Origin of the sequence: Actinomadura sp. 1N219 (assembly GCF_044326405.1) — a bacterium.
In the GTDB taxonomy this organism is placed as follows: Bacteria; Actinomycetota; Actinomycetes; order Streptosporangiales; family Streptosporangiaceae; genus Spirillospora.
Map to the genome: position 1 here is coordinate 286,060 of NZ_JBIRAY010000007.1, position 115,343 is coordinate 401,402.

A 115,343-nucleotide genomic window follows, 5' to 3' on the forward strand; every position below is an offset into this window, starting at 1 on the left:
TCGGCTCGTCGTCGGGTGCGAACGTCTCGGATGTCAGGCGGGCGTAGTGGTCCGCGGCGTCCAGGTGCTCAAGGCCGCCCGCCTGGAGGTGCCGGTGCATCAGGATGGACGCCAGGAACCCCGGGATCATCTGCTGGAGCGGGTGCTCGCGCGGGAGGAGCCGGGCGACCCGCTGGAGCCTCTCGACCGCGTCGCTCAGCGGCTGGAGCCCGTGGCCGGTCATGCTGCGGAGCCGGTCGACGACGACGAGCAGGAAGTTGTTGAGGGCGTCGTTGTCGGTGTCGGCGGCGGGCCGTCCGGCCGCATCCAGGAGGATGGCGCGCACCCTCTCCAGCCGTTCCGGGGAGTGCCGGTGCTCGACGCCCCGGGTCAGGGTCGCGCCCAGCCGGCCCAGGGTCGCGGCACGGTCGGGATGGTCGTCGGGAAGCTCCGTGAGGACGTTCTCCAGCAGCTCCAGCGCCGCCTCGCGCTCCTCGGGCGTCGCGGAGCGGGCGCCGCCGCCGGAGGGCCCGTCGGAACGCAGGTCGAGGAGCTGGCCGAGCACGCCCCGCAGCACCTGCTGGAACGGGTGCCCGTCGCCGAACGCCTCGCCGATGCGGGTGATGGCGTCGGCGAGCGCGCCGACGTCCTCGATCCCGTCCCGCCGCACCGTCCGGACGGTCTCCATGAGCTCGCGCAGGGCGCCCAGCTCGTCGCCTTCGGGGTCGGTTTCGGCTGCTCCCAGGCCGGCGAGGACCTCGGTGAGGCCCTCCTCGGTGATGTCCCCGCCGTCGACCGCCAGCACCGTCACCGCCCGCAGGCCCGAGGCCGTCGCGGCGGCTTCCGGAGCCGTCCCGGTGACGCGGTCCAGGTGGTCGCGCGCCGCCCGCGCGGTCTCCGCGTCGGCGAGGTTCCCGCCGGCGAGCATCCGCGCGAAGGTGCGCAGCGTCGGTCTCCGGTCCCGCAGCCCGGCGGGCACCCTGCCGAAGAGGTGCAGGAAGGCGAGGTAGAGGTGGCAGACGTCGGCGATCGCGTCGTCGCATTCGGGCAGGCCGAGGATCGCCTGCAGGTCGGCCCGCGCCTCGTCGCGGTCCGCGTCGCCGCCCCCGAAGTAGGTGAAGCGGCACGCCCGCGTCACCGCCCGCCAGTACCGGACGACGGGACGGTACGGGTCGTCGGCCGCCATCTCGCGCCACCCGGCGTCGAGGGTCTCCAGCGCGGTGGTGACCTGCTCGGCGAGCGCGCTCCAGTGGCCGGGAGTCTCGTCGCCGAAGAGGTCGAGACCGTCGACGGCGCGCTGCGCGATCGTGGCGAGCACGACGCCGTATCTGGCGTTCGCCCAGCCGAGGTCCGGGTGCGGCGGGGGTCGCAGGTCGATCGAGCGGCGGAACGCGGCGGCGGCCTCGGCGAGGTGCTCGTCCGCGTCGTCGGGCGCGTACTGCGCCCGCAGCAAGTGCGCCACACCGAGGTTCTGGTGCGTCAGGGAGAGGTCGGACGCGCCGATCGCACGGCCGAGATCGCCCAAGGCGTGGCGCGTGTACTCGATCGCGGCGTCGAGGTCCTCGACGCTCCGCGCCTGCTCGCCCCGCTGGACCAGGAACTCGGCCAGCGCCAGCCGGATCCACGCGGGCTTCACGTCCGGGGGGAACGGCGCGTCCAGGGCCGCGCGCAGCCGGGCGATCTGCTCGTCGAGTTCGGCGCGCTCGGTTTCGCCGGCGGTCATCGGTGCTCCAGCCGCTGGCCGGTCATGGCCGCGAAGACCGCGCCGTAGATCAGGCCGAGCTGGTCGGCGTCCGCGAAGTGGTGCACGGCGGCGTGGCGCAGCGGGTCGCGGTCGCGCAGGTACACCGGGCCCTCGGGCGCGGGCACCACCAGGTGGACGGAGTCATACGCGGCCTTGCGGAGCAGGGTGCCCAGCCTGCGCGGGTCGTCCCCGAGCGCGACGTCCGTGATCACCATCAGCGCGCGCGCCCCGTACTTCACCGGACCGCGCGGACGCAGCTCCATCAGCAGCTGGACGGCGGGCGACAGCTGCGTGCCCCCGCCCACGTCCCGGCTCGGCCGGTCGGTCACGCGCCGCAGCTTGCGGACGTCCACCGGGGAGACCAGGATCGCCGCACGGTCGGCGAACGCCACCGAGGTCAGCAGGTCCCCGGCGGCCATCTCGCGGCGCGCGAACCCGGCCAGCGCGTGCAGCGCCGACTTGCGCAGCCGCGCGTAGCGGATCATGGAGCCGGACAGGTCGACCGCGACCTCCAGGCTCACCGGGCCGCGTGCCGTGCGCTCGCCGGCGATGCGGGCGGCGTCCAGGTTCGGCGGCGGCAGCGCCCGGACCGGACGCGCCTCGGTAGCCGGGGGGCTCGGCGCCGCACGGTCCGGTTCCGCCGGACGGTCCGGTTCCGCCGGACGGGTGAGGGCGGCGGCGCGGCGGCGGTGGTGGTGGTCGGCGGCGCCGGGGCCCAGCTCGCGCGTGATCGCCGCGTCGTCGGCGAGGCCGTAGCCGATCTCGCGGAACCGCCATTCGCCGCGCCGCCGGTAGCACTCGCCGAGCAGGTGCACCGGGTCAGGGGTCGCCTCCCCCGCCGCGGCGCCGGACAGGACGGCCAGGTCCGCGCCGTGATCGTCGCGGACGGTGCAGCGCACCCCGCCGACCCGGGCCACCGCGCCGGACGCGGCCTCGACGGCGACGACGATCCGGACGGTCCCGTCCGGCGCCGCGGACGGGTCGATCATGAGCCCGCGATCGTCGGCGACCAGCGCGAGCCCGCCGCCGGACGCGTCCTGGTACACCGCGAGCAGCGAGGCGCCGCCTGCTTCGTCCGTCTCGCCCGGGCCGTGCAGCTGGAAGGTGACGAGGGACGTCCGCGCCAGCGACACGTCCTGCACCTTCCGCAGGGGGCCCGTCCGGGGTCGCGTCATCGTCGCTCCTCACACCGTCGCCAGGGACACCAGGAACGACAGGACGACGAACACGACGTAGACGGCGGTGACGCAGAGCACCACCACGAAGACGGCGAGCCGCCACGGGCGGTACGGGTCCGGCGGCATGATCTCTCCCTTCGGCGGGTCGGCGGGTCAGGTGGAGTGGTGCACTCGCAGCCCCTCGCTGAGCAGGAGCCAGCCGGTGAGGTCGAGGACGCCGTCGTCGATCTCGTCGCCGTCCAGCCAGGACGACGTCCGGAAGAACCTGACCTCGGCGAACGACCGGCGCATCGCGCGGACCATGCCGTCGAGCCCGGCGTCGTCCTCCAGCCAGCGGCCGATGTCGTCGCTCTCCTCGCCGACGCCCGCGAGCGCCGCGCACTCGCGGACGAGGTCGTCCTTGGTGAGCGCGACCGCGAGGCGGGCCCGTCCCATCTGGACGCCGTGGCCCTCGATGTTCTGCACGATCTGGGCGAAGACGAAGTCTGGCGCGACGTCCGAGCGCAGCCCCCGGTTCTTGGCGCGCGCGCCCGCCTCCAGCGACTCCCAGACCGCGTCCACCGACAGCAGGTCGAGCGTGAACACGAACGTCCGCGCGGACTTGATGTACCGCAGCTCCCGCATCGACTCCGACTTGGCGACCAGCTCGCCGGGCGCGTCGAAGACGTGGAAGAGCCGGGCCGGGCCGGTCGGCGGGCGGATGTGCAGCGAGTAGGCGCGCAGCGGCGCGTCCTTGGCCTTGACGGTCTTCCAGGTGTGGACGCCCGCGCGCAGCTTGTTCGCGAGGTCCCGGTAGGCGGACTCCGACTGGTCGTCGGCGAACTCCGCCTCCGCGCCGTGCCCGCCCGTGCCGTCGAGAAGGCCCATGACCAGGGCCGTCATCAGCCTGGTCTTGCCGGTCGCGGTGGCGCCGAGCACCGGGATCACGATCTCCGGCACGGCCCCCGAGCCCTTGGACATCGGCTCCTTGCAGTGCGGGCAGTACGCCTGCATGCGGCCGTCGCCGGTGCCGGTGAGCAGGAGGGTCGGAAGGAGCGTCCCGCAGGCGCACCGGCGCTTGAGCACCCCGTACCGTCCTGGACGCACGTCGCGGTGGCGGCGGCCGCATCCCTGACCGGAGCACTCATAGGTCGGGTAGTGCACGCGCAGATGGCAGGACGGGCAGCCCGTGCGGATGCCCTTGATCCGCCGCATCCCGGTGTCGGTGACGCGCAGCACCTGGGCGGACGCGAGCAGAACCAGCACCAGCGCCGCCACCACCGCGAGCTGCAGCAGCCACAGCAACCCGACCGCGACGAACCCCATGATGACGCCGACGGCCATGCAGACCCGGAGCGCGATCCCGATCGGCATCAGCAGCCATTCGGGGTCCCGGTACTGGAAGGCGGTCCGGATCCTGGCCTCGTACTCCCTCGCCACCCCGATGGGAGCGGGTAGGGCGACCCGGACGGTGTGCCGCAGGTCGATCAGCGCGGGCCCGAACAGGTAGTGGGTGAACGCCGGCTCGGCACGTCCGGCCGGTTTGTCCGGCGGCGCGGGGATGGGCGCCGGGGCGGGCGTCTTGCCCAGGCCCATGACCGAGGCGAGCACCACGAGGTAGCGGTACATGCACAGCACCGCGAAGAACGACACGACCACCGTCACGACCGGGACGATGATGAACCAGCCCAGGCACGTCGCGGCAACGATGATCAGGCATCCGCAGCCCGTCGGGAGACCCGCCCCGGAACCGGACGGGTAGGGCGGCGGCGAGTAACCGCCGGTCGGTCCGCCCCCGTAGGCGGACCCACCGCCGTAGGCCGATCCTCCGCCATAGGTCGACATCGTCTGGGCCCCTCACTGTGACTGTCGTCCGGGCAGCCAGCGGCGGCGCCGGCAGTGCTTCTCCCGCCAGCGCTGGAAGTCCTGGACCGCGGTCATGCGGCCCGTCCGGCGGCGGACCTCGCGTTCCACCCCGCCGAGGTCGCGCTTGCGCCATTCCGGCAGGGCGCGCAGCAGCACCTCGTGGATGGAGCGGGCGACCGGCAGGGCCCCCAGCTCCGTCTCCGCGGTCCAGGCCGTCGCGAACGCCGCGCCGGCGGCGGGGACGGCGGTCGCGCGCTCCCCGCCGAGCGTCCGGCGCAGCCGCTCCAGGTAGGTGTCGACGACCTTGTCGTGCGCGCCGGCGAGGAGGCGGGCGAGCGCGTCGTGCCGCAGGTTCGGCAGCAGCACGCTCAACCGCAGGAGCAGGTAGTCCTCGGCGGGGGCCGCGGCGGGCGCCCCGGCGGGGGTGTTGTACGCCTCCACCAGGGCCTTTCCCGCCTCGTACCGTTCCTTCGCGTTCTTCCTGGAGTCGGTCGCGAGGAGCGGCTTCTCCGCCAGGTGGATCCAGGCCACCGCCTCGACGCGGTCGTGCAGCGCGGGCGGCAGCAGCCCGGCCAGCGGCAGGCCGTCGACCAGCTTGCACAGCGCGCCGTAGTTCTTCTGCCGGACGGGGTCGTCCATCGACCGGGGCGAAGCCAGCAGCGGTTTCACCCACGGGACGAGGACCGGGTCCGCGGCGGCTCCGTCCGGCAGGCCGGGCAGCAGGGCCAGCGCGTCGTCCGGCGTCCATCCGCCTGGCCAGAGCGCGGTGAGCAGGGCCTCGTCCAGGCGTCCGTCCGGGCCGCGGGCGGACAGCACCGCCAGCGCCGTGTCGACGGGCGGTTCCCCGTCCCTGCGCCCGCGGGCGACGAGGGCCGCCTCGTGCAGTGCGGGCAGCGCGGCCAGTTCCGCCTTGGGGACGGCCTTGTCCAGCCCGGCGTCGAACACCGCGTGCACCCGCGCCCGGTCGGCGGACGCGGCCTGGTCGAGGTGGAACAGCGTCCCCGCGCGCAGGTCGGGCCAGCGGCGGACGGCGGCGTGCAGGTCGTCCTGGTCGGAGAGGCGCAGCAGCCGCGGGCCGACCACCTCGGATCCGCAGGTGCGGAGCGTGTGCGGGTCGGGTTGCACGCCGTGCGCGTCCGCGAGGGCGAGCAGGCGCACCAGGGTCGCGGCGTCCGCGCCCGCCAGCCGCTGCGCGTAGCCGCGCCGGGCCTGCTCGCGCGCACGCGCCGACCGCAGCCGCACAGCGTGCGGGGCCGGGGCGCCGCGGTCGGACGCCTGCGCGAGATGACCCGTGACCAGGCGTCCCTCCGCCAGGGCGAGCAGCTCGTCGAGCCCTGCGGCCGCGGCGGCGTCGGCGAGCCCGGTCATGTGGTCCGGGGACGCGGCGTCGTGGCCGAGCGCGGCGGCGCCGACGCGGCCGACCGTGTCCCGGTCGAGCCGCCGCGCGTTGCTCCCCAGCCAGGCGCAGGCCGCGTCGAGGTCGTCCGGGCCGATGCCGGGCCCGCCGTCCAGCAGGGCCGCCGCCGCGATGATCGGGTGCCAGTCCGCGAGCCGCAGCTCGCCGCCCGCGGCCAGGGCGCGGGCGCGGCGCCAGAGCGGCTCGGCGGCGACCGTCCCGGTCCCGGCCAGCAGCTCGGGCAGCGGCCCGGCCGCCACCTCGGACGCCTCGCCCGTGGTGAAGTCGAACAGGAAGAAGCCCGCGAACGCCCGCTCGTCCGCGACGATCTCCGCCCCCGGCACGGTCCCGATCACGTGGTGCCTGCTGTAGGACGGCCGGAACTGGTAGGTGGCGAACGACACCTTCGCGACCATCGGCGGCGGCAGCAGGAAGGAGACCGCCGCGATCCAGCAGGCGACCTCGTCATCGTCGGCGGCGAGGATCACCACCGAGCGCTCCTCGTCCAGCGCGGCGCGCTCCACGGCGGCGAGCAGCGCGGGCAGCAGGCGGCGGCGCGGGGTGCCGTCCAGGAAACGGTCGACGGCGTCGCGGCGCAGGGGGCCGGTGGGCAGCGGGCCGGGAAGGCGCGGCAGGTCGGTGTCCGCGACCGCCTCCCGCGTCCACAGCGGCGCCTTCCACAGCTCGATGGGCAGCGGCCCCCGCCACATCCCCCCGCTCGCCGGGACGAGCGCGTGCGCGAAGTAGTTGCCGAACCGGCCGGAGTAGTCCGTGCCCGTGAACGCGACGTTCGCGACGATCGGCTCCGGGCCAGGCACGAAGCACAGGTTGACCGGGCAGCCCTCGATCTGCTCGGGCGTCGGCGAATGCCCCAGCGTGCCGGGCGGCTCGTAGGAGCTGACCGCCTCCACCTCGTGCATGACCTCCGGGGACACGCCAGGCGTCACCGCGTTGAACTGGTACCCGGCGTAGCCGGACAGGCCCGTCCGGCAGGACGTGTAATACAGCTGGTGGAAGTCCATGTCACCCCTTCGTGGACGGGAGGGCGTCGAACCTGCTGAGCAGCCACAGGAACGGGTCGGCGACCCGGTGCGGGTGGATGCCGCGCGGGTCGACCCGGTTGTCGGACGTGGGGTTGCCGCCCAGCGACGACAGGCCGAAGTAGCGGTAGTCCGCGAAGTTCTTGCGCATGACCTGGTCGATCTGCGTGCCGTCCCACTCGTGCAGCAGCGCCTGCACGTAGTCGTGCACGGCCAGGCTGTCGGCCTGGTCGAACACCGGCTGGTCGGCGGGCGCCTCGCCCAGCAGCGGGCTCCCCTCGGCGAAGCCGTGCCACAGCGTGTCGATCTTGGAGAAGGCGACCGCGACGGGCACGTCGATCCGCCGGTTGGGGCCGCGCCCGTGCGCCTCGTACAGGACGTCGGTCACGCGGGTCAGCACGTTGACGGGGTTGTCGGTCTTGGCGTCGGCCTGCGGCAGCCGGGTGCCGGGCTTGGCGCTCTCCCGCGCCCCGCGCATCTGCAGCGGGTCCAGGAGCAGGATGATGCCGTCCGCGCCGCGCAGGTACCGGACGTTGAGGTCGACGCTCTCCTTGGAGATCAGGTCCTCGCCCGCGGTGTCGAAGAACGAGGTGATCGTGTGCCGGTCGCGGGAGCGGAGCAGGCCGCGCCCGTCCAGGGTGACCTTGAAGACCAGGGGGCGGCGCAGCTCCGCCTGGCCCGGCCGCGTCGTGCCGGGCAGCACCTTCTGCCGGTAGAGCGTCTCCTCGTACCGCTTGGCGAACTCGCTGCGGGTGTGGTCGTCCGAGCCGACGACGGCGGCGTCGAAGCGGCGCCCGACCGAGTGCATCAGCTCGTGCAGCAAAACCGTCATGTAGACCGTCTTGCCGGCGCCCTTCGCCCCGATCAGCGCGATCAGCCGGCTGTCGATCTTGTCGAAGTGGACGGGCAGGAGGCTGTGGCAGTGCGGGCAGATCCGCTGCGTGGACGCGTCCTTGCAGCGCGGGCACCGGGCCGCCGACTGCCAGCCGCTGAGGGACGAGAGCCGTCCCCCGGTGAACACCGGCGGCAGCGCCTCGTTCATGCCGAAGCGGCGCGACAGCGCCCGGTCCCGCTCGGGCGGGCACTTCGCGCCCTCCGGTCCGAGCAGCCCGGTGCAGCGCCACATCATCTTCCGCGGCGTGAACGACTGGTAGCAGTACGGGCAGACCAAGGACTGCAGGGTCGGCAGGATCGACGGCAACGGCGTCACCAACTTCGGGGGTCGCGTCGGAGGGTCACCGCGCCGGTGCCGCCGGGCGTGCCGGTGGAGGGGGCGCCGGGTGCGGGAAAGCAGGCCAGCCGGAACCGGCGCGCGCCACCGGGGATCTCGAACCGGAGCGTCAGCGGGGCCTCGGGGTCCAGGTCGCGGGCGGGGATCTCGTGGATCACGTCGCCCTGCTCGGGGCGCAGGGGCAGGACGTCGCCCGCGCGGTGCACGACGACCAGCGGCGGCAGGCGGGTGCGCCGGTCCGCGGTCAGCTCCAGGACGGCCGCGCCCCGGCGCCGCCGCCGCGCCGCCCGGAACCGGTAGCGCACCTCCGCCTCCCGCGCCGGGACGCTGCCCAGCACCGGACGCGACCGCACCGCGCCGCCCTTGTCCTCGTCGCGCGCCAGCGTCCGGACGGCCACGAGCGCGGCGCCGGGACCGACGTCGAGGCGGCAGCCGTCGTCCTCGTACGCGCGGCGGCGGCATTCGGAGACGGACGCGGCCGTCCAGGCGTCGGGGTCGCCGAGCGCGGATCCGGCCAGGTCGGCGGGCGCCCAGACGACCTCCGCGTACCGGGCGCCGTCCGGCCAGATCCAGCTCAGCACGGCGGTGTCGCCCACCCGGCGGACGTCCAGTTCCCGCACCGGCTCGACCGTGACGAGCACCGCCGAGGGGCCCACCAACGCCTGGCCCGCGCCCAGCGTGACGGCGACGAAATGCGCGCTGGTGACGCCGTCGATGGCGGTGCGGAGCGTCACCCGCCCGCCGGGGCCGGGGACGGCCGCGCCCGGCACCTCGCGGCCGTACCGCTCGACGTCGGGGGCCGCGAGCAGCGTGCCCGGCGGCCAGGGCGGCGGGACGTCCGACGTCCGGATCATCACCCGGCCGCCGGACGGGGCCGTCCAGCTGATCGTGGCGGCCTGCCGCCCACCGGCGGCGGGCAGCTCGACCGACAGGTCGGGGACGGCGGACGGCGGGCTCTCCGGCAGCCCGGTCACGACGACGCCCTTGGACAGCGCGCGGGTCCCGTCGGAACGCTCGTAGGACGCCTGCACCCGGTAGCGGTAGGCGCGGCCCGGCCGGACGTCGGCGTCCACGAACCCGCTCCGGTCGACCCGGGCGAGGCGGCGGTCGGCTCCGCCGTCCACCAGCCGGGTCGCCACCGCGCCGGTCGCCCCCTCGGGGAGCCGCCATGACACGGCCACCTCCCCCGGCCCCGCCACGACGGACGGCTCCTCGATCTCGGGCAGCAGCGTCACCGGACGGCCCGTCGCGGGCGCCGACCAGATGCCTTCGGCGCGGCCCGCGAACACCGAGTAGTGCAGGTCCTGCGCGGCCGGAGGAGCGGGGTCGTGTAACTCGTTGGCGTCGGTCTCGCCGACCGGCGTCCCGGCCGCGGCCCCGCTCGCGGGCGCGCCCGCCGACCGGACGACCCGGTACCGCACCGGCCCGACCCGCGCCGGGCCCGGCGTCCAGGCGATCGTCACCCGGCCCCGCTCGGCCCCGACACGGACGTCACCGGGCGGAGGCGGGGGCAGCGCACGCAGCCGCTCCGCGATCGCGTCGTCGTCGGCCGCGATCCGGGCGGCCCGGTCCAGGAGTTCGGCGGCGGTCTCGGTGCGTCCGGCGGTCCGCTCCCGGGCGGCCTCGGCGAGCCATCCGGCGACCCGCCGCGCCGCGTCCTCCACCTCGGCGCGCAGCTCCGGCGGGGCGTCCGCGGGCAGGCCGGGGAGCAGCCGCTCGGCCTCGCGGAGCCGCCCGTCCCGCAGCGCCTCCTCGATCTGGCCCGCCACCCCGCCCGGACGGCCGCCGCGGGCCGCCATCGCCATCGCCAGCTCCTCGGCCTCCGCGCGCACGAGACCGAGATCGGCGGCCTGCCCCGCCAGGACCTTCGCCGCCAGCCCCGCCTCCGCGCCCGGCCGCAGGACCTCCATGACCTCCCAGAGCAGCAGGTCGTCGAGCCGCCCCGGTTCGCGCGCCGCCTCGGCCAGCGCCGCCAGGACGCCGTCGAGCGCCGCCTTGCCCTCGTCCCTGGCCCGCCCGGCGGACCGCTCGACGGCGGCGGCGACCATCTCCGCGGTCAGCGGCCCGGCGGGGCCCGCCGGGGAGGCGGTGACCAGCCGGAACCCGTCGCGGAGGCGGAACCCGCGGGCGACGGCGTCGGCGCCGACCACGGCCTCGGCCGACAGGCGTAACCGGAGCTGCCGCAGCCCGGCGCTCAGCGTCCGGTACGCGGGCGGCGCCGCGTCGGGCAGCTCCCAGGCGGTCTCCACCACCCGCACGCCGCGATCGGCCAGGATCTTGCGGACCCGGGCGTCGGAGCAGGCGCCGCCCGCGCCGTTCAGCAGGACGTCGAAGGCCGCGCGGTTGATGCCCGTGGTCGTCTCGGCGAGCGTGCCGGCCTGCCGGGTCAGCCATTGCGTGGCCTCGTCCACCCGGCGGCGCGTCTCCTCCGTCAGGCCGCCGCGGGTGAGCAGGCCGGCCCGGTCAAGGTCGGCGTGCTCGATCAGGAGGGCGTCGATGAGCTTGGCGTACGTCTTCTTCTGCTGCCGGAGCGTCCGCCAGTACGCGACGACCTCGGCCAGGCGCGCGGCCACCTGCCGGTCGTCCTGGTCCCGGTCGCGCGCCTTGCCCGGCATGGCGTAGCGGACGAGCAGATCGGCGGGCGGCGCGTTGCCCCGGGCGCGGGCCGCGTCGAGCACGTCCCGGCGGTACGCGTCCCTGTCGAGCACGGGGCCACCTTCTTCGTGATCGCCGGGTCATTCCGAGACCGCATACCGCGCCACCGCCCGCTTCGCGAGGTCGACCTGGGACTCGTCCAGCCCCTGGATGCGGACCTCGATGTGCAGGTCCTTGCCCGTCTGCAGCTCCAGGGCGTGGACGCGGAGCGTGCCGAGCTCGTCCATGGCGAAGCTGATGTCGATCGGCGACCCCTTCCGCAGCCGCGGCAGGTCGGTGATGATCCCCTCGCCGATCTTGGCGTTGTCGGCGGGCTCCGCGGACTCCACCGCGCCCGCCTGCTCCCAGATCTCCACCTCGATCGCCGTCTGGTCCTCGTAGGCGGTGGCGAACCGCTCCGCCTCCGGCGCCGCGGGCAGCACCGTGTTGGCCTTGAGGACGTGGCTCACCGCGAAGACTTCGCTGCCGTCGTCGGCGAACGACACCGTCTTGACGCCGAACGCGCGCGGCACCACCGTGCTCACCCGCCGTCCGGCCAGCATGCGAACCTTCTCCGGCTCCAGGCCGAGCTGGTCTGCGGCGTCCTGGACCGCCCGCTCCGCCTCCGCCGGGGACACCGGCTCCGCGCCGTCGCCCTCGTCCGGAAGCCGCACCTTGACCGCCTCGATCAGCGCGAACCTGGCCGCGCCCTTCGCGACGGCGAGGTCCGGGTCGTGCAGCTTGGGCTCGAACCCGAACCGCTCGCGCAGCCCGGCCGCCACCGCGGGCATCCGGGACGAGCCGCCGACCAGCAGCACGTCGTCGAAGCCGTCGACGCCCCGCTCGGCGGCGGCGTCGATGGTGCGCCTGGTGATCTCGAAGGTGCGGCCCAGCAGGTCCTCGGTCATGCCCTCGAACGCCTCGCGGGTCAGCTCCACCCGGGCGGTGCCGCCGTCGAAGCGCATGTTGTAGCGGCGCGACACCGCCGAGCTGAGGCCCTTCTTCAGGTCCTCGGCGGCGATCGCCAGCTCCTGGAGGAAGTCCTCGCTCTCGGCCGCGGACGAGCCGGGGTTCTCGCCCAGGAACGACTCCAGCAGGTGGTCGGCGATGCGGTCGTCCCAGTCGGCGCCGCCCAGCCGGTGGTCGCCGTCCGTGCAGACGACCCGGACGTCGTCGCCCTCCAGCCGGATGACCGTGGTGTCGAACGTGCCGCCGCCCAGGTCGTACACCAGGATCGTGGCGGACCCCTCGGCCGACAGCGTCTCGTAGTGCAGCGCCGCGGCCACCGGCTCCGGGATCAGGTTCAGGACGTTGAGGCCGGCGATCTCGCCCGCGTTGCGGGTCGCCTCCCGCTCGGCGACCCCGAAGTAGGCCGGGACGGTGATGACGACGTCGCGCACCTCGCCGCCGGTCTCCTCGGCGGCGGCGCGCGCCAGCTCCTTGAGGACCAGCGCGGAGATCGACTCGGGCGTGTGGGACGTGCCGTGGAACTCCAGCTCGAACTGCTGCCCCATCTGCCGCTTGATCAGCTGGACGACCTGGTCGGGGAACAGCTTGGCCGACCCCTTGGCGTCCTGCCCGACCACGACGTTGTCGGGGGTCTCGAAGTAGACCGCCGAGGGCGTGGTCTCCTGGCCGATCGCGTTCTTGGCGATGACCGGCCGTCCCGTGTCGTCGACATGGGCGATGCAGGAGTAGGTGGTACCGAGATCGATACCGTAGGTAGCCATGGACGGTCGTCCCCTCGTCAGGTCGTCGGGTCGGGAGTCGCGGATCGCGCCGCGGTCAGTCGGCTCGGGCGGGAGCCTCGGCGGAGGTCTCGGCGGGGGTCTCGGTCTCGGCGGAGGTCTCGCTCTGGTCGGACGGCTCGGCATCCGCCTCGGCGTCCGGGGCGTTCGGGGCGGGCGGGGCGAAGCGGTGGAAGCGGGCCCGGAGGGGGCGGCGGACGCGGCCCGTCTCCCGTTCCACGAAGCCGGTCGCGACGACCTCGGCCACGGTGTTGTCGAGAGCCTCGTCGTCCACGGCGACGACTGACACCGCCGCGTGCCTGCCCGGGTCGAAGGGGTCGCCGGGGTCGGCGGTGAACTCGTCCAGGCCGCAGCGCTCTAGCGTCAGCAGCGTGTCGTCGGCGAAGCTCTCCAGCAGCCTGCCCTGCGCGGGGTCGGCCGCGTCGGCGGCGAGCCGGGCGGCCTCGCGCAGCATCGAGTCGTAGAGGCGGAGCAGATCGGCGATGACGGGTTCGAGGATCGCGCGGTGGACGCCGTCCCGCAGCCGCTGGTTCTCCTCGTGCAGCCGGTCGATGACCGCCTCACGGTGCGCGGACCTGCGGTTGAACTCCGCGACCGCGGCCTCGATCGCGGCGAGCCGCTCGGACTGCTCATCCGGCTCATTCGGCTCGGACGGCTCGGCGGTCTGTTCAGGCTGTTCGGTCGGCTCGTCCACCTCGCCGGCGGCCGTGGAAACCTCCACCCTGAGTCACTCCCTGCGTCGCGCTCGCCCGATAATCGCGCCACGACGGCCCCCGTCACGGGCCCGCCCCGGATGAATTTCACATTGAACACCAGAGCCGTCATTCCCAAACTGGATTTACACTGATCCATCCCGGATCCGCCCGGATATCGACCACCTTTCGCCCAAAGCCGGAGTCATGCCGCCACCGCCCACTCATGATCAGCTCGTGGCCGATCTCAAGAACCTCCGCGAACGGGGACTGACCCGGCTGCGGGACACTCGGCTCGACGCGCTGGAAACGGCGGTGGCGCTGTACCGTCACGACGGCCCCGCGCCGGACGCGCGCCCGCCGGTCGAGCCGTACCGCCCCGCCGCCGTGGAGGAACTGCTGCGGGAGGCGATCGTCGAGCTGGGCGGGGGCAAGCTGTCCGCCGCCGCCGGATTCACCTTCGGCCTGGCCGCCGGGGCCCGGGACTGGACGGTCGGCGAGCGCCGCAAGGAGGCCGCCTCGATCTACGGGGTCAGCACCGAGCGCTTCCGCAAGCACCACGAGCAGCTCATCGTGGACCAGACGGCGGAGGCGGTGCTGCGGCTGTGCATGCCCGCCGCGACGCCCCGCCCGCCGCGCCAGGCCGACGTCCCGCAGAGCCCCGCGGTCATCCGCCTCGGACGGGTCACGCTCGACTACATGCCGGTCGAGATGATCAAGGGGGTGGACGCCATCGTCTCCTCGGAGAACGTCTATCTGGAGGCGTCCAAGATCTTCCGGAACTCGCTGTCGGCGGCGCTGCGCCGGGCCTGCGCCGAGACGACCGGCACGGGGGAGATCGTGGACGACGTCGTCCAGCGGGGCCTCGCGGACTGGATGCGCGACCACGGCCGTCCGGGGCTTCCGGTCGCGCCCGGCACCGTCGCGGCGACCTCGCCCGGACGGCTCCGCGCGGCGGGCGTCCGCCGGATCTACCACGCGGCGGTCGCCGTCCCGGTCGGCGACGGGAACGAGTACGAGCTGTCGGCCGAGGCGGTGGCCCGCGCGGTGCACAACACCGTCCAGCTGGCGCAGCGCGAACGTCCGCCGCTCCGCTCCATCGCGCTGCCCCTCTTCGGCGCCGGGCGCGGCGGCCTGGACGCGGCGGAGAGCCTGAGCTGGGTGTGGTCGGCGGTGGAACGGGAACTCGACGCCGATCCGTCCTGGGACGTCCATCTCATCGCCCGGTCACCGGCCACCGCCCAGACCATAATCAGACATTTCTCGCCATAGCGGATAGGTGCGCGGCTCGGCCCGCGCGAAAGCATTTATCACCCGTGCAATTCGGCCCTTTATGGACGGCACGAAAAAGCGCGGCGCGCGGCCACGGTGATCTCCGTGTCACATGCGGGGCCCCGGCGGTGCTCTACAGGCATGGACCTCGTAGGGCAAGGTGGGAGCGCACCGGCCGCCGCGCTCCCCGCCGCCCTGTCCGCTGATGGGCAGGTGTCCGCTGAAGGGCATGGCGGCACGGTCGAGCGGGCCGGGCGGAAGGGCGGCGGGGTGGCGGTGTCGGGTCGTCCGAGTCGGGAGGCCGTGCGGGCCGACCTCGAAGAGGTCTTCCGCGCGGCGTATCCGCGGGTGGTCGGCGTCGCCGCGCGCGTGCTCGGCTCCCGGGACGAGGCCGAGGACGTGGCCCAGGAGGTGTTCCTGGCGTTCGCGCGCTCCTCGATCCCGGCGGGCGAGGCGGGGGGCTGGCTGTCGGTCGCCGCGGCGCACACCGCGCTGAACCACCTGCGCTCCGGCCGCCGCCGCGCGTCCAGGGAGGAGGCCGCCGACGATGCCGGAACCGTCAGCCCGGACGTCGCCGACGCGGTCGTGACCCTCGACGAGCGCCGCCGCGTGCGGGCGGCGCTGGCGCGGCTCCCGCGCAGGCAGGCGGTCGCCCTCGTCCTGCGGCACAGCGGCCTCAGCTACGCCGAGGTCGCCGCCGCTCTCGATCTTTCCCCTGGCAGCGTGGGCACCACCGTGCGGCGCGCCGAGTCCGCTCTGCGGGAGGAGTTGAACCGTCATGCGGCATCCGAGTGACGGCACGCTGCGCCGGCTCCTGGACGAGCCGTCCGGCGTCGCCGTCGACGACCGCGATCACGTCGCGGGCTGCGGCGCGTGCCTGTCCGGGCTGGCGGCCGTCCAGGAGGACGCGGACGCCGCCGGGTCCGCGCTGGACGTCGGGTTCGCCCCGGACGTCGAAGCTGGATGGAACCGCCTGGCCGCAGCGGTCGCCGCCGGTGAAGCGGCACCCGAGACGGCCGCGGACCCTCCGGGCCGCTGGCGGACGAAGCTGCGCAACCCGGTGGTCGCCGTCGTCGGCGTCGTCGCCCTCCTGGGCGGTGCGGGCGTCGCGGCGGCGGCGGACTGGTTCCAGATCTTCCGCGCCGAGAAGGTCGCCCCGGTCACCGCCCCGCGAGCCGACCTGGTGCGGCTGCCCGAACTCGACGCCTTCGGCGACCTCGCGGTGACCTCGAAGATCGAAGTGCGCCAGGTCGCCGACGCCGCGGCCGCGCAGAAGGCCACGGGAATCCCCGTCCCGCGAGTGAGCAGGCTCCCCCGAGGTGTGACGGGTGAACCCGTGTACCGGGTCGGCGGTAAGGCGAGCGCGCTTTTCACCTTCTCGATGGCGAAGACCGCGCAGACCGTCGCGTCGGCCGGGGGGAAGGCGCCGCCGCCACCGCCCGGCCTGGACGGCAGCCGGTACCGGCTGGGCGCGGGGCCCGGGGTCGTCGCGGCCTGGTCGCAGGGCCGTCCGGCGCCTGCGCTCATCGTGGTCCGCGTCGTCGCGCCCACCGTGTACTCGTCGAGCGTCCCGTTCGCGACGGCGCGCGACTACCTGCTGTCCCTGCCCACCCTGCCGGAGAACGTCAAGACGCAGCTGAGCGCCTACTCCGGCGCCGGGACGACGCTGCCCCTGTTCGTGTCGGCCGAGAAGATGAAGACGTCCACGGCCGACGTCGGCGGGATCCCGGCCACGGTGCTCACCGCGCGGGACGGCGCGATGGCGGGCGTGGTCTGGGCGGACGACGGGATCATCACCGCGGTGGCGGGCTCGCTGAGCGCCCGCGAGGTGCTGTCGGTGGCGCGGGGGCTGCGATGACACCCCGCACGGAGGCCGCGGAGCAGCTGCTCGCGGAGCTTCCTCCGGCACCGGCGGCGTGGTGCTCGGGCCTGCGCAAGCGATACAGGCGGCAGACTGCGGTGGACGACGTGTCGTTCGCCGTCGCCCGCGGCGAGGTGGTCGGCCTGCTCGGGCCGAACGGCGCCGGGAAGACGACCGTCATCAAGATCCTGCTCGGGCTGGTCCGTCCGGACGCGGGCGAGGTGCTCCTGCTCGGACGCCCGGCACGTGACCCCCGCGCCCGTGCCCGCGTCGGCTACCTGCCGGAGCTGTTCCGGTACCAGCCGTGGCTCACCGCCGCCGAGGTGCTGCGCCTGCACTTCCGGCTCGCGGGCGTCCCGGTGCCGGACGAAGAGCGGCGCGAATGCCTGGCCGCCGTGGGCCTCGCCGACCGCGCGGGCGACCGGGTCGGCGGCTTCTCCAAGGGCATGCAGCAGCGCCTCGGGCTGGCGGTCGCGCTGGTCGCCCGCCCGGACCTCGTCGTCCTGGACGAGCCCACCAGCGCCCTCGACCCGCTCGGCCGGGCCGACGTCCGCGACCTGCTGCTGTCCCTCCGGGACCGAGGAGTCGCGGTGCTGCTGAATTCCCATCTCATCGGGGAGGTGGAGCGGGTCTGCGACCGTGTCGTCATCCTCGACCAGGGCCGGGTCGCCGCGTCCGGCACGCTGGCCGAGCTGCTCGGCGGCCGCGAGCTGCGGCTCCGCCTGGACGGGGTGAGCGCGGCGGCGGAGGCGCGGCTCGCCGCCGCCGGCCGCCTCACCCGCACCGGCGACGAGTTCGCCGTCGAGCTTCCCGCCGACCAGGACCCGGCGACCGTGCCGGACCTGATCGCCGACCTGGTCGCCCTCGGGGTGCGGGTGCACGCCGTCGAACCCGGGCGGATCAGCCTGGAGGAGCGGCTGCTGGACATCCTCCGCACCGGCCCCGGAGGAGAGCGCCGATGACCGCCCGGATCGTGCTCACCATCGCCGCCCTCACCCTCCAGGAGGCGGCGCGTCGGCGCGTGCTGCGCTCCCTGGCCGTGATGACGGTGATCCTGCTCGGCCTCAGCGCCTGGGGCTTCGCCCGGCTCGACGCGGAGTTCGGGACGCTGACCAGCGGCGAGGCCCGGCTGGCGGCGTCCACGATTCTCAACCTGGTGATGTTCGGCCTGAGCCTGATCGCCGCGCTCGGCACCGCGTTCCTCGCCGGTCCCACGTTGGCGGGCGAGATCGAGTCGGGGACGGCGCTGGCGGTTTTGGCGCGTCCGATCCGCCGCTCGGCCGTGCTGCTGGGGAAATGGCTGGGCCTGGTGATCTTCGCCAGCGGGTTCGTGGCCGTGGCGGGGCTCGCCCAGTTCGTCATCGTCTGGGTCACGATGGACTACTGGCCGCCCGAGCCGGTGACCGGTCTGGCGCTGCTCGCCGCCCAGTCGACCGTGCTGCTGACCCTGGGCCTGCTGCTGTCCACCGTGATCTCGCCGATGGCGTCGGGCATCGTCGCGGTCGGCCTGTTCGGCGCCACCTGGATCGCGGGCGTGGTCGGCGGCGTCGGCCAGGCCCTCGGCAACGAGGGCGTCGAGCGGGTCGGGGCCGTCTCCCGGGTGCTGCTCCCGACGGACGGCCTATGGCGCGGTGCCATGCACGCGATTCAGCACCCGGCGTTTGCGAGCGGGCTTCCCGGCGGGTTCGACGGTCACCCGTTCCTGAGCGACGCCCCGCTCACTGTCGCCTACGTCGCCTGGACCTTCCTCTGGGCCGCCGTCGTCCTCGGCCTCGCCGGAGTCGCCTTCCAGCGCCGCGACCTCTGAGCAATCGGCTACGGCGGCCATCGGGACCACGGCTACCGGGCGAGGAGTTCCTTCAGGGCGGCGTCGATGAAGGCGGTGTCGACGGGGTTGGTGCCGTGGCCCGCGAAGTGGCCCCAGACGCCGGGGATCACGCGGAGTTCGGCGCCGGGGATGTGCTGGACGGCCCACGCCTCGTCCTCGGGCGGGAAGTACAGGTCCTTCTCGGCGGGCATGACCAGCGTCTTGGCCTTGATGGACGCGAGCGCAGCCTTGGTGTCGCCGTTGAAGCCCGGGGTCTGCCCGACGTCGGAGTTCTGCCACGTCCACAGCATGGTGAGGAGGTTGTTGGCGTCGCGGTCGTCCAGGAAGAAGCCCTCCCAGAAGCCGACGAGGAAGTCCTCCAGGGAGCTGAACCCGAGCTGCTCGTAGAGGCGGTCCCAGTAGAACGCCTGCGAGAAGCCCCATCCGGCGTAGACGCGGGCGGCGGCGCGGAGGCCGCGGGTGGGCGGGCTGGTGTACCAGCCGTACTCGAACGCGCCGTCCGCGGTGAGCGCGGCCTTCACGCCTTCGAGGAACACCTTGTTGTGGTAGCTGCAGCGGGACGAGCCGCAGAACGGGGCGATGCGCTCCACCATCTCGGGGTGGCTGACGGCCCACTGGTAGGTCTGGCCCGCGCCCATCGACCAGCCCGTCACCAGCGGCAGGCGCTCGATGCCGAAATGCTCGGTGACGAGGCGGTGCTGGGCCTCGACGTTGTCGTACATGGTGACGTTCGGGAAGCGGGCCCGGTCGTAGGGGGGCGGGGTGTTGCTGGGCGAGCTGGACAGGCCGTTGCCGAGCATGTTCGGCACGATGATGAAGTAACGGGACGGGTCCAGCGCCATGCCCTCGCCGATGAGCCACTCGTTGTCCTGGTGGCGGCCGGAATACCACGTGGGGTAGACGATCGCGTTGCTCTTGTCGGCCGCCAGGTCGCCGTAGGTCTCATAGGTCAGCTGCGCCCCGCGCAGGGTCGCGCCGCCTTGCAGGACGAGGTCGCCGAGGTCGAACGTCGTGGCCATAAGCCCCCCTTAGTTCACGACGAAACTATTTCCTGCGGAATCAATGGTCAAGGGGGGTCGGGGCGAAGCTGGTGCAGGACGTCGAACTCCAGGCCGTCCGCGGCGGCGAGGAACACCTTCTGCCGCAGGTGCCGGTCGCGGACCTCGACGGGCCCGCGCGGGCCGTCGTAGCCGAGGCCCTCCGACACGGCCGTCATCCTGCGGACGTCCAGATCGCCGCCGCTGCGGCGGAACAGCTCGGCGAGCAGCCGCACGCCCTCGTAGCAGGACTCGCCCATGCTGTTGAGCGGCGGCGCCTGCGGGCCGAAGCGCCGGTGGTAGCGGGCGCCGAAGTCCAGGCCGTCGCCGGTCGGGAGCGTCTCGAAGAACCCCGCCGCCGCGAACAGCCCCCGGGTGCCCTCCACGCCGGACGCGAGCAGCATGTTCTCGTCCATCAGCGGGCTGAACCGCAGCTGCTCCAGGCCCGCCGCGCCGAACGCGCGGTTGAAGGCCACCGCGTCGTCGCCGACCAGCAGCATCAGGACGGCCTCGCACCCGCTCGCCTCGATCCTGCGCAGCGGCTCGCCGAAGTCCTGCGTGCCGAGCCGGACGTAGATCTCGTCGCACAGCACGGCGTCCTGCTCGGCGAGATAGGACCGCACGGCGCGGGCCGTGCCGCGCGGCCAGACGTAGTCGTCGCCGACGATCGTCCAGCGGCGGACGCCCAGCTCGGACGACAGCCAGCGCAGCGCCGGGCGGAGCTGCCGCTCGGGCGTCTCGCCGGTGAGGAAGACGCCGGGCGAGCGCTCGCCGCCCTCGTAGAGCGCGGTGTAGACGTACGGGACGCGTCCGGCGATCTCCGGGACGAGCCGCTGCCGGACGGTCGAGACGTGCCAGCCCGTCACCGCCTGCACGGCGCCCGACCCGACCAGCTCCCCGACCTGGCCGGCGACCCGCGCGGGCGGCGCGCCGCCGTCCACGACCTTCAGCCGGAGGCGGCGGCCGAGCACGCCCGCCTCCTCGTTGATCTCTTCCTCGGCGAGCCGGGCGCACAGCTCGGCAGAGGGCCCGAAGAGTCCCGCGGGCCCCTGACGCGGCACCACCAGGGCGACGTCCAGGTCGTCCATATCCGGGACGTTAGTGGATCCTCGCCCAAAATAGTTTCGATGAGACGGTAATCTTGTATCTCGCGATGACTACAACACGTATGGCGCAGGACGAGCTGGACCTGCCGCGGATGCTCGCGCGGGTCGAACGCGGCATCGCCGCCCGGCTCGCCGCCGCGCTGAAGACGGCCGGCTCCACCGTCGAGGAATGGCGCGTGATCTCCCTGCTCGCCGACGGCGCCGGGCACACGATGACCGAGATAGCCGAGTTCGCCCTGCTCCCCGCGCCGACGCTCACCAAGGTGATCGACCGGCTGGTGTCGGCGGGGCTGGTGTTCCGGCGCGTCGACGAGACCGACCGGCGGCGGGTGCTGGCGTTCCTGTCCGAACACGGCCGCGAGTCGTCCGACCGGCTGACCGCGGCGATCGAGGCCGAGTGGCGCGGCGTGCAGGACGCGGTGGGACAGGAGGAGCTGGCGCTGCTGCGCGTCCTCCTCACGAGGATGTCCGCACGGCTCGCCTGACTTTACTTTCGTCCGGAATACTTCCTCACGAAAGCATCAACGGGTCAGCGGAGATAGCCCTCGAACCCCGCGGCCAGAGCCTCGGCCATGCGCTGCCGGAACGGGGCGCTGGACAGCTTCGCCGCGTCCCCCGGGTTCTGCATGTTGCCGCACTCGATGAACACGATCGGCACCGTGGACATGTTCAGCCCCCCGAGGTCGCCGCGCCGGTCCAGGCCGTCGCGTCCGCGATAGGTCGAGTAGGGGATGCCGGTCCCGGAGCGGTAGGCGTCCCGGACCGCCGTGCCGAGCTTCCGGGACGGCTCGACGATCGACGCGTTCTTCCCCACGGCCACCGGCTCGATGACATGGAACCCGTGCCCGGACGCCTCGGCGCCGTCGGCGTGGATCGACAAGGACGCGTCGGCGCGCGACCGGTTCCCGATGTCCGCCCGCTCCGTGACGCAAGGCCCGACGCCGGTGTCGTCCTTCCGCGTCAGCGTCACCTTGGCGCCCCGCTCCCGGAGGACGCGCGCCAGCCGGTTGGCCACGTCCCAGGTGAAGGCGTGCTCGCTGTAACCGTCCCGCGTGTTGGTCCCGACCGTGTTGCACGCCTTGTAACCGTTGCCGACGAAGACCTTCTTGTTGATCTCCTCCGGATGGTCGGCGTTCCCGCCGTTGTGACCGGGATCGATGACGATGACCTTCCCGTTCACCGCCGACCCGCCCGTGGCGGTGGCACTGGTCGCCGGCGCCCCGCCCGTGGTCGGGGACGACGGCTCGCGATCAGGAGATCCCCCGCACGCGGCCAGCATCGCGAGGCACAGCCCGGCGCCGACCACCGGCCCGCACCCCTGAATCAGCACCACGCCACCCCCGTGACAGCTCGCTCGCCCCTCTGACAATCTGCACAGCGGGGGGCCGCCTAAACAAGCAGGTCCGGGCAGCGGAATCGTGGACGACGGGGCAACGCGGAGGGAGCGGCGATGGCGCGGTCATGGTGGGGCTGGGGAAACGTCGAGGACGCGGTCCGCGGCGCCGAACTGGACGCGCTGCTCGTCCGCGCGCGTGCGCTGGCGCCCGGCGAGCCGACCGATCATGAGCCGCCGAGCATCGCCTCGCTCGGCCTGCCCGCGTCCCGGATCTCCCCGCCCGCCGCGCTCGCCGGCCTCTGCTCCGCCGATCCCGCCGACCGGGCCGCGCACGCGCACGGCAAGGCGTTCCGGGACGTGGTCCGCAACCTGCACGGCGACCTGCGCCACGTCCCCGACCTCGTCGCCCGGCCGCGCGGCGAACGCGACCTGATCGACCTGCTCGACTGGTGCGGCCGCGACGGGATCGCCGCGATCCCCTACGGCGGCGGCAGCTCCGTGGTCGGCGGGATCGAGCCGCGGTTCGAGGACGGCCGCGCGGCCGTCACGGTCGACCTGACCCGGATGGGCGACGTCCTGGAGATCGACCCGGTGAGCCGGGCGGCACGCGTCCAGGCCGGGGTGTTCGGCCCGCGTCTGGAGGACCGGCTCAGGCCGCACGGGCTGACCCTGCGGCACTTCCCGCAGTCGTTCGAGTTCTCCACGCTGGGCGGCTGGCTGGCCACCCGTGCGGGCGGCCACTACGCGACCCTGAACACGCACATCGACGACCTCGTCGAATCGATGCGCGTCGTCACGCCGAGCGGGGTCGGCGAGTCGCGGCGCCTGCCCGGCTCGGGCGCCGGGCCGTCCCCGGACCGGCTCTTCCTCGGCAGCGAGGGCACGCTGGGCGTCATCACCGAGGCGTGGATGCGGCTGCGGGAGCGTCCGCGCTGGCGGGCCAAGGCGTCCGTAAGCTTCGCCGACTACTCCGCGGCCGTCGCGGCGACCCGGGCCGTCGCGCAGAGCGGGCTGAACCCGGCGAACTGCCGGCTCCTCGACGCCGCCGAGGCGCTGGTCAACGCGGGCGTCTCCGCCGGCGGCGGGGTGCTGGTGCTCGGCTTCGAGTCCGCCGACCATCCGGTGCGCGCGGCCCTGGACCGCGCCGTGGAACTCTGCCGCGACCACGGCGGCGAGGCCGCCGACGAATCCGCGGGCGAGAGCCCCGGCGACACGTGGCGCTCATCGTTCCTCCGAATGCCCTACCAGCGGGACGCGCTGGCCCGCCACGCACTGATCGTGGAGACGTTCGAGACGTCCTGCACCTGGGACGGGTTCGACCGGCTCCACCAGGCGGTCACCGAGGCGGCCCGTGCGGCGATCCGCGAGGTGGCGGGCGACGGCGTGGTGACCTGCCGGTTCACCCACGTCTACCCGGACGGCCCCGCACCGTACTTCGGCGTCTACGCGCCCGGCCGCTGGGACGGCCTGCTCGCCCAGTGGGACGAGATCAAGGCGGCCGTGTCCGAGGCGATCGCGGCGAACGGCGGCACGATCACCCACCACCACGCGGTCGGCCGCGACCACCGCCCCTGGTACGACCGCCAGCGCCCCGCCCCGTTCGCCGCCGCGCTCACCGCCGCGAAGGCCGCCCTCGATCCGGCGGGAATCCTCAACCCCGGAGTACTCCTTCCCGATCGTCATTTGTCAGGACACGCCTGATCTATCGCGGCTATCGTCGTACGCCGTGAACGCGCCCCCGCCCGAAGGCGCTCCGGGCCCTTCCGGCCCCGGACCGGTGCCCCCCGAACCCCAAGGCCCAACGCCGGGCGGCCCGCCCGCCCCGCTGCCCGGCACCCCACCACCGCCGAGCGCACCCCCGCCCCGGATCCCCAGCGCACCGCCCGCCCCAATGCCGTCCGGCCCAATGCCGTCCGGCCCACCGGGCCCAATGCCCGGCTCAGCACACGGCCCAGCGCCCAGTGCCCCGCAGGGCCCGGCCCCCGGCGCGCCGCCCAGCCCAATGCCGACCGACCCACCGGGCCCAGTACCCGGCTCAGCACACAGCCCGGCACCCGGTACTCCGCAGGGCCCGGCCCCCGGCGCACCGCACACTCCCGTGCCCGGAGGGCCGTACGCCCCGGCACCCGGCGCGCCACAAGGGCCGACACCCGGTGGAATGCAGGGGCCGATGCACGTTGGGCAGCCAGGACCGACGCCCGGCGCGCCGCAAGGGCCGACGCCCGTTGGGCCGCCAGGGCCGACGCACGGTGGGCCACAAGGGCCTATGCACGGCGCGCCGCAAGGGCCGATGCACGGTGGACCGGCGGGGGTGGTGCCGGGGTTCGGGCGGGCGCCGTTTTCGCCGCGGCGGAAGAAGGGGCCCAAGGTGCCGCTGATCCTGCTGGCGGCGGCCGTCGTCGTCCTCGGGGGCGGGATCGGGACCGTTGTCTATTTCGCCGAAATCCGGCCGCGCACCTACCTTGAGGATTGGCGCCGCCAGATGGGGTACGCCGACACGCTGGTCATGACGAACAGCTTCCTGGAAAGCAGGAGGGTGCACATCACGCTGGAGCAGGGCTGCTCCCCCGCCATCCCCTGCAATCCGCATCCCGCCAAGGATATTTCGGTATGGCTCAGTCGCGGTGCGGGAGTCATTTCCGAAGAGGAGGCGGCGAAGTGCTTCGGCGAGGGCTGCCAGCGTGTCTTCTACTACGAGGGCCACAAGGTATTCGTAGGTTTCGAGAAGGTCTCCTTGAACTGGAATTTCCGGGTGAACGTCGATATGTACTGGTGAGGTCATGACGGCCGTACGCCGAGGGGTGTAGGCGGCGAGTCGCCCGCTGGGGGATGTCTGGACGGGGAGGGAGCGGGGATCGTGGCGGCGGCATAGAGCAGAGGAGGCTCTTATGAAACGTCGGACACGGGCCGTCGCGTGGCTCTCTCCAGGTGTCGGGATCGTGGTGCTGCTCAGCGGCGCGCCTGCGGTGAACGCCCAGGCTTCGGAGCCGGTGGACAGGTGGATCGCGCGGCATGCCGTCCCGCTCGCGACCGCCGACCCGTCCGCGCCGCTGGACGACCTGGTCCCCCTCCGCCGGTCGGTCGGGGACGCGACGGTCGTCGGCCTTGGCGAGTCGGTGCACGGCACGGCCGAGGAGACCACGCTCAAGCTGCGCGCCCTCCGCTTCCTGGTGGAGCGGATGGGGTTCCGTTCCATCGCCTGGGAAGAGGACTGGACGATGGGACTCAAGATCAACGAGTACGTCCTGGACGGGAAGGGCGACCCGGACGCGCTCGTGCGGGACATGAGCTTCCAATGGCGGACGCGCGAAATGGCGGACGTCCTGCGGTGGCTGCGCGGTTACAACGCCGGTCACGAGGAAAAGGTCCGGTTCGTCGGCGTCGAGTACTACTTCACGCGTCCGCTGGCTTACGACGGCATCGAGGCTCATATCGCGAAGACCGCTCCCGAACGCCTTTCCGAATTGCGAAAGCACAAGGTCGTGCGTCCGTGGACGTCGGACATGCCCGTATACACCACCTGGTTCAGAGAAAAGGTGGATGACAAACGTTCGTACGTCCGGCATGCGCGCCAGGTGTACGAGCTGGTCGAGGACCTCCCGGATCGGGGCCGCGACCACGAGATAGCTCTGCATCATGCGCGGCAGATCGTGTCCTTCTACGAGCATTTCCTCCTGGAATTCAACGCGGCCAACGCCTATCGGGACGCCCGCGCCGCGCAGAACCTGGCGTGGTGGCGCGCGTACAGCGGCGGCGACAAGATCGTCTACTGGGGTGCGAGCGCGCACACCGCCAACGCCCCGGAACTCCACGTCACCGCCCAGGACGGCCAGGACCTGCGCTACCCGACGGCCGGCTCGCACCTGCGGCGCCGGTACGGGCAGCGGTACCGGTCGATCGGCTTCACCCTCGACCACGGCGAGGCGAGCCTCGGCCCGGGGCGGACGGTCGCTCTCGCGCGTCCGGCGCCGAACTGGTTCGAGCGGCGGTTCGGCGCGGTCGGCGCGGCGCAGTTCGTCCTGGACCTGCGCTCCCCCGCCCCGGCGCCGGTCCGCCGGTGGCTGGACGCGCCCGCCGCCACCCGCGGCCTTCCGCATTTCGGCGCGGGCTCGACCACGACCGGGGGTTCGCTGTCCCAGTGGTTCGACGTGATCGTCCACCGCCACGAGGTCTCTCCAGCGCGACCGGCCTGAACTTGCCCAAGGAACGGGCTATGGGTTGGCGAAAAGTGCCGACATTCTTCTGACAGCGGCGTGGTTCGGTCCATTAGCTGGGCTGGGCTGATGCCGCGCCGGCCGGACGGGGTTGCCGGAAAACGGCGGGCTGGTTACGGTTCAGTCGATTAAAAGGAAAGTTTCCTATCAGATTTGAGGTCGAACTCGTGCCCCGCTCGCCCCCCGCCGAATAGGCCGCCATGCCGTCCGACGTACCTCGGGGTTCGGGGGATTCCCGCGTGTCCGCATCTCCTTTCCCGGGAGTGAAATTGACAAGATTCCGCCCTGGCCTCCTGTTCACCGCCCTCTGTGCCCTTGTCCTCGCACTGCTCGTCCCGACGCCGGCGAACGCCGCGTCGACGGCGACGGCGACCTTCACCAAGGCCGCGGACTGGGGTTCGGGGTATGAGGCCCGATACACGATCACCAACGCGACCGAGTCGGCGCTCTCCGGCTGGAAGGTCGAGTTCGACCTCCCGTCCGGCTCGACCATCGGCTCCTACTGGGACGCGCTGCTCACCAAGTCCGGGCAGCACGCCACCTTCACCAACCGCAACTACAACGCCACCGTCGCCGCCGGCGCGTCCGTCACCTTCGGGTTCCTGGTCAGCGGTCCGGGTGCTCCCACGAACTGCACCGTCAACGGCGGATCCTGCAGCGGCGGCACCACCCCCGGAGCGCCCTCCGCTCCCGGCGAGGTCTCGGTGACCGGCAAGACGGACAGCTCCCTGACCCTGTCGTGGGGTCCCGCGTCCGGGTCGGTCACCGGCTACCGCGTCTTCGAGGGCGACGACGTCCGCGCGACGGTGAACGCCACGAGCACCACCATCTCCGGCCTGGAGAAGTGCTCCAACCACACCTACACGGTCAAGGCGTACAACGATGTCGGCGAGTCCGCGGGATCCGCGGTGTCCGGCACCACGAGCGGCTGCACCGTGCCGGAGGTCGGCAAGCACGCCGCCCCCTACCTCTACCTGGGATGGGGCAACCCGCCCGACCCGGTGACGGTGATGAACGCGTCCGGGATCAAGATGTTCACGATGGCGTTCATCCTGGCTCAGAACGGCTGCAACCCGGCCTGGGACAGCCAGCGCCCGCTGAAGGGCGGCGTGGACGAGCAGGCGATCAACAAGATCCGCGCGGCCGGCGGTGACATCATGCCGTCCATCGGCGGCTGGTCGGGCAACAAGCTCGGCCCGAACTGCCAGACGCCCGAGGCCCTGGCCGGCGCCTACCAGAAGGTCATCGACGCCTACGGCCTCAAGTCCATCGACGTCGACATCGAGAACACCGACGAGTTCGAGAGCCCGGCCGTCCAGGACCGGATCCTCGGCGCCCTGAAGATCGTCGAGCAGAAGAACCCCGGCATCCAGACGATCCTGACGCTCCCGGTCCTCAACACCGGCCCGAACTCGTGGGGCAAGCGCCTCATCGACCGCGCGGCCGAGCTGCAGGTCCCGGTGGACGTCTGGTCGATCATGCCGTTCAACTTCAGCGGCCAGTCGGACATGTACGGCTACACCGTCAAGTCGTCCGAGGGCCTCAAGGAGGCCCTGAAGTCGGCCTTCAAGTACACCGACGAGGTCGCCTACACCCACATGGGCATCTCCGGCATGAACGGCCGGTCCGACGTGGGCGAGATCACGACCACCGCGATCTGGACCCAGATCCGCGACTGGGCCAAGCAGAAGAACCTGGCCCGGCTGACGTTCTGGGCGGTCAACCGCGACCGTCCCGGCAGCGGCACCGACCAGACCGACTGGCAGTTCAGCAAGATCACTGCCGGTTTCTGACCACCCTCTAGGCGGCCCGCGTCCCAGCTCCGGGGACGCGGGCCGCACCCTTTCCCGCGATCCACCGATTGGCGCACCGGACGGATGTTCCGCCGGGCTCCTCTCGCGACCCAATTGGCGAGTCTCGCCAATGGAACGGGCCATTCCAGGGCAGGTAGTGCCGATATTCGGCGGGGCTCGGGCTGGTTCGGTGTTCAAGCTGGGGTGGTTGCTCTATGCAGGTGGCGAGGTTCCGGAAAGGGCTTGCCCAGGTCACGGAGGCTCGTTACCTTGCTTTCAAAACTGATAGGAAACCTTCCTATCGATTAGCGATCTAGCAGCAGTGACCTATCTCGGGGTTCGGGGGAATCCGCCAGCTTCCTACCGATGGAGTGAGAGTTGCGCCCCCACGCAGACTTGCGCCCCCGTTCCGTTCCCAGCGCCCGCTCAGTCCGCAGTGTCCGCTCGGCACTCAGCGTCCGCTCGGCTCTAGGTGTCATCGCCGTCCTCCTCGTCGCGCTCCTCGCGCCGCTCGGCGGCTCCCAGGCCAGCGCCGCGACGCTCGCCGCGACGTTCACCAAGCCCAACGACTGGGGCTCCGGCTGGGAGGGGCGCTTCACGCTGACCAACGCGTCCAGCCAGGCGATCAACGGATGGAAGGTCGAGTTCGACCTGCCCGCCGGGACGACCGTCGGCTCCTACTGGGACGCCCTCCTCACCAAGAACGGGCAGCGCCAGACATTCGAGAACCGCAACTACAACGCCGCGGTGCCGGCAGGCGGTTCCGTGACGTTCGGGTTCCTCGGGAACGGTCCCGGATCCCCCGAGAACTGCACGTTCAACGGCAACCCGTGCGGCGGCGGTGACACCGGCAATCCCGGCGAGCTCGGCGCGCCCGGCAACCCGACCGTCACCGCGCGGACCGACACCTCGCTGACGCTCAGCTGGCAGCCAGCCTCCGGCACGCCCACCGGCTACCGCGTCTACGAGGGCGCCGACCTGCGCGCGACCGTCAGCGGCACCACCGCCACGATCAGCGGCCTCGCGAAGTGCTCGACGCACAGCTACACGATCAAGGCGTACGACGCCGACGGCGAGTCGGCCGCCAGCACCGCCGTCTCCAGCACGACCAGCGGATGCGTGAACAGCGCGCTGCCCAAGCACTTCCTGACGGGCTACTGGCACGACTTCGTCAACCAGGCCCGTCCGCTGAAGCTCTCCCAGGTGCCCGACGAGTACGACGTCATCGCGGTCGCGTTCGGCGAGTCGACGAGCCGCTTCGGCGAGGTCAGCTTCAAGGTCGACCCGGGTCTGGCCAGCGCGGTCGGCGGCTACACCGACGAGCAGTTCAAGGCGGACGTGAAGGCGCTCCAGGCCAAGGGCAAGAAGGTCATCCTGTCGGTCGGGGGCGAGAAGGGCGCGATCTGGGTCGGCAACAGCAGCGCCGCGACCCTGTTCACCGACTCCATGAGCGCCATCATCGCCGAGTGGGGCTTCGACGGCGTCGACATCGACCTGGAGAACGGCCTCAACCCGCAGTACATGGGGCAGGCGCTGCGGGCGATCCGCGCCAAGGTCGGCAACGACATGATCATCACGATGGCGCCGCAGACCGTCGACATGCAGTCCACCGGCGGGGCCTACTTCCAGCTCGCGCTGGCCATCAAGGACATCCTGACCGTCGTCCACATGCAGTACTACAACTCAGGCACGATGCTCGGCTGTGACCAAGGGGTGTACTCGCAGGGAACGATCAATTTCATGACCGCGCTGGCGTGCATCCAGCTCGAGAACGGGCTGCGTCCCGACCAGGTGGCGCTGGGTCTCCCGGCGGGCGCCGGTGCGGCGGGCGGCGGAGTCGTCTCGCCGGGTCTGGTCAACAACGCGCTCGACTGCCTCGCCAAGGGCACGAGCTGCGGCAGCTTCAAGCCGTCCAAGACGTATCCGGACATCCGCGGCGCGATGACCTGGTCCATCAACTGGGACGTCACCAACGGCGGCCGGTTCGCCGGCACCGTCGGCCCGCACCTGGACACGCTTCCGTAACCGATCCCGCTCCCGCGGCGGGACACGCTGCGGGAGCGGGACGTTTCGCCAGAGGACGGACATGAAGAAGATCTGGGCCCCGGCGGTTCTCACCGCCGGGCTGCTCGTCGGGCTCCCGAGCCCGGCGCAAGCTGAGAACGTACTGGCCAATGCCGGTTTCGAGACAGGGTCGCTGAGCGGCTGGACGTGCGCGACCGGCGGTTCCGTCGTGACCACTCCGGTGCGGACGGGCTCGTACGCGCTCGCCGGCGGTGTGACCGCCGGCAGCACGGGCCAGTGCACGCAGACCGTCAGCGTCCAGCCGAACACGGCATATTCGCTGTCGGCCTGGGTGCGCGGCAGTTACGTGTACATGGGCGTGACCGGCGGAGCGAAGACGTGGACGCCGTCCGCGTCCAACTACACCAAGCTGACGGTGTCGTTCACGACCGGAGCCGACCAGAAGTCCGCGGAGATCTTCCTCCACGGCTGGTACGGCACCGGCGCCTACCACGCGGACGACGTGGAGCTGGACGGCCCCGGCGGCGAACCCCAGCCCGGAGTTCCGGGCGCGCCCGCCGCCCCCAGGCTCGGCACGGTCACCGACAACTCGATCGCGCTGTCGTGGGAGCCGGCCACCGGGACGGTCACCGGCTACCGCGTCTACGAAGGCTCGGCGCTGAAGGCGACCGTGACCGGGACGAGCGCCACCATCTCGGGTCTCACCGCGTGCAGTTCGCACAGCTACACCGTCGCCGCCTACAACGACGTCGGCGAGTCGGCCAAGTCGGCGCCGGTCAGCGGCCGGACGGGCGGCTGCACCGACACCGGGCTGCCGAAGCACGCGCTCATCGGCTACATGCACGCGAGCTTCGCCAACGGCTCCGGCTACGTGCGGATGGCGGACATCCCGGACGCGTGGGACATCATCGACCTCGCGTTCGGCGAGCCGACGTCGGTCACGTCCGGCGACATCCGGTTCAACCGCTGCCCGGTGAGCGAGTGCCCGAACGTGGAGAGCGACGAGGAGTTCGTCGCCGGGATCCGCGCGAAGCAGGCGCAGGGCAAGAAGGTGCTGATCTCAATCGGCGGCCAGAACGGCCAGGTGCAGCTCACGACGACCGGGGCGCGGGACGCGTTCGTCCGGTCCGTCTCGGCGATCATCGACAAGTACGGCCTGGACGGCCTGGACGTCGACTTCGAGGGCCACTCGCTCTACCTCAACAGCGGCGACACCGACTTCCGCAACCCGAAGACCCCGGTGATCGTCAACCTGATCTCCGCGCTGAAGACGCTGAAGGCCAAGTACGGCGAGAAGTTCGTGCTGACGATGGCACCGGAGACGTTCTTCGTGCAGGTCGGCTACCAGTTCTACGGCGGCGCAGGCGGCGGCGACGGCCGGACCGGCTCCTACCTCCCGGTGATCCACGCGATGCGGGACGACCTGACCGTCCTGCACGTCCAGGACTACAACTCCGGCCCGGTGATGGGGCTCGACGGCCAGTACAAGAACATGGGCGGCGCCGAGTTCCACATCGCGATGACCGACATGGTGAAGGCCGGGTTCCCGGTCGCGAACACCGGTCACACGTTCCCCGGGCTGCGGCCCGACCAGATCGGCATCGGGCTGCCCGCCGCGATCCCCGCGGGCAACGGCCACACGTCGCCCGCCCAGGTGCAGCAGGCGGTGAACTGCCTGGTCAAGGGGACGGGCTGCGGCTCGTACACGCTGCGCGGCGGGACGTCCCCCGCGCTGCGCGGGCTGATGACCTGGTCGATCAACTGGGACAACTACTTCAAGTGGGAGTTCATGAACGCCCACGAGCCATTCCTCAACGGCCTTCCGTAGAGCACCGAAGAGCCCCGAAGACCTTTTTGAGGAAACCACCCCCACCGGAAGGAATGTAAATGAGATCGACCCGATCGAGAAAGGTCGCGGCCGTCGCGGTCACGGTCCCCGCGGCGTCCGCGCTGGTGGTGCTCGGCACCTCCTCCGGCGCGAGCGCGCACGGGACCATGTCCGACCCGCCGAGCCGCGTCTACGTCTGCAAGAACGAGGGCCCTGAGGCCCCGAAGTCGGACGCGTGCAAGGCCGCCGTCGCCGCCGGCGGCACCCAGGCGTTCTACGACTGGAACGAGGTGTCGCTGCTGGACGCCGGCGGCCGGCACCGGCAGATCATCCCGGACGGGCAGCTCTGCAGCGCCGGGCGGGCCAAGTACCGCGGCCTGGACCTGCCGCGCGCCGACTGGCCCGCCAAGCGGATGTCGTCCGGCCAGCAGACGATCACCTACCACGCGACCGCGCCGCACTCGGCCAGCAACTTCGAGTTCTACATCACCCGGGACGGCTGGAACCCGACGATGCCGCTGCGCTGGTCGGACCTGGTGCACATCCAGACGTTCAACCGCCAGAACCCGACCACGTTCACCAAGTGGACGATCAACATCCCGCCGCGCTCGGGCCGGCACGTCCTGTACTCGATCTGGCAGCGCGTGGTCGGCAGCCAGGAGGCCTTCTACACCTGCTCCGACGTCGACTTCGGCGGGACGACGACGCCCCCGACCGACCCGCCGACCGATCCCCCGACCGACCCTCCCACCGACCCGCCGACGGACCCGCCGAGCGGCACCTGGACGGCCGGCACCGCCTACAGCGCGGGCGCCCAGGTGACCTACAACGGCGTGACGTACCGGTGCCTCCAGCCGCACACGGCGCTGGCCGGCTGGGAACCCGCGAACACCGCGGCGCTCTGGCAGAAGGTCTGAGCGCGACGAGGATGATGCGCACGCGATGAGTTGCCCCACATGAAGCGCCACGCGACCGACCACCGCGCCACGGGACGGCCCGCGCCCGGAGACCCCGCCACCACGGGGGACCCGGCGCAGGGCCGGCCCGCGGCCGATCCTCCCGCGGCCGACCGCCCAGTGGCCGACCGCCGCGTCACCGTCCGCCACACGGCCGAGTCCACCCCTCCGGCCGAACCCCCTGTGACGGACGGCCGCGCTGCGGGACGCCCCGCGGTGAAGCGCGGTGTCGTGAAATACGGCGCGCTGGCGCTCCTCGCCGCGTGCGCTCTCCTGGTGTTCGCCCAGTGCGGGGCCGCCGGCGGTTCGCCGTCCGGCGGCTCCGCCCCCGCGTCGCGGGGCGGAGCCGGCTTCAATTCCGACGACGTGATGTTCCTGCAGATGATGCTTCCCCATCAGGAGCAGGGCGTGAAGCTGGTCCGGCTGGCGAAAGGGCATCCGGTCAGCCCCGAAGTGAAGACCCTGGCCGCGGCGATCGAGACCACCCAGGTCGCCGAGGCGAAGGAGATGCAGCGGCGGCTGCGCGGGTGGCAGCGGCCGCTGCGCGCGGACTCGCACGAGCATGCCGCGCACGGCGGCATGCCGGAGACGACCGACGCCGAACTGGCGGCGTTGGAGCGGACCCCGCCAGACCAGTTCGAGCGCCAGTTCCTCAACCTGCTGATCGGCCACCAGGACGACGCGGTCCAGATGGCCCGGCTGGAGACCGGCAGGGGCGAGGACGGCTGGACGCGGCGGCTGGCGGAGCGCGTCGACCGGTCCCGGTCGGCGCAGATCGAACAGATGCTGGCCATCCTCCGACCCCCATCCTCGAAGGCGCCCGCATCCGAGAAGGCACCCAGATCCCCGCAGGCACTCCCGTCCCTGAAAGTTCTCCGATCCCCGGAAGGAACCCGACCCCCGGAAGACTCCCACCGGAAGTAGGTGTTCGGCATGCGCCGAATAATCGGAATCCTGACCGCTTTCATTGTCTTGGCCGCACTCGCCGTCGCTCCCGCCCAGGCGGCGGACCGGCTGACGGCCGCCTTCAGTTTGTCCGGGACGACCGGGAAGTATGTGGTCACCAATCCCGGCACGGCCGCCGTCAGCGACTGGACGCTGACGTTCGAACTCCCCTCGGGCGTGACCGCCCGCAACCCGCAGAACGCCACCTTGTCGCAGAACGGGACGAAGGTGACGCTCCGTCCGCTGTTCTATATCAACACCGTCCGCGCGGGCGGCAGCACCGAGCCGTACAGCCCGACGTTCACGCTGAGTTCCGCCGCGCAGCCGACGAACTGCCTGCTGAACGGCGCGGCTTGCGACGGCTCGGGTGAGGGCCCGCCGGAGAAGGCGGGCGTCACCGCGGAATACTCCATCGACGGGTCGCGCGCCAAGTTCATCGTCGCGAACAATTCCGGGGCGACGATTTCGAACTGGTCGATCGTGTTCACGCTGCCGTCCGGCGTGACCGCGAGCGGCGCCGACAACGGCTCGATCACCCAGTCGGGCAGCACGGTCACCCTTTCGCCCGCCCACTACAACGCCACCATCCAGTCGGGCCGCACGACCGAGCCGTACAGCCCGACGTTCACGGTCAGCAGGGCCGGCGCGGAGCCGGTGACCTGCCGGGTCAACGACGTCAACTGCGACGGGTCCGGCGACGTGCTGCCGTCCGCGCCCGGCAACCTCACGTCCCCGGTGAAGACGACGAAGACCGTCTCGCTGAAGTGGGACGCGGCGACCCCCGGCAGCCTGCCGATCACCGCCTACGAGGTGTACAGCGGCACCACGCTCGCGACCACGGTGCCGGAGACGAACGCCACGGTCACCGGCCTCACGCCGAACACCGAGTACACGTTCACCGTCAAGGCGCGGGACCGCAAGGGCGGCCTGTCGCCCGCCAGCGCGCCCGTCACCGTCAAGACGAACAACCCGGCCGATGACACGCAGGCCCCCACCGTCCCCAGCGGCCTGCGCAGCACCGGCAAGGACTCCGGCAGCGTGTCGCTCTCGTGGAGCGCCTCGTCCGACAGCAGCGGCGTCGCGAACTACGACGTGCTGGTCGACGGCAAGGTCGCGACGACCGTGATCGGGACGACGGCGAAGGTGGCGGGCCTCTCCCCGTCCACCGAGTACACGTTCACCGTCAAGGCCCGCGACAGCTACGACAACGTGTCCGGGGCCAGCGAGGCCGTCAAGGTGAAGACGGACGACATCGTCGGCCAGGGCTACGCCAAGGTCGGCTACTTCGTCCAGTGGGGCATCTACGGCCGCCAGTACTTCGTGAAGAACCTGGACACCACCGGGAACGCGAAACGGCTGACCCACATCAACTACGCGTTCGGCAACATCGACCCCGTCAACCTGACCTGCCTGCACGGCGTCACCAAGGGCACCACGCAGAACCCGCAGGACCCGAACCAGGGCGACGGCGCGGGTGACGCCGAGGCCGACTACGGGCGCCCGTTCAGCGCCGCGCAGTCGGTGGACGGCGTGGCCGACACCGGCTGGGAGAAGCTCCAGGGCAACTACAACCAGCTGCTGAAGCTCAAGAAGAAGCACCCGCACCTGAAGGTGCTGATCTCGCTCGGCGGCTGGACGTACTCGAAGTACTTCTCCGACGTCGCCAAGACCGACGCGTCCCGGCAGAAGTTCGTCAAGTCCTGCCTCGACATCTACATCAAGGGCAACCTGCCCGTGTACAACGGCAAGGGCGGCCCGGGCACCGGCGCCGGGATCTTCGACGGCATCGACCTCGACTGGGAGTGGCCGGGCGCCGAGGGGCACCCGGGCAACCACGTCAGCCCGGACGACAAGCGCAACAACACGCTGCTCATCCACGAGTTCCGCCGCCAGCTCGACGAGCTGACGAAGGAGACCGGCAACCGCTACCAGCTCACCGCGTTCACCCCCGCGGACCCGGCGAAGATCGAGGCCGGCTGGGAGCTGGCCGAGGTCGCGAAGTCCATGGACATCTTCAACATCCAGGGCTACGACTTCCACGGCGCGGGCAGCGACAACTCCTGGGAGCCCAAGCGGACGGGCCACCAGGGCAACCTGTACACCGACACCGACGACCCCTACCCGTTCCACTTCAGCGTCGAGAACGCCGTGCAGCCCTACCTCGACGCGGGCATCAACCCGCGCAAGCTGACCATCGGCCTGGCCTACTACGGCCGGGGCTGGCAGCAGGTCAAGGACGGCGGCAAGAGCGGCGAATGGCAGGACGCGAACGGCGCGGCCCCGGGCCAGTTCGCGGAAGAGGCCGGGACGCGCGGCTACAGCAACCTGCTCGCCAGCGTGCCGAACTGCAAGATCGTCCATGACGAACAGGCGGTGGCGACGTCCTGCTTCACCGGCGACAACGGTCAATGGTGGACGTTCGACGACCCCTGGGCGATCCAGAAGAAGGTCGCCTGGCTGAAGAGCAAGAACCTGCTCGGCGCGATGATCTGGGAGATGTCCGGCGATCCGGGCATCCTCACCCAGACGCTGGATCAGAGTCTGGGGAGTTGACCCCCTGACCCCCTGATCCCGTGAGACCCAGGGCCGGTGCCGCCTTGCGCCAGCACGGCACCGGCCCTGACCCAATCCCCACCGGACGCGCGTCCCCCCGCGGGACGCGCGTCCGCCTTTTCGGCACCGCGTGGCCCATTTCACGAAACTGGTTTGGACCACCCGGTCCACTCTTGGGTATCGTCGGCGTCATGGGACTTGAGGAACAGCTTCCCAGCGGCTTCCTGCTGACCACGGTGGAGAAGGTCGCCGGATGGGCGCGGTCGAGCTCGCTCTGGCCGATGACCTTCGGGCTGGCCTGCTGCTCGATCGAGCTGATGGACGTCGGCATGGCCCGGCACGACTTCTCCCGCTGGGGCATGGAGCGCGCCTCGGCCACCCCCCGGCAGGCCGACCTGATGATCGTCGCGGGCCGGGTGAGCCAGAAGATGGCGCCGGTCCTGCGGCGCCTCTACGACCAGATGACCGAGCCGAAATGGGTCATCGCGATGGGCGTGTGCGCGTCGTCCGGCGGAATGTTCAACAACTACGCGATCGTGCAGGGCGTGGACCACATCGTGCCGGTGGACTTCTACCTGCCCGGCTGCCCGCCCCGGCCCGAAATGCTGCTGGACACGATCCTCAAGCTCCACGACAAGATCCAGAACAGCACGCTCGGCGCGGACCGCAAGGCGGAGATCGCCGAACTCGAAGAGGGCGCCCTCTCGCACCGGCGGCCGTCGAAGATCAGCCTTTAACGCAATCTCAGGGGACGGCCGGAGGGGCGAGTAGCCTGCGGAGCATGGCCAGTTGCAGGCCGGCCAGTCGCCGTCCCTCGGCCACGTCGATGGCGTCGAGGTTCTTGAGGGCCCACGCGTCGATCGTCCACAGCAGGGCCAGCGTGAGCTCGCTCTGCAGGGACGGCGGCAGGTCGTCGCGGACGGCGCCGACCGAGCGGCCCGCCGCCAGGACGCCGCCGAGCCAGCCGTCGATCCCGGCCTTGACCCGGCCGAGCGGCCCGTCGCCCGGGGCGGGCGCGTCGGGGACGTAGAAGAGCCGCCAGAGGTCGATGAGGCGGCGGTCCCGTCCGGCGGCGCGCATCAGGTCGTCGGAGAGCCGCGCCACCGCGTCCCAGAAATCGGGGACGGCGAACTCGTCCGGCTCCGGCACTTTCACGGAGTCGCGCAGGCCGTCCGCGATGGCGGTCACGACCGCGTCGAAGAGCGCCTCTTTCGACGCGTAGTAGTGGTAAAAGGAGCTCTTGCTCATTCCGCACGAACGGATGATCCGGTTCAGCGAAGCGCCGCCGAAACCGTGGCGCACGAATTCCCGCATCGCCGTGTCGAGCAGTTCACGGCGCCGCTCCGGCGGCAGCACGGCCTTTTCGGATCCCACGTGCAGACCCTAGCCGACGGTAACGTGAGGTCACTCCACGTGGAGAGCCGGGCGTCCCCGGCCTCCCCGGGCCAGGTCGTCGCGGTCGCCGCGCGGGCGGCCGTCGCATCGGTGATCTTCGGCTTGCCAGGGGAGGGAAACGCGAGTTGATCAAGATTCTTTCGGCCGACCGGCGCGTGCTGGCGGGCCCGGCCCCCGCGACTCGGCGGCCAAGGCGGGGCGGCGGAAACCGTTCCGGCGCATTCCCTGGCGCCCGGCGCGGGGCCGTCTAGTCTGTCGTAATGATTCCCGCTTCGGGTGTTTCCTCCGCGACGTCCCGGCTTGGGTGGCTGGACGCGTTGCGCGGCGGAGCGGCGCTGGCGGTGGCGCTGCACCACGCCAGCTACGTGTACCTGCCGTCCCTGCGGATCCAGATGTCCGACTGGTTCGACCCCGGCATGGCGGGCGTGCTGGTGTTCTTCCTGGTCAGCGGGTACATCGTGCCGGCCTCCCTGGAGCGTCGCGGGAGCGTGCGGGGATTCTGGATCGGCCGGTTCTTCCGCATCTACCCGCTGCTCGCGGTGGCGTGCTTCCTCGCGATCCTGCCGTTCCTGCTCGGCGTGCTCGGGCTCCGGGCGGGGCTGGAGCAGTACTCCCCCGCGACGGCCGTCCTGGCGCACCTCACGATGCTGCAGGACGTCCTGAACGTCCCCAACGTGATGAACGTCCTGTGGACGCTGTCGTACGAGATGGCCTTCTACCTGCTGATCGTCGCGCTGTTCGTGGTGGGCGGGCACCGCCGTTCCGCACCGGCGGCGGCCGTCCTCGCCGTCGTCGCGGTCGTGGCCGTCGCGCTCACCGCCACGGGCCTGCTGACCGGCGCGTACGCCCCCGCCGCGCTGCTGTCGCGCACCGCCGGGACGGGCCCGGTCGTCGCCGTGACCGCCGCGGGCGTGGTGGTGGCGATCGCGGCGGCGGTGTCGAAACGCCCCACGCCGCGCGTCGCCGGGGGGCTGCTCGGCGGGCTGCTCGCCGTCCTGCTGGTCACGGCGAACGGGCGCATCGACGCCTGGGAGGGCCTGATCATGCTGGCGATCATGTTCACCGGGACGGCCGTCCACCGCGCCGAGCACGGCCAGATCGGCCGGCGCACCGCCGCGGTGGCGTGCGCCGTCGTCCTGGCGGGCGCGCTCGGCACCGGGACGTGGCACGCGGCGCCCTACGGCTGGAAGGCGCAGCTCGCCTGGTGCGCCACGGTGCTGGCCGCCGCGGCGGCGTTCGCGGCGGCGTGGCGCTGGCGGCACCGCCGGTTTCCCCGCTGGGCCACCGGCCTCGGCACCATCAGCTTCTCGGTCTACCTGCTGCACCCGCTGCTGCTGATGGTGGCGGCGCAGTTCCTGGACATCTCCGGCCGGGAGGACGTGGTCGGCCTGGTGTTCTTCGTCCTGGCGCTGCTGGCCGTGAGCTGGGCGTCGCAGCGCTGGATCGAGGCCCCCGCGCAGCGCCTCGGCCGCCGCCTCACCCGCCCGGCCCGCCCGGACGCCCCCGTCCAGCCCCAGGTCCTCGCCTCCTGAACCGCGGCACCTTCACGGGCGCCGCCCCGCGCTACTCCTCGACGTACTCCTCGGGGAGCACCCGGTATCCCGCCACCTCGTTCGGCAGCCGCAGTTCCCGCGCCTGGACGGAGGCGACCATGCTGCTCAGCATCCCGTTCATCGCCTCGGGAAGCGCGCTCGTGGCGTCGCCGAGCGCGGGGTCGGCCATATAGGTCTGGACGGTGGACATCCGGCGCACGATCGCCTCCACGGCATCGCCGAACCCGAAGCAGATGACCCGCGGATGCCGCTTCCACTCCGGGTCGACCAGCGCACGGTGCGGGTCCTGCCACGCGGTGGGCGGACGGTCGGCCGGTGCGCCGTCCGTCAGCAGGAACACGACCGGGCGGACGACGCTGTAGCCCTGGTCTTGCAGGAGCGGGACGTCGATGTCGATCCGGTCGCGGAGCAGCGCGAACAGCGGCCCGAACCTGGTGCCGCCGCCGCAGCGCAGCACCGGCATCTGCCGCATCCTCCCCAGCTCCGTCATCCTCACCACGACGGTGGGCTCGGACGCGAACGTGACGATCGACAGGTGCACGAACTCGGAGACGCGGGGGTTCAGGTACAGCGTATTGACGATCTTCGCGAGGGTCTCGTTCAGCAGCTCCTCGTGCTGCTGCATCGACTTGGAGACGTCCAGCGCGAGATAGGTCGGCATGCCCTTGCCGCGGCCGGGCGCCGATCCGGTGGAGGTGGTCATGTCGGGTCCTCTTTCGTCGGGACGGCGGATCAGGGCAGCAGCGCCGAGACGACGCCGATCAGCAGGATCAGGGCCAGCACGCCCAGGCAGGCGATGATCAACGGGACGACGAACCGCTCGGCGCGGATGCCGGTCGTCGCGTGGAAGTCCGGCGCGAACGGGTCGTTCCCGTCGGACGGCGGTGCGGGGGCCGGACGCGCGGGCGACCTGGGCACGGCGGGCGGCGGGGCCGCGGATGGCGGGGTTGCAGGTGGCGGGGTCGCAGGCACCGTCGGCGGCCGGGCCGCGGGGGTGACGGCGGCGGCGGGCGTGGCGGCGGTCGTCGTGGCGGTCGTGGCGCGGCGGGCCGGGCGGGCGTCCAGTTCGCTGTCCAAGAGTTCCAGCAGCTCCCCGGAGCTGGGCCGCAGGTCCGGCGGGTCGTCCAGGGAACAGCGCAGCGCGTCGCCGAACGGGGCGTTGCGCAGGCGCGTCTCCAGCGCGTCCAGGGCAGGGTGCGGGTCCTCGCCGCGGACGCCGGTCAGCGCGCGCAGCACGGCCACGGCGACCTTGTACCGGTCGGTGCGCACGGTGAGCCGCTCGCCCTGCGGCACCGCCGGGTCGTTCCACGAGTTGCACTCCACCCACGGGCGGGACGAGAGCCCGCAGCTGTCCATGTCGATGAGGAAGACCCGGCCCGCGTCGCGCTCCCAGAACAGGTTCGCGTACGACCAGTCGCCATAGACGACGTCGCGGCGTTCCAAGAGCGCGCCGAGGCGCAGCAGGTTCCGCGCCACGCGGAGGCGTTCCCGCCGGCCGGGGACCGCGAGGCCGCGAGCGGTGTAGAACTCGGGGTCGGTCTGGACGAGCTGGTCCAGGCTGAGCGGCACGGACTCGGGCGGCCCGAACGGGGTCCGCACGTCGGTGAAGAACTCCGCGGGCGCCTTCGCCAGGACGACCCCGACCGTCGCCCCGCCCGACACGACGCGGCTCACGGGCCAGCAGGTCGCGGCGTCCACGACGGCGAGCTCGGCGGGCGTCATCGCCGCGGGCAGGCCGATCAGCCGGTCCAGGACCTCGGGCGGCTCGTCGGGGAAACCCGGCTTGTAGCGCTTGACGAGCCAGCCGGGATGGGCGGCGGTCTCGTACACCGCGGTGGACTGCCCGTTCTCACCGGCGATCGCGGCGCCCTCGGCGGCGACGTCCGCCAGCTGCGTGACCGGCGCGAACGGCCGGTCCGACCAGGCCCTCACCGGTCGCACCAGATCACGACGGCGGTGCGGTCGTCGAGCCGGCCGCTCGCGTCGTAGCCGACGTCGGCGACGAACGAGGCGATGTGCGGCGGCGCCGCCCAGCGGTCGGCGAACCAGGGCGCGGCGCCGTCGGCGAGGACGTCGCCGATCCCGTCGGTGGCGAGCGCCAGGACCGCGCCCTTCTCCAGGGTCAGCTCCGCCGTCCGCGCGCGGTCCGGGTGGAACGGGAGGAACTCGGTCAGGACGTCGCCGTCGAACCCCCGCTTGTCGTCGCCGACGAGCCGCGCCCAGCCGGGTTCGGCGCGGACCCACGCGCCGACGTCGGCGATCCAGGCGGCCCAGACCCGGCGGCTGCCGTCGGCGGCGGGCTCCACCGGGACGACCACGGCGAGCGCCGCGGCCCGCACGTCGTTCTCCGTCACCTTCTGCTGGACGGCCATGCCCGACATCTGCCGCGCGGCGTCGAGGAACAGCGCGGGGCCGTCCAGCGGCGCGCCGCGGCCGAGGTCGGCGCGGAGCCGGCCGATCAGCGCGGTGACCGCCACGTTCGCGCCGAGATGGGAGCGGCTGCTGTCGGACATGCCGTCGGCGACCGCGACGAGCAGATGCCGCTTGCCCGGATCGCGGCCGAGCCGGTAGGCGTCCTGCCGGTGCTGGGCGGGTTCGGCGCAGCGGTGGCCGGGGCCGACCAGCGAGGCGGCCCGGACGGTCAGCGACCCGACGCGGACGGCGTCGGCGGCGATGCCGGAGATCGCGGGCTCGTCCGGCAGCCGCCACGGTTCCCTGGACTGCCGCGCGCCTGCGCCGAACGGGCGCGGGAACTCCATCGCGGACACCCCGTCAGGATCCGGCGGCGCCGGCGGGGCGGGCCGTCGGCGGCGTCTCAGGAGTCCCATGGCATCGGCCTCCAGCCGCCCACGCCGTCCTCGGCGCGCCGCCGCAGTTCCCCGGGCATGACGTCCTCGTCGTCCTCGCCGTCGTCGTCGCCCGCGAGGGCCCCCTGGATCGCCGGGGGCTCCGGGGCGGCGGGGGCCGGGATCTGCTGCGTGCCGAACATGTCGGTCCTGCCGCCCGGCTGGAGCACGCCGGTGATGGGCCCGAGCAGCCGGTGCAGCATGTCCTGGATCTCGGCCGGCTGCATGATGTTCTGCTCGACGGCCTTGTTGAACAGCTCGATGACGCGGTTCTCCTTGATCGCCTCGTGCTTGCGCATGTCGAGGATCAGGTCGCCGACACGGTTGCGGTCCTGCGCCAGGTACAGCAGGAAGAGGTCGGAACTGCTGTTCACGGAGGCGCGCAGCGCGCTGATCTCCTCCTCGCTCAGCTTCCGTTCGACGCGGGCGTCGTCCAGCAGCTCCTGCTTCGCGCGGCTGCGCTGGTCGGGGTCGGCGGTGACGTAGCAGCGGTGGACGGTGATGCCCTCGGGGTGCTCGCGGCACTCGGCGGCGAGCCGGTCGGTGAGCGCGCTCTCCAGCTCGGAGATCTGCTCGATCCGGTACCCGTGGGCGACGGACCGCAGCGCGTTCATGACCCGGGGCCGGACGATCCTGGCGCCGTCGGCGATGCCGCGCTGGACGACCCGGACCGGGTCGGTCACCGACCATTCCACCTCCACCGCCACCAGGAACCGGGCCGTCTCCGTCCGGCTCGGGACCGCGTCCACGAACGTGTCGGAGCGCAGCGTCGTGTCGACCTCGAACCGCCACTCGTAGCGGGCGCCGCCGAGGCCGGGGAACCGGCGGGGCTGCGCGGCGAGGTGGACGGCCCTGCCGTCGCGGTCGGAGAACACGTAGGCGCGGCCGGGCGCCGCCGCCGCGGGCCGCGGGCCGCGGGCCTGCTCCCGGCCGACGATGAGCGGATCGGACGGGCCGGACTCCACGGGCGCGAACCGTTCGGGAAGGGATTCGGGGAACGGCGCGGCCTGGCGCCTGGCGAGCGGGTCGGGGCGGGGTCCGCCGGGTTCGACGGCGCCGGGCGCGGGGTCGGCGCCGGGTTCGAGGTCGTCCGGGTTCTCGGCCACGTGGATCACCTTCCGTTGAGTGCGGTCAGGACGGCGGCGGAGCTCGCCGGCGCGCGGTCGCCCTCGGCCCACATGCGGGCCGCGTAGCGCAGCCGCCCGGTGACCAGGCGGTCGGTCGCGACGGCTTGGGCGAGGCGCGCCAGCGAGCGCCGGACGAGCGGCACCTCGTCCGCGGTGCGGGCCCAGTCGAGCAGGATGTCCTGGGCCTCCTCCTGCACCAGCGGATCGTTGAGGACGCCGCGCCAGAGCGCCGCGACGCCGCGCATCCGGTCGGCGTCCAGCGCGGCGATGTGCAGGAGGCCGGGCCAGTCGAAGTCGTCGCCCGGCAGCCGCCGGACGAGCTGCGCGGCGGTCGTGAGGAACGCCAGCCGCGCGGTGAGGCGGCGGATCTCGTCACCGCGGGACATCCAGCTCAGCAGCCGCTCGGGCGTCCGCCCGCCGGGCCCTTCGGTCTCCCACAGCTCGGTCACGGACTCGCACACCGCGTCCGTGACCATGACGGCGTCGTCGGAGGCGCGCTCCTCCAGCCAGTCCAGCGCCGCGGACGCGTCGCCGTCCTCGTACTCCACCCGCCAGGCGCGGGCGGCGGTGGCGCGCAGCTCGACGGGCCCGCCGCTCCACTCCCGCAGCAGTTCGAGGACGGGCTCGCGCAGCGCGGGCCGCTGCGTCACGGTGGCGTGCAGCGCGGCGGCCGCGACCGTCCGGTGCCGGGGGTCGGGGGCGTGCGCCATGGGTTCGATCACGAACGCGCGGACCAGGTCGAACGCGCGGGCGGCGAGGAAGCCGGTGGCGACGGCCGTCCGCGTCCGGACGCTCTCCAGCGGATGCTCGGCGCACCAGCGCAGCCAGTCCAGCAGCCGGGGCCGCTGCTCGTCGAACTCGCTCCAGAAGTAGCCGAGCACCTTGCCCTGCGCGTACGGGTCGAGGTACCGGATGACCTCGGTCGGCGCGGTCGCCCCGAACCGGAGCCGGACGGAGGACCGGACGGTCCGCGCGCCCAGGCTGCTCAGCCATCTGCGCCTGGTCGGCTTCAGGGGCGCGTCGAGCCCGCGCAGCGAGTCGGCGTGCGGGTCGCCGGTCTCCAGGTCGTTCTTGAGCTTCATCGCGGCGAGCGCCACCGTCTCGTACGGCTCGCCGTTGAGCACGGCGGCGGCGACCGCCATGCACTGCAGGGACATCGTCTCCAGGCTCGCGAACCACTGGGCGCGCTGCTCGTCGTCCCGCAGGCGCAGCGACTGCTCGGCGGTCCCGGCGAGCGGCAGCGACTGCCGGTGGGCGTTGAGCAGCTCGACGGCGACGGTCCGGGCGTGGCGCGGCGGGCCGTCCTCGCCGAGCTGCGCGTCGACGAGGTCGCGGACGTCCGGCTCGGCGAGGATCACGTCCGCCCGGTCCGCGCCGAGCTCCAGCGCGAGCAGGCCGCGCACGATCTCCCGCCGGTCGCGGACGCGGCCGAGCCGCAGCACCAGCCCGGCCGCGCGGTCCTCGGCGAGCGTCGCCGCCGCGTCGACCGTGACCACCAGCGTGGCGTTCGCGTCCGCCAGCAGCCCCGCGGCCTTGTCGAGCCCGAACGCGGTGAGCGCGTCCGGCCGGACCGGGTCCTGGTAGACGTATCCGGCGCCGTCGGTGAGGTCGTCGCTCGTCAGCTCGTCCAGCCGGACCGCCGGGTCCACGCCGAACAGGCGCGGCTCGGACGCCCCGGCGAGGACGCACAGCAGCCGGCGCGCGGCGGCGAAGCGGCCGCTGTCCCGGTCGCCCTGAAGGATCACGATCCTCCGGTCGCGTGCGCGGCGGCACAGCTCGTCGAAGTCCTCCGGGGCGACGAACGCCCGTTCCGCCTCCTGCACCTCCTCCGGCCGCAGCGGCGCCACCCGGCGGCGCTGCCCGCCCGGCGCGCCGTAGTAGTAGTTGTGCTGGTCGCGGCCGATCGCGGTGCCGCCGGGCGCATACCCGGCCAGCGCGTCCCGCTCAGTGCCGATGCGGTCCTGGATCGTGCCGCGCTGCCCGCGGTCGTTGAGGACGTCCGTCCGGGACGGGGCCTTGTCCTCCGCGCCGCCGGTCCCGGCCTCGGCCGCCTTGGCGTCCGCGGCCTTCGGCTCACCGGCCTTCGCGTCACCCGCCTTGCGGTCCTCGGCCTTCGGATCCTCGGCCTTGGGCGGCTCGGGCGCCTCTCTCATGGCCGGCCTCCGTAGTAGTTCTTCTGGTCGCGGCCGATGAACGTGGCGCCCGGCGCGTGGATCGCCGCCCCGCGGAACGCACCGTCTCCGGGCGGCGGGTCCTCGGGTGCCGGGTCCTGGGGCGCCGGGTCCTGGGGCGGCGGATCCTCGTCGGGGGCCTCCCGTCCGGCGGTCAGCCCGTCGGCGAAGCGGAGGGTGTGCGGGTCGGGTCCGCCGGGCAGCCAGAGCCAGGCGTCCGAGTCGTCCCCGAGGCCGCGCAGGTGGACGCGGCGCAGGTCCGCCGGGTCCAGGGACGTCATGCCGGCCTCGATCGACCCGCGGAACACGAACGCGGACACGATGACGCCGAGGTCGGCGCCGGCCGCGTCCAGCGCGTCCCGGAGCGGGCTCCCGTTGCACAGCCGCGTCACGACCACGGGCGCGGACCCGCTGTACCCGTTGGCGGCCTCGGCGACCGGCCCGTGGTGGATCGCGAGCCGCATCCGCGTCCGCGCCGCCGCGCTCGCCACCCGGTTCCGGGCGCGCAGCGCGGCGTTCAGCTCGCGGACGAACCGGTCCGCGAGGACCTCGACGGCGACGCCCTGCGGCAGCACCATCAGCTTCCCGTCCCCGCTGCCCTGGTCCTCCCACCGCGCGGCGTCCAGGCCGGCGTTCGCCGCCGCGTCGCGCAGGCAGCCGACCAGGTTCTCCTGCAGCACGTGCTGCACGTTCTGCGGCGCGGACCCGTATCCCTGGAGGTCCGCGGCCATGACCGTCCGGTAGCTCATGTGCCGTCCTTGGGTTTGCCGGTGACGACGGCGCTGTAGACCGTCTCGCCGAGGCCGGCGAGGTGCTCGTTGAGCCGCGCCCGGTCGACGCCGAAGAAGCGCACGGCGTCGCTGCGCTCGTCGGGGAACATGCGGATGAGGTCCGCCACGGAATGGTCGAGCTTGTCCCGCAGGTACCTCAGCTCCTCGCGGATCTGCCGCATCGGCCTGGACTCGTCGCCGAGCAGGTCGCGGACGCGCCCGGCGAACTCCCGCACCGCGTCCTCCAGGAACATCAGCGTCCCGCGGGCGCCGCGGACCGCCGGGGCGCAGACGTCGGCGAGCGCGGCCTGCCGGTCGCCCGGGGCGTACGAGCGCGGCATGGTGGCCCCGTCGGCGTCGAAATGGAAGCGGCCGCGCCAGAACTCCTGAGCCTTGCCGTGCGCGTCGTCCAGGAACTCCAGTGCCTGGCGGCAGAGCCGGTCGGCCTCCATGAAGCGGGCGCCGCGATCAGCGTCCGTCCATGCCCTGGCCCCCTCCGGCGGCTCGCTCCGCGCATCGGCCGGGACCGAGGCCGCCGCCGGTGCGAGAGCGGGCGGCGTTCTCAGTTCGCGCAGCTCCTGGCGCAGATCGAGGACGAGCTCGTACAGCCCGGCGTTCGCGGCCGACGCGTCGCCGGCCGAGATGTAGGAGTGCAGCGTGGCGGCGAGGTCGTCGCGGAAGGTGTCGCGATCCCAGTACAGGACGTGCGCGAACGCGTCCTCGACCTTGCCGGTGAAGGCGGCGGCCAGCGAACCCGCCATGACCAGGACGACATCGCGCGGGCGCGCCCGGTGACCTCCGGCGACCGCGTACGCACGGCGGCGAAGCACCTCCAACTCCGAGTTCTCCACGACCGGGCCGCTGACCACCAGGGCGCATTCGCCGGCGCCGTGCCGGGACCCGACCCGCAGGTCAGGTTCCCGGTGGGGCGGCGCGTCGCGCGGGGCGCGCCGCACGTGGTAGCCGAGCTCGGTGCACCAGCGGAACAGCTTCTCGCGCACATGGTCCGGCGTGTCGGGCGCGCACAGCGCGCGGCTCGCCTCCTGGATCTGCCGCGGCCCGATCGGACCGCCGCGGGCCAGCTCGTAGGCGTGGTGGCAGACCGTGATGGTGCGCCGCGGATGCCCGTCGGTGATCTTCCACAGCTCCTCCACCGCCTTCTCGGTGAACGGGTCCGTCCCGGTCTCCGCGGCGGTCCCCGCGGTGCCGTCGGGGTGCAGCGCTTTGACGATGTACTCCCGGATCTGCGCCTTCGTGAGCCCGGACGGGACGATCTTGGCGACCGGCACCCGCTCGCGGACGCTCTGCGGCAGCGCCTCCCAGTAGTCGAGCAGCCCGCAGACCGCGAGCAGCGTCCCGGTCTGCCCGGCCCAGCCGATCAGCTCCATGAGCGTCGCGGCGGTCTCGGTGAGGCCGTCGCCGCGCTGCGGCCGCATCATGTGCAGCTCGTCCAGGAGGAGCACCATCCGCCGGCCGGTCCCGCCGCACAGCCGGGCCAGCGCCCGCAGCACCCGGATGGCCCGCTGGTCGTCGCCGACGGGCGGGGACTGCACGCCGCGGTCGGCGAGGAGCCGACGGTCCTCGTCCGTCCAGCGCTCATCGCCGCGGAGCCACCGCCACGCCGCCTCGCCCGCGGCCGCGTGCCAGACCAGGCCGAGGACGGTGGCGAGTTCCTCGTCGCCGTCGGCGATCTCGGTGAGCCGCCGGTGCAGCGCCCACACCTCGTCGACGGGCAGTTCGTCGGACGCGGCCGGCGGCGACGCGTCCCGCCCGGTCTCCCCGCCGCCGCGCAGGGCCGCGCTCAGATCCTCGACCATCGACTCGACGGTGCCGAACAGCAGCACCCCGGCGGCGGTGTCGACCGGCCGGATCCGCCCGGCGGTGCCGGACCCGGGCGGCGCGAGGAGGCGCCGGTGGATGGACAGGACGGTGTCCTTCGGCTGCCCGGACGCGACCAGCACCACGGGCCTCTTCCCGGCGATCTGGACGACCTCGTCCATCAGCGCCCACGCCAGGTGGCTCTTGCCCGCGCCGTACTCGCCGAGGATCGCCGCGACGCGCCCGGAATTGCGCAGGTCGCCTCCGGCGTCCGCGCGGGAGGTGAGGAAGTCCAGCGCGAGGCGCCGGACGGCGCGGACGGCGTCGGTCTCCACCCGCACGGTCGCGCCGCCCCCGCCGAGGCGGACCTCCGGCACGTCCGGGAACGGGTTGCGGGCGGAACCGCGCGGTCCGGGCCGGGGCTGGGGTTCGTTCACGGCGCACCGGTCCTGACCGCCGCGGCGAGGTAGTGGTGGATCGCGACCCTGGCCGCGCCGGCCTCGATGGCGGCGGCGAACGCCCGATGGCACAGCGCGTTGAACCAGGTCAGGTTGTTCGGACTGAGGCTGGTGCGCCGCCGCGCCAGCGCCCGCAGCAGCATGTGCGGGTCGAGGTCGAGCAGCGCGTCGAGCGCGTCGCTCCCGCCGACGCGGGCGCTGAGGAACGCCATCAGCTCCCGGTCGTCGAACGACTCCAGCGCGACGGGCGTGACCAGCGCCCCGTCCGGTCCGCTCGCCACGCTCTCGCGCACCAGCGTCCAGTCGCTCTCGACCCAGTACGGGTACTCGAACAGGTAGACGCTGGAGTTCGCCGCGGTGGCGGCGCGCGCGTACGCCCGCACCTGGTCGGCGATCGCGGCGGGGCGCAGGTTCGGGTCGGGGCGCGGCAGCCGGACCGCGAGGCGCCGCCCGCCCAGTGCCCGGCCGAGCTCGTCGTGGCCTTCGACCGGCTCGGCCGACCGCACCTCGCGCAGCGCCGCGCGCAGCTCGTCCGGCAGCGGATGGGTGCCGCGCATCCGGGCCAGGCAGTCCGCCGGGCCCGCGAGTCCGCCGGACGGGCCTCCCGCCAGGTCGACCAGGAGGTGGCCCGCGGCTTCGTAGCGGTGCAGGCAGCGGTGGGCCAGCACGGACTTGCCGAGGTTCGGGCGGCCGCCGATCAGCACGACGCCGCCGCCGGCGTCCGGCGGTTCCGGGCGGCCCGCGAACGCGACGTACTCGTCCCGTCCCTCGGGTCCCGTGCAGGCCGCGTCGTGGACGCCCAGATCGGGCGGCCGTGACGGGAACGGGTTGTGAACCAGCGCGGCGGGGCCGACGTTCATGGCCTCTCACTCCCCAGCAGTTCGACCGCCGGCCACAGATGGTCGAAGGTGACCGTGGCGCTCCGGCCCTCGATGGCGTTGGCGAAGCTCCTGCGCATGAGCTGGTGCACGCTCTTGAGGTGCAGCGAGGGGTCGCCGAAGCGGTGGCCGAACAGGCTTCTCAGCGACCCGGGGACGCTTTCCTCGAGGGTGATCTCCTGGTGCGGCGAGACGTCCATGATCTCTTCCGCGTAGGCCCACAACTCGTCGGGGGTGAACGGTTCCAGGACGCGCGTGCGGACCTTGTGGTCGTTGTTCTCCTCGATCGCGGCGCGGAGGAGCTCCCAGTCGCGGGGCCAGTCCTTCGCGTTGTACTCGTAGATGAAGACGCTCTTGCTCCGGTTGGCGGCCGCCGCGTACCGGAAGACCTCCCAGGCGAGCTCGGCGGCCGCGACGCCGGACGCGTTCGGCATCATCCCCGGCAGCCGCACCACCATCTCACCGCCCGCCTGGGACATGACGTTGCTCAGCTTCGCGGCCCAGTCGTGCTTGTCGAACTCCGCGCCGGACATGTCGTCGGCGTCCAGGAGACCGGTCTTGCTGCACAGCTTGCGCAGCACGTCCTTCTGCCGGGCCGGGCAGTCATCGAACGGGCCGTCGTCCAGCAACTCGAGCGGCGCCAGACCCTCCGCCTGGTACTCGTGGAGCAGGCGATGACCGTAGACGGACTTGCCGTACGACTTGCAGCCCGCCACCAGCACGACGCTTCCACGGACCTGCTGCAGCGGCAGCGGGGGCGGCGCGTTGGAGAAGCGCCGGAAGTCGGCGATCAGGCGCGGGCAGTTCTCGACGCCCTTGCAGACGTTCATGTCCTCGATCTCGTCCTCGAACGGGTTCACGGCCCGGCCTCCTGGACCACGCGCTCGCCGCGGACCGCCCGTCCCAGCGCGGTCTCCAGCCGCCGGACCGCCGTCTCGGCCGGTTTCGGCTGGAACCCCGGCCCGACGAGGGCGTCGTGCGCGCACCCGAGCAGGCCGTCCAGGCCCCGCCGGTCGGCGTCCGGCAGCCCGGTCCGCAGGACGGCCGACACGAGGTCGACGCGGCGCCCCTCCAGCCCGGCCTTGTCGATCCCCTTCTCGCCGGCGCGGGCGAGGCGGGTGGCGTGCGCGGCCTTGAGGTACTCGGCCGCCGCCGTGTTGAGCTGGTCGGCGAGCACCTGGCGGCGGACGCCCCGCTCGGTCGACCGGCCGGCCGCGAGCGTGAGGAACGCGCCGAGGACGAGCGTGAACGTCGGGTTGACGGCCACGCGCCGCCACAGCGGCGGCTTGGGCGCGGGATCCTGCAACGCCTTGGCGCCCGTCAGCGCCGCCAGCGACCTGCACGCCCGGTCGAAGCCGCCGCCGGTCTCCCGGCTCCACGCGTCGAGCGTGGTGGACGCCGCGGCGCGCCCGCCCGTGCGCGGCAGGAACCCGGCGTCGGTGCTGCCCGGGGCGGCCACGCCGAGCCGGACCGCGGCCTCGACGAGTCCCGGCCGCTGCTTCGCCGACAGGCAGTGCACGCGCCGCGCGTCGGCGCGCAGCGCGTCACCCCGGTCCTTCGCGTCGTCCTGCGCCGCCTGCACGACGACGAGCACGAGCACGGCGACCGCACCACCCCCGGCGACTGTCATCCAGAGCCTTCCGAACATCGGCGTCAGGTCAGCAGCAGGTAGCCGACGATCAGCAACAGCACCGGCGACAGCCACGCGAGCGGGCCGACCACTTCGGCGGGCCACTTCCGCGGCAGCCGCACCAGGGCGAGCAGGAAGGCCGTCCCCGCCGGGCCCCTCGGCGGCGGGACGTGCCGCAGGCAGTGGTCGGCGAGCCAGTCGGCGCGGTCCGGTTCCAGCCGCGCCGCCAGGACGCTCAGCGCGTCGGCGAGCAGAGGAGGAGGCCGGCCGCCGCCGTGCCACCGCGCCAGCCGCTCTTCAAGCCTTTCGTCGTCGGCCCCGGACGCGAAGATCGGGTGGATGAGGTCGGCCATCCGCTCGGCGGCGGCGTTCAGCGTGCTCACCGGCTCGGCGAACCAGCGATGGCCGTCCATGATCTTCAGGACGAGGACGAGCCCGTCTCGGTCCAGCCGGCCGCCCCGGGCGGTGCGCGCGGCGATCCAGGTCAGCAGCCGCCGGAAGTCCCGCTCGTCGTGCGCCGAGCCCAGCCGCTGGTAGAGCCCCACCAGGTGCGGATCGGCGGGCTGCGGGCGCCGCGCCGGCGGTTCCGGGTCCTGGACGTCCGGTGGCGGCGGCGCGGACGGCTGCCGAGCGGGCGCCGCGGGGACGGGACCCACGGCCTGGACGGTGGCGGCCACCGGGCGCAGCGCGGGCGGGCGCCGGACGTTCACGGCGGGCTGCGCGGACAGGACGTGGGCGATCTCCTCGCTGCACGCGATGGCCTCGATCCTGTCGGACAGCGTCCGGTGGCCGCGCACCACCCGTTCGACGAGGCTGACGCACTCGTCGCCGTCGGCCCGGTACGCCTCCGCGAGCCGGTTGGCGGCGGCGTCGATCACCCCCTGCCCGGCGGCGGAGCGGTCGAGGTGGACCACCGCCGGCGCCTCGCCGACCGGCGGCGCGTCCAGGCCGCGGTCGCGGAACGTCAGCCACAGCCCCGCCCGCCCGTCGCTGGAACTCAGCGGCGCCTCGCAGGTGGAGAACGCGGGCCGCCAGCCGAACGGCGCGGGGCCGTCGTCGCGGCCCTGGAAGATCGGCTGGAGCAGCACGCGCGACGCCCACAGCAGCGCGAGCGCCCGGCTCTGGTGCGCCGCCTGGCGGATGTCGTCCGGCGGGAGGACCACCGTCACCGGCCGCTCCGGCCCGGCCAGCACCGCGGCGATCATGGGGGCTAGGCCCTGCGCCTTCCTGGCCATCGGCTCGATGCTCCGCGCGGAGACGACGTCCGCCCGTATCATCGGCCAGGCCAGCCTGGGCAGAACCCCGCGGGGCGCCTGCCCGGGCGGCGGCTCGAACAGGACCTTCGGCTCGGTCACCGTGATCCGCAGGGCGTTCTGCGCGGTCAGCACCGTCCTCGGCGCGATCAGCGCGCGCGCTACCAGGTCCAGGCGACCGGCGCCCGCGCCGTGCGCGTGCCGCGTGTCCGCGTCGTACAGGGGCCTCGCGTGCGGGTCGCGGCAGCGCAGGATGAGCGCCGCCATCCCGTCCGGGTACGTGAGGTACACCGCGCTGGACGGCGCCTCCGCCGCCGCCGAGTTGCCGCGTCCCGAGACGCCCGCGTACTGGCGCAGCAGCTGGTTCCAGCGGCTGAAGTCCGCGGTGCGGTCGAACGACGTGGCGATGCCGGTGAGGTCGTCGCGGGAATCCCAGCGGAACTCGATCTGGTCGATGGGTGCCTCGGTCATCTCAGATCCCTATGTCCTGGGCTTCGGCGGAGGTCAGCAGGCCGGTCATCGCCATGAGCGCGACGAGCGGCCGCAGCACGCGCAGGGGGCGGACGCCGCGCTCGACCGCGTCGGTGCCGGTCGCGGAGACGACGTGCAGGGTGGCCCGGTCGCATTCCTGGTAGGGCCGCGTCCACGCCTCGGCGTCCCGCTGGTACATGTAGGCGAACACGTCGGCGCTCTCCTCCAGCGTCTCGGCGGGGTCCAGGACGGCGGAGTCGCGGCACAGCCACCGCGCGACCGGGTCGTCGAACTTGAACAGGTCGGCCTTGTTGAGGACGACCGCGGCGCTGACCCGCGGCAGCCGTTCCGAGGACCGCAGCAGGCTGAGCACCGTGTTGAACGCCGGGTCGCCGAGGCTGCCCGGACCGAACCTGGTCGGGTCCGCGACGAAGATCAGCCCGTCGGCGATGTCGAGGAACCGCTTGGCGTCGCCGACGTTGCCGAGTTCGCTGCCGGCCACGTCGAACAGCGCCATCGCCCGCGGCTTCCCGCCGCCGCCCGACACGACGAACGCGTCCGCGAACGCGACCTCGCCCTCGCGGGTGGGCGTCAGCCAGGTGGACTCGGTGAACAGCGGCCGGACCATGTCGCGGAGGAACGACTGGTGCCGGTCCAGGTCCACCGGCAGCGCGGTGATCCCGTAGGCGCCGAGCGCGCCGCGTTCGATGGCCGCGACCATCGTGGCCGCCAGGTGCGTCTTCCCGGACGTGGTCCCGCCGATGAACCCGTACACGGCCGGCGCCCCGTACTGCCCGTATCCGGCGGGCAGGTAGTGCGCGGTCGTCGTGGCGCCCGGATTCGGGCAGCGCACGGACGCCGTCCGCATCATCCTCGCCCGCTGTTCCGCGTTGGCGTCCTTCGGGACGGCGAGTTCGGTGTACTGGTTGAGCCCCCGGTCGTAGGTGTAGAGCGGAAGGCCGCCCCAGTCGAGCCGTCCCAGGCAGATGGGGCAGGACACCTGATCGCCCGTGGCGGACGGGGCACTGGACATGGTGACCTTCGCTGCAGTGGGTTCGGCGGGTCTCGGATCGGGCGCGGGGCCGGGCTTCGGGCCGGATCTCGCGGACGCCGCCTCGGCCGGCGCCGTCTCGATCAGCCGGGCTACGCAGGCCGCCATGGAGTCCAGGTCGGCCAGCCCCGCGGTTCCGCGCAGGTCCCGCAGCGCGTCGGCGCCGCCGAGCATGTACATCCGGACGAGCGCGACGGCGGCGGCGCGGGTGGTGGGGTCGGGTGTCGGCCGCACGGCGTCCCGCCGGAAGCGCAGGAACACGCCGGGTGGTTCGGCGGTCTGGCGCCGCCCGCCGGTCTCGAACGCGAGGCGCCAGTACGGCCAGTCCGGCAGCCCCGAGCCGAGCGCGGTGCAGATGTCGTCGAGCGCCCACAGCAGCGCCATGGCGTCGTCGGTGACCGGCGCCTCGATCGGGCCGAGGCCGGCCAGGATGCGCGACAGCAGCGTGACGAGCGCGTCCCGCCGCGCGTCCGCCCGCGCGGGGCCGTCGAGGCCGGACCGGTGCGCGGTCAGCGAGTTCGGGTTGACCATCGGCGCGCGGCCGGGAACGTCGGCGGGCGCCCACGTCCAGTCGCGCAGTTCCAGCGCCAGCCGGGTGGTGAGCACGCCGGCGGGCCCGAACAGCAGGTGCGCGGCGGCGGTGCGGGCGCCCGCGGGCTGGGTGCGCCGGATCAGCACCGCGTCGTCCTCGAACGCGGCGTAGAAGAGGCTCGGCCCGGACTGCCCGGCGAGGCCGGGGGCGCGCAGCCACGGCTCGACCAGGCCCTGCCAGCGGCGCAGCTCATCGGTGGACGACGGGTCCAGCGAGCTGGCCACGGGCCGGAGCCCGGGTTCGGCCGTCTCGCCGAGGCGTCCCGTCCTCCCCCAGCGGTACAGCGTCTGATGAAGCAGCGATGTGGTCACCGGTCACCGTCCGAGAGCGAGGAGGACGGCCACGACGATCAGTGCCGCGACTCCGGCCCACAGCAGCCAGGAGGCATCGCGTCCCGGCCGGTCCACGGGCGGCGGCGCGGTGGCCTCGGGGGCGGGCGGCGGCTCGCGGACGGTGTCCGGCGCCGTGTGCGGATGCTTGCGCCGCCGCTGCGCGAAGAACTCGGCGCGGCCGCGGGTGAACGCGGGGTCGGCGGTGAGCGGGCGCGGCGGCGGGTCGGCCTCGCCGAGGCGGCGCAGCAGCGTCTGCGCGTCCGGGCGGCGCTCCGGCGGCTCGATGACGCCCGCGAGCAGCGCCTCCAGCTCCGGCCTGGCGGCGAGCTTGGCCGTGTCGTCGAGGTCGTCCCCGGTGACGATGTGGAAGATCAGCCGGCCGGCCGCCCAGACGTCGTCGTTCGGGCCGACCTCGCCGCGGTCCCAGCCGGGCGGCGTGTCCGGCCGCTGCTCGGGGGCCTGCCACGGCATCGCCCCGGTGACGGTCCGCGGCGTCCCGATCAGCGCGGCCTGCGAGAAATCGGTGATCTGCACGTCGTCGCCGTCCCACCGGACGGTGCCGGGCCCGATGGCGCGGTGCGCGACGCCGGCGGCGCTCAGCAGCCGGACCGCGCGCAGCAGGCGGATCTGGAAGCGGCGCCGCTGCTCGGTCGGCAGGGTCCCGGCGAGGGACCCGGCCTCGACGCCGCGCAGCGGCTCCAGCAGCGCGAACGGCTCGGCGGCGTCGGCGTCGTATCCGACCAGGCGCGACACCGCCGCCGGGTACGGGGCGCCGTCGCAGAGCCGGGCCAGCCGCAGCCCGGCGAGGATCTCGGCGTCGAGCCGCCGGTACCCGTCCGCCAGCCCGCCGGGGCCGCGGTCGACCGGACGGACGCACCGGACGGCGACCGTCCGGTCGGGCAGTTCCAGTTCCAGGCGCGCGGCCTCCAGCGGCGGCCGCAGCGGCGGCTCGGCCGCGTCCAGCTCGACGGCCTTCGCCTCGATCCTCGCGCCGTGGACGTCGCGGTAGCTCAACCTGATGCTCACACCGCACCTCCGTCGTGCCCGTCATGCCCGTCGCGGGCGTCGCGGGCCTCGCGGGCCTCGTCGGGGTCGTCCTCGGTCCACGGCCACTCCACGACCCGGGCCTGCAGCGGGACGAGCCGCAGCACCCCGCAGTGCGCCGACGACGGCACCAGGACGGTGCCGGGCGGGAACGCGGCCGCGTCGTCCGCGGGCCTGCCGCGGGCGACGGGCCCGAACCGGACGGTGCGCGGCCCGGCCGCGACGTCCAGCAGCCCGAGATCCGCCGGTGCGCACAGCTGCCACATCTCCCCGGCCGGGTCGTAGGAGACGTGCTCGGTGAGGAAGGCCAGGTCGTCCCCGCCGATGCGGGTCGCGGGCCGCGTCCCGGTGACGAAGGGGAGCGCGTCCACCGCGAGGCCCTGCTCCACCGCGCTCTCCAAGTCGTTGATGAGCTGGCCCGTCTCCTTGCGGGCGAGCCGGCCGACCTCGTCGTCCGGTGCGGCCCGCTGCGCGGGACGCACCGCCTCGACCACCAGGTCGGTGAGCCAGGACTGGACGGTGTCGCCGTAGCCGGCCAGGGGCCTCGACGTCCGCGGGGGAACGTCCCTGTCCAGCTCCCTGGAGCGCTCCTCCAGTTCGTCCCGCACCCCGCCGAGCCCCTGGCGCAGCAGGTTCAGCGCGTCGACCTCGTCGAGCGCGCGGTTGAGGCGGGACCAGTCGGTGACGGCCCGGCCGAGGAGGTGCTGCACGTCCTGGAGCGCGCGCTCGGCGAGGTCGAGTCCGGTGTCGTCCACCCATCTCATGGCGCGGGACCGCCACGAGTGGACGATCGCGGCCAGCGCGCCGGCGACGGCCGCGAACACCGCGGCCGCCCACACCCCGGCCGGTGTCGCGGCGGCGTCCCCGCCGAGACCGCCCGCGATCGCGCCGCCGAGCGCGCCGAGCGCGTTGCCCGCCAGCGCGCGGGAGTGGGCGTCCATCCGGCCGCCGGGGCCGCGGATCACGGTCAGCGCGACCAGCGCCGTCCACAGCAGCGCCATCACCAGCCCGCCGGCGACGCCGAGCGGGGACAGCCCCGCCAGCGCGGCGGACGCCGCGCCGGGCAGCGGCAGCCAGGGCTGCGGCGGTGGCAGCGGCCGCGGGTTCCGCAGCCGGTGCAGCGTCGGGTCGGCGCAGACCTGGGCGAGGCGGCGGGCGTGGCCGCCGCGCCGCTCCAGCTCGTCCGTCCATTCGCGCAGGTCCAGGTCCAGGCGGGTCAGCGAGGCCCCGCGCTCGAGGCTGTCGCGCAGCCAGGTGCGCAGCGTCTCGCGGAACCGCTCGGGCTCGAACGCCTCGGCCGCCGGGGGGTCGACGCCGCGCGCGGCGATCGCGGCCCGCCGGTCCTCGGTGATCCGGTCGTCGCCGGGCACCGCCTGGAACAGGTCCGCGGCCCGGTCGCGGAGTTCGGCGAGGCGCTCGCCCGCGGCCACGACGGAGACGGCGGCCGGAAGCTCCCGGACGAGCGCCCGGACACCGGGCAGCTCCGCCGCCGCCTGCTGCGCGTCGTCGAGCGCGAGGTCGGCGGCGTCGACGGCGCGTTGCAGGACGCCGTCCCTGGTGAGCCGCAGCGCCACCCGTCCGGCCGGGGCGTCGTCCGCGCGCGGCGCGGACACCGGTGAGGCCGGGTCGAGCATGCGGCGGATCGCCGACCGCAGCGCGTACAGGAAGTCCTCCTGCCCGGTGCCCGCGGCGCCGGCGATGTGCAGGCCGGGCACGGCGGCGCCGAACGGCACCTCGGCGAGCAGCCGCTGGGTGCGCTCGAACACGCCGGGCAGCCGCAGCAGCTCCGACAGCCGGGCTAGGCCGTCGCCGTCGCGGCCGTCGCGGCGGCGGGCGCGGGCGCCGGGCCGCAGCGGCCAGTCCACCCCGGTCTCGTCGATCACCCACAGCGTCCGCCGCTGGATGTTGCCGGGCAGCCGCAGCCGGCCGTCGTCGGACTGGCGGCCCACGACCAGGCAGAGCAGCTGCGTCACCTGCCGGGAGCCGTCCAGCGCCTCGAACGCGGCGCGGTGCCGCCCGACCGCGACGGCGGTGTCCTCGACCAGCAGCATGCCGAGGTCCTGCGACGTGTGCAGCAGCTCCGCGACCCGGGAGTCGGCCTCGCCCGCGTCGCAGCCCTTCAGGTCGAGCCGGACGACGCGGGTGCTCACCGTCCCTCCCCCGGCGCTTCCATGGCGGGCCGCTCCAGCCCGCGCAGGTTGGCGCGCACCGCGGACACGTCGGTGAACTCGGCGTCCAGCGCGGCCGGATAGGTGCGGGCCCAGAAGTCCCGCAGCTGCCTGGCGCGGGCCCGGCTGGAGGAGTGCAGTTCGGTGAGCATCTCGTCGATACGGCGGATCTGGCCGTCCGCCATGTCGCGCAGCACCAGGTAGAGGTCTCCGGGAGGTTTGGGCAGGCTGCCGACCCCGTCGGGCGCCTCCTGCATGAGCTGCGCGCAGAAGTCGCGGCGGATTCCGGCGTTGTCGGCGAACGTCCACAGCTCGTAGGACTGCAGCAGGCTGCCCCAGGACGACGCGTGCTCCAGCGGCGTCAGCTCCAGCGTCATCGACACGCCGCCGGACAGCTCGACCGACACGCTGATCGGCGAGGCGGGGTCGCCGTCCACGGTGACCTTCTCGTTCCACATCGCGCACAGGATCCGGTGCAGGATCTGCACGCGGTGCTCCTCGTGGGTGGCGAGGTAGCCGAAGTCGTAGCCGAGCCGCTGGCGCCACCGGAGGTAGTCCTGCCGCTGCGGCCGGTCGATCGCGTCGGCCCAGGTGCGCAGGACGTCGCGGACCTCGCGGACGTCGGTGATGCCCATCGACGAGCGGAACAGCACGACCGCGATCGACTCGGCGGTGGTGTGGGTGAAGTCGTAGACCATGTCGGGCCCGGCGGGCAGGTTGACGGCGTCGCGCAGGTACGACTCGATTCCCGGGTCGTCCGCGCCCGCCGGGTAGGACACCAGGACCTTCAACCGGCCGGTGCCCTGCGGGCTGAAGTTCGCCGGCACCAGCCCGGCGAGCTTGCCGCGGAACTCCTCCAGCTCCGCCTCGCCGAACTCCGGCGGCGCCTGCCCGGCGGCCTGCGCGACGAGGTCGTGCAGCGTGGGCAGCAGCGGCGTGCGGCCCTGCTCCGCCATCCGGAAGTACATCTTGACCTCTGCCTTCACCCGTTCGCGCAGCTCGGCGACGGCCGCCTCGGCATTGGCCTCCCACGCCGTCCGGTACGCCTCCCGCCAGGCGTCCGGGCCGAGCAGGACGGCGAGCAGGTCGGCGCCGGTCGCGCTCGGCTGGAGCTGCCCCTTGCCGACCAGGTCGTCGGTCATCCGGCGGACCACCCGGGTGTGGAACTGCTCCAGGTCGCCGCCGGGCGGCAGCAGGTACGACACGCCGACGCGGGACTTGGACAGGTCGGCGGCCCGGTCCCGGAACCGGTCGCGGTCCTGCGCGGCGTGCTCGACGAGCGCCCGCGTCGTCGCGCGCAGCACCGTCTCGACCTGGTCCAGCGGTTTGCGCCAGCGCGGCGCGAGCTGCGACCACGGCTCGGTCCACGCGACGTTGGTCCGCCACCGGAACCACTGGTCCTGGCGCTGCCGGGCGTCGACCGGCTCCGGGTCGGCCCACTTGACCTTGACCATGCCGAGGCTCCGGTCGCGCAGCGTCGGCAGCGGCGGCGGGTTCGGCCCGAGTCCCTCGGGGGCGGGCGGCTCGACGCGGCGGCGCTGCATGAGCCCGACCGCGCCGCCGCGCTCCACCTCGTCGGCGGACTCGGGGTTGCCGAACAGCGCGCGGACCAGCCGGAACGGGTCGACCTTGCCGAGCATCCGCGGGACGGCGTCGCGCGGGTCGAACCCGCTCACCCGCTCGGGGATGTCGCGGTCGAGCCGGGTGCGGAGCCTGGCCAGCGCCGCGCGCATCGCCTCGGCCCGGTCGTTGAGCGCGGTGGTGACGTCCTTGGCGCCGGTGACCGGGTCGGGCTCCGCGTGGTCCTGCGCCGGCCGGGTGAAGATCTCGGAGATGTTCGCGACGGCGAAGAACTCCTGGATCAGCGACCGGTTCGACTCCACGCCGGGAAGCGGCCCGCGCAGGTCGTCGACGCCGGCGCGCAGCAGCCTCCCGGCGACCAGGTCGGCGAGCTCGTCCACCGGGACCGTCAGCGACGCCACCAGCGCCGTGGACACGCCGCGGTTGCCGATGCCGTTCTCGGCCGGGATCTGCCGGTCGACGCTGGCGTTGATGAAGCTGTCGGCGAACGACTGGTGCTGCTCGGCGTCCGACCTGGTCCGCTGGTCGAGCTCGGTGCCCAGCAGCGACAGCATCAGCGACACCACCGAGCGGCGCAGGTCGCCCGGCTCGGCGCCCACCGGGCGGCAGAACAGGAAGCCCGTCTGCGCGGTGCCCGGCCGCAGCGTGATCCGGCCGTCCACCGGGTAGTGCACGGCGACCTCGTCGGGATCGATGTCGGCCCGGGCGCTGTACCCGCGCAGGTCCCGCCGCGCGCCGCCGCCGTTCTGCTGGTCGACGAGCCGGAACAGGTCCAGCAGGGCGCGGCCCGCGTTCAGCTGCGCGGGACGGCCGCCGCCGAGGCCGTCGACGAACGCCGACGGCATCAGCACCAGCGGATAGATCTTGGGCCGCAGGTCCGTGCGCTCGAACAGCTCGCCGATCAGATGCAGGTAGTCGTAGAAGATGCCGGCGCCGGTGCCGCCCGCCACCGAGAACGCGACGAACACGTCCACCGCGTTCTTGTTGCTGGACTTGCCGCCGAGCTTGTACAGGTCGGTGGCGGCCTGCGGGCCGGACAGGCCGCCGATCGCGGCGTGCAGGTCGGCGGTGGCCTGGCCCAGGCCGCCGCGGAACGTCTCGAACAGCGCGGCCCTGCCGATGGTCGGGAGCTGGCCCGCGCCCCGCTGCAGCGGCGTCACCCTAGGCTCGCCGTGCTCGGGCGGCAGCCACGACGCCACCTCCCGCTCGGCGGTCAGCCGAAGGTTCCGCGCCACCTCCGGGTAGGTGTCCACCTGCGGCACCAGCCCGCAGACGTAGTGCGCGGTCCGCTGGACGGCCGGCAGGTGCTGCGGACCCGGCACGACGCTGGTCTGCAACCGGTCGAGATCGGCCTGGTTGACGTCGGCGTACACGAACTGCATGCAGTCGGGCAGCTGGTACGGCAGCGCGTCCTCGCGGAGCCGCTGGAACGCGGTGCCGTCCGGACCGCAGAGCTCCTCCCTGAGCCTGCGCTCCAGCTCCGCCCCGATCAGGCAGCCGGTGCCGCCGAGCCCCACGAACAGGACTGGCTGGTAAAGCTTCATGGAGACTTCTTTCTTGACCGGCCGCTACAGCCAGGGGTCGTCGTAGGTCGGCGATGCGGGGGTGGCGGGCTGCTCCGGCCGGTCCGTGCCGGGACCGGATCCGTTCCGGCCTCCGGCGTCGCCGCCGGCCGGCGCCGTGGAGGTTCGCCCACCCGTGCCCCGGCGGGGCGCGGCCCGTCCTGCGGTGCGGCGGGGGCGCGTGTCGGTGAAGGCCAGCGTCAGGCCGGTCTCCTCGAACGGCTCGCCTTCGCCGCCGACCGCCATCTCGTAGCGGGGCCCGTCCGGGAGCTGCACGACGACCTTGCCCGCCGCGCCCCGGCGGGCGCGGACGGGCCGGTCGCCGGGATGCGGGTAGTCGAGGCCCGGGTCGCCGCCGTCCGCGGCGTCGTGGACGACGAACCGGAACTCGGGCGCCCATTTCCCCGGGGCCTTGAGGACGGCGAGCTCGTCGCCGTCCCGCCGCAGCGAGGCGCGCAGCCCGCGCACGTCGACGCGGGCGCGCCGGGCGCGGCGCCGCAGGTAGACCAGCAGCGCGAGCAGCAGCAGCGCGAGCACCGCGGCGGCGATCTCGTACCGGTGCCGCTCGAACCAGCCGGGCGGGTTCTCGACGGTGACGGTGAGCTGGTTGGCCGCGTACACCTTCGACAGGTCGGCGGCGTCGACGATCTTCACGGTCGGCGAGGTGCCGCCGAGACCGGCGTCCCGCGGGAACTTCACCGTGAACGGATGGGTCGTCCGGCCCTGCGCGATCGTCAGGTCGACCGGGCCCGAGAGCGAGGCGCGGGAGCTTCCGGCGCCGTCCAGCACCAGCCGGCCGCGGACCGGCGCGCCGCCGTTCTCCATCGTGACCTTGCCGCGGACCTCGTCGCCCGGGTGCACGACCGGGCCGGACGTGAACGCCACCCGTCCCTGCAGCGCCGGGCCCTGCGCGCTGACCGCGACGGTCACCGGGACCTTCTCCGCCCGGATCCCGTAGCCGCTGACCACGCCGGTCATGGTGATGTCGCCGGGGCGCGGCGGCGCGTCGAAGGTGCCCGCGTACCGGCCGTCCCCGGCGCGGTCGTCAGGGGCCTTGCCGTCGTCGCGGATGACGACGTTGTGCGCCGCGCCGCCGAGTGACGGCCCGGCGGCCTGGACGGCGAACGTCAGTTCCGCGAGCGACTTCGCGTCGGTGATCGCGCCCTTGCGGGTGACCAGCGAGAGCCGCACGGTGAGCGGCTGGCCGGTGCGGGCGCTCGGCGGCTCGACGACCAGGGAGGTGCTCACCGCGCCCTGCCAGATCGCGGTGGCGCTGACGAGCTGCTTCGACAGGTCGTCCGGCGCGGTGAGCCGGACCTTCCATTCGCCGTTCCGCGGGTTGACGACGTTCAGCGTCTCGACCGTCGCGTTCTCCCCGGCGCGCCGGAACTCGCTGTCGCCGATCTTTCCCTCGGCGGGCACGGTGCGGCCCGTCGGATCGACGTAGTCGACCCGCACCCGCGGGTCGCCCTTGGCGACGGTGATGTTGCCGTCGGTCGCGATGATCGGGATGTCGATCGTCAGCTCGCGCGTCTCGCCGGCGCCCAGTGTCGCCTCGTCGCTGCGGCTGACGCCCGCGCAGCCCGCCGCGGCGAACGCCTCGGCGAGCGAGCGCAGCACGTCCCCGGAGTCGCGCACGACGCGGGCCCGCGGCTTGGAGTCGGCCCGGTTGTCGCACGCGCCCTGGGAGCCGCCCGCGGCGAACCCGTCCAGGGCGCGCTGGTCGATCTGGTCGCCGAAACCCAGCGGCCACACTTGCGTGCCGTTGGCGCGGGCGAGCGCGAGCTGGGTGTCCACCTGCTTCTGCGCCTCGCTGTTTCGGTCGCTTTCGATGCGTCCGTAAATGGGGCTGCGATGGACGTCGAGGCGGCCGTCGGTGAGCAGGAAGACCACCTTCAGGGCACCTTGCGGCCCGCCGTTGCCAAGGCTGCCAAGCCCCTTGGCCAGTGCCGCGGCATGGTCGGTGTCATTTCCTTCGGAGTCGGCGCGGCGGTGCAGTTTTCGGACGCACGCGCCGAGGGAATCCTTCTTCACAGAACTGTCCAGAACTACGGGCGGGCATGCCTCGGTGATCGCGTTCTGCCCGGTTCGGTTCTGGCTGCCGAATCCGTAGATCGCGACCCGGCTGCGGGAATTCAGCCCGCCCAGCGCGATCGTGGTGGCGGCCTTGATCTCCTCGCGGACGTCGGCCTCCGTGAGGCTGCCCGACTCGTCCACCAGGATGGACACGTCCATCAGCGTCGGCTCAGGGGCGGCCGGCGCCTTCGCGTGCGCGATAGCGGAAGCCGCGCCATTCGGCGCGGCGTTCGCGGCGATGGCCGATGGCCACAATTGGACGGCCAGGATCACCGCCGCCAGGGCGGCCCTCCCTCTAGGGCGCGTGAATACACGACCCGTTCTTCGCATCATTCTCCCGAACCCCTGTGCAATGTCCACCCCGTACGGCCCCAACTTTCCCGATGATTACCCAACGACGACACGGGAGTCAGTATCAGTTATCCGACTGTTACGAATTCGCCCACGGCGCCCGCTTTTAGTGATCAAGAAACGGCCGATGCCCGAGTTTTCCGTTCCTGGGCAGGATCGACCTATTCGACGGCGAGGCCCCGGCGCCCGCCGCCAGAATGCGTAAGTAGAATTGATTCTCGGAATTGTCGGAACTAGACGGTCGCATCGTCCTCCGTGTCGTCGAGTACCGGGAGGGCCGCCAGCTCGCGCAGGAAGCCGTCCAGCAGCCGGTCCGCCGTCGCGGGGTCCATCCCGCGTGGTTCCCCCCTGACCAGCCGCAGGCCCTCCACCAGGAAGCTCTGCGCCGTCGCGTATCGCCCGGCGCGCCGCTCCAGCCGGCCGAGCTCCAGATACGCCTCGACCGACGAGGGCCGGTGCTCCAGCAGGAACAGCCAGGTCTGCCGCGCCTCCTGGACGGCCCCGAGCGCCGCCCGGCAGCGGCCGAGCCTCAGCAGCGCCGACGGCCCGGGCGGAACCACCGGATCGACCCGCATGCCGAGCAGTTCCTCCAGGTCCAGCCGCGCACGCTCGTACTCGCCGAGCCGCATCAGCGCCTCGGCGCGGACGTCGAGCAGCGCAGACCACTCCTCGCGGCCGTCCGGCGACACCTCGTCCAGCAGGCGCATCGCCTCCTGCGGGCGTGCCTCCGCCAGAAGCGCCCGCGCCTGCGCCACATGACCGGCCGGCCCGGCCACCGGCCCGGCGGCCGACCTCGCGACCGGGTCCTCGCCGCGGCTCGCGTCCGGTGCGACGTGCGGTGCGGCGTGCGCTGCGGCGTCCGGTGCGCTCGTGGGGCCGGACGGGACGACCGCGGGACCGCCGGCGCGGTCCGAGACGTAGAGCCAGGCGTCCATGGAGAACCCCTTGCCGGGGAGGGAGCTGCGCACCTGCCAGAAATCCTCCGGACTCAGCGACCGGAACCCGTTGCGGATCACGTCCTGGTAGAGGTGGTCGGAGACGATCACCGCGAGCTGCGCCCGCGGGAAGTCGTCCAGCGCGGCCTTGACCGGCGGGCTGTCCAGCAGCCGGAAGCAGTCGATCACCGCGGTGCCGTTGAACCCGGCCGGGCCGGGCGTGACCAGGCCGCTGGTCAGCGCGAGCCGCAGCCGGATCCGCGCGCCGTCCGCCAGCAGCCGGTTCTCCTGCCAGAGCGCGACCTCCAGCTCCGAGACCAGCGCCGGTATCACCGCGCTCTCGTCGATGTCGCTCGGCGGCATGATCAGCACGCCGTCGCCGCTGCTCTGCACGATCTCCTCGGGCAGCCCGGCCTCCCTGCAGGCCGCCAGCGCCACTCCCACCAGCGCCTGCTGAGCGCGGATCTGCTCGGGGACGAGCCGGCTGCTCCACCCCTTGATGTCCAATCCCGCGCACAGCGAACGACGCGACCGGGCCCCCATGCGTCTCCCCTCCGGCCCGCTCCCGGGCCCTCGGGATGCAGTCTCACGGCCCAGGGGACGTCACAACCCGCACCAGTACGGGAAGAGCGATTTCGGCCCAGAAGTCATCGCGCTGCACAACCGCGGCAGCACGGCCCGGCGGCGCGGGCTGCGCGGCGTGCTCAGCGGCACAGCTCCGAGGGCGGCTCCATGTCGGCGAGCCGCGCCAGGCCGGGCACGTCCCGGAGCACCACCCGGCCGCGGCCGCACACGACCAGCTCCCGCAGCGCGGAACCGTTCAGGGCCTTCTGGACGGTCCCCTCCTGCGCGCCGATGAGCATCGCGAGATGCTTCTGCCGGAGTTTGACGACGGGACGGCCGCATTCCCAGCACGGCGCCCGCCCCGCCTGGTACAGCAGCGCCCGCGCGAGCCGCGCCTCGACGTCGTAGCCGGCGGCGTCGGCGCGGTAGGTGTTGGCCTGGGTGAGCCGGTCACCGGTCATGAGGTTGAGCGCGAGCATCGCCTCCGGCCGCTCCTGGAGGCACCGCATGAACTCGCGCGCCGGGATGACGGAGGCGACGCACCGGTCCAGCGCGGTCACGGTGGCGCTGCGCACATCGCCGTTGAGCACCGCCATCTCGCCGACGAGATCGCCGGCGTGCCGGATGCCGACCAGCGACAGCGACCCGTTCTCCACGATCCTCATCACCCCGACCCGGCCGGAGAGCAGCACGTACACCGACGAGCCCGGCTCTCCCTGGCGCATGAGCAGCTCGCCCCGCTGCACCGTCTTGGGCCTGCCGAGCCGCAGCACGGCCCGCTGGGCCGGCGGGGGCAGCCGCCCCAGATAGGAAAGGTCATGCCAACCGGAGCTCGTCACGGGACGTCTCCTCAGCGCACGCGCATCTCGCCGCACCGACCCGCCCGGATCGGACGCCGCCTGGACGGGCACCGAGTATGGCAGGATCCCGACGGGCGAACCGGGTCACATGACACATATCTACGTCCTTTCCGGTTCCCATGCGAGGGCGGCGGCCAGCAACCGGCTCGCGCCCGAACGATCCCCGCGCCTGAGCGCCTCCACGGCCAGCACCCGCAGCGGCCCGCCGCCCGCCGGATGGACGTCGGCCGCCGCGTTCACCATCCGGTCGCCCGCCCGCTGCTCGCCCCGCCGGTACGCCCGGGCGGCCAGCGCCAGCAGCAGGTCGTGCTCCAGCCGCGCCGGCTCCGCGGCGAGACCGGGCCGCGCGCGGACGATGCGCAGGCCGTCCTCCAGGTACGCGCGCGCCACGTCGTCCGGTTCGGCCAGGTCCATCAGCGGATAGGCGGCCGGTGTCAGCGGATGCCGCCGCAGCAGGTACCGCCACGTCTCGACCGCGGCCCGCCGCTCGCCGAGCCGCAGCTCGCACTCGCCGAGCGCGAGCAGCGGCTCGGGACCGGGCCGGAGGCGCAGGAGCCGGCGCAGCGCGTCCGCCGCCGCACCGTGATCGCCCGCGCGCATCTGCGTCCGGGCCCGCCGCAGCAACGCCGTCGCCCGCACCTCCGCATGCGCCGTCGCCCGCACTTCCGCATGCGCCTCGTCCCGCCGCCCCGTGCCCGACGCCGCCGGGATGCCCGCCTCCGGGTCCGGGTTCGCGGGAGTGCTCGGCGACCAGACCCAGCAGCCCGGTCCGAACGCGTCGCCTCCGATCCGCTGGAAAGGCGGCACGGGACACGGGAAGGCGTCCTGCACATGCCAATGCAGCAGTTCGCCCAGCAGGACGGTGAACGGCGCCTCCGTCCGGAGTCCCCGCCCGCGTCTCAGCAGCCGGACGGACTCGGCGACCGCGTCCGCGCCCGACCTCGGCCCCGCCGAGCCGCCCGTGACGCCGATGCACGTACCGCTCCGTTCCGGCATTCCCGTTCCGTGCCGGCGCAGGACGTCCACCAGCGCCACCACCGTGCCCGCGGGCTCGGCCCGGAGCACGAGCACGATGACCTCGCCGGCGGCGAACACCGCCTCGACGTCACCGCGGCCGGACCGCCGGGCGCTCTCGACCGACTCCACCCGTGCCCGGATCCGCTCCGGCGTGGTCAGCCGCCACCAGCCGCCGATGCTGAATCCGACACAGGTGACCCAGGCGTCCTCGTCCAATCCCGACCTCCAGGTGCCGTGCGGTTCCGCTCACCTTCTCCCAGCCCGCATCCGCGCATCCCGTCGCAATGCGGGTTGGCGTGACCGCGGACGTGTTCACAGGCACGGGCCGCCGCGGGCGCCCCCGGGCACCGTTTTCACAGCTCAGCGGGCGGATTGAAAAAATGGGCCTTCGTTCAGTCACGAGGCGTGCTGGTAGAAGATTCGCAGGTCGTCCCCGCTTTCTGCGTAGAAGGCGTTCTATCCGGGGGGCGGGTGCACATTCTGTTATTGGTCATTTCTGCACGGGTGGTAAATAGTCGTGGGCATGGGGCCGGCGCCACGGCACGCCCGCGGCACCGGCCGGGGACCGGCAGGGCCAGGCGGTCACCACGTTTCTTCTTCCACCCCCATGAAAGGACCCCCCGCTCATGAGGAAGCGCAGACTGTTGACCGCGATACCGCTCGCGGTCCTGACGCTGACCGGCACTTCGGTGGCGAACGCGAACGCGGACACGCCGCCGACGCCGCCGCGGACCAACATCGTCGGCGGCGTGCCCGCCACCGAGACCTACACGTTCATGGCCTCGCTGCAGGGCACCAGCGGCTCGCACAGCTGCGGCGGCTCCCTCGTCGCGCCGCAGTGGGTCATCACCGCGACGCACTGCGGCCAGCCCGCCCAGGTGCGGATCGGCACGAAGACCTACAACGCGGGCGGCGAAGTCGTGCGCGTCGCGAGCCGCCAGGTCATCGGTGGCGACCTCGCCATCCTGCGCCTGGCCAGCGCGGCCACGTCCAAGCCCATCCCGATCGCGCAGACCGCGCCGGTCGGGTCGGCCACCCGCCTGATCGGCTGGGGCCAGACCTGCCCGACGCGCGGCTGCGGCGGCGCTCCCATCAACCTGCAGCAGCTCGACACCACCATCGTCGCCGACAGCCGTTGCTCCGGCATCGAAGGCGCGAACGAGATCTGCACCGACGGCGGCAACGGCAAGGGCGCCTGCTACGGCGACTCCGGCGGACCGGCCGTGACCGGCGGACCCGGTGCGTGGGAGCTCGTCGGCGCCACCAGCCGCGGCGGCCAGACCTGCGCGCAGGGCCCGGCCATCTACAGCGACACGGCCGCCTACCGCGACCGGATCCTCCAGATCATCGGCGGCGCCGCGAGCGCGACCCGCTGACCGTTCAGGAATGAACGTGCCCTCCGCCGGAGCGCGGTGCCCGGCGGAGGGCGCCTCATCCGCTCCCACCCTGTGAGGTATCCATGGTCGCAAGCAAGTTCTTGAGGGTCTGCGCCGCGCTGCTGCTCGGTCTGGCCTTCCTGACCGGCACCGGCGTGTCCGCTTCGGCGGCGCCCGCGCCGGAGCAGTCCAACGTCCGCACCGTCCGGTACGACACCAGCCAGGCCGCCGAGTTCAAGGAGGCGTGGGACGAGGGCGCGAAGATCTGGAACGAGCACGTCAAGAACGTCCAGTTCGTTCCGGGCACGCCCGGCGACGTCCGCATCCTCGCCGACAACGGCTGGCCCCGCGCGCAGGTGGCGGGCCTCGGCCGCGGCACCGTCTGGATGGGCCGCCAGGCCACCAACGAGGGTCACTACGTGATCCGGATCGCGTCCCACGAGCTGGGGCACATCCTCGGCCTGCCGGACCGGCGCACCGGCCTGTGCACGGACCTGATGTCCGGCGCCAGCGCCGGCACCGCCTGCAAGAACCCGAACCCCAACGCGGCGGAGATCGCCGAGGTCGAGCGCAACTTCCAGAACGGCCGCATGGGCTTCAAGCCCGGCACCGTCCTGAGCGAGGCGCCGATCCTGGCTCGCCACTGAGCCTTTTCCAGCTCGGTCCGCCCGCACGAACAACCCTGCACGTGCGGACGGACCGGATGAAAGAGGTTCACTGAATCCCCGCCGCCCCTCAACGCGACCTGAGGGCGTCCGTTCCTTCCGGCAGGCGCCCTCAGGTTCGCTTTTCTGGACGAGGCAGGAACGCCACCAGCGCCGTTCCCGCCGCGGTGATGGCGGCGGCGACGACGAAGGCCGTCGAGTACCCGTCCACCAGGTCGGCGCCGGAGCGGGCCGCGGCCGTCCCGAGAACCGTGAGGCCGATGGCGCCGCCGATCGTGCGGGACGTGTTGACGACGCCCGCCACGGCCCCCGCCTCCGACGACGGAGCACCCGTCGTGGACGCCTGCACCAGCGGCGTCATCAGCAGCCCGAACCCGAGCGCCATCGTCGCGCCGGGACCGAGGATCGAGCCGGCGAACGTCCCGTCGGCGTCCAGGACCACGCTCTGCCACGCGAACCCGGCCGCGGCCAGCAGCCCGCCCGCGCCGGCGAGGAGCCGCGCGTCCATGCGGGCCATGAGCGTCGGCGCGAGCCGGGAGCCGATGATGATGCCCGCCGTGTGCGGCAGGAACGACAGGCCCGTGCGCACCGCGCTGTAGTGCAGGACGTTCTGCATGTAGAGCGACAGGAAGTACCAGAGCGCGAAACCCGCCATCGTCCCGACGAGCGTGGCGAGGTTCCCGACCGCGACGCTGCGCAGCCGGAACAGCCCCAGCCGCACCAGCGGCTGCGCGGTCCGCGCCTCGACCGCGACGAACGCCGCCAGCAGCGCGAGCCCCGCCGCCACCGGGAACAGCGCCGTCCAGCCGTGCTTCTCGGTCTCGCCGATGCCGAACGCCAGCAGCCCGACGCCCGCCGTGACGAGCACCGCCCCCGGCAGGTCGAGCCGCTGCCGCCCGCCGTCCCGGCGCTCCGCCCGCAGCCACCGGACGGCGATGAACCCCACGACCAGGCCGACCGGAACATTGATCAGGAACACCCAGCGCCAGCTCAGATAGTCGGTGAGCAGCCCGCCGACCAGGCCGCCCGTCGCGCCGCCCGCGGTGCCGACGGCCGTCCACATGGCGATCGCCCGCGTCCGCGCGGGACCTTCCGGGAACGTGGAGGTGATCAGCGACAGCGTGACGGGCGCGAGGATCGCCGCCCCGAGCCCCTGCACGGCGCGGGCGCCGATGAGCATGCTCGCGTCCTGCGCGAACCCGCCCGCGAGGCTGGCCACGGTGAACAGGCCGAGCCCCGCGATGAAGACGCGCTTGCGTCCGAACAGATCGGCGGCGCGCCCGCCGAGCAGCAGGAACCCGGCGAACGTCAGCGAATAGGCGTTGACGACCCATTGCAGCCCGGTCGCGCCGAGCCCGAGCCCGGCGCGCATGTCCGGCAGCGCGACGTTGACGACGGAGATGTCCAGGACGACGAGGAACTGCCCGATGGACGCGGCGAGCACCGCCGCCCACCCTGGCGTCGATAGACGTGACGCGTCTTTACCGGCGGCTGCGGGCTCATAGGTCGTGGTCATGCCCTAAAGGGTGCACTCGTCCACCCCTCCCCCGCGTCGGCCACCAGACCCAACCCGCAAGGTCCCATAGACCTAGGACCCACCCCGCCCAGCTATCCCGCCGTTCCACGCCCAATGCGCTCCAGCAACTCCCGGACGCCCTGCAGCGCCCGGTCATCGGGACTGTGCAGGCGTTCCAGGTCGGCGGCGAGCTCGTCCAGAACGCGCATGGCGTCCGTGGTGCGGCCGGCGCCGTGCAGGAGGAGACCTTGCTGCCGGCGGAGGTCCAGCACCCGGGCGTCGTCCTTCCCGAACAGCCTGCCCTCGTCGCCGATGAGGTCCTTGAGCTGGGCGAGGGCGCGGTCGACCTCCCCGGCCAGCGCGCGGCTGTTGGCCTCCTGGAACCGGAGCCGCAGGGCCGACTCCGCGTCGGCGCCGTCGCGGCGCGCCACGTCCGCGGCGAGGGCGTGGAAGGCGGACGCGGCGGCGGGGTAGTCCCCGGCCTTGAAGAGGACGTCCGCGAGGTCCGTCCGGAGCGCGATCACCTCGGCGTGCTCGCCGCCCAGGACGCTTTCGGCCCGGGCGGACGTCTGGTTCAGCATGCGCACCGCGTCGTCGAAGCGGGACTCGCGCATGAGGCGGTCGGCGCGGCGGCGGGTACGGGCGACGTCGCCGAGGCTGAAGGAGTCCGTGGCCAGCGCCTGGGCAGCGAGCGACGGCTGGACGGCGGGCAGCGGCTGAGCGGCGGGCGGGGCCGGTGCCGCCGGGGCGGCGTAGGCCGTGAGCGTCCGGCCGGCGACGTCGGCGTACATGCGCAGGGCGCTGCGTCCGGCGCGCACGGCCCCGGGCAGCTCCTGGAGGCCCGCCGTGTACGGGTGGAGGGCGTCGAAGACCTCCTCGGCGGACGCCGGACGGGCCTCGGGCACCTTCGCCATAAGCCGCTTCACCAGGTCTTCCAGCCCGGACGGAACGCCGGGACGCAGCCGGGCGAGCGGGGCCGCCTCCTCGTAGATGTGCGCGTGCATGAACGACACGTGATCGGACGACTGGAAGGGGCTTCGCCCGCTGAGCATCTGGTAGAGCACGCAGCCCAGCGCGTAAAGGTCGCTGGACGGGCCGGACCTCCCGCGGAACTGCTCTGGGGACATGTAGGCGAGGGTGCCGAGCAGCTGGCCGGTGCTGGTGAGCCGGGACCGTTCGTCGGCGTCCAGGGCCACGGCGAGGCCGAAGTCCAGGACCTTCACGGCGCCGTCCTTGTCCACCATCAGGTTGCTGGGTTTCAGGTCGCGATGGACGAGCGCCTCGCCATGCGCGTAACTGAGGACGGCGCAGACCTGCGCGGCGATCGCGGCGGCCCAGCCGATCGGCAGCGGGTCGTGCTCGGCGACCAGGTCGTCGACGTTGACACCGTCGATCAGCTCCATGACGAGATAGAGGCGCCCGCCGAACGGACCGCCCACGACCTTGTCCGCGTCGTACAGGACGGGCACTCCCGGGTGCCGCATCCGGGCGGTGAGCTGCGACTCCCGGACGAACCGCCGGACCAGCTCGGGGTCGTCGCCGAACCTGACGAACTTGACCGCGACGCGGCGCCGCAGCCGGGTGTCCGCGGCGCCCCAGACCTCCCCCATCCCGCCCTTGCCGATGTGGACGGGATCAAGCTCGTAGCGGCCGGCGATGGTCGTCACGCCGCCATTCAACCTTCCGGACGGAGCCCGCCACCACCCAAGCCCTCGATTCCCAGCGCGACCGCGTCGTCGCCGGCCTCGGCGAGGTCGCGCATCGCGGCGGACAGCCCCACCAGACGGCGGTGGGCGGCCGCGTAGGAGCGCTGTTCCTCGATGGGCAGGCGCGGGACGGGCATCCGGCGGATGTCCGCGCGAGACGAGGCGGACGACGAGCCGGACAACCCGGCGGCGTGAAGGAAACAGGCGAGAAAGTGGGGATCGCATCGGCTCTGGTCCAACCGGAACACCTGAACCTGCGGCCCTGCCGCAATGTCCGCGGTGTCGATCACCCGTGGCTGGACGCGGCGCCCGGCCTGTGCGACCGCGATGTCTCCGAGGCGGAGCATCAGGAGGCCCGGCGTGGCCGCGGCCCGGCCGGACGGGGGCCGGCCGAGGGCGATGTCCTTGCTGGTCAGGACGGGAATCTCGGCGCCGTCCAGATCCATCTTGAGGGGCGGGCTGAGCGGCTCGACCGTGCCGTCCCGGATCAGCTCGGCGAGCGTCGTCATGGGCTGCTCGCCGGACTCGGCGAGCGGCGGCAGCTCGGCGGCGAGGGCGTTGACCGCGGCCAGGCGCTCCCGGAACCGCGCGCGGGCGTCGTCGAAGCCGGCCCGGATCTCGGCGCTGCCGCGCAGGTGGCGGGACGGGGTCACGTCCACCGCTTCGTCCAGGAGCGTGAGCAGCGGGACGAGGCGGCCGGGGCCCGCGTCGCCGCCGCCGTGCCTGAAGCGGCGGGCGTGTTCGATCACCGCCTGGGCGGGCACGGCGGAGGCGTCCAGCATCAGCACGCCGGCGGGCGGCGCGGCGCCGTCCGCGGGGCGGCGCAGCAGCCACAGATGCGGCGCGGCGGGTGAGCCGGCCGCCGCGCCGGCGGGCAGTTCCAGCACCGCGCGCAGCGTCCCGGTGCGCAGCAGGCCGGCGCGGATGCGGCGGCCCGAGCGGCGGACGGCCGCGGACGGCGGCATCAGGAGGGCCGCCTCGCCGCCGGGCCGCAGATGCCAGAGGACGTGCTGCACCCAGGCGAGCTCGGGTTCGCCGCGCGGCGGGAGCCCGTGCACCCAGCGGGCGTCGCCGGCGAGCTCGTCGTAGCCCCAGGCCCGGTCCCCGAACGGCGTGTCGCACAGCGCGGCGTCGAAGAGCTCGCCGGGGAAGGCGTCGGCGGTGAGCGAGTCGCCGGGGCTGATGTGCGTGTCGCCGTCCCCGTGCAGGTGGAGGCGGGTGCGGGCGATGTCGGCGCCGTACGGTTCGCGGTCCTGCCCGGCGAGGCCCGCCGCGCCGCGCTCCTGCGCGGCCATGAGCAGGTTCCCGATCCCGCAGGCGGGGTCGTAGACGCGGCCGCCGTCCACGCCCCCGACGAGGCCCGCCATCAGCCAGGCCGTGTCCGGCGGTGTCGGGACGACGCGCCGCGCATGGGCCTCGACGAGCCGCCGGACGAGATACTCGAACGTCTCCGGGCCCCGGCGGCGGCGCACGTCCCGCGCCGCCGACACCAGGTGGGCGGGCACGGCGGCGCCGCGTTCCCGCAGGTAGGCGCCGCGGCCCAGGGCACCGACGACCTCGCCGAGGCGGAGGTCGTCGGTGGCGGTGCGCAGCAGCTGCCACAGCCGCTCCTCCGGCGTCAGGGTCAGCGGCTTGCCCTGGTCCGCCAGCCATTTCTCCACCTCGGGAAGGGCGAACAGCGGGCTGTTGGCGGTGCCGCCGGAGGGCGGCGGGAAGTCGTCGTACCGGCGGCGCCAGTTGCTGACCGCCGCCCGTCCGAACCCCGTCAGCCGGGCGATGTCGGCGGCGCTGACCAGCGCCTCCCCCTCGTTCGCGGCCGGCTCCGGGCCGGACACGGCGGGCTCGGGGCCGGACACGGCGGGCTCGGGGCCGGGCACGGCGGGGCCGCTCACAGGCGCTCCAGGATCCCGGCCGCGCGGAGCGCGTCGAAATGTTCGGCGGCCCGTTCGGGGGCGGTGCCGCCGCGCACCAGCAGCCCGGCCTCGATGTTGCTGTTCACCCCGGACTGGGTGAGGTTGGCGCTGGAGACGAAGAGCTCGCGGCGGTCCGCGACCGCGATCTTGGCGTGCATGCGTCCCTGGTCGTCGGGGCGGCGCGTGACGGGCCAGTGCCACAGCTCCACGCCGAGGCCGCGGAAGGCGTCGGCGGGCTCCGCGCCGGAGATCGCGCTCCCCGCCCCCTGCAGCGTCTCCACGACGACCCTGACCAGGACGTTCCGGGTGAGGGCTGCGGCGAGCGCGTCCCGCAGCGGCTGGTAGGGCCGGGCCGAGTACGTCATCAGCAGCAGCTCGTAGCGGGCGCGCCCGACGAGCTGCGACAGCACCCGCGCGGTCGACCGGACGGGCACCGCGTGGCCGGTCGGCCCGCTCCACACCGACTCCACCCGGACGGCGGACTGCTCCTGCGCGGCCGCGACCCCGCGCAGGTAGGCCGCGACGGCCCGATAGGGGAGGTCCTCCTGGCCGGTGGCGGCGAAGAGCGCGTCGGCCTCCTCCTCGAAGCCGGGCACGCACAGGCGGACGGCGGAGAGGCCCGCCCCCCTGCCGAACAGGCCCGCCAGCTTGCGGAGCCCCTCCGGGCCGATCCGCAGGGCGGCCTCGCGGGCGCCCTGCTCGAACCTGTCGAGCGGCGTCGACGCGGCATCGTCGCCGGAGGCGACATCGGCACCGTCGCCGGAGGCGACATCGGCATCGTCGGCGTCGCTCATGGCAGCTCCGGATACAGGGCGAGGTCACCGTCGCCGACGGGGACGACGAAGCGCCGGTCGAGGAACCTGTTGCCGCGCTCGCAGGTCGTCTCGGACACGAACAGGCAGACATGGCAGGCGGCGCCGTGCAGGAAGTCGGCCGGGTACTGCGGGAGGCGTTCGGCGCACAGCGGGTCGGACGAGCAGTGCCGCGCGTCCGCCAGCGCCCGCCGCGTCAGCCGGACGAGCTGTTCCGGTTCGGCGAGCGAGACGAGCCCGCCGAGGGTGCCCTCCGCGTCCGGGACGGCCGTGTAGATGAGGATGCCGCTGCGGTGCGGGTCGTCGTCGGTCCCGGAGTAGATGCGCTCGGACAGGCTCGCCGAGCTGTACCCGCATTCGAGGGAGATGGTGCGGATCAGCAGGTGGGAGAGGGTGTGCAGGACGATGAACCTGGCGCCGGGCCAGAGCGCCATCTCGTCGAAGTCGGACATGGCGGCGATCCGGTCGGAGTAGCGGTTGCGGCGGTGCCGCCCGTACGCCTCGCGGTGCAGTTCCAGCGCCCTCGACTTCTCGACGCGCGCCTCCCATTTCTGGAGCAGGTCCTCGGGCACCTTCAGGAAGATCCCTTCGCCCCGCACCTCGCTGGCCGGCACCCACGCGGGGCCGGAGCGGGCGAGCCGGACGAGCTCGACGAGCGTCGGGTCCTCGGGGTCGGGGGCGTCCAGCCGGGTGAACCCGATCAGCGCCCGGACCTCGCGGAGCCGTTCGGCCTGGACGACGTCGGCGTAGACGCCCGCCAGCTCGTCCGGGACGCCGTCGAGGTCGCGCCGGAGAGTGAAGTCGGGGTTCGGGTCGGGCAGCCTGTCCGCGGAGAAGACCTCCCATTCCGGGGTGCGAAGGTCCGGGTAGCGGGAGGTGTCGTCCTTCGCGTCGGGCGCGCCTTCGAGTTTGGCGCGGCGCCGGGCGACGGCGTCGGCGATCTCGTCGTCGCTCCACTGGTCGAGTTCCTTGAAGGGCGGCACGTACTCTCGCGCGTACGCGTACATGCTGGGCGCGAGCCCCTCGATCGCGGCCCACTCCTTCTCGACCTTGGTGTCGAGCGCGCTGGCCCCCGACTCGGGGACGTGGAGGGCCGCGAGGGTCTTGGCGAACCACTGGTTGGACGCGCCGACGACCAGCAGCTTGGGGGCGCGGTCGCAACCCTGCGGGTCGAAGACGCCGAGGTGCGGGTGGCGGGCGCGGCACCGCGGCAGGTTCTCCTCACCGCGCTTGCCCTGCGCGTCGCTGATGTTGCGGCGCTCCCGGCAGTTGACGCATTTGATCTCGACGTTGGCGCCGAGGTTGCCGCCGCGGTCGTCCATTTGCAGCCGGGGGTGGCTGACGGCGGGGCACGCCGCGCCGCGGTGCACGAAGTGGACGTAGGGGAACTCGTCCAGATGCCCGCCCGTGCAGGACAGGACGAAGCGGGCGGCCACGGCCAGCGGCTTCTTCTTCCTGCACTTGTCGTGGAAGAACCTGGCCTCGTGCGGCTTGCGGGCCTTGGAGTTCTCGAAGCCGAAGATCCCGGAGTCGAGGGCGCCGAGTTCGTTGCAGGCGGTGCAGCGGAACCAGCTGGGGAACGGCGTGACGGGCACGCCGACCTTGGACGCCGGGCCGTTCGGGTCCTTGTCGAGCCCTTCCATCCAGGGCGCGGGCATGAGCTTCTGGACGCTCTTGCCGATGCTCTGCTGGACGGCGGCGAGCAGGCGCGGCTCGGCGATCGGCAGCGCCTCGGGCAGCCCCCGATGGCTCCAGTCGTCCAGGCCCTTGATGAGGACGGAGAAGTTGGGGAGGTCGACCAGGGAGGCGACGCCGCTGGTGAACATCAGGTGGCTGGGACGGACGCTGCCGACCCTGCGGCGGAACAGCGCGTTCTCGGTCATGGCCGGTCCTCCTTGGCGTTCGCGCGGTCGATCGCCGACAGGCCGAGCTCGTCGCCTTCGGACGCCTCGTCGTCGGGGTCCGCGGGCGTGCCGAACGACCACTCGGGTTCGTGGTAGGCGGGCGCGTAGACGGTGTCGCCGCCGGGGAACAGCAGGTTGATCTCGTTCTCGGTCTCGCGCATGGACATGCCGGCGGTCATCGTTTCCCACCGGCCGTTCCCGGCGGGCCTGAGCAGGCCCTTGATGGTCTGCCTGCGCCAGGTTCCGTCCTGGTAGCCGAGCCTGGCGCTGCCGCCGGATCGCTGGGTCTCCCAGGCGTCCAGCACGACCTTGATCCGCTCTTCGAGGTAGCCGCGGCCGCGCGCGTCGGCGACGGCCTCGGCCCGGTCCAGCATCCGGTCGACGATGTCCTGGACGCGCGGGTCGGACAGGTCGACGTCGAAGGCGTCGGGGTTGCGGGAGAAGTCCTCGGCGGCGTGCCGGACCGCCGCGACGAGCGCGGCGGCCGTGCCCCGGTCGAGCGACCGCCGGGTGTACGGGGTGACGGACAGGGCCTCGACCTGCCGGTAGAAGGTGGCGTGGTAGTGCTCGAAATCCTCGTAGTGGGCGAGGTCGCGGGGACGGGTCCAGTTGTAGAGGGTGACGACGAGGCCGGGGCGAGCGGGGTCGCGTCCGACGCGGGACGAGGCCTGGATGTACTCGGCCGTGTTCTTGGGCTGCCCGACCATCATCATCAGCCCGAACCGGGAGACGTCCACGCCGACCTGGAGCATCGACGTCGCCAGCACCACGTCGACCGGCTGCTGCTCGGCGCGGTTCCGGTCGCTGAACCGCTGGGCGAGCGGGTGCGGCGTGGCCCTGCCGTCCGTCCTGGCGCCCGGCTTGGACTCGCGGCGCTCCTTGATGAACCGGGCCATCTCGGCGGGCGCGTCGTAGCGGCGGCGGGAGGTGTCGAGGTCGGGCTCGAAACCGTGCTCCAGCCGTTTGAGCACGTCGCTGATGTCGCCGGAGGAGATGCGGGACGTGAGCTCCTGGATGGTGAGCATGCCGCCGCGCGTGGCGATGCGGTCGGACAGGCCCTTGGCCTTCCCGTGCCGCCGGACGCGGGTCGTCACGTCGTCGTCCAGGTAGCGGCGCATGCCGGCGAGCTCCCGGGTGGCGTTGAAGTAGCCGACCATCGTCATGTACGGGTCGGCGGGGTCGCCGTACTTGTCGAAAAGCGTCTGCCCGGCCAGCAGCAGGATCTCCGCGAGCCGGATCTCGGCGGACTTGATGCGGACGCCGTGCGCGCAGATCCCCAGGTACCTGCGTCCCGGGTTGGCCGGAGTGACGGGCTCCTGCTGGGAGAAGAACGTGTCGGAAACGTCGGTGACCTGCGGCGGGAACACCGCCAGCTCGCGGCCGAACACCCCGCGGACCTGTTCGCGGGCCCGTTTGGTGGTGGCGGTCGACGCGACGATCTTCGGGCCGGTGCGCCGCCCCCGGTACGGCCAGGACGACAGTTCGGCGACGGCCGCCTCGAACAGCCCGACGGTGGTGCCGAGCGCCCCCGAGATGAGGTGCAGCTCGTCCTGGATGATCAGGTCGGGCGGGCGGAGGCGGGCGACCGGTCTCGCGGTGACGCCCGGCAGCGCACCCTTCCGGTTGTGCTTGCTCGCGCACCCGGTCTTCTCGTCCAGGTCGTCGTGGCGGAAGCCGTGCCGGTCGCAGTGGCCGCGCGTCCGCCCGAACAGGATGCCCGCGTAGCCCTTCCAGGGAAGCTGGGCGAGCTTGTCGACGGTGGCGATGACGAGGCTCGGCGCGTACCGGTAGATCTCCTCGTCCACCGTCAGGATCGGCAGGCCCTCGCCCTGGCTGACCCTCCGGGAGAACGGGCAGGCGTCGCCCTCCCCGCGCGGGCAGTACAGCAGGACGCGGCGCCGGTCGTCGTCGACGTGCAGGTCGCGCTCGGCGCGCAACTCCTCGCCGCACCACGGGCAGGAGAGCGTCTGCAGGACGTTGGCGCGGTGCCCGTGGCCCTGGTCGCGTGCCTCGATGACCTGGTCCTTGGCGTCCTCGAACCAGTTCGGCGACACGCCCGCGCCGACCCACAGGCCGATCCGGAACCGCTCGTCGCCCCACGTGGCGGGGTCGTCGCGGCGAAGGATCTCGGCGGCGCACACCAGCGCGGCGGCCCGCTGGAACTGCTGCGCGGTGAGGAGGCGCAGCGTGTACCGCATGAGGACGGCGACGCCCGCCATGCCGTCCCGGGCGTCCTCCGCTGCGCCGACCGTGCGCTGCAGCCTGCGGATCGCGAACGTGTAGGCGGTGAGGCCGAGGTACGCCTCCGTCTTGCCCCCGCCGGTCGGGAAGAACAGCAGGTCGACGAGGGCGGTGTGGTCGGCGGCGCGCTCCGGGTGCGCCGGGTCGGTCAGCGACGGCAGGTTGAGCAGCACGAACGCGAGCTGGAAGGGACGCCAGCTCGCCGCCTTCGCCCCCTGCTCCTCGACGGACTTCAGGGCGTCCTCGTAGGAGAGGCCCTCCTCCCTCTTCGGAGTGATCGCGGTGTGCCGGCGTTGGAGCGCCATCGCCTCGTTCGCGAAGCGGAAGGCACGCAGGGCCTCCGCGTGCCCGGGGCTGCGTTCGTCGGACAGCAGCCGCACGCCGGCGGCGATGCGGTTGGCCGCCTTCCGCGCGTCGTGGACGGCCTTGGCCGCGGCTCCCTTCAGCGGGTCTGGAAGCCCGGGGATCTCGGTTTCCCGTTCGTCCAGCCAGGCGTTGTAGCCGTCGACCAGCGGTTGGAGCCCTTCCCTGAGTTGTGCGGGGGCGGCCGTGGCGAGGGCGTCCATCGAGAGCTTGACGTGTTCCAGCGGCGTACCGGGCCCGGTCGGCGCGATCGTGGCGGGCACATCGTGGACGGGCAGCCATGTGGTGGTGAGCCGGTGCGCCACTCTCAGCCCCGGCGCCACCTCCGCGTGGACGGCGACGTTCCGTCCGGCCGCATAGCGTCTCTCGTTCCGGTAGAGCAGCCTCAGATGCAGTTCCTCGGCGTCGTCCCCGGCGGCCGCGAGATCGTCGACCGGATCGTCCACCGGGAGGAAGACGGCCTTGGCCCCGTCGAGCGCCGTGACGGTCAGTTCCGGCTGGAACAACCAGGCCGTGTCCTTGTTGCCGTTCGGTTCCGGCTGCTGGTTGACGAGGGCGATCTCCACGACGTGCCTGCCGTTCCGCGGCCGGACGTTCACGTGCAGAAGCACACCGGAGGCCTCGTCGTGCTCTTTGCTCAGCGAGACCTTGTAGGACTCCTCCGCATCGAGCCGCACTTCCTCCTCCTGCGCGACCGGCTCTCTGGCCCAGACCCGGAGTTTCTTGCCTTCCTCGTCCTCGTGCTCGCGCAGGTCGTAGCGTCCCCAGGTCGCCTTGACGACGACGGCGTCCACCTCGCCGGGGACGCAGAACGACAGCCCCATCGACGACGCCCAGATCTTGCCGAGCGTCTGCGGGCTGACGACCTCGGGCAGCCCGCCTTCGGTGGCGTCCCCGCCCACTCCGGCCTCGGTGTCCGGCAGCTCGCCCGCGCTCTCGATCGCGGAAGCGGGCGAGTGCCTCGGCCCCAGCATTCCGACGAGGTACCGCTCGCGCGGCCCTCTCGCCTTAGGTCTGAACTCCTCCTCGGGCCCGTCCCAAGGCCCGAGCAGGTCGCGCCGGACGAGTTCCTCCAGCTCATTCCGCGCCTCGAACGACCCGCCCTCGGCGAACGTCTGCGGCACGTCCAGCGGACGCTTCGCAGCCGCGTCCTCCCCCTTCACCAGTGAGAGCTGCACATCCCCTGGCTGCGGGAACAGCCCGCCGTCACCCTCGCCCACCGCCGCACCTCCACCGTCCGATCTCGTGTACTGGCTACACAACCACGCCCCACCGACATCCCGCTGCGCCGCGCATCGGAACCACCGCCGGTGACCGGTCCCGGCCACCCTCACACCACATGCGCCATAAGCGCTGAACACGCGTTTCTCTGGAAATTTCCACCGGGGCCGCCTTCCTTACGCCGAGCAATTAAGGACAAGGTCCGATAAGCGCAGAGCGGTGGTGGTTTTCCGTTTCAGGAGGCGAGCACACCTCCGAATCTCGCTGGCTCCGCATTATGGCTCCCCGAAACGCATGGTCAGCCCAGGACTTTAGTGTCCAGAATGTCGTCTGAGATGCCTGACAGTGACGTGCGGATACGCGATTCCCTGGAAGATCAAGGTTTTCTGACCCATAATGAGGCCTTAATCAGGGACGTCAATCAGGGACGTCGGGCGATGCGACCGGCAGGAAAGGTGTGCGTCATGGATCCCGCGCTGGCCGGGCTCGCGGGCGCGGCCGGGACCGCTCTGGTAGAGGCCATGGCCACCGACTTCTGGAAAACCGCGAAAAGGCGCCTCACGCGGATCGTCAGCCGTGGCGCACCGGCGGCGGAAGAGGATCTCACCCGGCGGCTGGAAGAGTCGGCTAGCAGGCTGGGCCGGCAGTCCCCGCCGGAGCAGACGGTCATGGCGGCCGAACAGGCTGAGTGGACGGCCCTGCTGACGGCCTTCCTCGCCCGGCATGTCGAGGCCGCCGCCGAACTGCAGGACTTCGTCGTCCAGGTCCGAGCGTCCCTTCCGGACCAGGAGCCCGTCCACGTCGTGCAGCACATCACGGCCGAGCGGAACGCGTTCATCGCGGGCAGGGACCAGCACATCTCCCTGTCCCTGGACGACGATGGCCGCTGAGCTCGAGCGTCCGGCTCCCGCACAGCACGTGTGGGCCCGCCGCGACGCTTTTGTGGCCGCGCGCGACATCTACGTCACCGCGGTCTTGGGAAAGGCACCCGCCGCGCAAGGTTTCGCTACCAACGGACCGATCCCCCAGAGGGACCGCCCCCTTTTCGTCCAGTACACCAACCCGGAGATTCTGGCCTGCTACGGAGCGCGGGTCGAAGGCGAGCACGCGGGCCTGGTCCTGACCCAGGCGCTGGACGCGACCCGCCTGGCCCTCCTTCTCACCGAGCGGCACCTTCTCATCCCGGCCTCCTACATCTTCGAGATCCCGTGGTACCGGATCTTCCTCGGCTGCCTGGAGCCGCTGGTGCGCACCGGAGCCGTCCGGTACACCTCGCCGGTCCCCGACCTGGCCGACTACCGGGAAATGAAGGTCCACGAATACAGGAGCGACCCGCTCAACCCCTACCGGCACGGCGGGCTGCGCGGAATCTGCGCCGATCCCGATTTCCTGTGGGCGCCCCGCCACGGCGGAGGAACGGCGGCCGGAATCGGCGACCAATGGCGGACGGCGCTCCAGCCCGGTGGTGATCTGCACGCCCTCGCACGCGGAACCGCACACAGATGGCAACGCCCCCGGGCCCGCGCCGAGCGGCTGCTCACGAAATTGCCCGAGCGGCTGGAGGGCCAAGCCTTCATCGGACGGTTCGTGGAGCAAGCACTGCCGATCCCACTGACACCGGCCGAAAGAACCAGGCTCGCGTTCTTCCTGTCCCGCGCCTATCTCCGAAGTTACCTCCTGGACATGGACGCGGCCGTCCTCGTCGACCTGCCATTAGGGGACCTGGCCTGCGGCCTCACCCCGCGGACGAGCGGAATGGACGGCCGCCTGCTCTCGGCACGCCGCCTCGACTCCGCGCTCCAATGGCTGGAAGTGCGCGATTTCGTCCGCCGCATAGCCCGCTGGGAGGAGCTGCTGCGGCTGCGGTCCCTGCCGGAATTCGGGCTGGTCATCGATCGCGCCTATGCCGCACCCGCCCCGGACGCCTTGCGCGTCGCCACGCTCGAAGCCCGCAGATCGGCACGGTTCCGTCCCGCCGAAACCTATGCGGAGGCGAGGTCCAACATCCTCGCCGTCGCCGACCTGCTGACCGATTCGACCCGCACCCGCCTACCATTACGGGGAGACGACTGATGGCGATATCCGTGTACTGCTCCGGCTCGATCACGAAGGGCGCCGCGGACGAGAAGAAGCTCTGCTGGTCGGACGTCGAACGGCGGGAGGTCGCCAAGGGCGCGCAGCCCGCGGAAGTGGTCTTCCTCAACCCCGACGACCCGATCACCGACCCGTCCAACACGCTCGGCCAGTTCGGCCGCGACATGTACCAGGTCATGGTCGCGACGGCGGTGATCGTGGACGCCCGCGAAAGGCGCGGAATAGGCATCGGAGTGGAGATGACCGCCGCCGCCCTACTCGGCACCCCCATCATCGTCGTGGCCCCGAGGAATTCCAGGTACCGGGCCGATGAACTCGAATACCGCGGCGTGCTCGTCCACGACTACGTGCACCCTCATGTCGCCGCACTCGCAACGGCGGTCGCCGACGACTTCCTTTCCGCGGGCGAGTTGCTCCCCGAACTGGCCCCGCAGAAGGCCCGCACCGCCCATCACATGCCCGGCTGGCTCGACAAGGCCATCACCGAATACCGCGACAAACTCCTCCCCGGCGATCCCCCCATGCTCGCGGCCTTGAAGCGACTGAACCGACGCCCATACGCCGAAAGCAGATGAGAGGTGATTACGGCTTCGGGTCGCAGCCTCGCGGAGGACGTCGTGGACGTCCGTCCACGCCTCTTCCTCGTCCACAACACCGCCCTGGAAGACCTGCTCTTCGACCGCAACCTCACCGGCGTCGAGTTCCGCCGGGCGTGCCTTCGCTCCAGCCGCCATTTCATCGCCCACCTGGCGGACGAGTTCACGCCCGGCGACACCGCGGAGCTGATGATCCTCAGCAAGGGGCTCGTCTACCAGCTCGGCGAGGCGACGGCGGCGGAGACGGGCCACAACCTTCCCGCGAACCTGATCGCCACATCACGCACCGCCGTCTCCGGCGGCGACGCCAGCATCGAGGTGCAGTACGCCTGCCTTGAAGCGCCCGCTGGAACCCTGCTCATCGGCGACACCGTCGCTTCCGGAGCCACGATCACCGCCGCGCTCCGCTGCTATACCGACAGCCATTCCGTCCGCCGGGTCTACGTCCTTTCCTACGCCGGGACGCTTTCCGGCGCGACCAGGATCACGGAATTCTGCGCACGACACGGAATCGAGGTGACCTTCCTCTACGGCCTGGCCGCGTTCGGACTCGGCGACAACGGCTTCGACCTGTCCTTTCTCCACCCGAAGACCATCACCCGAACCGCCTACGCCGACCGGGCCCGCGAGCAGTTCTCCGGAAGGCCGGTGTCAGCGGTCGGCTGGGACTTCGGCTCCCAATGCATGGCCCCGCACAAGTACCGCCGCCTGAGCTGGCTGGAGGCCCGCATCTGGGGTCTGACGGACGCGGAATGCTTCGCCGCCGCCGAAGAACCCCGCGAGATGTCGGACCTGGCACACGAGCGAGCAGCCTACGAACACGCCCTCCAAAACCTCACCGCCCCAACAGACCCTTGAACGGCGAGGCGGTACCTACTTGAGGTCGACACGGACACCGTTCGAGAAGGCCGAGTCGTGTAGCTCGATCGCGGTGGGCTTCACCTTCCGCGGGACATCGAAAATGACGACACCACTGACCTTGTTGCCGGGATTGATCTGCTCGTACAGCGACTGGGATGACGGCAAGTAGGCAGCGGCCTCGTCGTCCGCACTGTAGGTGTTCCCGGAGGCCAGAAGCTTCTGGTCGGAGCCGAGGAAGCCCTGGGCCTCCGTGGCGTGATTGGTCACCTTCACGTCGACCATGACGAACTTGCCCTGAGGCTCCCGGCCGACGAACTCGTCACCGATGCTTTCCGTGCGGGTCGAGACGTCCGTGACGACGAACGTGAACTTGCCGTCCTTGGCCGCCTCGCCCATCTTGGCCGCCACCGGCGACTTCTCGGCCGGGTCTTCGTTCGACGGCTCGGACGCGGTGTCGACTGGCCCGCAGGCGCCGGTGAGCGCCGCGATCAGAGCGACTCCCGCCACGGTGATCCTGCTTGTATGCATGCCCGTTTCCCCCCGTGTGGATCAGAAATCTCGTCCACCCTTGGGGAAGGTGTCGCGCTCGGCACCTTCTCCGGAAGCCGGAGCGGTGGACGCGCACCCCCAGTCTGTGACCAGCCACGCTCACGGCTCGCCCATGCGAAGGGCCATATCCGGCAAAGAACGCTCGAAAAGGGTTTACCGCGTCACATGCCCCGCGGGGGCGCAGAGGTCCACCCCGAAGCCAGCATTGGCGTCAGGCTGGCTGGGGTTGTCAAGGGCCCGCCTTTGCGGCGTCGGACTGTGGTGCTCTAGAAGAGGCCGTCCGATTGAGCCTGCGTGGTACCGGCCCTCTTGCCCTTTGCAAGCTTCTTGTCGTGCAGGCCGGCGGCGACCTCGGCCGCGTACCGCTCGTGGTTCAGCTCAAGCAGCCGATCCACCAACTCCCGCTGGACGGCCGGTCCCACGGTGTACCGCATCTCGCGTCCGCGGTGGTGCCCGTGGTCGAGTTGCAGGATCAGATCGTCCCACCCATAAGCCCGGCACACCGCCTCGTCGATCTGCTCATGTATCTGCCGAAGCTGCACGATGTCCAAGTCGTTGCACCCGGGGTCGTGCACCATGTTGTACGTCTTCGTCAGCCCCGCCTGCCGCGCGAGCATGAGCTCCCGCCGGAACCGATCAAGCCGATCCCCGAACACCCGCATCTCAGACGTCATCCCCGGCAGTGGCAACGTCTCGAACACATCCGACGGCGTATACCGCACCCGGGTCTCCAGTGTCGATGCCCGCGAAAGCGTCCACAGGTAGTGCGGCGAACTGCTCAGCAGAGCCAGCATTGCTGTGTCGTCTGTCGCGAACACACCGAGCATGTGCGAGAACACCTGCCCAGTCGGGACTAAGGCAGGCATTACGACTCTGCTGACCTTGGTCAGGACGATGACACGCTGCAGCTTAGAGATTGCTTGCACCATCGCGGCTCGTTTGTCCGCGTACTGCCAGTACCGCTGTGGGAGTGGCCTTCTCAGTACGTAGCTCCCGTCAGGTCTGAGCCTTTGCCGCTCCGGCTTGACCTCTTCCTGAACTATCTTGAAGGGCCACTCATAGCACCTCGCCTGACCTTCGGTTCGGTCAAAGAAATTGATAACCCAGCGACTCGCCGAGAAATCAGGGCGAGAGTTCAAGTCCTGTCCGGTGAGATAAGGGCGGATCACCTCCACATTATTTGCATCAGCCGCTATTACACGAGCAGCCAACCCGGTATCCAGCACGAATCCCATCCCGGTAATTTTCGCCCCCTCAAAACAAACGCCTTGATTGGCGACCAAGCGGCAAACTCCTCCAGCACTCCCTATCTGAGGTTCAAGAGAAGGGGAAATGCCGCGGACGACGATATCGTCAGAGATGCAATGAGCCTCTTCGCCTAACGGGGTTCTGGATGTCCACACCACACAGTATTCGAGCGCGGCACTCTTCGCCGGCCATGGCTTCGACCTGATCGACTTACGAATCGTGACACCACTAGCAACAAGCCTCTCCAGGCCGACTTCGCGTGTATCGCCCTGCGCCAAGGTATTGGTTGCGACTATCGCGACTTGTCCAGCGGAGCCGATTAAGGCGTGTGACCGCAAAACAAAGTAAGCAACCAAGTCGCATCGACCTCCCGCCCGCACGCTATTAGCAATGGTAACCACCATTGCCTCTCGGTATGAGGTCCCAAGAACGCCGGTTATCTTGGTGCCTCCAAGGAAGGGTGGGTTGCCGATGATGGCGTCGAAGCCGCCTCTTTCGAAGACCTCGGGGAACACGAGTGGCCAATGGATGGGACGGCGCTCGAAGGCTCCGTCCGGCAGGTCCGTGCGCAGCCACATGGCAAGCTGGTCGCGGACGGCGAGCTCGGCCGTATCGTCGCCGGACATGACCTTCAGCGCGGCGGCCACGGCCTGCTTGGAGCCGACGTCCAGGCCGGTCGCGCCTCTGCCGGCGTAAGCGAGAGCGGCACCCGTGGTGAGGTCGGCGAGCAGGCGGCCGCGTTTCGTGTCCTGCTCGGCCTCATTGAGCATGGCGCGCTTGTCGTCCAGCTTGCCGAGGTCGGTACCTTCAATCTCGACAAGTCGGCGACGCTTCTCGGCGACGCGGACGACAAGTTCGCGGATTCCCACCGTCAGATCGAAGAGGGCGCCCTCATCCTCGTGGAGGCTCCGGCCGCCTTCCGCGTCCATGTGCATGACTTCAAGGTGGTCAAGGGACGTGATGCCCAGCAGCGAGTCGCCGACGATGAGGCGATCGTCCAGGAAGGCGAATGGCCGGTCCGGGCAGACGAGCCAAAGGGAGAGCTTGGCGATGTCCACCGCCATCTCGTTGATGTCCGCGCCGTAGAGGCAGTGTTCGATGATCTGACGGCGTGCCTCGACGACGACCGGGTCGGCATCGGCATCAAAGCTCGAGGTAGTGGTCTCAGCGTGGTAGCTGCGGACGCGTTCATCGCCCTCCCGGATCCAGGCGGTGACCAGATGATTGGCAAGGTAACGGCAGGCAGCCACCAGGAATGCGCCTGAACCCATCGCGATGTCGGCGACCTTCAATGAGAGGATCTCGTCCGACGATATAGGCGTCCACTCTCTGCTGTCCGCAGTTTGCAACGGACCAGGAGAATAGACAAGCGGTTCCAGGGCACCTTCGACGACCTCCTTCGCAAGAGAGCTGGGCGTGTAGTGAGCACCCGTTCTCCGACGGAGGGACGAGTCGGTGACGTACAGCGAGTCGGTCAGGATGACCATTGGCAGGTCGCGCAGATCCCGACGGATGAGGCCAAAGAAGGGCAGGAGGCGTTCAGCCAGTTCATAGTCGCCCCAGGTGACCGCCAGGAGTTTGCGCCGCGCCTCCTTTGCCGCAGCACGTGAGAGAGGCACGAGCCGTCTCTCCAGCCCTTTGGAAGATCCGATACGGGAGTGCTTGTAGTCCTCGGCGAGTCTCGCGGCCAAGGACGGGACATCGGCGCATGAGCTGACCAACTCTTCAAGAGTGCTGAGTGCTACTTCTACTTCGCAACCGGATTTCCCGATGAGACCGACGTATGTTTGCTCCGCGTAAAATGCATCGTGAGATAGCAGCCCCTCGTAAACATAGCCGATTTCTTCCACAGCCAATGTCCGGAACGACAACTTGCGACGCTCACGTGACTTCCCGGCGCCGATCTGCACATACTGAACCGCCTGGAGCATGTGCAGGACGGTGCGGTCATCTATGGTGTTCGGGAGCCATTGGTAGCGCTCGGCATCAAAGATGGAGCCGTCATGGCCCGGGATCGGCATATCGGGGTGGTCGATACCGTAATACACCGCGTTGAACAGAGCGAGAAGGCGGGACCAGCCGGCATGGGTGTGCTCCAAATCCTCCTCGCTGCCGTCCCGGACCCGCTGTTCGAGTTCGCTGCACAGCAGTCCGGCAGAGTAGGCCGCCCTATACAGGGGCTTGTCCGCGGGCAGCAGTCCGCATTCCTCGGCGCAGAGAAGAAAGATGATGCGCATCATGACGGCGACGGTGCCGCGGTAGACCTCGTGAGCGGGCACGTCGCCGATCCCGGTGCCGCCCCGGGCGACGTCGGCGGAATGGGCGCGGCCGATGGCGGCGACCAGCAACTCCACGGCATGACGAACCTGGACACCGAGGGCCTCGGTGATGTCCTCCTGGTTGTCCAGGCTGGCCCGGAGTAGCTGCACCAGGGTTTCGTCATCAGGGACGCCGAAGAACCGGGTCCGGCCGAGAATCGACACGAACGCGCGTACGACGTCACGCTCAGCGGCCTCGTGCCAATTGACTGAATCGAAAACAGCAGCGGTGGTGGCACCGCCACGCGGCGCCCAGACGAGCGCCCACCAGCGTCCATCGCTGGCCAGGCCGAGTTGGACCCCGTGATGTCGGCACAACTGGGCGAGCCGGTCGACTGGGGTCGCGGGCCACTGGGAGCCTTTGAGCCGCCGGTTCGGATGCCCGTCGCAGATGAGGCCGAGCAGGTGGACGCTCTTCGCATCCGCGTCGGCCCTCGCCCCCGGCTCCCGGAGGGCGAAGGAGGGAGTCACCGTGGTGTCGTATGTGGGGACTTCCATGGCCAGGCCGTCGGCCTCGGGGCTGAAGCGGACGAGGTCGCCCCACCCGAGGAGTTCGGTCAGGATGTAGTCGATCCATGGCTGTTCGGCAAAGGCGGAATGCTCCAGGCGGAGACGTTCGCGCGTCGGCCTGTCGAGCGTCTCCAGGACCGGCCAGGACCGGCGGAGAACCGGGAGGCTGAGGAACGGCCCCGAGACGTCGATGAGGCCCAGCCATTCCGTGTGGTCGACGCCTTCCTTGTGCCTGGTTAACCGGGCCATTCAAGGGCACCTCCCACCTCGCCATGACTAAGGTGACCACCAGCGGGAAGGGGCGGCTCGTGGCCATATCCCCGGGATGGCCGACCTGCCCACCTTCATAGCTCAGCCGAACACCCGGCAGAACGACGCCGATGGCGCATGTGCCCTACTCACGATGCATGAGACGGCAATTTCGGCGTGGGAAAAGCCGGGGCGTGCGATGGCACCAGCGGGCGGGGTGGAGCGCGGGCCTCCGCATGGGAGGACCCTGTCATGGGCCTGTCGTCAGGACCGCGGTATCTGGCGTAAGCCGGGGCGGTTTTGGGCTTAGGTTTGGGTGGGCTTGTCGGTTGTTCGGCCCAAGAGTATGGAGCCTTCGGGGAGGTCGCCTGCCGGGTCTCCGGTTAGTTGGAGTTTGCCGGTTGAGCCGGGGCTGAGGAGGTCGATTTCGCGTTGGAAGAGCCAGATGCGCTGCACTGTCAGATCGGCGGGGCGTTCCTTGCCGCTGGTGTCTCGTATCGCGTGCAGTTTGACGCCCGGCCATAGAGTTCCCTGCAAGGCGCGCACGATGACGAGAAAGGTGCCTTCGCCGTCGGTCTCCACGGGTGCGGAGATCTGCAGCTCTATCTCATGATCCACAAGAACCCGCCCTGTCCATGAAGTCCTGGATTTCGTCCGGCGAGAGTTTCGGAGTCGTTTCCAGAATCCGGTTGAGGTCGCCGGTGGTCATGTTGGGCGGAATATCGTATCCCATGTCGGAGAGGATGGATCGGGCGCGGGCGGCCGGGATGGTCTGGTTGGCGCGGTCGGCGAGGTCGGTAGCCTGGATGCCGAGGCCCATCTCGGCTTCTCTCGGGATGTAGCCGGGGCCGAGTTTCTCCACGTCCTGGAGGTTGCCGGGGCGGTGGATCTGCACGACGCCCTCGCCGCCGTGCTCGCTTGCCGACTGCGTGGCGAAGATCGTCGCGACGCCGGGGTCGGACGTGACGGACGCGACTCCCGCCTTTTGCATGTTCTCGCCGCCGGGCCATCCCTGGGTCGTCCCGCGGAAATAGGGAGGGTCGGTGTCGGTGAGGCCCGAAGGGTCGATTCTGCGGACCGGGTTACTCACGTAGGCGTAGGGGTTGGCGCCGCCGAGCAGGCCGATCGGGTCGCTGTTCAGATAGCGGCCGGTCGTGGAGTCGTAATAGCGGTGAAGGTTGTAGTCCAGCCCGGTCTCTTCGTCGCGGTATTGGCCGGGGAACCGGAACGGGCAGTCCGACGTGTGCTGGGAGGCTCCCCACAGGTCGGCCTTGGACGACTGGGTCAGCTTCCCATTCGCCTGCACCAGTTCCCGGGGCGAGCCGACGAGATCGGTGATGATGGCGTGGAACTCTTCGTCATATGTCTGCTGCGAATCGCTCCAGGTTTTGCGGGTCTGCGTCGTGGGCCGGAATGATCCCGGGTCGTGGGTCCATGTCCTGACCTGCCGGTGGCCGTGGCGGGACGAGTCCTCTTCGACCAGCGTCGTCCCGTCCCAGGTGAAGTCGACCCGTTCGACGAGCTGTCCCGAGCCGTACCGCCGCTTGCTGACGCGGCGTCCGAACGGGTCGTAGAAGTACTGCCAGGTATCGCCGGAAGGCGTGCTGACCGAGACGAGGCGATCGTCGGCGTCCCAGCCGTAGCGCCAGCTGTCGCGGCGGCCGGACAGCGTCCTGACGTGGCGCGTGATGACGCGCCCCTGCTCGTCGTACTCGAACGACGTCCGTCCCGAGTGGATGAGCCGGGGGCCGGTGAACGTCCGATCGGCCGGGAGGCCGCCGGCCGAGCCGCCGTCCGGTGTGCCGTCACGGGGGCCGTCCGGGATGCGCGAGTCTGCCCCCTGGACGGGGCTTCCGGCGGCGTCGTAGGCGTATCGCTCGGTCCATCCGTGACCCTGGACGCCCGTCACCCGTCCGGCCGAGTCGAGCTCGAAGGACTGCGGGCCGTTCAGGCGGTCCTTGATGGCGGTGACGTTCCCGTCCGCCCGGTAGCCGTAGGCCCGGTGCTGCAGAAGCTGCGGTTCGGCCGTGGGCGCCAGCGCCCACAGGGCCTGGTCGACGAGCTGGTGATCGGCGTCCCACCGCTGGTCCACGACCACGCCGGTGCCGATGGCGCGCCGCACCTCTCGTCCGGCCGCGTCGTAGGTGAACCGGAGGGCCTGACCGCCGGTGTGCAGTTCGGCGAGCCGGCCCCCGGAGTCGTAGTTCCACGACGACTCCGCCCCGGACGGAGTGCGGCGGCGCACGCGGCGTCCGAGCGCGTCATAGGCCGCGTTCAGCACGCGGCCGTTGCATTCCTGTGCGGTGACGCGGCCGTTCGCGTCGTAGCTCAGCCGCAGGTCGACGCCCGGCCCGGACGAGTGGCTCAGCCTTCCCGCCGGATCGTAGGCGTACGTGGTGACCGCGTCCCCTGCCCGCTGCTCGACGACCTTGCCGAGCGGATCGCGGAGGTACTGCGTGATCTCGCCGGCCCCGTTGCGGCGGGAGACGAGCCGCCCTGAGGCGTCGTGCTCGTAACGCACGGCGCGGCCGTTGAAGTCCGCTTCCTGGACGAGCCTGCCCCCGGCGTCGTACTCGTAGTGCCAGACGAGGCCCTGCGGATTGGTGACCGAGACGAGGCGGAGCTCGGGATCGTACGCCAGCTCCAACCGGGACCCGTCGGCGCCGAACTGGACCGATGGAATGCCGAAGGGGCCGTACTCGGTGCGCGTCTGCCGCCCTGTCGCGTCGGTGTAGGCGACGAGGTCGCCGTTCGCGTCGTACCGCCAGCGCTCGACGGCGCCGGAGGGCAGCGTCCGGGAGAGGGGCTTGCCCGCGATCGTCCACTCGAAGCGGACCGTGCCGCCGACCGCGTCGGTCGCGGCCGTGATGCGGCCCAGGGCGTCGCGCTGGTAGCGGGAGGCATTGCCGAGCTGGTCGGTGACGGCCAGCGGCAGACCGGCGCCGTCCACCTCGAACCTAGTGACGTCGCCCAGCGGGTCGGTCACCGTGACCAGGTGTCCGCGCTCGTTGTAGCCGTACGTCGTCGTCGCGCCGAGCGGGTCCGTGCGGCTGACGAGGTTGCCCCGCTCGTCCCACGCCTGGTGCCAGACGGCGCCGTCCGGCCCGGTGATCTGGACCGGCTTGTTCAGCTCGTTGTAGACGGCGGCGGTACGGCGTTCCGAGGCCCGGCCGATGGACGTGATGTTGCCGACTTCGTCATAACTGAATCGTGTGGTGTGGCCGAGCGGATCGGTGTGCGACAGAACCCGGTTGTGGCGGTCGCGCTCAAGCGGCTGGTGTTCCCGAGCGGATCGGTCTGCGCGATCAGCTGGTACGCGTCGTTGAACTCGTAGGTGGTGCTGTGCCCCAGCGAGTCGGTCTGGACGGTACGCCTGATGCCCGCGGCGTCAGGCTCGCCGAAGCGGATGCGGGTGTTGAGATGCCCACTGGTTCCGGCCCCGGCGACGGCGCGACCGCGGTCGTCGTAGGTGTAGTCGTAGCCGTGACCGGCGCGGTCCCGCCACGAGGTCAAGCGGTGCTCGTCGTCGTAGAAGAACCGCAGCGGCCGTCCGGACTCGTTGACGACCTCGGCCAGATCACCCTTGGCGTCGTAGCCGTACCGCATCAGGATGACGCCGTCCGCCGAACCGCCCGCGTCCTGGACGAGCAGGCGAAGCGCACTGACCCGCCATTCACCGGCACCGCCCACCGGACTCTGGAACGGGACGGTGTCGACGGCGATCCGATAGTCGCCCGAATGCCTCACCTGGGTGAGGGCGCCGCCCTCGTCGTACACCAGGTCGATCCGGTTGCCGTTCCGGTCGGTGATCGCGGCCAGCGGGAGCCGGGACCAGCCGGTCTGCTCACCAGGAGCCCGGAAGTGCAGCGTGCGCCCGCTGCGTCCGTCGGTGAGGGTGTAGCCGCCGTCACCGGTCATCGCCAGGTGCCGGTGCTGCGCGCCCTCGACCGGAAGGGTGACGACACGCGGAATGTTGACCAGCGGGAATCGCACCACCATCCCGTCGGACGCGACGTAGGCGATCCCGGTGGCCTCCAGTTCGAGGTACTGGTCCAGCGTCGAGGCCCACGAGGTGCCGAAGAGCCGCCCACGCCGATGGCTGGACAGGTGCGTCCGCTCGACGACCAGCGGCAGCACACCCGCGAGCCGGACGTCCGTCTGGGCGAAGAGCACCTCACCCGTGGCGAGGTCGATCGGGTCCTGGGTGGTGGTCTTGTCTCCGGTGTCGCGCGACTCTTTCTGGGTCGTGTCCTTGTCCGGCTTGCCGTCGCCGGGCTTGCCGTCACCGGGTTTGCCGTCGCCGGGCTTGCCGTTCCCCGAAGGCTTGCCGTTGCCGGGCTTACCACCGCCGCCGCCGTTGCCGCCGCGGCGCTTGGGCGTGGGAAACGCGTCCCCGGCCATCTTGTGGAAGACGCCCTTGCCCGCACCTGCAAGCTTGGGCGAGCCCTTACGTTTTCCCACCGTGGAGCGCTCCGATCCCCTGGTCGGCGTGCATGTCGACCGCCCTTGCGGCACCGGCTGAATGATCACGCCCGGCGCAGAAGCCGACGCCGCTCTTCCCCGTATGAACCGCCGCGCGCGCCACCCGTTCCCGCCGCATCATCTGCTCGAAATCGGCCCCCGCGAACGCAGCCAACCCCGCCCTTCCAGCAGTGCACATAAGGGATAAATTCACCGGGAATCTATCACCCAGCGCGTACAGCACCACAGACGAGGAACCCGACAGAACACGACACATGCAACGCGCAAACAGCCCACCCGCGCAGCCCAGAACGTCGCCCAGCGATGGCGGCGGAAGCCCGCACAGGCTACCCCCCGAGGACGCCGGGCGCGGGCCGAGCTCACGGACGAGCCGGACTCGCGGACAGGCCGGAATCGCGGACAGGCCGGCCACCCTGATCCAAGAACAGACACCCAGCGTCACGCCACAACGTCGGTCTCATGCTCGTCACCGGCGAGCCTTACGCACGTCCCGCCCATCACAAGAAGGGCACCAAACCCCGCCGCCAAGCTTGAAACGATCACGCTCAGCAGCCGCCCTCGCGCGATCGGCCCGGCAGACTGGAGTGGGCCGGCGGTGCCTGTCCCGGGTCTGGCACGGCGACCTGCAATGTGTTGTGATAGCCGCGGACCGGGAAGCTGAAGCGGCGCACTACACGAGCAGGAAGCCAGGAGAGTACAAGCCGACTTATACGCAGGGGCCAAGGCACAAGTACGGTCGCGCGTCCACCTCGTCGCAGTCGTCGGACGTCTTCCAAAAGGTCACCAGTTGGCTGCGCAAATTGTTCAGTTAGCCTCGAAGTTTCGTGGCGTCGGTTGGGCCGGGTAGTGGCCCGACCGACGTGTTTGAGAAGTGGGTGTATTTGCCGTCGGGCTGACACCAGCGCCATTGCCGGACTTTTCGTAGCCGAGGTCCGCCCGTTATGTAGGTCAGCGTTCGTTTCTGACTGCGCGGCTGCGGGCACGGTTTCTTGCGATATTCCGTGTCTTTTTAGTGCTGCCCGTTTCGGCAAGCATGGCGAGTACAGGCAGAGATGTTGATTTAGTGGCGATCAGGCGTTGCATCCAGTCCGTGATGCTTGCCATCTCAGCAGCATCTGGATTATGACCGGTCAAGACGGTCAGGTAGATCGTCCAGTCATGGATACGACGGTGCAGGTACCTGCGATAGGCATCCGTCGTGAACCGATCTATCTCCGGTAGCAGCCCGTCCGCCCACTGTCGGAAATCAGGAGACCGATCACGCTGACATAGCGAGGGTGCGAACGGTCGCCGGGCCTCGTCGCGGCCGAGGCGGCGGGCGACGGGGGGCGGCCAGGCCGAGGGGGCCGGGCGGGCGGCGGGCCCCACAACGCGGGTGGTTCGGTGGGGGCGGTGACGTGGCCGGACGTCCGGGGAGCGTCGCGGACGGATGGGGCCGATGGTGCGGGTGCGTCCCGGACGGTTACGAATTCGGGGGATGTTCGGCATTTGACGTGTTGTTCGGCGGTGCGTCCGGCCCCGGTGGACGAAGAACAAGGCCGACCGCCCGCCGCGTCACGGAATCGTGTGATTGATTTCTGCGCATTGGTCGGGAGAGGTGCAATTCTCGGGCACGCACGGTTTCATTGTCGGGCGGCGTTTCCGGGCGTTGGCCCCGCGCGTTCCGGGTGGCGTCCGCCCATGGCCGGGCCGGTCGTCGAGGAACCGGTCCGGTGCCGTCCGGCGGAAGGGCTGATGGTGGGCGTCGACCACACCAGCGGGACCGACACCAAGACAGAGGCCGCCGACCAGCCGCAAGCGTCCGACAGCGCCCCTCAGCCGCCACCGGACCGGCCGGGCTCGCCGGGACAGCCGTCGCGGCAGGAGAGCAGGGCCACCGCCCGCGCACCCGCCGAGTCCGGCAGCGGGGGTGAGCAGCGGGACGGCAAGCCCTTCGCGGACGAGACCCGCACCGAGACCACCGACACCGGCGAGCCCGGCACTGCGGAGACGGGGACCGGAGCCGCCTCGGAGGGCACGGACCGGCGGGACGAGCCCAACGCGGCGGAGCCCGGACGCGACGAGCCGCGGCCCGGTGAATCCGGCGAGCCCGGCGAGTCCGGCGCGGAGAAGACAGGCGGCCCGGTCGCGGCGGAGAGGCCCGGCGTGGAGGGCGGTCGTGCCTCCGACGACGATCCCGCCACGGTCGGCCGTCCGCGAGCCGAATCGTGGGCCGGCGCGATCGAGCCGCAGCAGGAGCTGAGCGCGAGCCGGGAGACGTCCGAGACCGGAAACCCCGAGCAGCCCGGCACGCAGGATCGGCCGGCAGTCGGCGGCCAGGCGGATGACCGGCGGGCCGGAGAAGCCTTGGCGGACGCCGGGGCCGGTGACGACCGTGAACCGGTCGCGGGGAGTTCCGCCGCTGAGACATCCGATGCGCAGGCCGGGGACGTGGGGGGACCGGGCAGGCCGGGAGCCGAGCAGGTGACCGAGCCCGCGGAGCCGCCCGAGGCGGGACGGGGCCCCCGAGCGGAATCGTGGGCGCGTGCGATGGAGCCGCAGAAGGCGGCGGACACGGAGACGTCCGACACCGACGCCCCCGCACCGGCGACGACCGGCACCGGAGCAGGGGACGCGCCCGGCCCGCAGCACCGGGCGGACGAGCGCGCCGAGACCAGTCCCAACGTGAACGAGAACGGCGAGCCGGTCGCGACACAGCCCGCCGACCGCGTCCCGGACAGCGACGCGAACGCGCCCGACCGCCCGGAGGAGCACGACGCCCAGACCGGCGGACGCGACGCGCCCGGCCAGGAACCCCGCGCCGGAAACGACGGCGGGACGGACACCGCCGAGCCCCTCCTCGCCGACCGCGAGCCCGGTATCGAGGACGACAGCGACCCGGGCCCCGGCAGCGGCGAAACAGAGGAGAAGGCCGCCGAGACCGGCGAACCGGCCACCGAACCGCGGCCCAGGTCCGAGGCGCCGGGCGAGCCCGGCCGCGACCCCGCCGAGCGGACGGACGACCGGCCCGGCGATGCACCCGGCAGCGGAGAGCCCGCCGCACCCGACGCCGAGGACACCCCGAACACCAGCCGCGAGACTGACGACACCGGACGGCAGCCCGCCGACCACGACGATCCCCAGCCGTCCCCCGAAGACACGGAAAGGCCGGACGAAATCGCGGACGGCACCGGCGACGGCAACGACGACCGTGGTAGGAACGCTGAGAACCAGCCCGCGTCCCCGGCACCCGAGGAGTCCGAGACCGACCCATTCGCCGGACTCCCGACCCGCGCCGACCTCGACCCCGCCACCGCCGGAGAACTCACCCGCGAACGCGGCGAACCCCTCACCCCGGTCAACGAGAACCAGGACCTCCGAGAACCCGACCCCGAAGATGATTCGGATTGGAACAGGTTCCTGCGATCGACCAGGAATGACAACGTAGAGGAAGCAGTCAAGACCATCAATGATGTCGGCATTAAGGCGCAAAAGGTTCTCGGAGACAGGCCGCCGACAGGGCATCCCGGTGTCGTTCATGACAGGAATCCTCAGATTATTGACACGCAACATACTGCAAACTATGGAGACGCGGCCACCGCTATCATCGGTGTTGCGATCGTTGTTGCTGAGCTCGGGCGTCGCGCTCACAACGGAATACAGCGAATGAGAGGAAACCAACATGGCGATCACCGATGACCAGGTGGCGGCCCTGCGCGCTCAGCTCGAAGGCCGCTACGACGAGCACCGCCAGATATTGCAACGACTGGACCGGGCTGAGGACAACGTTGCGTACAATGCGCTGGTCTCTGCAGCCTTTTTCGAAGCCTCCAGGGACCGCTTCCTCAGAGATGGGGTGGCCGCCGAGGACGCCGAGGTCATCGAGTTCATCGCCTACACGCGCGAGCGAGTTCCGGACGTGGCCGACGACATCGATCCAGACATTGCTGAACGACTCATACTGTTCGTCATCGGCAAGCTGCCGCTCGATGCGAACGACGACATCAAGGGCAACGTCGCGCTGGCGACGAAAGTGCTTCTGCTCGCTGCGCTGATCCACGACGCCAACCCGAGCCAAGCCGAATTCGAAGCCTTCATGGCCAAGGTAAGGAGAATGGCGGAGAAAGCAGTTCAGTGACCGACTACACGGACGTTGAGCTGCATGACGAGCACATCGCGGCGTTGCGATCACTGCTGAAGTTTGATCTCGCCGCCGCAGAAGTGTATGAGAACGAGACGGAAGATGCGGCCGCTATCGGCTACACGTTGATGGTCTACTCGGCATTCGCCGTGGCCGTGCACCGAAAGTTCGCACCGACATACTCAATGGCGCAGATACTCCGGTATGTGGCCGACCTGCGGATCTCCCTCGGAGATAATGCGTCACAGGTCAATCCCCGTGTGGCCGAATGCATGATCCGCGCTGCCCTCGGCGACGAGACCCTCGATGATCACGAACCTTATGGCGCCGACATGCAAGCCATGATGGATGTTGAGATGACCGTGTTGCTCGATCTAGCCGACAAGGCGCGATTCAATCAAGCAGGGTTGGACAAATTCCTGCGGGACTCAGCGGACTACGCCAGGCGATGGCTGACGGTTCAGCAGGCCCGGCAGGTGGGAGAGCAGGCGTCGGCGGAGTGAGTCGGGTTCTCCGGTCTGGTGGGCGGAGTTGGTGGGCTGGAGGGTTGGGATAGCGGGTGGACCGGGGGGCGCGGGCTGGGTGGTGGCGGTGGCTGGTGAGCTGGCGCGGTCTGGTTGCGGGGGGACGGGAATTGACGCATGCGGGCATGGGAGCGGAGCCGCGAGTGGTGGACGCGTCCAAGGGACATGAGGTCGAGGCGCGGTGGTGCGGCGGCGTACAGCGGATGGGTGCGTGCGGCGGCGCTCTAGGGCTTGGTGAGGGACGCAGGGTGTCCCAGGGCATGGTCACGGGGCCTGGTTGAACTCGGCCTTGCGGCGCGCCTGGTAGGCGGGCCAGTCGGCCCTGGCGTCGATGACGTCGGCGACGGACAGTTTGATCACGGCGCAGAACCCGCTGGAGCAAGCACGTGGCGCGGTCGCGTCGATCAACGAGATGCCCTGGATCTCATCGCCGTCGTTGAACGTGCAGAGGACAGGATGGAAGGAGCAGTCCTCATAGATGTCGCCGGGCCGGATCTCTCCCGGCTGGTCCTGGGTCATCCGGCCAGTGTGCTGGCCGGGCCATGCGGACCGGTAGCGAGTATTGGGTGAGTCTCCTGCGCCTCGTGGACGTGCGCGCGGGGCGCAGGAGATGCGATGGGACCGGGGGAAGGGGAGGACGGTCAGTGGGCAGGGTCCTGCTTGATCTGCTCCAGCAGGCCGGCGAACTGGGCAACGGTCAGGGCGAGGTGGCCCCCGTCCGGGTCCTTCGAGTCCCGCACTCCGATGCTCGACGCAAGTCGTCCCAGCTCAACGCAGTGCTCATCGTTGACGCCGCTGCTGTGAGTGCTCTTCCGCCATTGGACGTTCATGGGTACTTCTCCAAGTACTGATCGACGAGGGCGCGCGAGGCATGTTCGGGGAGGGCCTTCGCGCTGATGCGATCAAACATAGACCGCAACTCCCTCACCTCGCCCGGCCCCTCGATCAGCCGCCCGCCGTACTGGGCACCCGCGTACGCAATGTCTCGGTCTCCAAGGCTGATGATCTGGAAGGGCCCGTCATAGCCCTCGTGAGCACCCGCTGAAGGTTGGATGAAACGGATGATGACATTCGGAAGATCCATCATCTCCCGAAGATGGGCGAGCTGCGCTTTCATCACTGCCGGGCCACCAACGCAGGCAGAGAGCACTTCCTCATCCAAGACGACGTAGAAGAACGGCGGCTCGTCCCGGTCAAGCAGAACCTTCTGACGACCGAGGCGCTTCGCCACGATGTCGTCCAAGTCTCTGGATGTCCCCGCCTCCGCGAGGGCACGCATGTACTCCTCGGTTTGGAACGGTCTGGGAATCGTCTTGCCGTGGTAGAGCTTGATCGCGTCCGCTTGCTCCTCGTACCGGACGAGCTGGCGTCCCCAATCGGGGTCGTGGGCATTTCGGGCATACCAATGCATAAGCTGCAGAAGATTACCAGTGCCGTATTTCCGGTCCAGCTTCACGAGCTGGTCCTCCTGCGGCCGCTGCCTGCCCGCCTCGATATTCGAAACAGTCGATCGCGCGACACCAATGATCTTTCCGCACTGAGTTAGCGAAAGATCTTGCTTCTCGCGAAGAAACCGCAGGTAGAAGGCCAGAAGATGCCACAGGGAGATCTTGGGATCGAGGGGGTCCCGGACGATGGGCATCGGCACTCCTGTTTGGTCTATTGTTCCTAACAAGTAAACCCTAGAACGCTGCGGTGATCCTTGTCACAGGAAATCGGAATCTCAGGCAAGGACGGAACGATGGTGATGATGGCGACGGGGGAAATGATCGTTCCCCTAATGGGAACACCGGCCTCTGTAGGGCTCGCAAGGACACTCGCGGCCTCGCGGCTGCGCAATTGGGACTATTCCCACATTCTCGACGACGCGCTTCTTATCATCTCGGAGCTCGTCACCAACGCGGCGCGGCAGACGCCGAACCAGGAGATCCGCGTCCAGGTCAGCCGAGACGCGGACGGCCTCATCATCGCCGTCTGGGACTGCGACCCCGAGTACCCCCGCCCCAAGCCGCGCACCACGCTCACCCTCGAAGACCTCGACATCTCAGAGGATGCGTTCGATGACAACGGGGGCCGGGGTCTGCACATCGTCCGGGCCGTGTCCGTCCGATGCGGCGCCACCCGTGACCCGGGCGGAGGCAAATGGGTCTGGGCCCGAATGCGCCCGTAACGGGCTCAACGCCACAGCCCACCGCATACCGAGTTGCGGCGTGCCGCCGTCACGAGGAGGGGACCTGACGGCATCACGCCGCAACTCATGCGTCACTCAAAAGAGACCGTCTTGCTCGGACGCCCGAGCCCGACCACCCTTCTTCCCCTTCTTGTCATGCAGCCCGGCAGCAACCTCAGCCGCATACCGCTCGTGATTCAACTCCAGCAGCCGATCCACGAGTTCCCGCTGCACGGCCGGACCAACGGTGTACCGCGTCTCACGTCCAACCGGGTGATGCCCGTGATCGAGCTGCGGGATCAGATCGTCCCACCCATAGGCCCGACACACCGCCTCATCAATCGCCCGGTGGATCGCCCGCAACTCAACGATGTCCGCATCGCGGCACTCCGGGTCATTCACCATGTTGTACGTCTTCGTAAGCCCCGCCTGCCGCGCCAACATGCCATCCCGCCGGAAGCCGTCCAACCGCTCCCCCAACGCCCGCATCACGGACGTCATCCCCGGCAACGGCAAGGTCTCGAATACATCCGAGGGCGTGTAACGCAGGTCGGCCTTCATCGACGACGCTCGCGAGACAGCCCACCAGTAATGAGGGGCGCTACTCAGAAAAGCGAGCATTGCTGTGTCATCCGTCGCAAATACACCGAGCATGTGCGAGAAAACCTGCCCGGTGGGCAGCATTACCGGCATAACCGTCTTACTCACCAGTGCGATAACTACAACTCTCGAAAGTGGTGCAATCGCCACGTACAGCCCTGGCCTGCGGCGCCAGAATTGCCACCACGGGGCCCGCCTGACCGCCTCACTCTTCTTACTCCTATCCGGCTTGACCAAGCGGACAACCTGCTCAAAGGGAAGAGTATATCTTTCAGATTCCGCCTGACTCCAGTCTCGAAAATTGATAACCCATCGGCTGGCAGAGCCGTCCGGTCGACTGTTGAGATCTTGGCCGTTAAGGTATGGGAATAGGACATCAGAATTACTTGCTCTACTCTCTACCATTCCTTGCGCAACAGCCGGCTCGAGCGTAAAACCCGGGCCACCAATATCGGTGCCTTGAAAGGAAATTCCCGAGTTCTCTGCCAACTTGTGCGCTTTACCAGTAACGCGCGACTCAGGTAGGAGCGATGAAGTAATTCCGGCAACTTGAAGTCCGTCTGCTATTCGATGAGCACTTCCTGAGAGCGCCGACAGACTGATCCAGACTGCACAGTACTCCAACATTGCGCCCTTTGAAGGCCATGGCTCACTCTTGATCGCCTGACGAATATAGGCGCCATTTGACAGAAGCTGATCCAATCCAACTTCACGCGTGTCGCCCTGCGCAAGGCTATTTGTTGCCACGAGTCCAGATTGACCCAAGGAATTTAGCAGCACGTGGCTCCGAAGAACGAAGTACGCAACTAGGTCTGTGTTTGTCCCTCGCACATTACTAGCAACGTGCACGCTGAGAAATTCACGATAAGAATAGCCGAAAGCGGGGCGCATTTTTGGGCCACCAAGAAATGGAGGGTTGCCGATGATGGCGTCGAAGCCGCCCTTTTCGAAGACCTCGGGGAAAGCCAGGGGCCAGTGGATGGGCTCGCGGGGGAAGGCTCCGTCCGGCAAGTCCGTGCGTAGCCACATGGCTAGTTGGTCGCGGGCGGTGAGGTCGGCGGTCTCGTCGCCGGATATGACCTTGAGGGCTTCAGTGACTGCTTGCTTGGAGCCGGTGTCCAGGCCGGTCGCTCCCCTGCTGGCGTAGGCCAGGGCCGCGCCGGTGGTGAGGTCGGCGAGGAGGCGGGCGCGGGCGGTGGCCTGCTCGACTTCGGTGAGGATGGCGCGCTTGGTGGCCAGCTTGTCCAGGTCGGTGCCTTCGATCTCGACCAGTTGGCGGCGCTTGTCGGCGACGCGTCCGACCAGCTCGCGGACGCCGGTGGTCAGGTCGAAGAGGGCGCCTTCGTCTTCATGCAGTTTCCGGCCGCGCGTGGCGTCCATGTGCATGACTTCGAGTTGGTCCAAGGACGTGATGCCGAGGAGGGAGTCGCCGGTGATGAGGCGGTCGTCCAGGAAGGTGAAGGGCTTGTGCGGGTCCATGGAGACTAGCCAGAGGGACAGTTTGGCCATTTCCACGGCCATCTCGTTGATGTCCGCGCCGTAGAGGCAATGCTCGATGATGTGGCGGCGGGCGTTGATGGTCACCGGGTCGGTTTCGGCGTCGGAGGCCTGGTCGGTGGGGGTGACCTTGTAGTCCTTGGCGCGGTCGTCGCCTTCGCGGATCCAGGCGTTCACGAGGTGGTCGGCGAGGTAGCGGCAGGCTGCCACGAGGAACGCCGCCGAGCCCATGGCGATGTCCGCGACCTTCAGTGACAGGATTTCGTCGGAGGTTTTGGGTTTCCACTCGTTCTTGTCCGCGGTCTGGAGTGGGCCGGGTGAGTAGACGAGCGGCTCCAAGGCCCCTTCGACGACCTGGGTGGCAAGGAACTTGGGCGTGTAGTGGGTGCCGGTGTTCTTCCGCAGGGACGATTCGGTGACGTACAGGGCGTCCGTCAAAATCACTACGGGGAGGTCGCGGAGGTCCGTGCGGATGAGGTTGAAGAACGGCAGGAGTCGTTCGGCGAGCGGGTAGTCGCCTCGGGTGACGGCGAGGAGTTTGCGGCGGGCCTCCTGCTTTTCGGCGTCCGGGAGGGGCGCGAGTCTTTTCTCCAGCGCCTTGGCGGAGCCGATGCGGGAGTCCTTGTATTCGGTGGCGAACTTCGCGGCCAGGGACGGGACGTCCGGGCAGGACGCGGCGAATTCCTCAAGGGTGCTGAGGGCGACCTCTTCTTCGAGTCCGGCCTTGCCGACCAGGCCGACGAAGGTCTCCGTGGCGTAGAAGCCCTCGAAGGAGAGGAGGCCCTCGTAGACGTATCCGATCTGTTCCACGTCCAGGTCGCGGAAGGAGAGTTTGCGGGCCTCCTTGTTCTTCCCGGTGCCGATCTCGACGTACTGGACGGCCTTGAGCATGTGCAGGACGGTCCGGTCGTCGATGGTGCGCGGGAGCCACGCGTACGTCTCCGGGTTGAAGATGGACCCGTCGTGGGCGTGCATCGGCATGTCGGGATGGTCGACCCCGAAATACACGGCGTTGAACAGTGCCAGGAGGCGGTGCCAGCCGGTGTAGGTGTGCTCCAGGTCCTCTTCGCTGCCGAGGAGGGCGCGCTGCTGGAGTTCCTCGCCGAGGAGTCCGGCGGAATAGGCCGTCCGGTAAAGCTCCTTGTCGGACGGGAGGAGTTTCTTCTCCTCCGCGAACAGCAGGAACACGACGCGCATCATGACGGCGACGGCGCCGCGGTAGACGTCGTGAGCGGAGACGTCGCCGATGCCGCGCCCGCCCTGGGCGACGTCGGCGGTGTGGGCGCGTCCGATGGCGGCGACCAGCAGTTCCACGGCCTGGCGGACCTGGACGCCGAGGGCCTCGGTGATGTCCTCCTGGTTGTCCTTGCTCTGGTCCAGGAGGTGGACGAGGGTCTCGTCGTCGGGGACGGCGAAGAAGCGGGCCCTATTGAGAATGGACACGAAGGCGCGGACGACGTCGCGTTCGGCGGCCTCGTGCCAGTTGACCGCGTCGAACACGGCAGTGGTGGTGACGCCGCCGCGCGGGGCCCAGATGAGCGTCCACCAGCGTCCGTCGGTGGCGAGGCCGAGCTGGACGTCGTGGTGGCGGCAGAGCTGGGCGAGACGGTCGGCGGGGGTGGCGGCCCAGCCGGAGTCCCTGATCCGCTGGGTGGGGCGGTCGTCGCTGATCAGGCCGAGAAGCCGGACGTTCTTCGCGTCCGTCCCGGGGGTCGTGCCAGGTTCCAGGAGCGCGAACGTGGGGGCGACCGTGGTGTCGTGCTCGGGGACGTCCATGACCAGGGCGTCCAGGCCGGTGACGTGCAGGAGGTCGTCCCAGCCGAGGAGTTCGGTCAGGACGTGGTCGATCCAGGGGCGTCCGGGCAGCGCGGCGTGTTCCTGGCGGAGACGTTCGCGGGTGCCCTTGTCGATCGCGTCGAGGGTGGGCCAGACGCGGCGGAGGACGGGCACGCTGAGGAACGGCCCGGAAATGTCGATCAGGCTGAGCCAGTCGGCGTGGTTGAAGTCGTCCTTGTGACGGGGGAACCGGGCCATGTCAGCTAGCCTCCCGCTTCGGGACGACGAACACGACCGCGACGGGGAAGGAATGCGGTTCGGGGCTCGCATAGCGGGCCTCGATCTGCTGGAGTTCGAGGTCTCGCTCGTCCGAGAGGCGTTGCAGGCGGTCCTCCCAGGATCTGCGGTCGTTCTGGTATTGGCGGATCTCCTCGCGGCTGCGGGTCTCGATCTCGGCGAACATGGCGCCCTGCTCGTCGCCCTTGTCGAGCTGGCGGCGGAGCGTGTCGCGGAACTGCTCGATATTGTCGGTGATGCGGCGGGACTCGGCCTCGCTGCGCTGCACGAGCTGGCGTTTCAGGGATTCGTGGCGGGTGTCCGTCCGCCATTTGATGGCGCCTTCGAGGCCGGGGCGCAGCGACTCGAACCGGTCGGCGACGCGGGCCTGGATGCGCGGGGTCGCGGCGGCGCCGGTGGCGAGGGCGCGGTCGAGGAGGTCGCCGAGGCGCCGGACGCTCTCCCAGCGGCGGAACCGTCCGCCCTCGGGGGCCCAGCCGCCGGCGTGCAGGACCTCCTCGTGCAGGCGGACGCCGTCCGCGCCGACGAGGACGAACCGGGAGAACGCGGCGACCAGCGTCGTCTCCAGCTCGGGATCATCGCTGACCACGGCGGCTACGCGGTTCAGGTCGATGCGGTCGTTGGACACGGCGGCGCGCAGCAGCCGCGTCGACATCGCGACGAGCGGGTGCCCGAGGTGGGTGAGGACGACGTCGTCGCGGTGTTTGGCGATGTTCTGGTCGAAGGTGACGGGAAGCTGGCGGGGCGGCTGCCCGTCCTGCGGCAGCTTCTCCAGGAGCCCGGCCGACGCGCGCTCCCACGAGCCGGTCAGGACGGGCACCTCGTAGACGCCGGGGTCGGGGTCGGCGGCCTTCTTCAGCGGCTGCTGGCGGGCGAGCGCGAGGGCGGTGTCGACGACGCGTTTCACGCCGGACGGGGTGATGCGCAGCTCGCGGACCGTCTCGTCCAGCTTGTCGCGGAGCTTGCGGACCTGGTCGCCGACGTCGGACTCGGACGGGACGCGTTCCTTCTTCGCGGCCCTGGCGGTCTCGGCGTCCACGTCGATGCGCTCGCCGAGGAGGCGGCGCTGGACGGCGTCGGCGAGGACGGCGTTGACGGAGCCGAGGTCCTCCCGCATCTGCGCGACCTTCTTCGCGACGCGGGACAGGAACTCCAGGTCGGCCTCATAGGAGTCGACGGCCTTGTCCCAGCCGGTGCCGACGAAATGGCGGATCTCGGGGGTGTGCCGTTGGCCGTAGCGGTCGACGCGGCCGATGCGCTGTTCCAGCTTGTTCGGGTTGAAGGGGATGTCGTAGTTGACGAGCCGGTGGCAGTGGTTCTGCAGGTCGATGCCTTCGCTGGCGGCGTCGGTGGCGAGCAGGATCCGGACGGGATGCTCGTGCGGAGCCTTCTGGAACGCCAGCCGCAGCTTCTCGCGGTCGTCGGCGTTCATCGAGCCGTCGAGTTCCGCGACGCGGACGCCGCCCAGCCCGTGCGTGCGGAGGAGGTCGCGGAGCCAGTTCTTGGTGTCGCGGTACTCGGTGAAGACGATGACGCGCTCGTTCGTCCAGTCACGGTCGGGGCGGCAGACGGACGTCAGGTACTCGATGAGCTTGGCGGCCTTCGCGTCGGGCTGCGCCTCGTGCGCCGCCGCCCAGTCGTGCATCCGCTGGAGGAGGGTCAGCTCGTCGTCGCGCGACTCAACGAGCGGGGCGGTGAGGGTGAGCGCGTCGGACTCGGCCTCGTCCAGCGACTCGTCGTCGAGGGTGGCGGTGTCGTCGAAGAAGTCCTCCAGCCATTCGTCCTCGGGCGGGAGGACGCGGCGCGTCTTGGACCTGAGGGTCTCCATGTAGGCGGCGACGGTGTGCGCGAACGCGGCCGGGGACGAGAACAGGCGCTTCTTCAGCAGCAGCGTGACGAGGTCGGCGGCCCTGCGTCCCCTCCTGGTCTGGTTGAGGCGGTGGCGGCGGGCCTGCGCGAACTCCTGGAGGAGTTTGTGGATCTCGCGTTCGTCGTCCGGATACGCCACCGGGATCTCGCGGGCGTCGCGTTCCTTGAAGCGCGGGCTGCCGCCGTCAATGATCTGGCGCTTGAGGCGGCGGACGACGGTGTCCTTGACGGCGGAGTCCTCGGGCGCGACGCCGCGGGCGAAACGCTGGTCGTCCAGGATTTCGAGGAGCGCGGTGAAGCTGGCCTGGTAGCCGTTGTGCGGGGTCGCGGAGAGAAAAAGGCGGTGCGTGAAATGCTGCGCGAGCCTTCGGATCAGTTTTGTCTGTTGCGAGTCGACGGCGTAGATCTGCTTGGGCGCGGCGGGGGCGACGTGATGCGCCTCGTCCAGGATGAGCAGGTCGAACGTGCGGGGATAGGTGGGGCCGTCGGCGGGGACGACCTCGTCCAGCAGCCGCTGCGCCTTCGGGCCGCGCAGCCACGGCAGCGACACGATCGCGAGCGGATACACCTCGAACGGGTTCGCGGCACTGCCGTGCGTGCGGCGGACGTCCGCGCATCGCTCGGAGTCGATGACGGTGAACTCCAGGCCGAACTTCTCCGCCATCTCGTCGCGCCATTTCACCGTCAGGCCCGCCGGGCAGACGATGAGGATCTTGCGTCCGCGCTGGCGGAGGAGGAGTTCCTGCGCGACCAGGCCCGCCTCGATCGTCTTGCCCAGGCCGACGTCGTCGGCGAGGAGCAGGTTGACGCGGGGTGCGTCGAGCGCGCGGGCGACGGGTTCGAGCTGGTAGTCCTCGATGGCGACGCCGGAGCGGAACGGGGCCTGGAGCGTCCTGACGTCGGCGGACGCGACGGCGCCCCAGCGGACGGCGTCCAGGAACGCGGCGAGCCGTTCCGGTGAGTCGAACCTGCCCTGACCCACCTCGGGGAGGGAGCCGGACGGGAGGGTGCGCCGGCCCGGCTCGACCTCCCAGATGACGGAGAGCGTCTCGCCGTACCGTCCGTCCTCGACGGACTGGAGGGTGACGAGGGCGCTCGCCCTCGTGTCGTCGACGGCGCTCACGACCCACCGCTGGCCGCGCACCTGGACAAGGGCACCCGGGGCGGGACGCTCATCGGTCACTGTCGACACCAGATCTCCTCATTGCGGGGACGGCTGCTCACTCTTGGTAGCACAGCGGTGGAGGTCCTGTGCGCGCAGTCCCGGAACGGCTCGACAATTTCGTCGGCCTAATGCGGACTCTGACATGGCCGCTTACGGACAGTCTCCACCCGGCGACAGATGAACCTGCCATTTTGGGCAAACTCGATAGGGAGGCCGCTCTACTCGGCCCGCATCCGGGACCGGGTGGTCTGGTGGCCACATTGATCTAGAGAAGGCATCGTGCTCCACCTGGCGTCCGTTCAAATCGACTTCATCCCCGGCTCGACCATTACCGGGCTCGGGACATGGGGCCCGCCGGAACCGCTCGCCTGGGGCGGGGAGGTACCGAGCCGGGAAACGACCCTGTCGCATCTCGGCCTCAAGATGCCTTCCTTCAAACAGCTCCGCGGCAAGGTCGAAGACGAGCTGATGGAGTACCAAAAGGGACGGCTGGAGCAGATCCTTTCCTTTGTCGAGAAGAATGCCGTCGACCTCTGCGTCTTCCCCGAGTACGCGTTCCTCGTCAACGAGGCGACGTTGAACATCTTCGCCGGGTTCGCTCCGAAGATCACAATCGTCGCCGGCCTGGGCATGATCCGGCGCAATGAAGTCGAGCTGCTGGCAAAGTACACCGGGGACAGTGTCGCGCCGAACTCCAACATAGCGGTCGTCTTCAGCGGTGGAGACTGCCACGTCGTCGCGAAACAGCATCCAGCCGAGGACGAGGTCATCACGGCCGGGAGCGGAATCCGCTGCGTGCCGGTGACCTGCGGCGGCCGGGAACTCAATCTGGGTGTGGCGATATGCAAGGACTACCTGGCGGCCGGTCACAACCTCGGTGACATCGACCCCGCTCCCGATATCCTGGCGATACCCGCCCTTACGGGCAACACCGCGGCCTTCCAGCCGGAGGCGCCTCGCGACTTCCCCCGCATCTTCGCCAACCACGCGCGCCACGGCGGCTCCACGATCTTCGCGGCCGGACTCAACAATGACCGCTTCGTCGAGCGCCGGGTGCTCCGGCCGCTGCCCGCGGAGGCCGAGGGAATCACCGCGGTGGAGTGGCACGGCCCGCCGCACAAGGTCGGCCAACTGCGCGGCAAAAAGAACTGCGTCACCATACGGAGTGCGATGATCGCACGGGATGACGGGCCGGCGGTGGCCGACATCGTCCGGACGTTCCAAGGCCTTGCGCGGAGCACGACCGCGAATCCGGAAACGCTCAACAAATTTCCGCGCTGGCTCGCGCACCTCGACAGCAATCCACGATTCGCGCTCATCGCCGACGCCCTCCGGTACTACCAGGAGTCGGACACCGACGACCTCGTGACACCGGAAGAGGCGGAGCAGCTCTCCACCCATTTCGTCTCCCAGCAGACGGTGTCCCTGCACGGTCATTGGCAGCGGACGCTGCGGCAGGTGTCCCGGAAGATCGATACCGAGATCGGCAAGAACTCCCAGAGCAGTTCTCACAGCAAGAACAACTACAACCTGCTGCTAGGCGCCGCAGGCGCCTATGCGACGGCCCGGACCGACAACGCGGCCGAATCCGCAGGGCCGGAAGGAGAGGGCCAGGGCCTGGAACTGAGGCGGCATTTCTCGCTCGGCCTCGGGACCTTCCAGTCCAACTCCGCACTGGCGACTCTCTCCGACCAGCAAGATCTCCTCCTGATGTTCGCCAGGTCAGCACCGGAAGGGTCGCGTATCACCTTCCGGCTGGAGACTCGGCAGGATCCCGCGACCGGCAATGTGTCGCCTCGCTTCTACATCGATTTCTACGGCCCCTCCGACGACAAGAGCGTGGACTATTTCACCTCCGTGGAGCGCATAGCGCGTTCGGTCTACCTCCGTGGCTGGTCGACCTACACCTCACGCGATCCCGTGGTCACCGGACACACCGTCGACATCGTGCCGGGAGAAGGGGTGTTCCCCAGAGTCCGGGAAGACCTCGGATTCCTTGTGGACGTGCTCCGGGCGACCGGCGGCGGATGCGCCCTGGAGATCAGCGGGCTCCGGCAGGACGGCAGCCTGGAAAAGCAACCGGCGACGGCAGCAGCGGCGGCGGCGGTCCAGCAGATGTCGATCGCGACCGCCGTCCTGAATGACGATCAGGCCGAGCCGACCGTATGGTTCGCGTCGCAGCCGGTCTCGGCCGTCGGCCTTGGAATCCACATCCGTCTCACGACACCGGAGCCCAACGAAGCCCTCGCCAACCTGGTCGGCGCCGCCGTATTCAGCGGTGAGCAGTTCGAGACGATAGACCGCACGGCAGGCCCGGAAACGCTGGACGCGCCCGTCGTCCCCGTGGAGGTCGCGCACCGCATCCTGCACCCCCCGCACGGATACATCGAGGGCCGCGGACTCGGATCACGCCGGCCGCTGTCCATTCCCGTCACCGGATTCTCCGTCGTGGGCGAAGGCGCCGTCATCGGAACCGCCAAGGCGGCCAGACCTTACGTCGACGACGAGATCGAGATCCGGATTCCGGATGCCGACAGGCTGCTGCACACCTATGTCATCGGCCGCACCGGCGTGGGTAAGACCAATACTTTGAAGAATCTGGCCAGGCATGACCTGAGCCGTCCAGGACCGGCCGTCATCATCGACCCGCACGGCGACCTGTTCGACTACGCGGTGCGTCACGCCACCTCCCGGAGATCGTTCCTGGCCCTCGACTTCGCCGGCGAGGACGTGCCGAGCCTCAACCCGATCTATCTCGATGCCGCCGACGAGGCGGGCGTCAACGCCAACATCGAGCAGCTCATCGAACTGGTCGTCAACAGCATGTACTTCGAATGGGCGGGGCCGCGCTTCACGGACCTGCTCCGGCTCTGCCTCCAGACGCTCGTCGCCATCGCGGACGAGGAGGCCGGGCGATGGGCCTATCTCGGGGACGTCGTCCGGCTGATCGAAGACAAGAGGCACCGGGCGGCGACACTGCGGCGGCTGCGGCAGCTGAAGCGCGACGACCTCCTGGGACGGTGGAGCCTGCACTCGCGCATGCGCGATACCGAGCAGGCGGAAGTCGAACAATGGTTCATCTCCAAGTTCGGTGACTTCCGCGTGTCCGAGGCACTGGTCAAGGCGACCAGCGGGAAGCCGAGCGCGAACCTGGAAGCCGCACTGCGCGAAGGCGCGGCCGTCCTGGTGAAGATTCCACGGACCGCGCTCGGTACGGGCCCCAGCCGCTTCATCGGCTCGCTCATCGTCGACCGGGTACTGCGCTACACCATGGACGGGGCGTTCCTCGCCAGCGAGACGCCCGCCAGCCTGATCGTCGATGAGTTCCAGAACTTCATCGGCACGTCGTTCGCGACGCTCATCCCGGAGGCCCGCAAGTTCAACCTGGGCATCACCGTCGCCAACCAGACCATCAGCCAGCTGCACAACTTCTCCAAGCATGAGGGGTCGTACAGCGACGACATCTCTCACACGCTTCTCGGCAATGTCGGAAACCTCATCGTCCAGGGAGTCGGCAAGCGGGACGCCGAACAGCTCTCAAGCGATGTCGGAATCCCCGCCGAGGGCCTCACCCGGATCCAGAAACACGGGGCCGCCGTGGTGCTCACGGTCGACGGTGAACGGCTTGAGCCGTTCACGGTCAAACTGGGCGACTCCAACGAACGTCCCGGAGTCGTCGCGGGCACCGTCGCCGCGGCGCAGGCGCAGGAGGCGCTGCGGAAGGCCAAGGCGGCCGTCTCCATTCCGTCGATAAGCCGCGTGACCGGCGCCGAGGAGGGCGCCGAATCCGACGACGAGAACGGCGACTCCCGAGATGAGACCATTCCGCCGGCCAAGAACACTCCGTCTCTCGATGAATGGCTGGACAAACGGCGCAAGGCGAAGGACCCGAAAGCAGAGGACGAAAACAGCGACGACGATGACGATGACGAGCAGGAGTGACCGAGAATGTGGATCACACCGGTCATCTCGGGAATCGGCGCACTCCTGTCGCTCGTGACCGTCATCTTCGTCGCCCGGCTGAACTCCAGCAGCGAGCATCGCCGATGGCTGCGCGAGGAGCGGGTGCGCGCCGCGGTCGATCTGAAACTGGCCGTGTCGAAGCTGCGCGTCGCCCATTCACGGCCCGACCCCGGCGACGACCGGCCGGAGGTGAACCCCGGTCGGCTGTTCGACTTCGCAGAGATCAACGCGGCGATGGGACGGATGGATCTCATCGGATGTCCACAGACGGTGACGAACGTCCAAGTGCTGAGAGACAGGCTTCGGGAATTCGTTCAGGCCAGCGTGAACGGCGACGAGGCATGGCGGCACAAAAGAACAAACCTGGACAACACCGTCAATGACATAATCCAGCTTGTCAGGAAGGACGTGCTGTGAACCTGCCCCCCATGCCAGAGCGTCCGTCCAACCGGCAGGAACCCGCTCTGGAGCTGGAAGAAGAGCACGACATGGCCTGGATCGTCGAACTGGAGTCCTGGCATGAGGAGCGGCTCCCGAAACTCGTCCGGGAGCTCTCCCGGTACGAGGGCGCCAAGGGCGAGACCGCCGATCCGGGAGGCGGATCGACCTCGCGGTCGGTCGCGCCCCGCCCCCGGACGCAGCCGATGGCGATCGAAGGCGAGGTGGCGGTCCCGGGCATCCTGCCAATGATCGGAACCATTGAATGACCGCGCCCTACGGGACGACTTCGATGGTGAGGGCGTCGACGGTGTAGGTGCCGGGGCGAGGGCTGACCGTTTCGGCGACGGTGGTGCAGATGGTGTCCGGGAGGGTGATCTCCAGGGCCTGGTCGGTCTCGGTGTGGGCGAACGACGGGCCCGGGAGCAGGACGACGGGCGTGCCGGGGCCGCGGAGGATCAGCGGGTTGCCGTGCGGGACGCGCGCCGGCAGGACACGGGTGAGCTGCGGGATGTGCTGCGCGCCGATCTCCAGGGTGACGCCGTCTGACGTGTCCGCGTCCAGCTGGTGGAAGAAGAGGAAGCCGGTGCCGGAGCCGTCCCGCCGCGAGCCTTCGCGGACCGTCGCCGCGACGCCCGGGACGTCGGCCAGGGAGGAACGGTCCAGGTCGGTGAGCAGGACGGGCAGATGCGGCGCGAGGGCGTCGATGAGGCCCTCGACGTTCCAAGACTGGGCCGCGTGGAGCTCGCCGGTGGTGATGCCGACGAACTGGAGGAACGCGACCTCGCCTTGGGCCGTCTCCGCGCGGCCGAGTTCCGGGTCCAGCACGAGCGCTCCCGCGCGGATCGCCGAACCGGGACGGTCGGGGTCGATGGGGTTCGGGAACTCGATGTAGTGGCCCGGCTTGAAGTCGTTGCCGCTCTTGGACACGTACGACGCGAGGTTCTCCAGCTGCGCCATCGCCCAGTTCGGCGGGTTCGGCTCGTCCGGGAGGCGCGGGACGCGGAGCGTGAACTCGTAACCGCGCTCCTCGTACGGGGCGGTCAGCGCATAACCGATGAGGTGCCAGTGCGGGACCGGCTCGTCGCGGGGGTAGATCGCGATCGTGTTGGTGACGAACTGGCCCATCGGTATGGGGCTGCCCATCGGCCGGTAGGGCATCGGCGCGTCCCACTCCAAACGCTCAGCATCGCCGTACCGCGCCCGCAGCGCTCCGTCGATCGCGTTCCACCCGTGGACGTTCAGCATCGCTGTCCCCTCATTGATGACCTTGCCCCATACCGACGCGGCAAACGCGATCAAGGTTCGGCCCCCCGGAACGCAGTCTGGGCGGCCGGTAACCCGGCCACCCAGACAATGAGGTCCAGCTGCTATGAGGTGAGTCGATGGATGTTTAGGACATGTCAGGATGGGTCGTAGGCGAGGTTGGGGGCCAGCCAGCGTTCGGTTTCGGCTAGGGGGAGGCCGCAGCGGGTGGCGTAGTCCTCGATCTGGTCCTTGCCGACGCGTCCGACGGTGAAGTAGCGGGACGACGGGTGCGCGAAGATCAGGCCGCTGACGCTGGCGGCGGGGGTCATCGCGAACGACTCGGTGAGCTTCATGCCGAGGCGGTTGGCGTCCAGCAGGTCGAACAGGGTCTCCTTCAGGCTGTGGTCGGGGCTCGCCGGGTAGCCGAGCGCGGGACGGATGCCGCGGAAGCGCTCGGCGTGCAGGTCTTCCAGGACGGGGTCGGCGTCCGGCTCGAACCAGGCGCGGCGCGCCTCCAGGTGGACGTACTCGGCGAACGCCTCGGCGAGGCGGTCGGCCAGGGCCTTCACCATGATGGCCTTGTAGTCGTCGTTCTCTTCCTCGTACTTGGCGGCGAGGTCCTCGGCGCCGAGGATCGTCACGGCGAAGCCGCCGAGGTGGTCGCCGGACGGGGCGATGTAGTCGGCGAGGCAGCGGTTCGGGCGGCCGGCTGGTTTTGCGGTCTGCTGGCGGAGCATCGGGAAGCGGGCCTGCGGCAGGACGATGTCGTCGCCGTCGGAGTGCGCGGGCCAGAACCCGTAGGCGCCGTGGGCCTCGAACGACTTGTCGGCGACGATCTGGTCGAGCAGCTCGTTGCCCTCGTCGAACAGCTCGCGGGCGACGGGCTGGTCGAGGATCGCCGGGTACTTGCCCTTCAGCTCCCACGCGAGGAAGAAGAACTGCCAGTCGATCATCTCGCGGAGCGCCGTCAGGTCGGGCCGGACGACCCGGACGCCCGTGAAGTCGGGGGTCGGCAGGTCGGCGAAGTCGACCTTCTCGGGGTTCGCGCGCGCCTTCCCGATGGTGAGGAGCGGGGTGCGCTGCTTGTTCTCGTGCAGCTCGCGGAGCCTGGCCTGCTCGGCGCGGTTGGCGGTGGCGAGCGTCTCGGCGCGGCCCTCGTCGAGGAGGTCGGAGACGACGCCGACGACGCGGGACGCGTCCAGGACGTGGACCGTCGTCGCCTCATAGGCGGGCGCGATCTTCACCGCGGTGTGCTGCCGGGACGTCGTCGCGCCGCCGATCAGCAGCGGCAGCCGCAGGCCGCGGCGCTCCATCTCGGACGCGACCGAGACCATCTCGTCCAGCGACGGGGTGATCAGGCCGGACAGGCCGACGGCGTCGGCGCCCTCCGCGACGGCGGTGTCGAGGATCTTGGCGGCGGGGACCATGACGCCGAGGTCGACGACGTCGTAGTTGTTGCAGCCGAGGACGACGCCGACGATGTTCTTGCCGATGTCGTGCACGTCGCCCTTGACGGTCGCGAGGACGATCTTGCCCTGGCCGCGGTCGGACGTGACCCGCCCGGCGAGCCGGGCCTCCTCCTTCTCCGCCTCCATGAACGGCTCCAGGTAGGCGACCGAGCGCTTCATGACGCGGGCGCTCTTGACCACCTGCGGGAGGAACATCTTGCCGGAGCCGAACAGGTCGCCGACGATCTTCATGCCGTCCATCAGCGGGCCCTCGATGACGTCGAGGGGGCGGGCGGCCTGGGCGCGGGCCTCCTCGGTGTCGTCCTCGATGAAGTCGATGATGCCGTGGACGAGGGCGTGGGCGAGGCGGTCGGCGACGGGCGCGTCCCGCCAGGACAGGTCGATCTCGCGCTTGGTGCCCTTGCCCTTGACGTTCTCGGCGAACGACACGAGCCGGTCGGTCGCGTCGGGGCGGCGGTCGAACAGCACGTCCTCGACGAGTTCGAGCAGGTCGGCGGGGATGTCCTCGTAGACGGCGAGCTGCCCGGCGTTGACGATGCCCATGTCGAGGCCGGCGCGGACGGCGTGGAGCAGGAACGCCGAGTGCATCGCCTCGCGGACGACGTCGTTGCCGCGGAAGGAGAACGACAGGTTGGAGATGCCGCCGCTGGTGCGGACGCCGGGGCAGCGCTCCTTGATGAGGGGCAGCGCGTCGATGAACGCCTTCGCGTAGCCGTTGTGCTCGGAGATGCCGGTCGCGACGGCGAGGACGTTCGGGTCGAAGATGATGTCCTCGGCGGGGAAACCGGCCTTCTGGGTGAGCAGGTCGTAGGCGCGCCCGCAGATCTCGACCTTGCGCT

80 protein-coding genes (2 of these 80 only partly in view) are annotated in these 115,343 nt (G+C 71.2%); 30 read left to right on the forward strand and 50 right to left on the reverse strand.

Annotation, left to right across the window (positions count from 1 at the left end; genetic code table 11):
* The 8 genes from ACH35V_RS23130 to ACH35V_RS23165 all read right to left on the reverse strand — a co-directional run.
* On the reverse strand, window positions 1-1,702 hold the 5' end (the start) of the coding sequence (locus ACH35V_RS23130; RefSeq protein ID WP_395975042.1) for a CHAT domain-containing protein. Its footprint begins 2,342 nt before the window's first position; 1,702 of the gene's 4,044 nt are visible here — the first part of the coding sequence; it begins with the start codon at window positions 1,700-1,702; its stop codon lies off the left edge, out of view.
* Window positions 1,699-2,898: a VWA domain-containing protein gene (locus tag ACH35V_RS23135; RefSeq protein ID WP_395975043.1), complete on the reverse strand. Its 1,200-nt coding sequence runs from the start codon at window positions 2,896-2,898 to the stop codon at window positions 1,699-1,701. The genes ACH35V_RS23130 and ACH35V_RS23135 overlap by 4 nt, the downstream gene beginning before the upstream one ends.
* A 156-nt stretch (window positions 2,899-3,054) precedes the next feature.
* Entirely contained in the window at window positions 3,055-4,725 is a 1,671-nt protein-coding gene (locus ACH35V_RS23140) for a hypothetical protein (protein ID WP_395975044.1), read from the reverse strand.
* 12 nt (window positions 4,726-4,737) lie between these two features.
* The gene (locus ACH35V_RS23145; RefSeq protein ID WP_395975045.1) at window positions 4,738-7,164 is read right to left on the reverse strand and encodes a GTPase-associated protein 1-related protein; all 2,427 of its coding nucleotides are present in this window, start codon (window positions 7,162-7,164) and stop codon (window positions 4,738-4,740) included.
* A gap of 1 nt (window position 7,165) precedes the next feature.
* On the reverse strand, window positions 7,166-8,392 hold the full coding sequence (locus ACH35V_RS23150; RefSeq protein WP_395975046.1) for a hypothetical protein: 1,227 nt from the start codon (window positions 8,390-8,392) through the stop codon (window positions 7,166-7,168).
* Window positions 8,389-11,121: a hypothetical protein gene (locus tag ACH35V_RS23155; protein ID WP_395975047.1), complete on the reverse strand. Its 2,733-nt coding sequence runs from the start codon at window positions 11,119-11,121 to the stop codon at window positions 8,389-8,391. Before ACH35V_RS23155 ends, ACH35V_RS23150 begins: the two co-directional genes overlap by 4 nt.
* 27 nt (window positions 11,122-11,148) lie before the next feature.
* Window positions 11,149-12,777 (reverse strand): Hsp70 family protein, encoded by a 1,629-nt coding sequence (locus ACH35V_RS23160; RefSeq protein WP_395975048.1) that lies wholly within the window; start codon window positions 12,775-12,777, stop codon window positions 11,149-11,151.
* Window positions 12,778-12,832: 55 nt separating this feature from the next.
* Window positions 12,833-13,516 carry a nucleotide exchange factor GrpE gene (locus ACH35V_RS23165; protein WP_395975049.1) on the reverse strand — a complete coding sequence of 228 codons (684 nt, stop codon included), beginning with the start codon at window positions 13,514-13,516 and terminating at the stop codon, window positions 12,833-12,835.
* 208 nt (window positions 13,517-13,724) lie between these two features.
* On the opposite strand from ACH35V_RS23165, the gene ACH35V_RS23170 reads away from it, so the two are divergent.
* The 5 genes from ACH35V_RS23170 to ACH35V_RS23190 all read left to right on the forward strand — a co-directional run bounded on the left by ACH35V_RS23170 (window position 13,725) and on the right by ACH35V_RS23190 (window position 18,427).
* Window positions 13,725-14,759, forward strand: a complete 1,035-nt coding sequence (locus tag ACH35V_RS23170) for a macro domain-containing protein (RefSeq protein WP_395975050.1) — start codon at window positions 13,725-13,727, stop codon at window positions 14,757-14,759.
* 141 nt (window positions 14,760-14,900) lie between these two features.
* Window positions 14,901-15,554: a sigma-70 family RNA polymerase sigma factor gene (locus ACH35V_RS23175; protein WP_395975051.1), complete on the forward strand. Its 654-nt coding sequence runs from the start codon at window positions 14,901-14,903 to the stop codon at window positions 15,552-15,554.
* Window positions 15,538-16,617, forward strand: coding sequence for a hypothetical protein (locus ACH35V_RS23180; RefSeq protein ID WP_395975052.1), 1,080 nt, complete (start codon window positions 15,538-15,540; stop codon window positions 16,615-16,617). The genes ACH35V_RS23175 and ACH35V_RS23180 overlap by 17 nt, the downstream gene beginning before the upstream one ends.
* Entirely contained in the window at window positions 16,614-17,582 is a 969-nt protein-coding gene (locus ACH35V_RS23185) for an ABC transporter ATP-binding protein (RefSeq protein ID WP_395975053.1), read from the forward strand. The genes ACH35V_RS23180 and ACH35V_RS23185 overlap by 4 nt, the downstream gene beginning before the upstream one ends.
* Complete coding sequence (locus tag ACH35V_RS23190; RefSeq protein ID WP_395975054.1) at window positions 17,579-18,427, forward strand: ABC transporter permease; 849 nt, start codon at window positions 17,579-17,581, stop codon at window positions 18,425-18,427. Before ACH35V_RS23185 ends, ACH35V_RS23190 begins: the two co-directional genes overlap by 4 nt.
* Before the next feature lie 32 nt (window positions 18,428-18,459).
* Here ACH35V_RS23190 and ACH35V_RS23195 read toward each other — a convergent pair whose 3' ends face one another.
* Window positions 18,460-19,467, reverse strand: a complete 1,008-nt coding sequence (locus ACH35V_RS23195; protein ID WP_395975055.1) for an alpha/beta fold hydrolase — start codon at window positions 19,465-19,467, stop codon at window positions 18,460-18,462.
* Between the two features lie 47 nt (window positions 19,468-19,514).
* On the reverse strand, window positions 19,515-20,573 hold the full coding sequence (locus ACH35V_RS23200) for a substrate-binding domain-containing protein (protein WP_395975056.1): 1,059 nt from the start codon (window positions 20,571-20,573) through the stop codon (window positions 19,515-19,517).
* Between the two features lie 65 nt (window positions 20,574-20,638).
* Between ACH35V_RS23200 and ACH35V_RS23205 the strand changes: the two genes are divergently transcribed.
* Window positions 20,639-21,076 (forward strand): MarR family winged helix-turn-helix transcriptional regulator, encoded by a 438-nt coding sequence (locus ACH35V_RS23205; RefSeq protein WP_395975057.1) that lies wholly within the window; start codon window positions 20,639-20,641, stop codon window positions 21,074-21,076.
* 44 nt (window positions 21,077-21,120) lie between these two features.
* Here the strand turns inward: ACH35V_RS23205 and ACH35V_RS23210 are convergent, their stop codons facing one another.
* Window positions 21,121-21,921: an N-acetylmuramoyl-L-alanine amidase gene (locus tag ACH35V_RS23210; RefSeq protein WP_395975058.1), complete on the reverse strand. Its 801-nt coding sequence runs from the start codon at window positions 21,919-21,921 to the stop codon at window positions 21,121-21,123.
* A 120-nt stretch (window positions 21,922-22,041) separates the two neighbouring features.
* Here ACH35V_RS23210 and ACH35V_RS23215 point away from each other — a divergent pair, with 120 nt between their 5' ends.
* The 10 genes from ACH35V_RS23215 to ACH35V_RS23260 all read left to right on the forward strand — a co-directional run bounded on the left by ACH35V_RS23215 (window position 22,042) and on the right by ACH35V_RS23260 (window position 36,978).
* Entirely contained in the window at window positions 22,042-23,628 is a 1,587-nt protein-coding gene (locus tag ACH35V_RS23215; RefSeq protein WP_395975059.1) for an FAD-binding oxidoreductase, read from the forward strand.
* Between the two features lie 667 nt (window positions 23,629-24,295).
* On the forward strand, window positions 24,296-24,703 hold the full coding sequence (locus ACH35V_RS23220; RefSeq protein ID WP_395975060.1) for a hypothetical protein: 408 nt from the start codon (window positions 24,296-24,298) through the stop codon (window positions 24,701-24,703).
* A gap of 112 nt (window positions 24,704-24,815) precedes the next feature.
* A complete protein-coding gene (locus ACH35V_RS23225; RefSeq protein ID WP_395975061.1) occupies window positions 24,816-26,120 on the forward strand; it encodes an erythromycin esterase family protein in 1,305 nt (434 codons plus the stop codon).
* Window positions 26,121-26,410: 290 nt separating this feature from the next.
* Window positions 26,411-27,934: a cellulose binding domain-containing protein gene (locus ACH35V_RS23230; protein WP_395975062.1), complete on the forward strand. Its 1,524-nt coding sequence runs from the start codon at window positions 26,411-26,413 to the stop codon at window positions 27,932-27,934.
* A gap of 378 nt (window positions 27,935-28,312) precedes the next feature.
* A complete protein-coding gene (locus ACH35V_RS23235) occupies window positions 28,313-29,959 on the forward strand; it encodes a chitinase (RefSeq protein ID WP_395975063.1) in 1,647 nt (548 codons plus the stop codon).
* Between the two features lie 61 nt (window positions 29,960-30,020).
* The gene (locus tag ACH35V_RS23240) at window positions 30,021-31,787 is read left to right on the forward strand and encodes a chitinase (RefSeq protein WP_395975064.1); all 1,767 of its coding nucleotides are present in this window, start codon (window positions 30,021-30,023) and stop codon (window positions 31,785-31,787) included.
* Window positions 31,788-31,846: 59 nt separating this feature from the next.
* Window positions 31,847-32,704, forward strand: coding sequence for a lytic polysaccharide monooxygenase (locus ACH35V_RS23245; RefSeq protein ID WP_395975065.1), 858 nt, complete (start codon window positions 31,847-31,849; stop codon window positions 32,702-32,704).
* Between the two features lie 39 nt (window positions 32,705-32,743).
* The gene (locus ACH35V_RS23250; protein ID WP_395975066.1) at window positions 32,744-33,667 is read left to right on the forward strand and encodes a DUF305 domain-containing protein; all 924 of its coding nucleotides are present in this window, start codon (window positions 32,744-32,746) and stop codon (window positions 33,665-33,667) included.
* A 9-nt stretch (window positions 33,668-33,676) separates the two neighbouring features.
* Window positions 33,677-36,241 (forward strand): glycosyl hydrolase family 18 protein, encoded by a 2,565-nt coding sequence (locus tag ACH35V_RS23255; protein WP_395975067.1) that lies wholly within the window; start codon window positions 33,677-33,679, stop codon window positions 36,239-36,241.
* 191 nt (window positions 36,242-36,432) lie between these two features.
* Window positions 36,433-36,978: a NuoB/complex I 20 kDa subunit family protein gene (locus ACH35V_RS23260; RefSeq protein ID WP_395975068.1), complete on the forward strand. Its 546-nt coding sequence runs from the start codon at window positions 36,433-36,435 to the stop codon at window positions 36,976-36,978.
* Window positions 36,979-36,985: 7 nt separating this feature from the next.
* Here the strand turns inward: ACH35V_RS23260 and ACH35V_RS23265 are convergent, their stop codons facing one another.
* A complete protein-coding gene (locus tag ACH35V_RS23265) occupies window positions 36,986-37,615 on the reverse strand; it encodes a TetR/AcrR family transcriptional regulator (RefSeq protein ID WP_395975069.1) in 630 nt (209 codons plus the stop codon).
* 281 nt (window positions 37,616-37,896) lie between these two features.
* Between ACH35V_RS23265 and ACH35V_RS23270 the strand changes: the two genes are divergently transcribed.
* A complete protein-coding gene (locus ACH35V_RS23270) occupies window positions 37,897-39,168 on the forward strand; it encodes an acyltransferase family protein (protein WP_395975070.1) in 1,272 nt (423 codons plus the stop codon).
* Between the two features lie 31 nt (window positions 39,169-39,199).
* Here ACH35V_RS23270 and ACH35V_RS23275 read toward each other — a convergent pair whose 3' ends face one another.
* From ACH35V_RS23275 to ACH35V_RS23365, 19 genes are all read right to left on the reverse strand, one after another.
* A complete protein-coding gene (locus ACH35V_RS23275; RefSeq protein ID WP_395975071.1) occupies window positions 39,200-39,892 on the reverse strand; it encodes a hypothetical protein in 693 nt (230 codons plus the stop codon).
* Between the two features lie 29 nt (window positions 39,893-39,921).
* Entirely contained in the window at window positions 39,922-41,121 is a 1,200-nt protein-coding gene (locus ACH35V_RS23280) for a hypothetical protein (RefSeq protein ID WP_395975072.1), read from the reverse strand.
* Entirely contained in the window at window positions 41,118-41,948 is an 831-nt protein-coding gene (locus ACH35V_RS23285; RefSeq protein ID WP_395975073.1) for a protein phosphatase 2C domain-containing protein, read from the reverse strand. The genes ACH35V_RS23280 and ACH35V_RS23285 overlap by 4 nt, the downstream gene beginning before the upstream one ends.
* 56 nt (window positions 41,949-42,004) lie before the next feature.
* Window positions 42,005-43,141 carry a hypothetical protein gene (locus ACH35V_RS23290; RefSeq protein ID WP_395975074.1) on the reverse strand — a complete coding sequence of 379 codons (1,137 nt, stop codon included), beginning with the start codon at window positions 43,139-43,141 and terminating at the stop codon, window positions 42,005-42,007.
* A gap of 5 nt (window positions 43,142-43,146) precedes the next feature.
* On the reverse strand, window positions 43,147-45,315 hold the full coding sequence (locus tag ACH35V_RS23295) for a hypothetical protein (protein WP_395975075.1): 2,169 nt from the start codon (window positions 45,313-45,315) through the stop codon (window positions 43,147-43,149).
* The gene (locus tag ACH35V_RS23300; protein ID WP_395975076.1) at window positions 45,312-46,082 is read right to left on the reverse strand and encodes a hypothetical protein; all 771 of its coding nucleotides are present in this window, start codon (window positions 46,080-46,082) and stop codon (window positions 45,312-45,314) included. Before ACH35V_RS23300 ends, ACH35V_RS23295 begins: the two co-directional genes overlap by 4 nt.
* Complete coding sequence (locus ACH35V_RS23305) at window positions 46,079-48,358, reverse strand: hypothetical protein (RefSeq protein WP_395975077.1); 2,280 nt, start codon at window positions 48,356-48,358, stop codon at window positions 46,079-46,081. Before ACH35V_RS23305 ends, ACH35V_RS23300 begins: the two co-directional genes overlap by 4 nt.
* Complete coding sequence (locus ACH35V_RS23310) at window positions 48,355-49,239, reverse strand: hypothetical protein (protein ID WP_395975078.1); 885 nt, start codon at window positions 49,237-49,239, stop codon at window positions 48,355-48,357. Before ACH35V_RS23310 ends, ACH35V_RS23305 begins: the two co-directional genes overlap by 4 nt.
* On the reverse strand, window positions 49,236-50,117 hold the full coding sequence (locus tag ACH35V_RS23315; RefSeq protein WP_395975079.1) for a hypothetical protein: 882 nt from the start codon (window positions 50,115-50,117) through the stop codon (window positions 49,236-49,238). Before ACH35V_RS23315 ends, ACH35V_RS23310 begins: the two co-directional genes overlap by 4 nt.
* Window positions 50,114-50,887, reverse strand: a complete 774-nt coding sequence (locus ACH35V_RS23320; RefSeq protein ID WP_395975080.1) for a hypothetical protein — start codon at window positions 50,885-50,887, stop codon at window positions 50,114-50,116. Before ACH35V_RS23320 ends, ACH35V_RS23315 begins: the two co-directional genes overlap by 4 nt.
* Window positions 50,888-50,910: 23 nt before the next feature.
* Window positions 50,911-52,611 (reverse strand): hypothetical protein, encoded by a 1,701-nt coding sequence (locus ACH35V_RS23325; RefSeq protein WP_395975081.1) that lies wholly within the window; start codon window positions 52,609-52,611, stop codon window positions 50,911-50,913.
* A 1-nt stretch (window position 52,612) separates the two neighbouring features.
* Window positions 52,613-54,565 (reverse strand): hypothetical protein, encoded by a 1,953-nt coding sequence (locus tag ACH35V_RS23330; protein ID WP_395975082.1) that lies wholly within the window; start codon window positions 54,563-54,565, stop codon window positions 52,613-52,615.
* Between the two features lie 3 nt (window positions 54,566-54,568).
* A complete protein-coding gene (locus ACH35V_RS23335) occupies window positions 54,569-55,612 on the reverse strand; it encodes a hypothetical protein (protein ID WP_395975083.1) in 1,044 nt (347 codons plus the stop codon).
* Window positions 55,609-57,780 carry a hypothetical protein gene (locus ACH35V_RS23340; protein ID WP_395975084.1) on the reverse strand — a complete coding sequence of 724 codons (2,172 nt, stop codon included), beginning with the start codon at window positions 57,778-57,780 and terminating at the stop codon, window positions 55,609-55,611. Before ACH35V_RS23340 ends, ACH35V_RS23335 begins: the two co-directional genes overlap by 4 nt.
* Window positions 57,777-60,923: a tubulin-like doman-containing protein gene (locus ACH35V_RS23345; RefSeq protein ID WP_395975085.1), complete on the reverse strand. Its 3,147-nt coding sequence runs from the start codon at window positions 60,921-60,923 to the stop codon at window positions 57,777-57,779. The genes ACH35V_RS23340 and ACH35V_RS23345 overlap by 4 nt, the downstream gene beginning before the upstream one ends.
* 24 nt (window positions 60,924-60,947) lie before the next feature.
* On the reverse strand, window positions 60,948-63,176 hold the full coding sequence (locus tag ACH35V_RS23350; protein ID WP_395975086.1) for a vWA domain-containing protein: 2,229 nt from the start codon (window positions 63,174-63,176) through the stop codon (window positions 60,948-60,950).
* Window positions 63,177-63,601: 425 nt separating this feature from the next.
* Window positions 63,602-64,846, reverse strand: a complete 1,245-nt coding sequence (locus ACH35V_RS23355; protein ID WP_395975087.1) for a tetratricopeptide repeat protein — start codon at window positions 64,844-64,846, stop codon at window positions 63,602-63,604.
* A 161-nt stretch (window positions 64,847-65,007) separates the two neighbouring features.
* Window positions 65,008-65,706: a Crp/Fnr family transcriptional regulator gene (locus ACH35V_RS23360; protein ID WP_395975088.1), complete on the reverse strand. Its 699-nt coding sequence runs from the start codon at window positions 65,704-65,706 to the stop codon at window positions 65,008-65,010.
* 120 nt (window positions 65,707-65,826) lie between these two features.
* Window positions 65,827-66,960, reverse strand: coding sequence for a tol-pal system YbgF family protein (locus ACH35V_RS23365; protein ID WP_395975089.1), 1,134 nt, complete (start codon window positions 66,958-66,960; stop codon window positions 65,827-65,829).
* A gap of 410 nt (window positions 66,961-67,370) precedes the next feature.
* Here ACH35V_RS23365 and ACH35V_RS23370 point away from each other — a divergent pair, with 410 nt between their 5' ends.
* On the forward strand, window positions 67,371-68,120 hold the full coding sequence (locus ACH35V_RS23370; protein WP_395975090.1) for a S1 family peptidase: 750 nt from the start codon (window positions 67,371-67,373) through the stop codon (window positions 68,118-68,120).
* Window positions 68,121-68,203: 83 nt separating this feature from the next.
* Complete coding sequence (locus tag ACH35V_RS23375; RefSeq protein ID WP_395975091.1) at window positions 68,204-68,767, forward strand: snapalysin family zinc-dependent metalloprotease; 564 nt, start codon at window positions 68,204-68,206, stop codon at window positions 68,765-68,767.
* Window positions 68,768-68,897: 130 nt separating this feature from the next.
* On the opposite strand, the gene ACH35V_RS23380 is transcribed toward ACH35V_RS23375, so the two are convergent.
* The 6 genes from ACH35V_RS23380 to drmA form a co-directional block, all read right to left on the reverse strand.
* Window positions 68,898-70,301, reverse strand: a complete 1,404-nt coding sequence (locus tag ACH35V_RS23380; RefSeq protein WP_395975092.1) for an MFS transporter — start codon at window positions 70,299-70,301, stop codon at window positions 68,898-68,900.
* Between the two features lie 92 nt (window positions 70,302-70,393).
* On the reverse strand, window positions 70,394-71,968 hold the full coding sequence (locus tag ACH35V_RS23385; protein WP_395975093.1) for a protein kinase: 1,575 nt from the start codon (window positions 71,966-71,968) through the stop codon (window positions 70,394-70,396).
* Between the two features lie 8 nt (window positions 71,969-71,976).
* Window positions 71,977-73,899, reverse strand: coding sequence for an N-6 DNA methylase (locus ACH35V_RS23390; RefSeq protein ID WP_395975094.1), 1,923 nt, complete (start codon window positions 73,897-73,899; stop codon window positions 71,977-71,979).
* Window positions 73,896-74,714, reverse strand: coding sequence for a DISARM system phospholipase D-like protein DrmC (gene drmC, locus ACH35V_RS23395; protein ID WP_395975095.1), 819 nt, complete (start codon window positions 74,712-74,714; stop codon window positions 73,896-73,898). The genes ACH35V_RS23390 and drmC overlap by 4 nt, the downstream gene beginning before the upstream one ends.
* Complete coding sequence (gene drmB, locus ACH35V_RS23400; protein ID WP_395975096.1) at window positions 74,711-76,615, reverse strand: DrmB family protein; 1,905 nt, start codon at window positions 76,613-76,615, stop codon at window positions 74,711-74,713. Before drmB ends, drmC begins: the two co-directional genes overlap by 4 nt.
* Window positions 76,612-80,460 (reverse strand): DISARM system helicase DrmA, encoded by a 3,849-nt coding sequence (gene drmA, locus ACH35V_RS23405; protein WP_395975097.1) that lies wholly within the window; start codon window positions 80,458-80,460, stop codon window positions 76,612-76,614. The genes drmB and drmA overlap by 4 nt, the downstream gene beginning before the upstream one ends.
* Before the next feature lie 465 nt (window positions 80,461-80,925).
* Here drmA and ACH35V_RS23410 point away from each other — a divergent pair, with 465 nt between their 5' ends.
* From ACH35V_RS23410 to ACH35V_RS23425, 4 genes are read left to right on the forward strand one after another with little or no spacing between them, the layout of a single operon-like run.
* Window positions 80,926-81,351, forward strand: a complete 426-nt coding sequence (locus ACH35V_RS23410) for a hypothetical protein (protein WP_395975098.1) — start codon at window positions 80,926-80,928, stop codon at window positions 81,349-81,351.
* Window positions 81,341-82,534: a hypothetical protein gene (locus tag ACH35V_RS23415; protein WP_395975099.1), complete on the forward strand. Its 1,194-nt coding sequence runs from the start codon at window positions 81,341-81,343 to the stop codon at window positions 82,532-82,534. Before ACH35V_RS23410 ends, ACH35V_RS23415 begins: the two co-directional genes overlap by 11 nt.
* Window positions 82,534-83,130, forward strand: coding sequence for a hypothetical protein (locus ACH35V_RS23420; RefSeq protein ID WP_395975100.1), 597 nt, complete (start codon window positions 82,534-82,536; stop codon window positions 83,128-83,130). The genes ACH35V_RS23415 and ACH35V_RS23420 overlap by 1 nt, the downstream gene beginning before the upstream one ends.
* A 42-nt stretch (window positions 83,131-83,172) precedes the next feature.
* Window positions 83,173-84,009, forward strand: a complete 837-nt coding sequence (locus tag ACH35V_RS23425) for a hypothetical protein (RefSeq protein WP_395975101.1) — start codon at window positions 83,173-83,175, stop codon at window positions 84,007-84,009.
* 15 nt (window positions 84,010-84,024) lie between these two features.
* Here ACH35V_RS23425 and ACH35V_RS23430 read toward each other — a convergent pair whose 3' ends face one another.
* The 6 genes from ACH35V_RS23430 to ACH35V_RS23455 all read right to left on the reverse strand — a co-directional run bounded on the left by ACH35V_RS23430 (window position 84,025) and on the right by ACH35V_RS23455 (window position 94,472).
* The gene (locus ACH35V_RS23430; RefSeq protein WP_395975102.1) at window positions 84,025-84,540 is read right to left on the reverse strand and encodes a DUF4352 domain-containing protein; all 516 of its coding nucleotides are present in this window, start codon (window positions 84,538-84,540) and stop codon (window positions 84,025-84,027) included.
* Between the two features lie 287 nt (window positions 84,541-84,827).
* Window positions 84,828-88,886: an Eco57I restriction-modification methylase domain-containing protein gene (locus ACH35V_RS23435; protein WP_395975103.1), complete on the reverse strand. Its 4,059-nt coding sequence runs from the start codon at window positions 88,884-88,886 to the stop codon at window positions 84,828-84,830.
* Window positions 88,887-89,192: 306 nt separating this feature from the next.
* On the reverse strand, window positions 89,193-89,468 hold the full coding sequence (locus ACH35V_RS23440) for a hypothetical protein (protein WP_395975104.1): 276 nt from the start codon (window positions 89,466-89,468) through the stop codon (window positions 89,193-89,195).
* Window positions 89,469-89,493: 25 nt separating this feature from the next.
* Window positions 89,494-92,130: an RHS repeat-associated core domain-containing protein gene (locus tag ACH35V_RS23445; protein ID WP_395975144.1), complete on the reverse strand. Its 2,637-nt coding sequence runs from the start codon at window positions 92,128-92,130 to the stop codon at window positions 89,494-89,496.
* The gene (locus ACH35V_RS23450; RefSeq protein WP_395975105.1) at window positions 92,013-93,347 is read right to left on the reverse strand and encodes a DUF6531 domain-containing protein; all 1,335 of its coding nucleotides are present in this window, start codon (window positions 93,345-93,347) and stop codon (window positions 92,013-92,015) included. The genes ACH35V_RS23445 and ACH35V_RS23450 overlap by 118 nt, the downstream gene beginning before the upstream one ends.
* Window positions 93,348-94,316: 969 nt before the next feature.
* Entirely contained in the window at window positions 94,317-94,472 is a 156-nt protein-coding gene (locus tag ACH35V_RS23455; protein WP_395975106.1) for a hypothetical protein, read from the reverse strand.
* 576 nt (window positions 94,473-95,048) lie between these two features.
* Here ACH35V_RS23455 and ACH35V_RS23460 point away from each other — a divergent pair.
* The 3 genes from ACH35V_RS23460 to ACH35V_RS23470 are packed head-to-tail and all read left to right on the forward strand — an operon-like array spanning window position 95,049 to window position 97,991.
* Window positions 95,049-97,046 (forward strand): hypothetical protein, encoded by a 1,998-nt coding sequence (locus ACH35V_RS23460; protein ID WP_395975107.1) that lies wholly within the window; start codon window positions 95,049-95,051, stop codon window positions 97,044-97,046.
* A complete protein-coding gene (locus tag ACH35V_RS23465; RefSeq protein ID WP_395975108.1) occupies window positions 97,030-97,485 on the forward strand; it encodes a hypothetical protein in 456 nt (151 codons plus the stop codon). Before ACH35V_RS23460 ends, ACH35V_RS23465 begins: the two co-directional genes overlap by 17 nt.
* Window positions 97,482-97,991, forward strand: a complete 510-nt coding sequence (locus tag ACH35V_RS23470) for a hypothetical protein (RefSeq protein WP_395975109.1) — start codon at window positions 97,482-97,484, stop codon at window positions 97,989-97,991. Before ACH35V_RS23465 ends, ACH35V_RS23470 begins: the two co-directional genes overlap by 4 nt.
* Window positions 97,992-98,276: 285 nt before the next feature.
* Here the strand turns inward: ACH35V_RS23470 and ACH35V_RS23475 are convergent, their stop codons facing one another.
* From ACH35V_RS23475 to ACH35V_RS23485, 3 genes are all read right to left on the reverse strand, one after another.
* Window positions 98,277-98,531: a hypothetical protein gene (locus tag ACH35V_RS23475; protein WP_395975110.1), complete on the reverse strand. Its 255-nt coding sequence runs from the start codon at window positions 98,529-98,531 to the stop codon at window positions 98,277-98,279.
* 122 nt (window positions 98,532-98,653) lie between these two features.
* Window positions 98,654-98,842, reverse strand: a complete 189-nt coding sequence (locus ACH35V_RS23480) for a DUF397 domain-containing protein (protein WP_395975111.1) — start codon at window positions 98,840-98,842, stop codon at window positions 98,654-98,656.
* The gene (locus tag ACH35V_RS23485) at window positions 98,839-99,654 is read right to left on the reverse strand and encodes a helix-turn-helix transcriptional regulator (RefSeq protein ID WP_395975112.1); all 816 of its coding nucleotides are present in this window, start codon (window positions 99,652-99,654) and stop codon (window positions 98,839-98,841) included. Before ACH35V_RS23485 ends, ACH35V_RS23480 begins: the two co-directional genes overlap by 4 nt.
* A 99-nt stretch (window positions 99,655-99,753) precedes the next feature.
* Here ACH35V_RS23485 and ACH35V_RS23490 point away from each other — a divergent pair, with 99 nt between their 5' ends.
* Window positions 99,754-100,182: an ATP-binding protein gene (locus ACH35V_RS23490; protein WP_395975113.1), complete on the forward strand. Its 429-nt coding sequence runs from the start codon at window positions 99,754-99,756 to the stop codon at window positions 100,180-100,182.
* 96 nt (window positions 100,183-100,278) lie between these two features.
* Here ACH35V_RS23490 and ACH35V_RS23495 read toward each other — a convergent pair whose 3' ends face one another.
* Together ACH35V_RS23495 and drmD are read right to left on the reverse strand one after the other, a co-directional pair.
* On the reverse strand, window positions 100,279-104,313 hold the full coding sequence (locus ACH35V_RS23495; RefSeq protein WP_395975114.1) for an Eco57I restriction-modification methylase domain-containing protein: 4,035 nt from the start codon (window positions 104,311-104,313) through the stop codon (window positions 100,279-100,281).
* A 1-nt stretch (window position 104,314) separates the two neighbouring features.
* On the reverse strand, window positions 104,315-107,413 hold the full coding sequence (gene drmD / locus ACH35V_RS23500) for a DISARM system SNF2-like helicase DrmD (RefSeq protein WP_395975115.1): 3,099 nt from the start codon (window positions 107,411-107,413) through the stop codon (window positions 104,315-104,317).
* 252 nt (window positions 107,414-107,665) lie between these two features.
* Between drmD and ACH35V_RS23505 the strand changes: the two genes are divergently transcribed.
* Genes ACH35V_RS23505 through ACH35V_RS23515 form a run of 3 tightly spaced genes read left to right on the forward strand, consistent with a single transcriptional unit; the run spans window position 107,666 to window position 112,056 of the window.
* The gene (locus tag ACH35V_RS23505; RefSeq protein WP_395975116.1) at window positions 107,666-111,328 is read left to right on the forward strand and encodes a helicase HerA domain-containing protein; all 3,663 of its coding nucleotides are present in this window, start codon (window positions 107,666-107,668) and stop codon (window positions 111,326-111,328) included.
* A gap of 6 nt (window positions 111,329-111,334) precedes the next feature.
* Window positions 111,335-111,766 carry a hypothetical protein gene (locus ACH35V_RS23510; protein ID WP_395975117.1) on the forward strand — a complete coding sequence of 144 codons (432 nt, stop codon included), beginning with the start codon at window positions 111,335-111,337 and terminating at the stop codon, window positions 111,764-111,766.
* An 11-nt stretch (window positions 111,767-111,777) separates the two neighbouring features.
* The gene (locus tag ACH35V_RS23515) at window positions 111,778-112,056 is read left to right on the forward strand and encodes a hypothetical protein (RefSeq protein WP_395975118.1); all 279 of its coding nucleotides are present in this window, start codon (window positions 111,778-111,780) and stop codon (window positions 112,054-112,056) included.
* A 7-nt stretch (window positions 112,057-112,063) separates the two neighbouring features.
* Here the strand turns inward: ACH35V_RS23515 and ACH35V_RS23520 are convergent, their stop codons facing one another.
* Complete coding sequence (locus ACH35V_RS23520) at window positions 112,064-113,035, reverse strand: suppressor of fused domain protein (protein WP_395975119.1); 972 nt, start codon at window positions 113,033-113,035, stop codon at window positions 112,064-112,066.
* Between the two features lie 155 nt (window positions 113,036-113,190).
* On the reverse strand, window positions 113,191-115,343 hold the 3' portion of the coding sequence (gene metH / locus ACH35V_RS23525) for a methionine synthase (RefSeq protein ID WP_395975120.1). The gene runs 1,450 nt beyond the window's last position; 2,153 of the gene's 3,603 nt are visible here — the last part of the coding sequence; its start codon lies off the right edge, out of view; it ends in the stop codon at window positions 113,191-113,193.

What these genes read in the sequence shown, in the direction of transcription:
- ACH35V_RS23135 (WP_395975043.1), bottom strand. Translation starts at nt 2,898, where the DNA reads ATGACGCGACCCCGGACGGGCCCCCTGCGGAAGGTGCAGGACGTGTCG.
- ACH35V_RS23140 (WP_395975044.1), bottom strand. Translation starts at nt 4,725, where the DNA reads ATGTCGACCTATGGCGGAGGATCGGCCTACGGCGGTGGGTCCGCCTAC.
- ACH35V_RS23145 (WP_395975045.1), bottom strand. Translation starts at nt 7,164, where the DNA reads ATGGACTTCCACCAGCTGTATTACACGTCCTGCCGGACGGGCCTGTCC.
- ACH35V_RS23160 (WP_395975048.1), bottom strand. Translation starts at nt 12,777, where the DNA reads ATGGCTACCTACGGTATCGATCTCGGTACCACCTACTCCTGCATCGCC.
- ACH35V_RS23175 (WP_395975051.1), top strand. Translation starts at nt 14,901, where the DNA reads ATGGACCTCGTAGGGCAAGGTGGGAGCGCACCGGCCGCCGCGCTCCCC.
- ACH35V_RS23180 (WP_395975052.1), top strand. Translation starts at nt 15,538, where the DNA reads ATGCGGCATCCGAGTGACGGCACGCTGCGCCGGCTCCTGGACGAGCCG.
- ACH35V_RS23185 (WP_395975053.1), top strand. Translation starts at nt 16,614, where the DNA reads ATGACACCCCGCACGGAGGCCGCGGAGCAGCTGCTCGCGGAGCTTCCT.
- ACH35V_RS23190 (WP_395975054.1), top strand. Translation starts at nt 17,579, where the DNA reads ATGACCGCCCGGATCGTGCTCACCATCGCCGCCCTCACCCTCCAGGAG.
- ACH35V_RS23195 (WP_395975055.1), bottom strand. Translation starts at nt 19,467, where the DNA reads ATGGCCACGACGTTCGACCTCGGCGACCTCGTCCTGCAAGGCGGCGCG.
- ACH35V_RS23200 (WP_395975056.1), bottom strand. Translation starts at nt 20,573, where the DNA reads ATGGACGACCTGGACGTCGCCCTGGTGGTGCCGCGTCAGGGGCCCGCG.
- ACH35V_RS23205 (WP_395975057.1), top strand. Translation starts at nt 20,639, where the DNA reads ATGACTACAACACGTATGGCGCAGGACGAGCTGGACCTGCCGCGGATG.
- ACH35V_RS23215 (WP_395975059.1), top strand. Translation starts at nt 22,042, where the DNA reads ATGGCGCGGTCATGGTGGGGCTGGGGAAACGTCGAGGACGCGGTCCGC.
- ACH35V_RS23225 (WP_395975061.1), top strand. Translation starts at nt 24,816, where the DNA reads ATGAAACGTCGGACACGGGCCGTCGCGTGGCTCTCTCCAGGTGTCGGG.
- ACH35V_RS23240 (WP_395975064.1), top strand. Translation starts at nt 30,021, where the DNA reads ATGAAGAAGATCTGGGCCCCGGCGGTTCTCACCGCCGGGCTGCTCGTC.
- ACH35V_RS23245 (WP_395975065.1), top strand. Translation starts at nt 31,847, where the DNA reads ATGAGATCGACCCGATCGAGAAAGGTCGCGGCCGTCGCGGTCACGGTC.
- ACH35V_RS23250 (WP_395975066.1), top strand. Translation starts at nt 32,744, where the DNA reads ATGAAGCGCCACGCGACCGACCACCGCGCCACGGGACGGCCCGCGCCC.
- ACH35V_RS23255 (WP_395975067.1), top strand. Translation starts at nt 33,677, where the DNA reads ATGCGCCGAATAATCGGAATCCTGACCGCTTTCATTGTCTTGGCCGCA.
- ACH35V_RS23260 (WP_395975068.1), top strand. Translation starts at nt 36,433, where the DNA reads ATGGGACTTGAGGAACAGCTTCCCAGCGGCTTCCTGCTGACCACGGTG.
- ACH35V_RS23270 (WP_395975070.1), top strand. Translation starts at nt 37,897, where the DNA reads ATGATTCCCGCTTCGGGTGTTTCCTCCGCGACGTCCCGGCTTGGGTGG.
- ACH35V_RS23275 (WP_395975071.1), bottom strand. Translation starts at nt 39,892, where the DNA reads ATGACCACCTCCACCGGATCGGCGCCCGGCCGCGGCAAGGGCATGCCG.
- ACH35V_RS23285 (WP_395975073.1), bottom strand. Translation starts at nt 41,948, where the DNA reads ATGGAGTTCCCGCGCCCGTTCGGCGCAGGCGCGCGGCAGTCCAGGGAA.
- ACH35V_RS23295 (WP_395975075.1), bottom strand. Translation starts at nt 45,315, where the DNA reads ATGAGAGAGGCGCCCGAGCCGCCCAAGGCCGAGGATCCGAAGGCCGAG.
- ACH35V_RS23300 (WP_395975076.1), bottom strand. Translation starts at nt 46,082, where the DNA reads ATGAGCTACCGGACGGTCATGGCCGCGGACCTCCAGGGATACGGGTCC.
- ACH35V_RS23310 (WP_395975078.1), bottom strand. Translation starts at nt 49,239, where the DNA reads ATGAACGTCGGCCCCGCCGCGCTGGTTCACAACCCGTTCCCGTCACGG.
- ACH35V_RS23320 (WP_395975080.1), bottom strand. Translation starts at nt 50,887, where the DNA reads ATGACAGTCGCCGGGGGTGGTGCGGTCGCCGTGCTCGTGCTCGTCGTC.
- ACH35V_RS23325 (WP_395975081.1), bottom strand. Translation starts at nt 52,611, where the DNA reads ATGACCGAGGCACCCATCGACCAGATCGAGTTCCGCTGGGATTCCCGC.
- ACH35V_RS23345 (WP_395975085.1), bottom strand. Translation starts at nt 60,923, where the DNA reads ATGAAGCTTTACCAGCCAGTCCTGTTCGTGGGGCTCGGCGGCACCGGC.
- ACH35V_RS23350 (WP_395975086.1), bottom strand. Translation starts at nt 63,176, where the DNA reads ATGGACGTGTCCATCCTGGTGGACGAGTCGGGCAGCCTCACGGAGGCC.
- ACH35V_RS23355 (WP_395975087.1), bottom strand. Translation starts at nt 64,846, where the DNA reads ATGGGGGCCCGGTCGCGTCGTTCGCTGTGCGCGGGATTGGACATCAAG.
- ACH35V_RS23370 (WP_395975090.1), top strand. Translation starts at nt 67,371, where the DNA reads ATGAGGAAGCGCAGACTGTTGACCGCGATACCGCTCGCGGTCCTGACG.
- ACH35V_RS23375 (WP_395975091.1), top strand. Translation starts at nt 68,204, where the DNA reads ATGGTCGCAAGCAAGTTCTTGAGGGTCTGCGCCGCGCTGCTGCTCGGT.
- ACH35V_RS23380 (WP_395975092.1), bottom strand. Translation starts at nt 70,301, where the DNA reads ATGACCACGACCTATGAGCCCGCAGCCGCCGGTAAAGACGCGTCACGT.
- drmC (WP_395975095.1), bottom strand. Translation starts at nt 74,714, where the DNA reads ATGAGCGACGCCGACGATGCCGATGTCGCCTCCGGCGACGGTGCCGAT.
- drmB (WP_395975096.1), bottom strand. Translation starts at nt 76,615, where the DNA reads ATGACCGAGAACGCGCTGTTCCGCCGCAGGGTCGGCAGCGTCCGTCCC.
- ACH35V_RS23410 (WP_395975098.1), top strand. Translation starts at nt 80,926, where the DNA reads ATGGATCCCGCGCTGGCCGGGCTCGCGGGCGCGGCCGGGACCGCTCTG.
- ACH35V_RS23415 (WP_395975099.1), top strand. Translation starts at nt 81,341, where the DNA reads ATGGCCGCTGAGCTCGAGCGTCCGGCTCCCGCACAGCACGTGTGGGCC.
- ACH35V_RS23420 (WP_395975100.1), top strand. Translation starts at nt 82,534, where the DNA reads ATGGCGATATCCGTGTACTGCTCCGGCTCGATCACGAAGGGCGCCGCG.
- ACH35V_RS23430 (WP_395975102.1), bottom strand. Translation starts at nt 84,540, where the DNA reads ATGCATACAAGCAGGATCACCGTGGCGGGAGTCGCTCTGATCGCGGCG.
- ACH35V_RS23435 (WP_395975103.1), bottom strand. Translation starts at nt 88,886, where the DNA reads ATGGCCCGGTTAACCAGGCACAAGGAAGGCGTCGACCACACGGAATGG.
- ACH35V_RS23455 (WP_395975106.1), bottom strand. Translation starts at nt 94,472, where the DNA reads ATGGCAAGCATCACGGACTGGATGCAACGCCTGATCGCCACTAAATCA.
- ACH35V_RS23460 (WP_395975107.1), top strand. Translation starts at nt 95,049, where the DNA reads ATGGCCGGGCCGGTCGTCGAGGAACCGGTCCGGTGCCGTCCGGCGGAA.
- ACH35V_RS23465 (WP_395975108.1), top strand. Translation starts at nt 97,030, where the DNA reads ATGGCGATCACCGATGACCAGGTGGCGGCCCTGCGCGCTCAGCTCGAA.
- ACH35V_RS23475 (WP_395975110.1), bottom strand. Translation starts at nt 98,531, where the DNA reads ATGACCCAGGACCAGCCGGGAGAGATCCGGCCCGGCGACATCTATGAG.
- ACH35V_RS23480 (WP_395975111.1), bottom strand. Translation starts at nt 98,842, where the DNA reads ATGAACGTCCAATGGCGGAAGAGCACTCACAGCAGCGGCGTCAACGAT.
- ACH35V_RS23485 (WP_395975112.1), bottom strand. Translation starts at nt 99,654, where the DNA reads ATGCCCATCGTCCGGGACCCCCTCGATCCCAAGATCTCCCTGTGGCAT.
- ACH35V_RS23490 (WP_395975113.1), top strand. Translation starts at nt 99,754, where the DNA reads ATGGTGATGATGGCGACGGGGGAAATGATCGTTCCCCTAATGGGAACA.
- ACH35V_RS23495 (WP_395975114.1), bottom strand. Translation starts at nt 104,313, where the DNA reads ATGGCCCGGTTCCCCCGTCACAAGGACGACTTCAACCACGCCGACTGG.
- ACH35V_RS23510 (WP_395975117.1), top strand. Translation starts at nt 111,335, where the DNA reads ATGTGGATCACACCGGTCATCTCGGGAATCGGCGCACTCCTGTCGCTC.
- ACH35V_RS23515 (WP_395975118.1), top strand. Translation starts at nt 111,778, where the DNA reads ATGCCAGAGCGTCCGTCCAACCGGCAGGAACCCGCTCTGGAGCTGGAA.
- ACH35V_RS23520 (WP_395975119.1), bottom strand. Translation starts at nt 113,035, where the DNA reads ATGCTGAACGTCCACGGGTGGAACGCGATCGACGGAGCGCTGCGGGCG.